Origin of the sequence: Arthrobacter sp. WCS2018Hpa-7 (genome assembly GCF_031843805.1) — a bacterium.
GTDB lineage: Bacteria > Actinomycetota > Actinomycetes > Actinomycetales > Micrococcaceae > Arthrobacter.
In genome coordinates, this window is the sequence record NZ_JAVTJB010000015.1 from 1 (window position 1) to 115343 (window position 115343).

The following is a 115343-nucleotide window of genomic DNA, read 5'->3' on the forward strand; positions in this document are numbered from 1 at the left end:
CCGAGGCGAGCTTGGCGACTTCCTCGAAGGGGAGGTCGGCCCACTGGCCGGTGAAGAGGGTGTACGGGCGGGGCATGTCAGGCTCCTTCAGTAGCGGTGCTGGAAAGTTGGATCAGTGAGCTTTTGGCGGCCGCGGATTCTTCCACGGCGGCGAGGATGTGCTGGACGTTCAGGCCTTCTTCGAACGACGGCGACGGCGCCTCACCGGCCGCGATGGCGGTGAGGAAGTCGCGGATCTGGTGCGTGAAGGTGTGTTCCCACCCGATGATGTGGCCCTGCGGCCACCACGCTTCGAGGTAGGGGTGCTCGGGTTCATTGACCAGGATCCGGCGGAAACCTTGCTCACGAACGGGTGCCGTGACGTCCAGGAAGCCGAGTTCGTTGAGGGCTTCAAGGTCAAAGAGAATGGTGCCCTTATCGCCGTAGATTTCGAGCTTGAGGGAGTTCTTCTGGCCCGTCGCTACACGCGAAACCTCAACTGAGGCGATTGCTCCGGAGGCGAGGGTCAGCGTGGCCCAAGCGGCGTCGTCGACCGTGACATCCTCGGGACCATTATCGCCGGGGCGGCGGTCCACGAAGGTGTGCAGGCGGCCGGAGACCTCGGTGACGGAGTCACCCAAGAGGAAGAGGACCTGGTCGATGGCATGCGATGCGATGTCGCCCAGCGCGCCGGAACCGGCGGTTTCCTTGCGGAGGCGCCAGGTCATGGGGGACTCGGCGTCGGAGAGCCAGTCCTGAAGGTAGGCGGCTCGGACGTGCCGGATGGTGCCGAGGCGTCCTTCGGCGATGAGTTCCCGGGCCAGAGCCAGGGCAGGGACCCTGCGGTAGTTGAAGCCGATCATGGACTGGACGCCGTGGGCCCGTGCGGAGGCGGCCGCGGCCACCATCAGTTCGGCCTCGCCCAGGGTGTTGGCCAGCGGCTTTTCCACGAGCACGTGCTTACCGGCGGCCAATGCCGCGATGGCGATTTCGGCGTGCATCCAGCCGGGGGCGCAGATATCGATGATGTGGATGTCGTCCCGTTCAATCACGGAACGCCAATCCGTGGCGGACTCGGCCCAGCCATACTTGGCTGCGGCCTCCGCTACCTGGGTGGCGTCCCGGCCGACGAGCACTTTCTGCTCGAAGGCCGGGACGTCGAAGAAACTGGCCACGTTCCGCCACGCATTCGAGTGGGCCTTCCCCATGAAGGCGTAACCGATCGCGGCAACCCCCAACGGGGACTTATCCCCGCGCGAGGCCGGCGAGGATGCCGGAAGGTTGGCCGATGAAGGCGTCTGGTCAGGGTGGGCGGGGGTGGTCATGTTCTTCTTCCTCGCTGCTTCTTAGAGTGTGGCTGTTTCGGGTGCCCAGTCCTCAGGGAGGGCAGCCGAGACGGGTGCGTTGCTGGTGACGTCCACGAACGCGCCCGATTCCACGGATTCGGCGATCGAGACCATGCTGTCCAGCACGTGGTAGGCGAGATCGCCGGTGGCGCGGTGGGCGGTGCCGGCACGCAAAGCCCGGGCCATGTCCAGCACGCCCAGGCCACGGCCGTTGGCCGGCCCGGTGGCAGGGATGATCTCCGGTTCTTCCGCGCCCGGACGCCAAAGCTTCAGGTCGCCGTCGAAGTTGTTCGGGTCCGGCAAGGACAGGGTCGCTTCGGAGCCGGTGATTTCCACGAAGCCCATCCGCAGGCGAGGGGACTCGAAGGAAAACACGCTGTGGCTGGACTGGCCGCCCTCGAACTGCGCCATCGCGGAAACGTGCGTGGGTACCTCGACGGCGAATTCCTCGCCGGCCTTGGGACCGGAACCAATAATGCGGGTCGCCTTCGCCGAGGAGCCGACGGCGGCCACCTTGCGGACCGATCCGAAGGTCTGGATCAGGGCGGTCAGGTAGTAGGGGCCCATGTCGAACAGGGGACCGGCGCCGTGCTGGAACAGGAACGCCGGGTTCGGGTGCCACGACTCAGGACCCGGGGTCTGGAACGTGGTCATGCCGGTCAGCGGCGTGCCGATGTCGCCACGTTCGATGATGCGCCGCGCCGTCTGCAGGCCGGCGCCCAGGAACGTGTCCGGGGCGGTGCCGAGGCGGATGCCGGCGGCGTCAGCTGCCTTGAGCAGGCCCAGGCCGGATTCGCGGTCCAGTGAGAAGGGCTTCTCGGTCCAGACGTGCTTCCCGGCGTTGACTGCCGCCGTGGCCACCTCGACGTGCGCTGCCGGGATGGTCAGGTTAACGATGATTTCGACGTCGGGATGGTTCAGTGCCAGCTCGGGCGTACCGAACTCGGCGATTCCGTACTCCTTGGCCCGTGCTTCGGCGGCCTCGACAAAGAGGTCCGCAATGACCAGGACTTTCAGGTCGGGGAAGACCGTGAGGTTGTCCAGGTACTGCTTGCTGATGTTGCCCGCGCCGATGACGGCTACGCCGACGGGGCCTTTGCGGGTGGAGGGTGCGAAGGTCATGCCTTGGCTCCTTCTGCTGCCTCTGCGCTGGCCGCAGCGGTCAGGTAGGCCAGGCTTTCGGTGATGCCCTGGAAGATGTCGCCGGAGTAGTCGTCGAATTCCACCACGCCAACTTCCAGGGACTTGGCTGCGGCGATGACGTCCAGCACCGGGATGGTGCCCTGGCCAGCGGGCTGCTGGGCCTTGGTGTCGGTGTTGCCCGGGCCGTCCTTGATGTGGATGAGTTTCACGCGGTCGCCGAGGCGTGCCAACAGTTCCACGGGATCCTGCCCACCAACGGCAACCCAGTAGGTGTCGACTTCGAGGACGAGTTCGGGATCCAGCAGTCCTTCGAAGTACTCCAGTGCGGTCGTGCCCTCGATGGTGGACTCCAGCTCCCATGCGTGGTTGTGGTAACCCACGCGGATGCCGTACTCGGCGCCCTTCTTGGCTGCAGCGTTGAGTTTGGCGGCCGTGGCCTGGATGGTCTCGGCATCCTGCCAGTGCTCCGCGGGGAGGTAGGGATCAATGACCGTGGTGATGCCCAGTTCCTTGGCGGCGGCAAAGATCTCGTCCTGGTCCTGGCTCAACAGCGGGGCGTGACCAGAGGCAGCAGTGAGGCCGTTTTCCTTCAACGCCGCGCCGAGTTCCTTGGCCGTGGCCACGAAGTTGTATGGCTCAACCTGCGTGAAACCGATCTCGGCAACCTTCTTGATGGTTCCAGGCAGGTCCTCCTGGATGGCGTTGCGGAGGGTATACAGCTGGAGTGAGTAAGACATTGGGTTCCTTTTCGGGAGTTGGATTTTCCGTGAATTCAGGGACGTGCGGCCAGTCTAGCTAGCGGCCTGCGAGGGATCCGCCGATTCCGCCGACACTGAAGTATTTGTTCAGGGCTGCGAAGACGATGATGGGCGGGAGCATCATGATCACGGCCAGGGCCATGACTCCGGACCAGTCGGTGTTGTTCTGCTGGAAGAAGGACTGGACGCCCATGGGGAGGGTGAAGATCTCGTTGGAGCGCAGGAACACGATCGCTACCAGGTAGTCGTTCCAGGCCAGGAGGAAAGCGAAGATCGCGGTGGAGAGGACGCCGGGCAGCGAGTTGCGGAGGACAACTTTGGTGAAGGAGCCGAACACTGAACATCCATCAATCCAGGACGCTTCTTCGAGGCTGATGGGGATGGAGTCGAAGTACGCGGCCATCATCCAGGTAGCCACGGTCATGGTGGAGCCGACGTAGATGATGGTCAGGCCCATGAGGTTGTCCACCAGTCCCATGGCGGCGAAGAGGATGAACAGCGGGACCACCGAGGTGATGATCGGCAGGGACTGCATGACGAAGAGCAGCAGGGAATAGCCGGAGACAGCTTTGGAGCGGCCGCGGGAGAGCACGTAGCCGGCAGGCGCGGCGACGGCGACGGAGACCAGGACGGTGGACAGGGTGGTGACGAGGCTGTTCTGCAGCCAAACGCCGGCGAGGGTCTTGGAGAAGACGCCGGTGATGTTCTCGAAGGTCAGGCCTGTGGCAGTGCTGTTCGGTGCTGGAGTCAGGGCCAGGATGACGGTGACCATGATGGGGACCAGGACGATCGCGGTGATGACCAGGATCAGGACGAACCGCCACCAGCGTCCGCGCATGCCGGCTTCAGACAGTGTGCGGCGGGCTTTGCCGGTGGAGGCGACGCCGAGTGCGGGCCCGGATTCGGGGTGGGCGTGAAGTACTGCGCTCATTATTCGACGCTCGACTTTCGGATCTGGCGGTACAGGATGACCGAGACGACTACCAGGGTGATGGTCATGAGGAAGGCGATGGCGACGCCGGGACCGGTGGCGAAGTCCTGGAAGACCGTGCGGTAGGCCAGGACAACCAAGGAGGTGGTGGCGTCAACGGGTCCGCCGCCGGTGAGCAGGTAGATGGTGGGGAAGTCGTTGACGCAGAAGATCGTCATGAGGATCCACGAGATGTACGTGGAGCGGGCGATCAGCGGCAGGGTGATTTGGGTGAATTGCTGGTATCGGCTGGCGCCGTCCATGTTGGCAGCTTCGTAAACGGTGTTGTCCACGGAGGCCAGTGCTGCGGAGGTCATCATCATCATGAAGGGGAAGGAGACCCAGACTTTGAAGATCATGACGGTCACGGCTGCCAGGGTGGGGTCTGCCAGGAACAGTGGTGTGCCGAGTCCGAGGTTGCTGAAGATCGACGGGATGAGGCTGTCCGGGGTTGCTACCAGCCAGTTCCATGCCGTGGAAGAGACCACGATGGGGACCACCCAGGGCAGGAGCAGCAGGACCTTGAAGGTTCCCCCTGCCGGGATTTTGGTGCGGAGGAGCAGGGCCAGTCCGAGGCCGACCGCCCAGGAGCCAAACACGCCGACGATGGTGAACAGCAAGGTGAACTGGGCGGCCTTCCAGAAGGCGGGTGAGGCCAGGACCTGCTGGAAGTTCTCGATTCCGACGAAGTCACCGGTTTGGATCAGGTTCCCGTCGTGGGTGGCTTGGATTCCGGCTTGGAAGAGCGGGTAGCCGTGGATCAGGACCAGCAGGATGACCGAAGGGAGCAGAAGCCAGAAGAACGTCCTGGATGTTTGCGCCGACAGTTTGCTTTTGCGGTTGCCCGACCCGCCCCCGGGCCCACCGGGGGCCAACCCCTTGCGGGCCCGGGCCAGGCCGGACGGTGCTGTAGTGGAGGACATGGTGCGGGCCGCCTACTTCTTCAGGACTGACTTGAGGCCGGATTCGAAGGCCTGCAGTGCGGACTTGGCATCGGTCTTGCCTGTCAGCACGGTCTGCGTGAACTGGTTCAAGGCCTGGCCGCCGTCGAGGGCAGCGAGATCGGCGCTGAGAGCTGTTCCCTGGGCCGCGAAGGTTTTAGCGATCGGCACGTATTCCTTGACGATTTTGACGTTGTTCGGATCAGCCGTGAATTCGGGCATTTCAGTGATGGACTTGAACACCGGCAGGGCATTCATGAGCTTCTGCTGCCACAGTTCCTTGAGCTTGCCCAGGTAGTAGACCACGAACTCTTCGGACGCTTCCTGCGACGGGGTGTTGGAGTACATCATGATGTTGTTCGGGAAGATCAGTGATGCCTTGTCGCCGTGTGGACCGGCGATGGGGCTGGCCACCACGATGTCGCCGGAGGTGTCACCTACACGCTCGGGAACACCCAGGGTCAACATGCCGTACGCGGCCTTGCCGTCTTTCCACTGGGCGTTCAGGTTGTCCGTGGTGTAGCTGACAGCTGCGGGATCAACCACGCCGTTGGAGACCAGCTCCAGCATGAACTCGATAGCCTCCACGTTGCGGTCGTTCATGACATCCAGCTGGCCGCCGTCCTTGCTGAAGACGCCGCCACCGTTGTTCAACATCATCATGATCATCAGGTGGTTTCCGATGTTGTTGCCGGCACCGGAGCCCGTAGCGAAGCCGACAGCGCCGATACCCTTCATCTTCTTGCCGGCCTCAAGCAGCGAAGCCCAGTCCGTGGGGACATCCACTCCGGCCTTCTCGAACAGGGACTTGCGGTACCAGAGGGGCCGGATATCCAGCTGCCACGGAACCGCGACGTAGCCCTTGTCGGTCTTGAACGGTTCAACCACGCCGGGCAGGAAGTCATCGAACTGTCCGTTGGACTTCAGCTTCTCAATAACCTTGTCCGCGTAGGCGATCTGGCCCTGCTGCTCGAACTGGAAGGCCTGGAAACCACCACCGGTGGATACTGCCGGACCGGTCTTGGACGCGATGGCCGAAGAGAAGGTCTGGTAGAAGTTGTTCCACTGGATGATCTGGTAGCTGGCCTTGCTGTTGGTTCCGGAGAAGCCTTCAGCGATCTTCTTGGCGGCGTCGTTGTAAGCCGGTGTTGCCCACGGCATGTCCCAGAACTTGATGGTCCCGCCGGCGCCGCCGCCACCGCCCTGGGTTGCGGAGCCGCCGCCACAAGCGGCCAGCAGCGGTACTGAAGCAGCTGCTGCCGTCAGCCCGAGGAAACCTCGGCGGGAGAAGGAACGGGACGTTGCGGACTGAACATTCATGATGATTCCTTTCGGGACCGGTAACGCTGAGAAGCGTTTTTCTGGGCCGGTCCAGCTCAACTTTGAGTAGGGCAACTTACTGAATGGCTGGTGGTGCGTTTTCTAGCGGTGGGTCTGGGTGAGGGCTGTGATGGAGTCCGACAACACCGCGAAGCTGTGCAGGTCGGAGGGGATGGTGCCGGCGTCGAGGTGTTCCTTGAGCCGGCGCCACGTGGCGCGGTGGGCAGATTCGTAGATGGTGGGGAGGAGCAGCTCGCCTTGCGGGCCCGTGACCCTGACGGTCGCCGGCCAGGCAGCAAGGGGTTCCGGCAGCGTGACGCTGACGCCGCCGTCGTCGGTCAATACAGCGACGTGCACGCCGGCCGGACGGGCGCTGGTCACGATGCCTTGAAGGGCAACCGGCGCGCCGTTGGCGAGGACCGCCGTCGCCGTGTACCCACGCGGTCCGCGGGCCAGGACCCGGAGGTTCCCCAGCGGTCCAGCGACGCGTACGACGACGGCAAGATGGTCCGCGAGCAGCTCGCCGGAGTCGGCTCCCACCGGAGCGGTGGCGACGGTGTCGAGCAGAGCGGACCGGCCGGCCATGGATCGGACTGCGTCCTCGGCGCCCTCAATGGCGGGGTTTGACGCCCAGCGCTGGTCGAGGACTACTGCAGTGCCGCTTTGCTGGGCGGCTGCTTGAAGTGAGTCGGTGTTTTCTGCGGCGGGGTTGACCACCACGATGCCACGGGCTCCGGCGGTGACGGCCTTCGCCGCTTCCACGGTCCAGCCGGGCTGTCCGGCGATGACCTGGACGTGTGGCGGGTTTTCGCCAGTGGCCGGACCGAAGGATTCGGGCAGGGAAGCGACGGCCAATGCGACGGCGCCGGCTTCCTGCGCCGCCGGGGTGGCCTGGACGGTGTAGTGCTGGGCTTCCACGGGGACGCTCATGCGTGGGCTCCTTCGGCAACTGCCTGCTGTGCTGCGTGCTGGCTCTCGACGTTGGCCACCGTGGCGTCGGCGATGTCCAGGGCGAAGGTGAGATCGTCAATCAGGGTTTGCGCCGCAGGCGGCTGCTTGGTGCCAGTGGCGAGGGCCGCGAGTTCACGCCACTCGCCTTCATAGCCGTTGTGCTCGAAGGGGCCGTGGACTGTTGAACGGCTACCGCGGGTGAAAGTTGCCACGGCGGAGCCGGCCTGGACATATGACGGGGTGAAATCGATGCGGAGGGCGGCGTCATCGGAAAACGCCTCGAAGCTCCACTCCGGCTTCCACGTGTTGTTCATGGCAGCGCGGAGCTCGATGGTCCGGGTGGGGGTGCGGAGTGAGATGACATAGCCGAACGGGCGCACGTGGCGTGCCTCGAGCACCTCCACGTCCTTGAAGTCCGGAGTGAACCTGCGGATCAAAGGGAGGTCGTGGATGGCCAAGCCCATGACGCCGCCGCGAAGTGCGCCCTTGATGACCTCGAGGTCCGTGTAGTCCGGAGCGCCGCCGGCCGGACGGGTGATGATTTCCGTGGCGAAGTCTTCAAAACGTGCGTTGGGTGGAAGGACGATCGAGGAGCGGATGGTGTGGGCCGTCTCCGGAAGGTCATCCCAGTTCTCCTGGGCGGCAAGCCAGCCCGGATCAAAGGTGTGCATGGCGCCCACGATGATGGGCACCCCGGTTTCCGCGCTGACCGCCGAGATCTGCGCTGCTTCTTCGGCGTTCATGGCGAATGGCTTTTCGCAGAGGACGGCCTTCTTTCCGGCGCGGCAGGCGGCGATGACCTGCGCTGCGTGGAATTGGTGCGGGCTGCAGATGGCAACAATGTCAACGGCCGGATCGCCCAGGAGGGCATCGATGCTGGTGCTGTGCGCAGCGCCAACCCGTTTGGCAACGGACTCGGCCACGCTGGGGTCGACGTCCATGATGTGACGGACGGTGAGGATGTCGCCCAGACGGGCGAGGGACGGCAAATGGATGGCCTGGGTCACCGGGCCGGCGCCGAGGATGCCGACTCCCAAGGCAGGTGCGGCGTCTATGTGGCTGGACAAGTTCAGTTACCTCTTCGTAAGCGGACTGGTGTGCTACTCATCACAACCTAGGGGGACTTTTGCCGAGCGTCAAGCAAAAGTTGAAATATTGCCGACAAACTTCTGTTGCATGACACGCATAAGCAATCGTGCTTCACTAAAGGCATGACAACCGCCACCGGAAACGACGCCGGAAATACCTCCGTCCTGGAGGCTGGCAACCTTTCGCGAGCCGGCGACCTCTTCCAACTCCTCCGCGACGGCCAAGCCCGCACCCGCGCCGAGCTTGCCCTGACCACGGGGCTTGCCCGTTCCACCGTCGCTTCCCGCATCGACGCACTCATCAGTTCAGGACTGGTGGGCCCCGCCGGTGAGGCTTCCTCCAGTGGCGGCAGGCCGCCGTCGCGCTTTGCTTTCAACCCCGCCGCGAGGGTGGTCCTGGCAGTCGACGTCGGAGCTACCCACGTGATTGTTGCCGTCACCGACCTCGGCGGCACCATCCTGTCGGAGCGACGTTTAGGGCAAGAGGTTGCCGACGGGCCGGAAGTTGTCCTGGGCCGCGTGGTAGCTGCGGGCCGTGAACTCCTGGCTGAAGCCGGACGGAAACCCGGCGACCTCGCCGGCATAGGAATCGGGTTGCCCGGGCCCGTGGAGCACGACACCGGGCGGCCGGTGAAACCGCCCATCATGCCGGGTTGGGACGGATTCGACGTCGTCGCGTACGTGCAGCGCTCGCTGCCCGTTCCCGTCCTGGTGGACAACGACGTCAACATCATGGCCTTGGGCGAACGAACCGCGTACTGGCCGGACCACCACAACTTCCTGTTCATCAAAGTTGCCACTGGCATCGGCGCGGGCATTATCAGCAGCGGTGAGTTGCAGCGGGGCGCCAACGGCACCGCCGGCGACCTCGGCCACGTCCGTGTACCGCGCGGCGACGACGTCCTCTGCCGTTGTGGCAACCACGGGTGCCTTGAAGCGCTCGCCTCGGGCCCCGCCGTCGCGCGTCAACTGCAAACGCAGGGGCTGGACGCGTCCACCGGCGGTGATGTCCTCCGGCTCGTTGCTGAAGGAAACCTGCAAGCGATCCAGGCGCTGCGGCAGGCGGGCCGCGACGTCGGCGACGTGTTGGCCACCGTGGTCAACCTGCTCAATCCGTCCATGATCGTCATCGGCGGCAGCGTGGGGGAGGCCGGCGAACACCTCGTGGCCGGCATCCGGGAAGTGGTCTACCGTCGGTCCTTGCCGCTGGCCACCACCCACTTGCGCATCGGCATCGCCATGGCCGGTGACCGCGCAGCCATCCTGGGCGCCAGCCAGATGGTCACCCAGCACGTCCTGTCGCCGGCAGTGATTGAGGCCACGCTCCAAGCGACGGGCTAGGCCTTGTTCGGTGCCGGTTGCCGGGTTGCGGCGTGATAGCAATGAAAGTGATGAGTACTTTCTTCGCTTCCCCGTGCGTCCGATGAACCGAATCCTCGCCAGAGTTCCCCGCGGCTGGCTGATCCTGGCGTGCATCGGCCTCATTGCCCTGAACATGCGCGGCCCGTTTGTGGCTGTGGCTCCTGTGGTGGACTCGCTGCAGCAGGACCTCGGATTCTCGCCTGTTGAGCTAGGACTGCTGACTGGCATTCCGGTGCTCTGCTTCTCCCTGGCTTCACCCTTGGCTTCGCTGGCGGGACGTCGGCTCGGGGCCGAGTTCGCCGTGATGCTGACTTTGCTCGGTGTCCTGGCAGGGGTGATCATCCGCTCCAGCGGTGGCGGTGCCTCGGTGATGGTGGGCACTGTGGTCATTGGTGTGGCCATCACTATCGGCAACATCGCAGTGCCGCTCATTATCCGGCGTGACTTCGCACCCAGACGCCAGGCAACCGCGATGGGTGTTTACACCGCCGCGCTCAACGTTGGCTCGTTCCTTACCTCCGTGGCGACTGCGCCCCTCGCTGAGCTGGTGGGGTGGCGGCTTTCCCTCGCGGCGAGCGCTTTGCTGGCGTTGGTCGCGATCCTGTTCTGGGTTCCTACTGTTGGTCCTCGGCGGGCGTTTGTTCCCCTTGCGGTTCCTGCCCCGCCTGCTTCCTCGGCGGGTCGCGTTGCGGGTGTGCGCTGGCTGACTGTGGGCCTCACACTTGGCTTCGCCGGCCAGGCGTTCTCCTACTACGGGGTTACCGCCTGGCTTCCGAGCTTCCTCTCCGACGAACTGGCCATGGGCACCGCCGAAGCCGGGGCAGGATCATCCCTGTTCCAGATCTTCGCGATTGTGGGCGGCCTGGGCGTGCCGCTCCTGGCCCGCTTCGCCAGTACGACGACGGTTGCGGTCACCTTGAGCGCGCTGTGGCTGACCGTACCAGTGGGCTTGTTGCTGGCGCCGTCCTGGTGGTGGATGTGGTCTTCGCTGGGCGGTGTGGCCCAGGGCGGCGGCATCACGGTGATCTTCATAGCCATCATCAAGTTCGCCCAGTCGCAGGCCGCCGCCGGCAGGATGTCCGCCGTGGTGCAGGGGGTGGGCTACTGCTTCGCTGCATTGGCACCCACTGCCATCGGGTTCGTGCACAGTATTACCGACGGCTGGACGGTGCCCCTGTTCGTGATCCTCGGCTCGGTGCTGACGTTCTGTGTGTGCACCACGTTGTCGGTGCGCTGGGTGGCCCGGCAACGGTAAGTTTGCCCGCGGGCGTGGTGAGCTGGGCCCCGCAGGGTGAGCGCCGCCGTCGTGCGCTGCCCGATTCGATGGGTAGCTGCGGATTAGACGGTAGGAGTCATCTAACGTGCAGTAAGCCATCGAAATGGGGTGGAGTGGGCATGGGTAAGCCCCGCTGCTGGGCTGCCTCCCCGACGGTCGGGGTCACTTGTTGCGAAGAGTGCAGGCAGCCCAGCGTCGGGGCTTGGTGTGTCGCTGGCCAGCAAAAGCTAGGCGGCGACGAGTTCCTCCTCCGTGGCCTCTTCACGGGCCTCGGTGAGGAAACGGGCGTACGCGGGGATGGTCAGGAAGGTGGGGAATTCTTCGGCCAGGGTGACTTCTTCGAAGATGGCGCGGGCGTCAGCGAAGCGGTCTCCGTCGAAGCGTTCCAAGCGGGCGAACTCCTCGTCCAGCATGTCCTCCACCCATTCACGGGTGATGATGTCGCCGTTCTCGATGATGGCGTGGGCGTGGATCCACTGCCAGAGCTGGGACCGGGAGATCTCGGCGGTGGCGGCGTCTTCCATGAGGTTGTGGATGGCCACGGCCCCGTTGCCGCGCAGCCAGGACTCGATGTAGCGGATCCCCACCTCGATGTTCAGGCGGACCCCGCCCTCGGTGATGGTTCCCTCGGTGCTGGCGATATCGATCAGCGCCCGGTCATCGGGGGTGACATCCTCGCGGGAGCGGTCCAACTGGTTGGGGCGGTTTCCGAGAACTGAGTCGAACACTTCCCGGCATACCGGCACCAGATCCGGGTGGGCCACCCACGAACCATCGAAACCGTCATTGGCTTCGCGGGTCTTGTCGGCACGGACCTTCTCGAACGAGGCGGTGTTGGCAGCCTCATCCTTGCGGTTGGGAACAGCGGCGGCCATCCCACCGATCGCCATGGCCCCGCGACGGTGGCAGGCCCGGACCAGTTGCTCGGTGTAGGCGCGCATGAACGGCTGGGTCATGGTCACCTGGCCGCGGTCCGGGAGCACAAAACGCGGTCCGCGGGTACGGAAGTTCTTGATCAGCGAGAAGATGTAGTCCCACCGGCCGGCGTTCAAACCGCTCGCATGGTCGCGGAGTTCGTACAGGATCTCTTCCATCTCGAAGGCGGCGGTGATGGTCTCGATCAGTACCGTGGCGCGGATAGTGCCCTGCGGGATGCCGAGCAGATCCTGGGCCAGGACGAAGATGTCGTTCCACAACCGGGCTTCGAGGTGGTTTTCGATCTTGGGAAGATAGAAGTACGGGCCCTTGCCCTGAGCCAGCAGGCGGCGGGCGTTGTGGAAGAAGAACAGGCCGAAGTCCACAATGCCACCGGCGATCGGCTTGCCGTCGATCAGCAGGTGTTTCTCCGGCAGGTGCCAGCCACGGGGGCGAACCACAATGGTGGGCAGGTCCTCGGCAGCCTTGAGCTTGTACTCCTTGCCCTCAGGGGACGTGAAGTCGATGCGCCGCTCCAAAGCGTCGGTCAGGTTCAGCTGCCCCTGGATCACGTTGCGCCACGTCGGCGTGGACGAGTCCTCCATGTCAGCGAGCCACACCTTGGCACCCGAGTTCATGGCGTTGATGGTCATCTTCTTATCCACCGGACCCGTGATCTCCACGCGGCGGTCCTCCAAACCCGGAGCCGGGGGAGCCACACGCCAGGTCGGATCATTCCGGATGCCCTCCGTTTGCGGCAGGAACCGCGGATCCTGGCCACCTGAAATCTGGTTGCGGCGGGCGTGCCGTGCCTGCATCAGCTCCTGACGGCGATCCGCCGTCGCCCTGTGCAACTTGCCAATGAACTCAAGGGCGTCCGGCGTCAAAACCTCGTTCTGCCGGCACATGGGCTGCGCGGTGATGGTGATGCCATTGATAGTGAAGTTGTCAGTGAAGCTGTTCATTTCAATCTCTCCTATGAGAAGCAAATGTTCGACGGCGGTGCTTACGTGAGGTGCCCACGAGGCCGGAGGTGCGGTGATGCGGCAGCCTGCGTAAAAGGGGCCCTGCGTCCCGGTCCGTCCTCGCTCAGCGAGGTCGAAACCGGGACGTGGGGAATAGCAGGCAGAGCATTACCGCTCCGCAGGGCGGAGGCGACAATCGCCGTCGTGCCTTCCGGTGAGCGAAGCGAACAGCTCACCTTTGGGCGTTTGATTAGTGGAACTGGCCTTCTTCGGTGGATCCCACCAGGGCCAAAGTGGATGCGTTCGGGTTGAGCGCGGTGGCGATGTCGTCGAAGTAGCCGGTGCCGACTTCGCGCTGGTGCTTGGTGGCGGTGTAGCCGCGGGACTCGGAGGCGAATTCCTTTTCCTGGAGCTCGACGTAGGCGCTCATGCCTTCACGGGCGTAACCGTGGGCGAGATCGAACATCGAGTAGTTCAGTGCGTGGAAGCCGGCCAGGGTGATGAACTGGAACGTGAAGCCCATAGCGCCGAGTTCGCGCTGGAACTTCGCGATGGTGGTGTCGTCCAGGTGCTTGCGCCAGTTGAAGGACGGGGAGCAGTTGTAGGAGAGCATCTGGTCCGGGAAATCGGCCTTGACCGATTCGGCGAACTTGCGGGCCAGTTCCAAGTCCGGGGTGCCGGTCTCCATCCAGATGAGGTCGGAGTACGGTGCGTAGGCCTTGGCGCGGGCGATGCAGGGTTCGATGCCGTTGCGGACCTTGTAGAAGCCCTCGGCAGTGCGCTCGCCGGTGGTGAATTCCTGGTCGCGCTCGTCAACGTCGGAGGTGATCAGGGTTGCTGCTTCGGCGTCGGTGCGGGCGATGACCACTGTCGGGGTGTCGGCGACGTCGGCTGCCAAGCGGGCTGCGTTCAGGGTCCGGATGTGCTGCTGGGTGGGGATCAGGACCTTGCCGCCCAAGTGTCCGCACTTCTTTTCGGAAGCGAGCTGGTCTTCCCAGTGAACGCCCGAGGCGCCTGCGGTGATCATGGATTTCATGAGTTCGTAGGCGTTCAGCGGGCCACCGAAGCCGGCTTCGGCGTCGGCCACGATCGGGACCAGCCAGTCCTCGACGGTCTTGACGCCCTCGGCATATTCGATCTGGTCTGCGCGGAGCAGGGCGTTGTTGATGCGGCGGACAACCTGGGGGACCGAGTTGGCAGGGTACAGGGACTGGTCCGGGTAGGTCTGGCCCGAGAGGTTGGCGTCTGCGGCCACCTGCCAGCCGGAAAGGTAGATGGCGCGGAGGCCGGCCTTGACCTGCTGCACTGCCTGGTTGCCGGTCAGAGCGCCCAAAGCGTTGGTGTAGCCGCCGGTGGGAGCTTCCTCAGTGAGTTGCTTCCAAAGTTTCTCCGAACCGCGGCGGGCCAGGGTGTGCTCTTCGGAGACGCGACCACGGAGGCGGACGACGTCGGTGGCCGAGTAATCACGGGTGACGCCTTCCCACCGCGGGTTGGCGGACCATTCAAGTTCCAGCGCTGCGGCCTGCTGCTCTGCGGACGGCTCTGCGGGTTCAAATGAAGCGGTCATCTTGATCTCCTATGTGGTGCCCGGGCCGGCCTCCGCTGCGCCTTTGCTGCATCGGCCGGCTTGTCCGGGGTCTGTATTTCTTTTTCGTAAGTCCTACTTTTCTGCACTTCCAAGAGGGTTACTAGAGGAAAACTATGGAAAGAAACGCACTTCTTCGCGTATTCTCAAGAAATGTCGCCTGTGAGCTGGAATCGTGAAGTCGCATCGCCGTCGTTGTCGCCCGCGTCCCCTGAACTGGACGTCATCAGCCTTGGCCGCCGCGTGCGCCACCTGCGCAAGCAGGCCGGACTGACGCTGGACGACTTGAGTGCCGCCGTCGGGACCGCGCCAAGCCAGCTGAGCCTGATTGAAAACGGCAAGCGGGAGCCCAAACTGGGGTTGCTGCAGCAGCTGGCCGCCTCGCTGAATGTGAGCATCGACCAACTGTTGGGGGCCGAGCCGCCGAGCCGCAGGGCGGCGCTGGAAATCGAGTTGGAACGGTACCAGCGCGGGCCGCTCTACGAGTCCCTGAGCCTGCCGAAAATCCGCATCAGTTCGCGGCTTCCGCTGGATGTGCTGGAGTCGCAGGTGGGGCTGCTTCAGGAGCTTGAACGCAAACTTAATGAGCAGGTCGCGACGCCGGAAGAAGCCCGCCGCGCGAACGGTGAGTTGCGTGCCATGATGCGCGAGCGAGGTAACTATTTCCCCGAGTATGAGGCCGAGGCGCAGAAGGTCCTCAAAGGGGTTGGCTACACCGCCGGGCCGCTGAGCCAGCACGTCATTGCGGACATCGCCGAGAACCTCGGTTTCTCCTTGCATCACGTGGGCGATTTGCCGCACTCCACACGGTCCGTGACGGACCTGAAGAACCGCAGAATTTATCTCACACAGAACCAACGCCAGGATCACGATCCCCGGTCGGTCCTCCTCCAAGCGCTGGGCCACTACGTCCTGGGACACGAAACTCCGCGCAACTACGGGGATTTTCTGGCGCAGAGGGTGGCCACCAACTACTTTGCGGCCGCTTTATTGCTTCCGGAGCAGGCAACGGTGGAGTTCCTGCAAAAGGCCAAGGCCGCCAAGGAAATCGCAGTGGAGGACATTCGGGATGCTTTCGCCGTGTCCTACGAAACCGCGGCGCATCGGTTCACCAACCTGGCCACCAAGCACCTGGGCATCACCACGCATTTCCAGAAGACCCACCAGTCCGGCATCATCTACAAGGCGTACGAGAACGACGGCGTCACTTTCCCGCAGGACCACACGGGGGCCATTGAAGGGCAGCCGTCGTGCAAGGCGTGGACCTCGCGCGCGGTCTTCGACGTACCGGACAAGTTCAGCGCGTACAGCCAGTACACGGACACGCCGTCCGGCACGTACTGGTGCACCGCGCGTACTGAGCGCTCCGCTGCCGGGGAATTCTCGTTGAGCATTGGAGTGCCGTACCAGCATGTGAAGTGGTTCCGCGGCCGCGAGACCACGGCCCGGGCAACCTCCAACTGCCCGGATCCCAACTGCTGCAAGCGTCCGCCGGCCTCGCTGGCGAACGAGTGGGCCGGAAACGCCTGGCCCTCTGCCCGGGCACACTCGCACCTGCTGGCCGCCATGCCTCCCGGCGCGTTCCCCGGCGTGGACGAGACCGAGGTCTACAGCTTCCTGGCGGCTCACTCCGACCGCTGACCCCACGCTCTCTCACGTCCCTCGTGCTTGAGCCCTGCGCTCTCTCACATTCCGGCAACAATAGGCGTTCCCTCTCTCACTTCACGTGAGTTCCCAGGTCAAAAGGGGCACCATGTGAGGACAACACCAAGCAGGGGGATGCGCCATGAATTCAGTCCGGAAGGTGGCCGCGGCCATCGCGGCAGCCGCCATGGTGAGCGGTTCCGCGACTCTCAGCGCCTGCGCGCCCCAACCGGCCGACGTCGGGCTCTTAACCGCCGACGGCGTGACCCGGGCTTCGGTCCAAACGGGGGACTACCCGGCGCAGCTCGAAGCCTTCAACGCGTCCGCGCGCAAGCTCGGTGCCACCTTGCTGGCGGATGGCGGCGACTCCTCCAACGGAAACGTCGTGTCGTCACCGGCAAGCCTGTTGATCGCGTTGAGCATGCTCCGCGCAGGCGCCTCGGGTGCTACGGCCGCGGAGATGGACTCAGCTCTGGGGTTGCCCGCCGAGGGGCGCGACGAAGCGATGAACGCGCTGCTCGCCTCCCTGGAAAAGTTCGACGGCGACCCCGGCTCAGTCGACGAAGAGAACCCGCCGCGCAAACCGGTGATGCATGCTGCCAACGGGCTGTTCCTTGATAAAGGCGTCCCCACCGGCGATGGCTATCTCGCCACGCTCGCCGAACACTTCGGCACGGGGGTGTACCCGGTGTCGTTCCGGGACGAGGCCGTCACCAAACCGGCCATCGATCGCTGGGTCAGCAGGAACACCGGGGCCCGGATTAAGGAAGCACCAGCACAATACGATCCAGAGAACACCTTCAGCCTGCTGAACACGCTCTATTTCGCAGCGGCCTGGCAAGAACCCTTCGATGCGAGCGACACCTGGGATGCGCCGTTCACCAAGGCTGGCGGGGAGGTCATCGAGGTGCCGGCCATGAGCGCCCTACTGGGGATGGCCTATGCAGAGGGCCCCGGGTGGAAGGCCGTGGACCTGCCGTACGCCGAGGGCTTCATGATGCGGCTCATACTGCCCGACGGCGGTGCGCAGGGTTCGTCTGGTTCGGCTGCGGTTTCTGCGGAGGTGCTTGGTGAGGTGGCGGCCAGGTTGAGCAGCGCCCCTGTGGATATGGTCTTCCTTCAGCTACCCAAGTGGGACCACAAGACAACGTTCGACCTGCGGAAGGTCTTTGAAACACTCGGACTCAACCAGATGCTGGCCACGGACAAGGACTTCAACGCCATCCAGCCGGACATGAAACTGACTCAGGCTGCGCAGGCCGCCAACATTACGGTGGCAGAGAAGGGCACCATCGCGTCGGCCGTCACCCAACTTAACGCCGTGGGTTCAGCCGCAGCGCCTGAACCCCAACGCGAGCTGATCCTCGACCGCCCGTTCCACTACGAGATCGTGCACGTGGAGACCGGCATGCCGCTGTTCACTGGCTGGGTGGCTGACCCGCGTTAGCGGACCAACCTCTGCACGAGCACCGCCGCGGCTTCCACAACCTCGTCGGCCTCGCGCTTGGTGGCGCTGAGGGCTACTTCCTGCCCGGACACGGTGACGATGTCCGTGATGACAGCAACCGTGAGGCGGCCCAAGGTGTCGTCGCTGGCGCCGAGGAGCACTGAGTTCTGGCGCACCCACTCGCGTCCGCGCTCGCGTCGCAGGACCTCGAAGCCCGGGGGAGTGTCGCCTTCAATGAACACCCGCTCAAGGTCGCGGTGTTTCCAGGTGTAGTCGAAGTAGCTGCGGCTGCCTACGTTGAACAGGGCCAGGGGATCGTTCTCGCCGCCTCTGCGGGCTTTGGCCACGGCCGCGGCCACCAAGCGCTCGTGTTCGTTTTGATAGTCGTCCCATAGTGCAAGGAAGAGCTCGGTCTTGCCCCCGAAGTGGTGATAGAGGCTGCCGACGCTGGATCCCGCGCGGGCCACGATGTCCGAGATGCTCGCATCGGTGAAGCCATGTTCCACGAATACATCGCCGGCTGCGTCCAGAAGATTGCGCTGGGTGGCTGCTGTGCGAGTCCATTGCCAGGAGCCGGCATTGCTTGAAACTTCGGAGGTCTTGCGGACCATGCTTGGGCTCCTCTCGCAGGCAGGACGTAGATCGGAGTGTCGGAACGCCTATTTTTGGAATCCTACCCTTGAAAGAATCCACATAGCCAGGAACAAGCCTTGACTGGCCATGGAAACACAGGAAATAATTCTGGAAGTCTGTTCTAGAAATATGTATTGCGGCATGTATCCGAATGCTGCGATTTTTGACGTCGGACGCCTCGAAACCCGGGTGCCGTTTTCACCGTCGGGCTGCAACTGGTTGAATCGCTATATAGCGCCAACTGGTCGCAGCCAAACAAGCCAGAGAGGAACGCGGCCTGATGTCCGTTTCAAGCAAGTCGTCCGGGATCACGTCGAACAGGTGGTTCAAACCCGTCGCCGTCACCGCAGGAGCTTTGGTGGTGGCACTGATCCTGGTGCTCGTTGCGCAATGGCTCCGGACTCTCCAGCCCGTGCAGCAGTTCCTCACTGACTACCCCGGACACTCGGCCGTTCCAGAAGGTACGCCCACCGGATTCCCGGCATGGCTTGGCTGGCAGCACTTCCTGAACATGTTCTTCATCGTCCTGATCATCCGGTCCGGCTGGCAGGTGCGGACCACCACCCGCCCGGCGGCCAACTGGACGCGGAACAACAAGGGCTTCATCAAGACCAAGAACCCGCCTACCAAGATCAGCCTGGACCTCTGGTTCCACCTGACGCTGGACGCGCTGTGGGTCCTGAACGGCATCATCTTCATCGTGTTGCTCTTCGCAACCGGGCAGTGGCTGAGGATCGTGCCGACCAGTTGGGACGTCTTCCCGAACGCTGTTTCCGCCGGCCTGCAGTATGCGTCACTGAACTGGCCCGTTGAGAACGGTTGGAACAACTACAACAGCCTGCAGCTCCTGACCTACTTCATCACGGTCTTCATCGCCGCCCCGCTGGCCATCATCACCGGCCTTCGCATGTCCGGGGCATGGCCAAAGAAGGCCGCGATCAACAAGTTCTACCCCATTGAACTCGCCCGCAAGATCCACTTCCCTGTGATGATCTACTTCGTCGCGTTCGTGATCGTCCACGTGACCCTGGTGCTGGCCACTGGTGCGCTGAGGAACCTCAACCACATGTACGCCTCAAACGACGACAACAACAGCTGGTGGGGCTTTGGGATCTTCGCAGCTTCCATTGTCTTCACAGCGGCCGCCTGGTTCCTCGCCCGGCCCCTGTTCCTGCGCCCGATCGCCTCACTCATGGGCAAGGTCTCGCGCTAAACCGCAGGCACGCTAAAACAGCCGCCACGGAACACTCCGGGGCGGCTGTTTTGTCTGTATCGAGAGAGCTAGGACAGAGCCCCACCCTGCCACAGGGCATCAAACGGGGCGCCTGAGGACATCCGGTTCTTGATGCCGGCCGTGACGAAAGCCTTCGCCGTCCGGGCAGCTTCCAGCGGTGTGGCACCTTTGGCGAGCTCGGCAGTCACGGCAGCGGCCAACGAGCAACCGGCGCCGGACACCGCTACTTCGCCAACCTTCGGTGCGCGCAGGACTTCCAGCGTCTCGCCGTCATAGTAAACGTCGACGGCGTCAGGGCCTTCCAGCCGCACCCCGCCCTTGGCGAGGACTGCTGCGCCGCTGATCTCGTGGATGCGGATGGCGGCAGCTTGGAGCGACTCTTCGTCGGTAATGGTGAGCCCGGACAACGACTCGGCCTCGAAGTGGTTTGGAGTGACGAATGTAGCCAGAGGAAGGATCTGAGCCTTCAGGGCTTGGTCGGTGTCCAGGGCGTGGCCGGGCTCCTGGCCCTTGCAGATCAGGACAGGGTCCAGCACCACGTGCTTGAAGGATCCGTCGGCCAGTGCCTTCTCCACGGTGCTGATGGTTGCCGGGCTTCCGAGCATGCCGATCTTTACGGTGTCCAACACCGACGGTGCGCCGGAAGCGGCACCATAGGCCGCCGTCGTGGCTTCCAGTTGGTCTGCAATGACTTGCTGGTCCACCGGTACAAAGCGGTGGTTCCAGTTGTCCTTCGGATTGAAGGAGACGATGCAGGTGAGGTTCGCGATGCCGAACACTCCGAGTTCCTGGAAGGTCTTGAGATCGGCCTGCGCGCCGGCGCCACCGGTCGCTTCGGAGCCGGCAATGGTCAGGGCAATGGCAGGGGCAACGGCTGAAGTCATGGTTTCCATTTTGCCAGTTGCGCGCCCACACAACGATTTCGGCCTCTGCCAGCTACCCGTGCAGCGCCCGGTAAGCGGCCTGTGCCGCCGGATGCAACGGCACACCGGCGGTGTTAATCAGTGTTTCGGGGCTGAGGAACTGCACGCCCGTGCTGGACTTCGGCACCAGATCCTGAGCTTGTTCCACCAAGATTTCCACAGTCCGGCGGACAACATGATCGGCCAGATCCCGGCGGCACAGGAGCAGGTTGGCCACCCCCACGGTCCACACGGCGGATGCGTTTCCGTAACTGTTGGCGGGGATGAGGACGCGGTCGTAGAAGAACTCCGAGTCAGCCCGGGTCGCCGGAATGAGCTCAGAGAGGTCCAGGAGCCGCATGCCAAGGTCGCGCGCCGCAGCAGCGATGGGCGCGGTGGGAACACCGCCGGACTGGATCATGACGTCAATGGATCCGTCTCCCAGCGACGCCATCGCGTGATTCAACCCGAGGTTGACCTGTTTCAGCGCCCGCTCCGGTCCAACCGTTTCCGGCGACAGGCCCGCGGCAGCAATGATGCGCCCGGCAGTGAGGGTGGTTCCCGAGCCCACCTCACCCACGCCCGCAGTCTTTCCGGCGAGGTCCGCAAACGTCCGGATGCTGCTGTCCTCCCGCACGATGCAGTGGACGTAGTTTTTGGTACACCTTTCCGAGCGCCACCAACTGACCGCCGTCTTTGACCGTTGCTGAGGCTTGAGCGGGGGCTGCAGCCTGCGCAGCAGCGTCGGCCAGCGCGACGGCGAACGTCGCCTCCCCGGATAGGACCTGCTGGATGTTCTCCAAACTTCCGCCGGTGGTCACGGCGACGGCCCGTTCGGCGACCCCTTCCCGCTGCAACAAATCCGCCAGCAGTGTGGCGAACTCCAGGTAGAAGCCGCCCGATTCGCCGCCGGCAACGGTCAGTTCCTGAGGCTGATCACCTGGGGTGCAGCCTGCTGTCGATGTCATCAGGGCACCGCCCAGGCTGAGCGTGAGAACTGTTTTGATGGCATTCCGCCGGGACATCTTCGGAGAGTCAGGCATGCGAACCGTCCCGCGGCCGTGCGAACTCGAGACGGGCCGTCAACCCGTGTGGCTGGCGGGTCTCCAGGACCAGCCGGGCCCCGTTCGCCTCCGCCAGCCGTTCCACGATTGTCATACCCAGGCCATTGCCGGGGATCTTGCTATGCTGCGGCGCCCGCCAGAATCTGGTGGTTGACGCGGCGAGCTGATCGGGCGGGAGGCCGGGGCCGTCGTCGGAAATCTCGACGGCGGTGCCTCCTGGCGTCTGCCGGGTCGCCACGGTGATGCGGGCGCCCGGCGCGTACTTGATGGCGTTGGCGAGGAGTTCGCCCACCATGTGCGCGAGTTCGTCGGGGTCGCAGACGATCTGGCTTTCTGACGCAGGGCTCTCCAAGGTGAGCTCTGATCCGGCGCGGTGAGCGGCCGGCGTCGCCCGTTCAACCTCGCCTTGCAGAATTGGGTAGGGGTCGATGACGGCCAACCGTTGGTGTTCCGGAGCTCGTTCAGCCCGGGCAGACCCCTCAAAGGCGCGGTGTTCCGCCGTCGCGAGCTTCAGCACGCCGTCGAGCATTTCCTCCACCCGCTCAAGTTCCGCCACCACGCCGGCCGCCGCTTCCTTCTCCGGCTCGGAGCGCAAGGCGAGCTGCAGCAAGTCGATCCTCAGCCGCAGCGCCCCCACGGGGTTGCGCAGCTGGTGCGACGTGTCGGCGATGAGCCGGCGTTGCGACTCCATGCTCTCGGTCACCGTATCCGCCATGGCCGTGAAGGATCGGCTCAGTTCGCGGAGTTCAGGCGGGCCAGCTTCGGGCAGCTGGCTGGTTTTGCCCGTGGCTTCGAGCTCGTGGACTGCCTTGCTGAGCCGCTGGACCGGGCGCAAAACCCACCCCGTGATGCGCGATGCCCCCACGAGCAGCAGCACGCCCAGCGCCACCGCGGCAAGTACGACGACGAGCCATCGCTCCCGGAGCTTCTGCCGGGCAGCGTCGAGGTCCACTTCAAGGACTACCTCGCCGAGGACCTGGCTTGCTGTGCCGAAGGACCGGGAAATGAAGTCGTTGCCGGTCCCGAAGGCGCGGATGGGGTTCAGCGTGGTGTCGCTGAGGTTGAGGCTTGCCCGGTTGAGGGCGTCGCTGACTTCGGGCTGGTCCTCGCTGAGGCCGCCGGCTTGGAGGGTTCTCTGTTGCAGCCGGATCAGGATCCCTTCACCATAAAGCTCGGAATAGCGGTCCATCTCCCGCTGGAGTTGGGTTGTGTTGTTGTCCTCCGCGGCGTCGCTGGCCAGTTGTGCGAAGCGGTTGAGGGCTGCCACGCGATTGATCTGCAGTTCCTGCGTGAGCTCCCTGCCGGCCGAGGTCAGGATCACGCTGGACACCGTCACCACAATGATCACCACCAGCAGGCTCAGGATGCCGAGGACACGGACTTTCACGGTTGCTCTACCCGGTATCCGACGCCCCGGACGTTGATGATGAACCCGGGAAGCTGGAGCTTGGACCTGAGTCCTGTTAGGTGCACGTCCAAGGATCTGGAATGCGCCACGAACGCATCGCCCCAGAGAGCGTCCAGGATCTGCTCCCTGGTCACCACAGAGCCCGCGTTCCTGACCAGGAGGCTTAGAAGATCGAACTCCGTTGCTGTCAGGGCCAGTGGCCGTTCGCCGATGGCGGCCACCCGGCGGTCGAGGTCTACCTCGAGTTCACCAAGGACAATGTTGTGTGGAACTTCCTGGCCCGAGCGGTTGGTTCTCCGAGTGACAGCTTCGATTCTGGCGAGCAATTCCACGAGCTTCACGGGCTTGACCAGATAGTCGTCAGCTCCGGACCGGAGGCCCAGCACCACGCTGCGTTCGTCGTCGCGTGCCGTGAGGATAAGGATGGGAATCTGGGTGACCTGGCGGAGTTTCCGCAGGACGTCCAAGCCATCCATGTCAGGGAGCCCAAGATCCAGCAGGATTACCTCGTGCTGCCTGTGCGCCAGCAACGCATCCTCGCCGCGGGATACCCGGGTGTGTTTGTGCCCGGCCGAAGCGACGGCAGCGCTCAAGGCCGACGCCATGGCGTCGTCATCCTCGACGATGAGCACGTGCACTGTCCGGATCCTTTGGCTTGCTGGGCTGATTCGCTACTAGAGCTTAACGTTGTGGGGCCCGTTCTGCGCCCTTCGGAGTAGCCAAAGTGCGCAGAACGGGCCCAACAAGGCAGCCAGGTTAGGCGTTGACGCGATCCTTCGTGCCGTCGTCGTCCTTCACAGCGCCCTTGGCCAAGAAGGCGTTGCCCTGTTCCGCGTCCAAGTGCGTGGGCTTCTTGTTCTTCAGCGCGAAGATGTACACCAGCAGCGAGATGAAGATCGCCGCTGTGACGTAGGTGAAGAACATATCCACCTGGCCCGACTTCTGCAGCGCCGCACCGATCAGCGGAACCGTGCCGCCGAACAGCGAGTTGGCAATCGCGTAACCGAGTCCCACACCGAGCGCACGGATCGATGCCGGGAACAGTTCAGCCTTCACCAGCGCGTTGATGGAGGTGTAGCCGCCAACCATGAGCAAGCCGCCCAGCATCAGCAGGAACGCCATGAACGGATCCTTGGTACCAGCCAGTGTGGACAGCAGCGGCCAAGTGAATAGGACACCGGTGACGCCGAACCAGATCAGCAACGGCTTGCGGCCGATCTTGTCGGAAATCAGACCGTACACGGGCTGCAAGAGCATGAAGATGAACAGTGCCCAGAAGTTGATGACCGAGGTATCGGTTTTGGCGATGCCCGACGTATCGTTCATGAACTTCAGGATGAAGTTTGTGTAGGTGTAGAACGCAACAGTGCCGCCGAGGGTGATGCCGATGCAGATCAGCAGCGGCTTCCAGTGCTTGGTCAGCAGCAGCTTCATGGTTCCGGGCTGTGCCTCGCCCTCAACCTTGACGTGGGCTGCGCGGAGCTGATCGGACGACAGGGTCTCTTCCATGGAGCGGCGAAGCCAGAGAACAACCAGCGCAGCCACGCCACCAATAGCGAACGGAATGCGCCAGCCCCAAGCCGTCAGGTCTTCCTTGCTCATGGTGTTCTGCAGGATCACCAGCACCAGGAGTGCAAGCATCTGGCCGCCCACCAGCGTCACGTACTGGAAGCTGGAGAAGAAGCCGCGGCGCTTGGCGGTCGCTGCCTCGGACATGTAAGTGGCGCTCGTGCCGTATTCACCGCCGACCGAGAAGCCCTGCACGACGCGGATGAACACCAGCAGGATCAGGGCCCAGAGCCCGATCACGTCCTGCGTCGGCAGGATCGCAATGGCAAACGAACCGGCCGACATCAGCGTCACACTCAGTGTCAACGCAGCCTTGCGGCCCTTGCGGTCGGCATAGCGGCCGAAGAACCAGCTGCCGATGGGACGCATGAGGAACGACGTCGAGAAGACCGCCATCGCCTCGAGGCCGGCCTGAAGATCGTCCGAAGAGTTGAAGAAGTGCGACTGAAAATAGGCAGCGAAAACCGTATAAACGTAGAGGTCGAACCACTCCACGAGGTTTCCTGCGGAGCCTTTGAGGATGTTGCTCACGGCTTTGCGTGTCTGGGCGGCTTCGCTCAGGGGCGCAGCTTGTTGGGTGCTCATCAATGAACCTTCCTGGACGGCAGCGTTTTGCCGCGGCCGTGTCTTGCATGAGTTCGTTCTGTCCATGAAGCGGGTGCTCATGGCGTCCTTGCGCATGGCTCTTCGTCGACTAAGAAAGGTCCTCCAAGGTGAAGAGGACATGTTCCAAACTATGGGTGATGCACGGCACAGCCCTAGCTCGCGGGGGATTTCCTAACACTTCCTTAGGTTTCGGCGTGCGTCAGGCGCGGCCCAGGATTCTTGAACGGCAAGGCTCGACGGCGGCGGCTCACTTCAGACGTTCTCTCACCTCCCGTTGTGTTTTGGCGGACCCTCTCTCACGTCCCTCGGGGTTGGGCGCGTTGCTCTCTCAGGTCCCTCGGGTTTGGGCGGACCCTCTCTCACGTCCCTCGGGATTGGGTGCGTTGCTCGCTCAGGTCCCTCGGGTTTGGGTGCGTTGGGCCGGGCCTTGACCCCAGTTTTCGATGAGTCGTAGGCGAATTACGTGGTGAGCGGGCCTGCATCGTTGAGACGCGCGAGCTTCCACGCGGCGAGTCGGCCAATACCGACGGCCAAGGCAATCGTCGACGAGAAAAGTAGCGGACCCGTCGCCGAAAGTCCGTCAAATGGCGCACACAGGAGCAAACCGCCGGCGAAAAACGCGGCAACGTGAAGCCACTGATTCCGGACTCGACGCAAGGCCAACCCGAGAAGTGACCCCACTGCGGCACCAATGGCCCAGACCGGGAGCAGGCTGTAACCGAAGAAGATGATGGCCCATCCTGGTGCTTGAATACCCCAGGAGGCGCAGAACGTCAGGTGGGCTACGGCGATCCCCATAGCCAGTCCCTTGCCGCCAAGCACCACCCGGTCCTTGGACCCGTATGGCCATTCTCCGGACGGGCTCCGCGTCGCCAAAGAGTACTCATCCTCGTCAGTCCACGGGTCCTGGCTCATGGTTATCCTCCTGGACAGTGAGCGAGCGTCCGGCCTAAGGGTCCATTATGTGCGAGAGGGATTGTCGTTGATTCGTACCAGTTTCCAGATGGCCAAGCGACCAACGCCGGCTGCGACGGCTATGGACAACGAGAACATCAGTGGACCCGTCGAGGAGAGTCCCCCAAACGGTGCGCACATGAGCAAACCGGTGGCAAAAAATGCGGCCACGTGAACCCATTGCTGCCTCATGCGACGCAGGGCCAAGCCGAGAAGTGATCCCACACCGGCACCGATTGCCCATGTCGGGAGCAGGCTGTACATGAAGAAGATCACGGCCCATTCCGGACCCTGGATGGACAGCAAAATACTGAACGTCAGGTGCGAAACGGCGATTCCAACTGCGAGTCCTTTGCCGCCCAGCACCACTCTGTCCTTCGGCCCGTAAAGCCAACCGGTGGACGGGCTCCTAGCGGCCAACGCGTAGTCCTCATTGGTTGACCAGGGTTCCTGACTCAAGAATACCTCCGGGGATGTGAGAGAAGGTTCGCTTGAAGGGGCTTTTATGTGAGAGAGGGTTCGGTTGAAAGGGCGGTTATGTGAGAGACGGTTTGGGGTGCGTCCCCGCGATCTGGTTGAGCGCGACGGCCAGCGTTGGGTACTCAAAGGCGAACCCTGCGTCGAGCAACTTCCGGGGCTCCACCCATCTGCTCTTCAGCACCAGCTCCGTCTGTGTCCGGATCAGGACTGCGCCGGCCTCCAGCAGCCATGCTGGCGTCGGGATGCCAAAAGGGACACCCAGGCTCTGCCGAACCAGCGACATCAGTTCGCGGTTGTCCACGGGGTAGGGCGACGCTGCGTTCACGGGACCCGTCACTCCGGCATCCGCGTGGATAAACACCACCGCACGGAACAAGTCCTCGACATGGATCCAGCTGAACTTCTGGGTGCCCGGGCCCATGTGACCACCTAAGCCAAGCCTGGCCAGGTTCCGGAGGGGGCTCATGACGCCACCGGCCCCCAACACGATCGCAATGCGCAGCGGCACCTTCCGCGTAACCGGAACAGCAGCCGCCGTTAACTCGTCCTCCCAAGCGCGGGCCACATCCACGGAGAACCCGCTGCCAAGTTCGCCCGAAACCTCTGATTGTGGGTGATCTTCCGCGTGCCTGTAGATGGTTCCAGTACTCGAGTTGATCCACGTCCGGGGCGGTTCGGCGCACGCAGCAACAGCTTGAGCCAGCGTCCGCGTGGTCAAGACCCGGGAGTCCATGATCTCGCGCCGGTGCTTCTCGTCGTAGCGGCAATTCACAGACCGTCCGGCGAGGTTTATCAGCAGTTCGGCGCCGTCCAGCACTTTGGCGACGGCGCCGTCGTCGTCCCAACGCGCGTCAGCCGAAGCGTCCCGCCCAACCGTCTTGACCTGCCAACCTTCTTCAAGAAACCGACGCCGGAAGTAACTGCCAATGAAGCCGGTAGCGCCGGCGATCACCATTGTCCGCCGCATCACGAATCTTCCTTGACGGTGCGCACGAGTCCCAGGACGTCGTCGAACACCTTGCTGACACCCGGAATCTTCGCCAGTGACAGGCCGCGCGCCACCAGCGGGGCCGCGCCGTTGATCAGTTTCCGCGTACGCCGTTGTCCCTCGGACCGGTCGTAAACCCAGAACAGCGCGACGCCCATGTACGCCAGCCACAGCAGCTCTGGCAGATCCCCGCGCAGCTTCTTCGCGACGGCGGGGGAGGAACCTTCGACGGCGGACCGGAAGATCGCGAGCGACGCCTCGCGGGCGGCGGTGGACGCTTCGCCGAACGGGTTGACGGGCGACGACGGCCGGATCGCCGTGGCAATGAAATCGGAACCGAACTGGTGGTACGGCGCCATGACGTCGATTCCGGTGTGCAGCACTGCTTTCAGGCGCCCTGCGAGATCCTGGACGTTTTCGAGCGCCTGCGCCGCCACCACGGCGTGTTCGTCCTGCACCTGGATGTACAGCTCCTGGACCAGCTCGTCCTTGGATGCGAAGTAGTAGTAGGCGTTCCCGACGGAGACCCCCGCTTCCTGGGCAATGGCTCGCATGGTGGTCTTCTCGAAGCCGATTTCGCGGAACATCTTCAGCGCCACATCGGCCACCAATTGGCGGGTCTGCTCACTCTTTTGTGCCATGGTGCCGCTCCTCAAGCGAAGTTTTGAACGTGTTCAAGAACGAGTATGGCACATTTCTGAACGTGTTCAAAAGTGGCAGTTAGTGAGCGTTGGGTTCAAGCGCTGGGGATGTGATCGAGCGTTTGGTTCAAGCACGTGGGAGGTGAGAGAGGGCTGCTCGGAAGGGCGTGGGATGTGAGTGAGCGTTGGGGTGAAGGGGTGGGAGAATGGAATCGGTGCCGGGCCGGATGCCCCACCAACCACAGTGCTAATACAGCGGGGCACCACAACAAAGGAGCCTGCGCGAACCACTACGAAATGGATGACCCATGCCCTCGCCCTCAGGCTCCAGTACTTTGAGCAAGCCCGCGCCGCGCTTCGCGTCGATCGGCTCCCCGTATTTCGGCATCATGCTGGCCATCATGGCCGTGGTGCTGATCCTGTCCAACATCGGCGCGTCCAAGGGCGTAGTGTTCGGACCGATCATCACTGACGGCGGGTTCTTCCTGTTCCCGATCGCCTACATCCTGGGCGACGTGATGAGCGAGGTCTACGGCTTCAAAGTTGCACGCAAAGCGATCATTACCTCGTTCGCGCTCTCGGTGTTTGCATCCCTCTGCTACTGGATCATCATTGTGCTTCCCGGCTTCAGCGACGAGTACGGCACAAGCAAGCAGGCCGCCATCGAAGGCGCGCTTGGACCAGTGCCGCAGATCGTTCTCGCCTCGCTGCTTGCGTTCCTTGCCGGACAGACCATCAACTCCTGGATCCTCGTGAGGATGAAGGCCCTCACCGGCGAAAAAAGCCTGTGGGCACGACTGATGGGCTCCTCCGTGGTGGGCGAACTGGTGGACACCCTGATCTTCTGCAGCATCGCGGCGTCGGTCATCGGCATCACGGACTTCGGCTCATTCCTGAACTACGCCCTGGCCGGCTTCGTCTACAAGACGGCCGTGGAGTTCCTTTTCGTACCCGTCACCGTACTGGTGGTCGGCTGGATCAAGAAGCGCGAGCCGAGCTACGGGGTAGCGGCAGCCTAGTCTGCAACGGGAGCCCATCTCGATGGCTCGCTGCGCATTAGACGGTTCCTACCATCGAATGCGCAGCGAACCATCGAAACGGCCGAGCCGTCAGGAGTAGTACCGGCCCAACGTCTCCGCCTTGAACTCGAAGAAGTCCCCGGATTCGATGGCCAACCGGGCATCGTCCACCATCTTCACCACGAAGCGCTCGTTGTGGATGGAAATCAGCGTCGCCGAGAGCATTTCCTTGGCCTTGAACAGGTGGTGGATGTAGGCCCGTGAGTAGTTCACGCACGTGTAGCAGTCGCAGCCATCCTGCAACGGCCCGAAGTCCGTCTTGTAGCGAGCCCCGGACAGGTTGAACCGGCCAAACGGTGTGTAGAACGCCGAGTTTCGGGCAACCCGGGTGGGCGAGACACAGTCAAAGGTGTCGGCGCCGTTCTCGATGGCCGTGAAGATGTCGTCCGGCTCTGAGATCCCCAGGAGGTGCCGCGGCTTGTTTTCGGGCAGCTCTTCATTGCACCAGCGCACGATGGTGCCCAGGTTTTCCTTCTCCAACGCACCGCCGATCCCGTACCCGTCAAACGGCATGGCGCCCAGGTCCTGGCAGGCCTTCCGGCGCAGGTCCTCATATTGCGCACCCTGGATCACGCCGAACAATGCCTGGTACGGCTTGCCCTCGCGCGAAGAAGTCAACGACGCGTGTTCCTCCAGGCAACGCAGCGCCCACAGCCGCGTCCGTTCCAGCGACTCCTCCTGGTAGGCCCGGGAGTTCTGCAGCGTGGTGAGCTCATCGAAGGCGAACATGATGTCCGCACCGATCTGGTGCTGGACCTGCATGGAGATCTCGGGGGAGAAACGGTGCCGGTCCCCGTTCAGGTGCGATTTGAACCAAACTCCGTCGTCATCAATGTGCGCCAGCCGTTCCTTGCCCGGGGCCACGGCGTCATCCGGGCCGGAGCTGTCCACGTTCTTCATGTCGATGACCTTCTTGAACCCCGAGCCCAGGCTCATCACCTGGAATCCCCCGGAGTCAGTAAAAGTAGGCCCGGACCAATTCATGAACGCGCCCAGCCCACCGGCAGCGTCCAGAATTTCGGGCCCCGGCTGCAGATACAGGTGGTATGCGTTGGCCAGCACAGCCTGCGCGCCGAGTTCGGAGATGGACTCCGGCAGGACTGCCTTTACCGTTGCTTTGGTCCCGACGGCGATGAACGCGGGCGTCTGGATGGTCCCATGCGGCGTGGTGATGGTTCCGGTCCGGCCCAGGAAAGCGCCGCCGTTGGCCTCTACTTGAGCGTCCGACGGCGGGCACGTTTCAGTCAGGCGCTTGCCCACCGAAAAGGAGAACTCGGATTGCCGCGAGGACAATCCTGGCACGTCAGGCAGGGCGGGAGCAGGGGAAGATACAGGGGCTGATGAGGAAGCTGGCACGCTACCAAGTGTGCCAGCTTTACGGTGAGTAACCCGCCGAAAAACCCCTACGACCCGTAGCTCTCAGCCTTCCAGTTGTCCCACGATGACCGGATGTCTGCCAAGGTGTGGGCCCCCAGATCGTAGGTGGAGGCAATCACCATAGAGCCGCCGTCGGGCCTTTTTTCGGGAATCGGCAGCTGCTCAGCCACAATCAGCAGCCCGTCCCCATGCTCGGCGTAGCTGTGCACGGTGAGTCCTACCTGGTGCCGGCTCTTGAACCAGACCTTTCCGGAGATCTTCTCGCCTGTGGAAAGCGTGAGCGAGTACTCCTCCCCAACGGGCGGCAAATCCCCGAGCCCCAGCTTTTCAATCGCCGGTCCGCCCTTGCCCGGAAGCGAAATGAAGTGCGTCCGCCGGTGCCCATGCGGGTGCCGTTCCAAGGCGAAGCGCAGTTGATGCAGGAAGGTGAGCCAGCCCTGGGTGATGTCCTCGTCCCATTCAGCCCACTCGGAGTCGTGGTCGAGGGCCGCCCTGGTGACCCGCACTTCCGTTCCGCCAGAAACGGGGTGGAGCTCAAAGACATCGCCGCCGTTGACGGTCAGGCTCGTGTGATCGGGCCCCTCAATAACGTCGGTGTTAAAATAGATCTGTTTGATTTCGTCGGTGAGATCATCGGCCTCCCAGCCGTGCCATTGAGCCACCAGCGACGGTTCACGCAGCATCGTCCAAACCTGCTGCGCGTCGGCATTAACCACAACGCTCAGATTGTTCGTCATGGCCCCGAATCTACCGCCGTTCGCGCCCACATAACAGGGCTTGAAATACCCCGAATCGGCAGGTCCCGAAAACTAGGCCCGCACAGATTCCAGTTCGTTGCTGATCCGCCGGGCCAACTCGTCCTCGCCGATGGTCTTGGAACCGCCGTGGGCGCGCAGGAACATCAGCGCTTCAAGCCGGAGGAACCGCCAATCGCGTTCGGCTTCGTGATTGCCGTTGTCAATGGCGCGGAAGATTTCCTTGTCGTACAGGTTGGGTTCGTTGAGCGAGCGCTGGCGGACGCGGGCATTGATCCTGGCCTTGAACGGGTCTTCTTCCTGGGACTCGGGCGCACGCAGCAATTTCTCGTAAACCGCAGCACGTTCACTTTGTCCGGCTTCGCGGCAGATGAAACTGGACAGTGCCAGCGCCCGCTCAATGGACGCCCAGCGGTCCAGGTTGCCGTCAAATGGCAGCACGTTCAGCAGGTCCGCAACGGCCAGAGCATGGTCCGGATCCCGCAGCACAATGCAGAGGTCGAACGCCAGGTTGCTGAGATCCCGGAGGCAGCTGCCCGACTTGGTGTTGATGCCCTTGGCCAGACGATCCGCGAGGACCTGGACGCCGTTCTTGCCCTTATGGTTGGCAGCGGCGGCGCTCACCACGGCCTCCGGGGTGCCATCCGGCTCAGGAATCAGGGCCAACTCTTCGGCGCTGGGGCCGGTGTATGTGGGCGGCGTTTCCGGGCGGGGAGGCACGACGACGGCGGGTCCAGTGGAGGCGTCGGGGCCTCCTTCTGCGGAGGTGCTCGCGTCGGGCGTACTGGAGTCGGAGGTGCTGGAGTCGGGCGTGCCCGGGTCCGCTGGGTCGGTGGGGCCGTCAGCGCTGTCCGCTCCCACGCCGGCACCAGCCGCGTCACCCACAGGGACACTGGACCCGACAGCGATCCGTACCGAGCCGCCGTCGACCATTGTCACCAGCAGCAACGCGGCAACGCCGTAATCGTCGTTCTGCACCTCGATGCCGGCAATTTCGGCGGCAGGCCCGTCGCCGGGTGGATAGACAAAATCTCCGGGCCGCAGGTCCCCAGCCTGCTTCTCTCTGTACTGCTGTGTGGCTGGGCTGTGAGTCATCGGAAGTCCTTTGGTTCTCTTGGGGTCCGCCGTCCAGTCTACAAAGGGCGGCTGGTGCAGGTGCGGGGACCCGCTAGAGAACGATGCCCGAAAAAGCCAGCGCCTGGCGCACGAGGTTCCCGCGTCCGCCGTCGAATTCCTGCTGGACGTTCTCGCCCAGCACCTCCTGCGGCGTCATCCACGTCAGTTCCAGTGCGTCCTGCCGGGGTTCGCATTCGCCGGTCACGGGGATGATGTAGGCCAGGGAAACGGCGTGCTGGCGGTCATCCGTAAAGCCGGTCTGGGAGGGTGCCGGGAAATATTCGGCCACGGTGAAGGGGACAGGGCTGATGGGGAGCTGCGGAAAGGCCAAGGGACCGAGGTCCTTCTCCATGTGACGCAGGAGTGCTGCGCGGATGGTCTCTCGGTAGAGGACGCGGCCGGAGACGAGGTAGCGGACCATGTTGCCGTCGGCGTCGCCCTGCAGAAGCGTGCCAACTTCGTTCACGTACCCGAGCGGATCCAGCCTGACCGGAACGGCCTCCACGTAGACCATGGGGAGTCGGCCGCGGGCTTCGAAGAGGTCTTCATCTGAAAGCCAGCCTGGATACGGGTCGGGTGTACGTACGCTCATGGTTAAGTTCTACCCCATCCCCAGCCGAACTTCCTTGGTGGCGTTCCGGTGGCTGCGAGGTTACGCTCTCGGCGGTATTAGAGGGCCAGAATCGTCTCGAGCGGCTCCCTGGATGTTATGCGGGCGAGGATGGCTGGCTCGGCCGCGTCCGATGCGAGCGCCTTCCCCAGCACGTCGCGCGCGGCTTCGGGGGACAGGATGATCAGTCCGTTGTCGTCGCCCAGGACCAAGTCGCCCGGGTTGACTTCGACGCCTCCGCAGTGCACCGGGACATTGACGGCGGAACCCGTCCCGTACAGGCGCTTGGTGGTCAGGCATGACGTCCCACGGGCGAACACGGGGAGGCCGGTTTGGCGCAGTTCCAACACGTCGGTCGCTACGCCATCAACTACGACGCCGGCCGCACCTTGCGCGAGTGCTGCGGCTGCCGTGACGGCCCCTACCGGCGCGTGCTGGTGGTCGCCGCCCATGTCCACCACCAGCACATCCCCGCGCCGGAGCGCGAGGAGGGCGTGGTTCATGGCGATGGCGTCGTGGTCATCGATCCGGACGGTGACGGCGGGGCCGGCGATCTTCACGTTTGCCAGCAAGGACTGGATGGCGGGGGAGACGAAGCCGTCGTCGAGGAAGTGGCCGATGGTCGGGTAGCTGACATCGCTCAGGTCCTGCAGGAGTGTTGGGGTCACGGGGTCACCTCCGGTTTACGGGCAGCGACCTGACGGGCAAGGACGGCCACGCATTCGATTTCCAAGGACACACCCCACAGGCTCACGCATACGGTGGTCCGGGCCGGTTTGGCGGTGCCGAAGTATTCCACGTACACGCGGTTGTACTCCTCCAGCTGGTCCTGGCTGGTCAGGTAGGTGTTGACCTTGACCACGTGGTAAAGGCTGGACCCGGCGGCTTCCAAAACCCCCGCGAGGTTCTGGATGGTTTGCCGGACCTGCCCTTCAAAGGTGTCCGGCTGGTCATCCAGGCCGGTGATCGCGGGGATCTGGCCGGAGGTGAAGACGAAACCGTTGGCAATGACCGCCGGGGAAAAAGGCCCGACGGCGGGCGCCTGGCCGGGGATGCCGGCCAGGCGCTCGATGGTGCTTGGGTTCACTTGGCTGCCGCGGCTTCCGTCGACGAACCGGCGGAGGAGGAGCCGGCAGCAGCCGGGGCTTCGTCGACGGCATCGATGTTGCCGTACCGGGTTTCGGTCAGCAGGAAGAGGGCCACCAAGGACAGCCCGGCTGCGGCCATGATGTACCAGGCGATCGAGGAGCTCTGTCCTGTCATGCCCAGCAGCCAGGTGGTGACGAACGGGGTGGCGGCGCTGCCCAGGAGGCCGGACAGCATGTACGCCACGGACAGGCCGGAGTAGCGGACCTTGGATCCGAAGAGCTCGGCAAGGAAGGTGGCGATGGGGCCGTAGTTGGCGCAGAACGCGGTCATCATGGCCAGGTAGGCGACGAAGAGCAGTGCCACGGACTTGGTGTCCATGAGCCAGAACATGGGGAACGCGAGGGCGGCCTCGGCGGCAACACCGGCGAAGATGATCGGTTTGCGGCCGAACTTATCGGAGAGCTTTCCGAAGAACGGGATGAGGAACAGTCCCAGGATGCAGGAGGCCAGGACCACCCAGAGCATCAGGCTCTCGGAGTGGCCGAGTTCCTTCTTGCCGTAGGAGACGCCGGAGGCCACCAGCAGGGTGAAGGTGCTGCCCGTGGACAGGGTGGCGACGCCGCCCAGGACAACCTGCTTCCAGTACTTGGCCATCAGCGCGGCGAAAGGCATCTTGGCTTTGGCGCCGGCGGTCTTGACTGCCTGGAAGGACGGGGTTTCCTCGATGTGCAGCCGGATGTAGATACCAACAGAAACCAGCAGGACCGAGGCCAGGAACGGAATGCGCCAGCCCCACGAGTACAGGGCCTCGGTGCTGACCGTGGAGGCCACAATCAGGAAGGCCACGTTAGCGATCAGGGTGCCTGCGGGAACGCCAACCTGTACCAGTGAACCGTAGAAACCGCGACGGGCGGGAGGAGCGTGTTCAACCGTCATCAGGACGGCGCCGCCCCACTCGCCGCCCAGGGCCAGGCCCTGGATGACGCGGAGGAACAGCAACAGCAGTGGCGCCATGATGCCGATGCTGTTGTAGTCGGGCAGCAGGCCGATGGCGAAGGTGGCCGCTCCCATGGTCAGGAGGGAGACCAGCAGCATGGACTTGCGGCCCAGACGGTCACCGAAGTGGCCGAAGATGATAGCGCCCACCATGCGGGCAATGTAGGCGGAAGCGAACGTGCCAAACGCCAGCATGGTGCCGACGATTGGATCGAAGCTGGGGAAGAAGATCTTGTTGAAGACGAGGGCCGACGCTGTTCCGAAGACGAAAAGGTCGTACCACTCGACGGTGGTGCCAATAACGCTGGCAAGGGCAATCTTGCGCATCTTGGCCAGGTCCAGCCTGGATGTGGATGCGGAGGAAGTATCTACCGTGTGGGCCATCTGATTCTCCGGATGGGGTGCGGGGACGAATGTCCGGTGCAAGGTAGCTCCAACTATGGTGTGTGCCCGATCACACCATCAATGGCATAAACTCCAGCAAAATGCGGCCAGGAATGTGGAAACACACACCGAAGCGCGGGCGCCGTCACAAGAGCCCTACGCCCACGCCACCACCAGCCTTGCCGTCTTCGCTGGAACTGCGAGGTCGATTCCCGTCAGCTCCTGGAAACGGTTGAGCCGGTTGAGGATGGTGTTCCGGTGGCAGAACAGTTGCTCGGAGGTAACGGTGACATTGCCGGTGGCCAGGTAGTTCCGGACGGTTTCCAGCAGCCGCTCGCGCTCGCCGCCCCGGCACTCGGCCAAGGCTTCTTCAAGTTCCGCTGCGAGGTCCAAGCCGGCGTCCTGCAGGTTTTGCTGCGCCAACCTGGCCCAAGCGGAATCGGCTGACAGCGGACCGGAATCGCGGGGCCGCAGTAAAGCGGCGAGGCTCTCGGCGGTACGGGCGGCCCCTGGGAAGGCGCGCAGTCCAAGGACTTCGGGCACGTAGCCGCAAGGGACATCGACGACGCCGGGTGGCAGCTGCTGGCCTTCGGCTTCAGGGCTGTGCGTCTCGCCTCGGGGTTCAGGACCCCGCGTCCGAACGGCCGGAAGAGCCCAGAAAACATAGGTGTTGCCGCCGGATTCGTGCAGGAACAAGCGCTGCCGGGTGTGCTGCCCCGATCCGAACTGGGATGTTGCGGCGCGAAGTCGGGCTCCGGGTTCACCGCTTGCTGCCACCAAGGCGAAACGCTGCTCAGGGTTGATACCCAGTGCCGAAGCTACTTGGGAGGACGTTTCCAGGGACGGGCTGCTCTGGTTGAACAGCCGGGCAATGAACTCCCGTTGGATGCTGGACTCTTCCTGTGCCATGCTGACGCGCTCGGTCAGGTAGCTGGTGTGCGTCCGGGTGGCGAATTCGTCCACCACGCTCCACACCTGGTCCACTCGGGTGGCCAGCAAGGCGGCGTCCTCGGTGTGGGCGATTTCCAACAGTTCGGCCCAGAGGATGCTGAAGTCCAGCCGCACGGCAGAGGTGAGGGATTCCGGTGGAATGCCGGCTCTGGCGCGTTTGGAGCCGAGGTCGGAAGCGAAATCGAGCAGGCCATCGCGGCTGTCCGTCCTGCCATTCCTCAAGCCGTTGATGAGCCGCCGGAATGTTTCCCGCGCAGTCTCCTGGATTTCCAGGACCGTCACTTGGCTTTCGCCGTACTCGGGGATCTCCCGCACCCTTGTGGTGAAGGCCTGCGCCAGCGTGTCCAGCCTGCCTTCAAGCTGATCCACCAGCTCGGTCCAACGAGCGGCATGCCCGGATGTATCAGAATTGTGCATTCACACATTCTAGCGCCCTGATTCCGTGATGTATTGCTAGTTATTTTGGGAAAAACTACTGGCACTATGGATTGAGTCACACAAATATGTCCGGGCACCCCCAACGCCCGGTCCCATTCGCACTCATGGAGCAACTATGGCAAGCACGGTCAGCGGAGCCACGGACGCCAGTCCCGCGGCAGTACGCGTCGTCGATGAAAGCGTTACCAAGAAGGTGGCCCTGGCCGCCCTCGTGGGCACTGCGCTGGAATGGTACGACTTCTTCCTTTTCACCACAGCCGCTGCGCTGGTGTTCAACGCACAGTTCTTCGTTTCCCAAGACCCCTTCGTGGCGGCCATGGGATCCTTTGCCACTCTTGCGGTCGGCTTCGTAGCCCGCCCGATCGGTGGCTTCATCTTCGGTGCCCTCGGAGACAAGGTTGGCCGCAAGAAGATCCTCATGGTCACCATCGTGGGCATCGGAATTGTCACCGGCCTCATCGGTCTCCTGCCGAACTACATGACCATCGGCTTGGCAGCCCCCATCCTGCTGGTAGCCCTGCGCATCGTTCAGGGCCTCGCGGTAGGTGGCGAGTGGAGCGGCGCGGTGATTATCGCCGTCGAGAATGCGCCCGTGGAAAAGCGTGCACGTTACGCCGCCCTGCCGCAGATCGGTTCCCCGATCGGCACCATCCTGTCCTCCGGCGGCTTCTTCGGCATGCTGTTTCTGGTGGGACAAACCAACTTTGACGCGTGGGGCTGGCGCATCCCCTTCATCGCCGCCATCCCGCTGCTTGCCATCTCCCTGTGGATCCGCAGCCGCCTCAGCGAATCACCCGAATTTGAAGCCCTCATGGAGTCCGGCGAGACCGAACACGCCCCCATCCGCGGCGTCCTGAAGAACAGCTGGCGCCAGATCCTGGTGGGCATGTGCTCGGCTTTACTGGGCATCGGCGGTTTCTACCTCATCACCAGCTTCGTGGTCTTCTACGGCACCAAAGTCCTCAAGCTGCCCTCTGAACTCCTGCTCATGGGCACCCTGCTCGCTGCAGCCCTGGAGATCGGCGCCCTCATCTGGGCCGGCCGCCTGGGTGAAAAGTTCGGCGCCAGCAAGGTCATCCTGTGGGGCGGCGTGGCCTCGGCCATCATCGCAATCCCCGTCTTCCTCGCCATCGACAGCCGCGACCCCATCCTTGTTGTCCTGGGCATGATGATCGGCGTCGCCGTCCTCTCTATCCCATACGCCGTCTCCGGCACCGCACTGACTGCCCTGTTCGCCACGAAGGTCCGCTACACCGGCGTCGCCATCACCTCCAACACTGCCGGCGTCATCTCCGGCTTCGTGCCGCTGATCGCCACCGCATTGGTAGCAGCCAACAACTCCTTCTGGCCCGGCGCCATCATCCTGCTGGTGGTTTCCGTACTGACGGCACTCTCCGGGTTGTTCCTCCCCGCGCTTTCCATCGAAGAAGAAGGAATGAAGCATTGAGCACAACGACCGCCGGCCACTTGATCGTCGCCCAACTGGAAAAGGCAGGCGTCAAGCGTGTCTACACCGTTCCCGGCGAGAGCTTCCTGGATGTCCTTGACGGCCTGCACGGCTCGCCCATCCAGAACGTGGTGGCCCGCCAGGAAGGCGGTGCCGGGTTCATGGCACTCGCCGAAGGCCGTCTGACTGAACTCCCGGGCGTTGCCATGGTGACCCGCGGTCCGGGTGCGGCCAACGCCTTCATCGCCATCCACACCGCCTACCAGGACGCCACTCCACTCATCCTGTTCGTGGGCCTGATCCCCGTAGCGGACCGGGGTCGCGAGTCCTTCCAGGAATTCGATATCAACGCCTGGTTCGGCAGCACCGCCAAGAAGGTAGTGACCCTCGATGACGCAGCGTCCGCCGCCCGCGTGGTGGACGACGCCATCTTCACCGCCCTCAGCGGACGCCCCGGCCCAGTGGTCATCGGCCTCCCGGAAGACGTGTTGGTGCACGTCGTGGAGAACGCCACCGTGGAACCCCGCAGGATTGCCCGTCCCCAGCCGGCCTCCGCTGATCTGTCCGGCCTCACGCGAATGCTGGCGGCGGCACGCAAGCCGCTGGTCGTCGTCGGCGGTGAAGGGTGGACGCAAGAGTCCGGCGAGCAGTTGGCCGCGTGGGCGAGCCAGCACCGGATCCCGGTGGTTGCCGACTTCCGCGCCTACGATGCCGTTCCGCACCGCAGCGACGCCTACGCCGGCTTCCTGGGTTACGGCCGCAGCGACGCCAACGCCCAGCGCCTGGACGACGCCGATCTGATCATCTTTGTTGGCTGCGTCCGCGGCGATGTCCTGTCCGATGGCTACAAGCGCGGACTCAATGCCGAAACCGTCGTGGTCAACGCCGACGCCAACCTCTTGGGCCACTTCGGCCGCGTGGACCAGCACATCATCGCGGATGTCACGGCGTTCGCTGCGGCACTGGCTTCCACCCACGCGACCACCCACGCGACCGGCAACCGCGAGGAGGGCTGGTTCGCCAGCGCCCGCGCCGATCAGCTCAGCTTCTCTACGCCAGCGCCCGACGGCGGCATCGGCGTAGACCTGGGTGTCGCCATGGAGGTCCTCAAAAAGGAAATGGCCGACGACGCCGTCCTCACCTTCGGCGCCGGAAACCACGCCCTGTGGCCCGCCCGGTACCTGGACCACAACTCGGCCAATTCCCTGGCCGCTCCGCGCAATGGCGCCATGGGCATGGGCATCCCTGCAGCCGTGGCAGCCTCGCTCGCTTACCCGGGCCGTCAGGTCATCTCCGTGGCAGGCGACGGTTGTTTCATGATGAACGGCCAGGAGATCGCCACGGCCATGGGCTACGGCGCAAAATTTATCGTCCTGGTGGTGGACAACGGCATCTTCGCCACTATCCGCGAACACCAGGAAGCGCACTATCCTGACCGGCCCTCCGGCACGCACATGACCAACCCGGACTTCGCCGCCCTCGCCCGTTCCTACGGCGGTTACGGCGAGCGTGTTGAACGCACGGAAGACTTCACCGCCGCGTTCCGCCGCGCCGTCGACTCCGGCCTCCCGGCCTTGCTGCACCTGCCGCAGGACCCCACCACGCGTTCTCCCAAGACTTCAACGAACTGACCGGAGCCTCCTGTGATTCAGCTTCAGAACATCATCAACGGCGAGTCCGTGGACGCCGCGGCCAGCCTGCCGTTCTTCGACCCCGCCACGGGCCAGCAGATCGGCACCGCCCCGGACAGTGACGCCGCCGCTGTCGACTCCGCCTTCCAAGCCGCTGCCGCAGCTTTCAAGAGTTACAAGCGCACGACGCCGGGAACGCGCCAGTCGCTGCTGTTGCAGCTGGCCGACCTCATTGAGGCGAATGTTGACCGTCTGCTCGAGGCCGAGGTGGCCTGCACCGGCAAGCCTTCCGCCCTCACCAAAGAGCTCGAGATCCTGCGCGGCGCGGACCAACTGCGCTTCTTCGCCGGGGCATGCCGGGTGGTTTCCGGCACGGCGCAGACCGAGTACGTGGAGGGTTTCTCCTCCACCATCCGGCGCGAACCCATCGGCGTGGTCGCCCAGATTACGCCGTGGAACTACCCGTTCATGATGGCCATCTGGAAGATCGGTCCGGCCCTCGCCGCGGGCAATACCCTGGTCCTCAAGCCTGCCGACACCACCCCATGGTCCACGCTGGTCCTGGGTGAACTGGCACAGCAGGTCTACCCGGCCGGTGTGGTGAACATTGTTTGCGGCGGCCGCGACGCCGGGGCTGCGATGGTGGAGCACGACATCCCCGAAATGGTGTCCATTACCGGCTCCACCCGGGCCGGCGCGCAGGTCATGTCTGCAGCTTCCAAGACCCTCAAGGACGTTCACCTTGAGCTTGGCGGCAAGGCGCCCGCTGTGGTGTTTGCCGACGTCGATATCCAACGGACGGCCAGCGAAATCGCGTTGGCTGCCTTCTTCAACGCCGGGCAGGACTGCACGGCAGTGACCCGCGTCCTGGTGCACCAGGACATTCATGCGGAGTTCGCAGCAGCCCTGGCTGACGCCGCGTCCGCCCTGAAGGTAGGCGGCGGGGAAGCCGATCTTGGCCCGCTCAACAGCGCCGCGCAGTTGGAGCGCGTGGAGGGCTTCATGTCCCGCCTGCCAGCCAACGCCCGCGTCCTGTCCGGCGGCAAGCGCACCGGAACCGGCTTCCACTTTGAGCCAACGGTGATCGACGGCGTCTTCCAGACAGACGAGGTGGTGTGCGACGAAATCTTCGGCCCGGTGCTGACGGTCCAGCCGTTCGCCACCGAGGAAGAAGCCATCGAACTCGCCAACGGCACCAAGTACGCGCTGGCATCCAGCGTGTGGTCCGAGAACCACGGCGTAGTCACCCGCGTATCCAACGAGCTCGACTTCGGGGCCGTCTGGATCAACTGCCACCAGGTAATTCCGGCCGAAGCACCACACGGTGGCTTCAAGCACTCTGGCACGGGCAAGGACCTCTCCGTCTACGGCCTTGAGGACTATACCCGCATCAAATCCGTCACCACCTCCCACCGCTAGAACCTGACATGAAACTCGACCTCCTCCTGCGGAATGCAGAGATCATCACCATGGATCCGGACCGCCCGGTGGCCGGTTCGCTGGGCATCTGGCAGGGCCGCATCGTGGGCCTCGACGAAGACCTCGATGGCTTGGACGCCGTTGAAGTTCTAGACCTTGGCGGTGCCACCGTCACTCCAGGCTTCATCGATGCCCACTGCCACACCACCTGGTTCGGGCTGGGCCTGGCGGAGCTGGACGTGTCCGGTGCCCGCGGCCTGGAAGAGCTCTATGGGCTGCTGACAGCTGCTGTTGCCAATACCAATACCAATACCAATTCCAATGTCAATGCCGGGACCGACGGCGAGGGCTGGCTCTTCGCTACCGGGTTCAGCCAGACACAGCACGGCGGGTCCTTCCCGGACATTGCCGAGCTGGACCGCATCACGGGGGAGCGGCCGCTGTTCATGCGCCACAACTCCGGGCACATGGCAGTGGTCAACACCGCCGCGCTGCGGCTGGCAGGTGCCGAGTCGCCGTCGTTTCCGGATCCCGACGGCGGAGCGATCATCCGCGACGCAGCGGGACATCCCACCGGACTCGTCCAGGAGACGGCCCAGGAACTGATCCAGCAGCTGATCCTGCCGTATTCGTTGGAGGACATCGAAGCCGCCCTCGAGAGGGCCACGTTGTACTACGCCTCCGAGGGCATCACGAGTTTCACCGAGGCCGGGGTGGGCGGCGGATGGATCGGGCACAGCCCGGCCGAGCTCGCCGCCTACCAGAGCGCTGCCGCCAACGGCCGGTTGCATGCCCGTGCCCAGGTGATGCCGGTGCTCGATGTGCTGCACGGCCTCAACGGGCATGCTTCTGACAGTGTTGGTGCCGCCCCGGCCGGGCTGGATCTTGGCATCACCAGCGGCTTTGGGAATGACTACCTGTCCCTGGGACCGGCAAAGGTGTTCCTGGACGGCTCGCTTCTGGGCGAAACCGCCGCCGTCAGCCACGAGTTCTGCAGCCACGGCCACAAAGACAACCGCGGCAATACGGGCTACTTCCAAGCGGACCCCGCCCAGCTGCGGGAACGCATCGAGGCCGCCTACGCCGCCGGGTGGTCCATAGCGGCCCACGCCATCGGGGACAGGGCCGTTGACCTCGCGGTGGATATCATCAGCGACTGCCAGGCCATGTACGGGCAGCGCCGCTTGCCCAACAGGATTGAGCACGCGTCCATGACGCGGCCCGAGCAGCTGACAAGGCTCGCGGAGGCAGGAATCGCCGTGACACCCCAGGCAAGTTTCTTCTGCGACGGCGGGGACGGCATGACCGCGTCCCTCGGGCCGGACCGTTTGCCGTGGGCCTACCGGGCAGCCAGTTTCCTGGAAGCAGGAGTTGTCTTGGCCGGTAGCTCGGACCGGCCCGTCGCTGACGGAAACGTGCTCCGCGGCATGCAGGCGTTCGTGGACCGCCGGACCGGGTCCGGGGCCGTCTTCGGGAACCCGGCCGAACGCCTCACCCCACACCAGGCACTCGCCGCCTACACGTCCGGAGCCGCCGCAGCAACAGGTTCCCTTGCGGACAAGGGCACGCTGTCGCCGGGCAAACTCGCCGACTTTACCGTCCTTTCCGCCTCACCGTTGACGGCACCCAGCATCAGCGAACTTCAGGTCCTGGCCACCGCCGTCGGAGGCCGCTTTACGTATCAATCAACCGACTTCCACGCGGAACCTTCCTCGGAAAGTCCGTTCAAGGCCCCTGTTTCAGCGGGCCGTGTTTCAGCGACACAGAGCTCATAGGGGAGACCATGACAACTACCACACGTTTCACCGCCCAGGACACCGCCTTCGTGCAGGACTTCCGGACCATGAGCGCCTTCGGTGCCACGGCGAACGGCGGCGTTGACCGCCAAGCCGCAACCATTCCCGACGGCGAACAGCGACGCTGGCTCACCGGCCTCCTGGAGGAGCACGGCTTCACGGTGAAGTTCGATCACGCCGGCAACCAGTGGGGCCTCTACGAAGCCGTGCCCGGTGCGCCCTTCGTGGTGGTGGGCTCGCACATGGACTCACAGCCGACGGCGGGACGTTATGACGGCGCATACGGCGTCCTCGCGGCTGCCCACGCCGCGTTCCGGTTGGCTGCCCGTTGGGAAGCCGGCGCCACGGCACCCAAATTCAACCTCGCCGTCGTCAACTGGTTCAACGAGGAAGGCAGCCGCTTCAAGCCCTCCATGATGGGCTCGTCCGTGTACACCGGCAAGCTGGAGTTGGAGGACGCCCTCAACACCCAGGACGCCGCCGGGATTGCGGTGCGCGACGCACTGGACGCGATTGGTTGCCGCGGCACCTTTGAAGGACCGGAAGCCGCGTACTGCGCCGAGATCCACATCGAGCAGGGGCGCAGCATGGAGCGCGAAGGCGTCACCATCGGGCTTGTCAGCTCCAACTGGGCCGCGAACAAGTATGAGTTCGTGGTCCACGGCGAGCAGGCACATACCGGTTCCACCGTCATCGCGGACCGCAAGGATGCCCTGCTCGGTGCCTCGATGCTGGTAGTTGCGGCACGCGAACTCGCCGACCGCTTCCCCGGGGTGCTCCACACCTCGGTGGGCCAGCTCAACGTGTACCCGAACTCGCCCGTGGTGGTGCCATCCAGGGTGAACCTGCTGCTGGACCTGCGCAGCGCCGACGAAGCCGTCTTGGCCGAGGCCGACGCACTGCTGCACGCCCGCATCACGGAGATCGAACGGCTGGCCAACGTCTCTGTGGAAAAGAACCACTCACACTCCTGGGCGGTCACCCCATACCAGCCGGAGGGTGTGGAACTCGCGGCCAAGGTGGCCGCCGACCTGGGGCTGGCCAACAAGGAAGTCATGACCTTGGCCGGGCACGACTCCACCAACATGAAGGACCTCGTCCCCACCGTGATGCTCTTCGTGCCCAGCGTGGACGGCATCTCCCACAACGAGCACGAATACACCACGGACGAAGACATCGTGGCTGGCCTGACCATGCTCACCGAGGTGGTTGCCCGCCTGTGTGACGGGGCGCTGGAGGATTAGCGGGTTTCCGGCGTCGGCGGTGTTGGTGCTCTCTCCACCACGATCGACGCCGGTGCCGAGCCGCCCGCAGCATCCGGATTGGCCACGTACAGCACGTCCTCGCTGATTCTGGCCTCGATTTTTGCTTCGGTGAGCCGGTGCAACAACGGTTCCAACCCGCCGTCGTACTCGAAGGAGAGGTCCCCGTTAACGCTGTCCGCGCCGTGGATCGCCCGCAGGATGCCGCCGTTCTTGGTAGTGAACGTGGCTGATTCGTCATCCTCCGTGCGCGGCCGGGCGCCGATGTTGCGGAGATCGTTGGCCGCAAGGCCCCCAAAGGGACTGATCCAGCTGGCTACTACGGCCAGCGCCGGGTCGGCCTCCGTGGACGTGGTCCACGTGTCATCGGCTGCCCTCGTGGCAGGGAACGCAAAGAACTCGAAACCGTCCTCGGCAGCGATCCGCACAGTGGGTCCGTCCTGGGTTTCAGTCCAGTCTGCCTGGGTGCCGTCTTCCTCGGTGCGGCGCGCAAATTCCGCCAGGTTGCCCACCTCCACACCGAAGATCGTGGAGCCATCCAACGGGTGGCCGTGCTCCACGAAGCCCACCGCGAGGCGACCCGAGCCGGCGTCGAACTCCCACCAGCCGTCCTCGTCCAGGGTCTTCACCAGCCCCAGCGCTTGGAGGAGCGTGGACCACTGCGCTGGGCGGGACGTGTAGTGGGTGGGACGGGATCGCAGCATGGGTCCTCCTAGGCTGGGTGGTCACTTCCCAGCCTATGCCGCGTGGCCTTGCCTGGGGTCGCCCGTTTCACAGCAGAATGGACCCATGCCCCTTGAGCTCCAGGAACTCCTTATCAAAGACGGCGCCGCGTGGCGTGACTGGCTTTCGGCGCACGCTGCCGAGAGTCCGGGAGTGTGGCTGATCCTGCACAAGAAAGGCGGCACTGTCACGGAGTTGGACTATGACGCGGCCCTGGATGAGGCACTGTGTTTCGGCTGGATCGACGGTCAAGCGAAGAGCCGCGACGACCAAAGCTACATGCAGCGCATGACGCCGCGCGGCCGCAAAAGCATCTGGTCAGCCCGGAACGTGGGGCATATTGCCCGCCTGGAATCCGAGGGCAAAATGACCGACGCCGGACGTGCCGCCGTCGAAGCCGCCAAAGCCGATGGCCGCTGGGAAGCTGCCTATGCCGGTCCCGCGGACTCCGTGGTCCCGGACGATCTCGCCGCCGCCATCGCCGCTGTGCCGGAAGCGCAGGCGATGTTCGATGTCCTGACCTCCCAGAACCGCTTCGCCCTGATCCACCGCACCAACGGGGTGAAACGCGCAGAGACCCGGGCCCGCAAGATTGCCGGGTTTGTGGAGATGCTGGCCCGGCACGAAACGCCGTACCCGCAGAGGAAGCGCCCCGCCTAGCTTGGCGCCAGGGCAGCGGCTGCTTCGAACGTCATCCAGGCTTGAAGCTGCGTGGAAAGTTCGACGGCGGCACCCACCGGATACGTCTCGGCCGCCGGCCGCAGGGGATCAGGAGAAAAAATAAGCGCCGGAGTTCCGGTGGGGGCGTTGGAGCGCCGCAGTTCCGGCGCTTCACGGCGCGTCAGCCAGAACGCTTCGGCCGTAGCGTGCACCAAGGCCCGGGCAGTTTCCCGAGCCGCGGCGGGCAACCGTTGATCCCGCGCGGCGAGTGCGAGGTAGCGGACCAGGATGCCGGTGAAAAGTCCGCCGTCGCCCGTACCGTCGCCTTGGATGACACGTGTTCCGGGCAGGGTCAGTTCGCGGGACACCGACTCAACCAGCCCCGCAGCACGATCCAGGTTTTCCTGGCCACCAAGTTCCAGGAAGGCGCCAAGGACCGGGCCTTGGTTGTAGGTGTAGACGGCATCCTCCAGGACGGTGTCACCATGGCGGATGCGAAGTCCATCCATGTAGACGCCCCGTTGCGGGTGGAAAAGCCGGCTGTTGAGCCACGTCACCAGCGACTGTGCCCGTTCACTGTGCCCAGTTCGGGCGAAGTAAAGCGCCACAGGAGCTGTGGCAGGGGTGTTCTTGAAGTCCCGTTGCGTGCTCCAAAACGTTCCGCCGCCCAGATCGTCTGTGGAGGCCGAGTCGAACTGCAGGGTCAGCTTCTTGCGGACGTACGCGTTGCGCCGTCGACCCGGGTTTTTGGTTTCCTCCGCCAGCTTCTCCAGCCGGAGCGTGGAGAGGGCGAGCCAGGCCATGTCGTCGTAGAAGTGGTTCTCGAACCTCAACAGGTTCCGCAGCCGGATGGTGGTGACCAGCCGCGAAGCGAGCCTGCCCGCACTGGGGCGGGAGGCGCCGTCGAACTTTGTTGTGGTGGCCAGCTCACGGCGGCCGGCGTCCACCAGGCAATCGACATAATGCGCCTGCCACCAGTAATGCCAGGGACCAAAGACGCTGCGAAGGGTGTTGGCGGGAAGGCTGACCGCCCCGATGTGCGTGCCGGGAAGGAAAAGCAGGCGCCGGCCGAAGGTCCGCGTTACTGATCGGGCGGCCTGGTTGGCGCGCGTTGCCCACTCATCCGGGCCTGTGAGGGGGAGCGGCTGGTCGGCAGCGAAAGCGTCGGCGGGCATGGCCCCAGCCTACCGAGGGTGCGCCGGCTCACAATTCCAGTTAACATGCATTAACGGATTTTGGGTCTGCATCAAGGAGGATGAATGGACATCAAGGGCACGGTCGCGCTGATTACCGGTGGGGCATCAGGGCTGGGGGCCGCCACCGCGAAGCGGTTGTTCGATGCCGGAGCGTCGGTGGTCCTGGTGGACCTGCCGCAGTCGGCGGGAGACACCTACGCCGCAGAACTGAACGCCGGGGGTGCAGGTTCTGGTCCGAGGGCTGTCTTCGTCCCCGCCGACGTCACCAATGAAGCGCAGGTTCAGGCCGCCGTCGATGCTGCAACCGCTCTTGGCCCGCTGCGGATCGTCGTTAACTGCGCGGGCATCGCCACACCCGGCAAGGTGCTGGGACGCGACGGCGTGCTGCCCCTCGAAACGTTCAACAGAGTCATCCAGATCAACCTCGTGGGAACCTTCAACGTGATCCGGCTCGCCGCCGCAGCCATGGTGGAAACCGACCCGGTTTCCACCGAACTGGGCGGACCCGAGCGCGGCGTCATCATCAACACAGCATCCGTGGCAGCGTTCGAAGGCCAGATCGGACAGCCTGCCTACGCTGCTTCGAAAGGTGCCGTGGCGGCCATGACCCTGCCCCTGGCACGCGAACTCGCACGTTCGCTGATCAGGGTGGCCACCATAGCCCCCGGCATCTTTGAAACACCCATGATGGCAGGTCTCCCACAAGCGGCCCAGGATTCCCTGGGTCAGCAGGTCCCGCATCCCGCGCGGCTGGGCCGTGCGGCCGAATACGCACAATTGGCCGCGCATATAGTGGAGAACGCCATGCTGAACGGTGAAACAATCCGGTTGGACGGCGCCATCCGAATGGGAATCAAATGATGGGCGACTACAGCGGTGGTGCGGATTCCCCAACTCCCGGGGCGGTGGCGGCGGGCTCCGCGGATGCGAGACCTTCCTCCGGTGCGATACCGTCCTCGGTGGCGGGGCTGCCCACCGCCGACTTCTTCGACTTCGAGTCGCTGCTCAGCGTCCAGGAACAGCGGAAACTCAACGAACTCCGGACCTTCCTTGCCTCGGAAATCGCGCCGTACGCCGGACAATGGTGGGAAAAGGCCGAGTTCCCCGAACATATACTGCCCAAACTCGCGGCGCTGCGGCTCAGCGCGCCTGCCCAGCGGGGGTACACGCACCTGTTCGCCGGCCTGGTGATCGCCGAGATGACCCGGGTGGACACGTCGATTGCCACGTTCTTCATGGTCCATCACGACCTCTTCGTTGAATCGCTGTACGACTTCGGGAGCGACTCCCAACAGGACCGCTACCTCGACGACGCCTCGAACCTGCGCACCACCGGCGCCTTCGCGCTCACCGAACCGAACCATGGCTCAGATGTGGCAGGTGGCATGGAGACTACGGCGCGGAAGGTCCAGAGGGCAGCCTCCGACGGCGGTGACTACTGGGTGGTCAACGGCGCCAAGCGCTGGATCGGCAACGGGACGTTCTGCGACTACATGCTGGTGTGGGCCAAAGACGAAGCCGACGGAGCAATTCGCGCGTTCATCGTTGACGCTTCACTTCCCGGCATCACCCGCAGCCGCATAGAGAACAAGATCGCGCTGCGGACAGTGCAGAACGCCGATATCCGTTTCGTTGACGTTGAAGTCGCCGAAGCGGATCGCTTCGCCGGGATCAGCAGCTTCGTCGATACCAACCATCTGTTGCGAGGCTCCCGGATCATGGTTGCCTGGCAAGCCGTAGGCCAGCAACTGGCGGCGTTCGACGTTGCCCGGCAGTACGCCGTTGAGCGCATGCAATTCGGGAAGCCGCTCGCCAAGTTCCAACTCATCCAGCAACACCTGGTGGACATGCTGGGAAATGCGGTGGCCAGCATGGGGATGATGGTGAGGATCGCCCAACTGCAGGAAGACATTTCCACGGATGCCCAAGGCGTTCGCCACGGTGGCGCCGACATGGCCCAGGTGGCCCTCGCCAAGGCCTACTGCAGCGCCCGTATGCGGGAGACAGTGGCTTTGGGCCGGTCCATTCTGGGCGGCAACGGAATTGTCACGGACTACCGGATCGCCAAAATCTTCGCAGACGCTGAAGCCATCTACACCTACGAGGGTTCCTACGAGATCAATTCGTTGATAGTCGGCCGCGCAGTGACGGGGGTTTCAGCAATCACCTAGCCCCGGCGGGCTTTGCGGTCCGCACTTCAATCCTGGGGGAGTTTCTCGCCGGCCTCCACCCGTACATCGATCGAATTGCCCCGCACCGGCATGGGGCATGTGCCGTAGGGGGTGAAAGCGCTGGGGTAGTTGATGCTGCGGTTGAAGTCGATCACAACGGACCCGTCCGGGCGGGGGCGAGGGATGAAGACCTTTCGCCACTCGTCTGTGGTGGCGCCGTTGGTCTCATCGTGGAAGGTCACGTTGAGGGCGCCCAGCTTCTCTTCCTCCGCGTGGAGCCGGATTTCATGGGGGACACCCGGTACGTGGAAAACGATCTCACCCACTGAGCGATGGACCCCGTCCACCAGAGGATTGGCCGTACCGATAGGAACGTCCTGAGGCTCGTCATACGCTTCGAAACGTCCCTGAATGACCCACCCGGCGTTGTAGTCGTAGCTGGGAACGCCTTGGAACTCCGTCAGAACGGGAGAGCCGTTGTCCCGGGTACGGATGGCGTACTTATCAGCGCGCATGGCAAGCTCCACCACCACTTGTTGACCGTCGGCGCCGCCGTACTGAACCCACATCAGTGACTCTTCATCCTGCAGGGCCGCGCTGACTGTCCCGTCCACAGGCTCGCCGGTCTCGACGAACGTGAGGCCGTCCGCTGCGCTCGCCGAAAGAAAAGCTGTTGAGCCGTCAGTAGACCAGCGGCCGGGGGCCAGCTCGACCTCGCTCGGGTCCGACTCCAACCACTGGAAGGAGGTCAGGGTCAGCCAGCCGTGCTCGGTGGCCAGGGCCGTGTGCCGACCCGCACGGAACCTCTCCCAACGGGCCAGCTGGGCATCGGTTGCTGTGGTGGGCGAGCTCATGGGTCTCCTCGGCTTGTCTTCGCGTCACTCGGCGTGACTGCACTTTCCTCAACTATGCGCCGGGCGTGGGCATTCCCTGAAGTCGACCCGACGCCGGGGGCGCCGTTGCATTGGAACGGCTCGCGCTGGCCCCCAACCCATGCCAGCGCGAGCCGAGATTGGAGAACCGACTGATGGGCTGGACATCGTGTGCCCCGCCCATCAGTCGATCCAGCCCTCAGCGGGCCTTGCTAGTGCGACCTGCGGCTGGACCAGCGTGATCCCGCGAAGGCGAGCAACGATCCTACGGCCAGGAGGGCGGCCGCAATAAAGACGAATGCCGCTCCCTGTGAACCCGTGTTGGCCAGCGGTTCCTCGGGCGCCTCTGCAGCAGGTTCCGACGGGTTCTCCGTGGGCCCTGCAACGAGGGGTTCGGTAGTCACGACAATGGGCTCGTCTGTTGCAGTGGGGGTGGCCGTGGGCATGGGCGTGGCGGTGCTCGGGCTTGGTGCGGGTGTTGCACTTGCCGTCGCCGTTGGCGTGGTGGTGCTGGCGCTCGGGCTTGGTGTGGAGGTTGCCGTGGGCGTGGTGGGGCTTGGGCTGGGTGTGGCGGTGCTCGGGGTTGGTGTTGGTGTAGCCGTTGCTGTGGGCGTGGGCGTGGGCGTGCCGTTGCCTGTTCCACTTCCGCTGCTCCGGCGGGTCTGGGCCGACACGGGTGTTTCCTCCCCCGAGATTGTGACAGTTCCGCTGTTCTCGTAGACGTCCAATGCCGGATCGGTCACCTGGGTCACGACGTAGAGCTCTACGTGAAGGCCTTCGGGAAGGCCAGTCCAGCTCGCCGTGAGTTTCTGCGGAGTGCAGTCGAGGCTTGCAGGGTACTGCTCGTTGGCATAAGGCTCTGTGATGTTTCCGTCGTCGTTCAACACGCGGCCAACGCGGGGCGTCACCCGGCTGCAGTCGATCTCCATGCCTGCGGCCGGGGTATCGGTAATCACCACGTCGTTGGTCCTCGCAGGCATCGGCGGCATGTAGAAGATCGACTCAAGGACCGTCTGGGCGGGGTCAACCCACCACATGGCTTTGCCTGCTTCTGTCGGGAGGGACGGCCCGCACTCCGACGTGCAAGGCTGAACATCTACTGGGACGCGCAGGACTGTGGAGCCGACAGTAAAGCTCAGTTCCTCAATTTCGCTGTCACCGGGATCAACCGAGTATTGGGTGCTGAAGGAACACGTTCCGCCGACATTGAGGGGCTGTTCCGCCACAAAGTCTGTCAGCGTGAATACCACCAAGCCGGAGTCGTTTGCCATGGCAGTGGCCACTGCTTCGCCGTCAGGATTCTGCAAATCAAATGATGTGACTCCAAACCAGCGCAGTTGCGGCGGCAGTTGGATGCTGAAAGTGTCACCTGGACGGGAGTTGTCCGGCACGGACCATTCACACGTCAGATCCACTTGGTCCCACTGACTGGAAACCACTGATTCCGTCCTCAGGGTGATTTCCGCGTCCGTCAGCTCTGCAGCGCTGGCGGGCAAGGCAGTCATGCCCAGTCCCAGGACGGCCATGACAACCGCCAGAAGGGCGGCCACCAATGACGCGGTTTTTAGATGGATCTTATTTTTCATGTGTTGGATGGTCCTTAGAATCCGTGGTGAGGTGCTCCGTCAATAGATGAGTGGTGGGCCACGCTGGTTCGTGACGGCGTCACACGGGAGCCGGCCTATTTTGTTTCGCAGGATGAGTCCTGAGCCGCTGGTGCCGTGGCGGCGGCCGCCGCTGCAGCAGCGGATGACAACGGGTAGAACCGCAGCTTCGCAGGGCCCAGATCGCCATCACCCAAAGCTTCCAGCGCTGCCTTGCACTCCACCAGCCTGCACAGGTTGCTTTCACTGAACGGGAACAGCACGTGCACGGCGGAGTTTTGGTACATGGCCATCGCGCCGGTGCCGGTAAGTTGCCCTTTGACGGCTTCTCCAAGCCGGGCCAACAGTGTCCAGCAATGGCTCCGGCTGTCTCGTGGTCCGGCCACGGAGATGATGGCCATGGCATGTGCGCCCGGGCAATCGGGCCCGGCCCCCATGGATGAGATTTCATGGATCCGCCGCTGGAAGTGTGCTTGCGTAGCCAGTCCTGTGTAGACATCCGTGCACGAGATCGGCGGTGCGGTTTCTGCAACCTCGGCCCAGCCTTCCGCCACTGACTGCAGGGCATCGACGTCCAGGGACCGTTCGGCCGCAGAGAAGAGCGCCCGGAAATCAGTCATGGTCTCACTGATGCTTACTCCATTCCTGGCCCGCGCCGCGCCCAGGGATTTGGCTGCAGGTGCCGGAACGGTCGCGCTGGCTGCCAATGAGGTGACGACAGTCCGGACTTCGGGCAAGAACCAGTCAGCATGGAAGCGCCAGCCCGTTTGGTAACTGGTGGTCTGCCATCTACGCAGCAAAAGGTGCCGGGAGAACGTGCACTCTGCGAATGATTTTGTCCGGAACGATGTCATATCCGAAGAGTGTGCGGAAATGCCGTTTCGTGACGAGGCGGACCGCAAATCGTTGCTAAAGACAGTGTACAAACAGCGTCACGTCTTGCCGCCTACCCCCACTCAATAGATATGGGCAGGATTATTTACGGTTTGGGGGTGCCTTAGATGGCACGAAGGTCACAAGCGGGCAGCCAAGTGGACGTCGACGTTGATAGCGACGGACACCTCATTGGCATGGTTCGTGCCGGCGAGATGTCCGCATTCGACGGGTTGTACGAGCGCCACATTTCCATCGCATCCACCGTAGCCAAGCGCAACGTGGACAATCTGAGCGATGCCGAGGACGTTGTTGCTGAGGCGTTCCAGTCCGTGCTGCAGAGCCTGGTGGCGGGCAAAGGGCCGGATACTTTCTTCCGGGCATACTTACTATCCACGGTGACCCGGCTGTCCCACCAGCGAAACCGAAAAGCCGGCAAGGTCCTGCCAAGCAGTGACGAATCTGTCCTGGACCAAACACTGGCAGATTCAGATTCAGCAGTGAGCGCTTTTGAATCACAAACGGTGACCAAGGCGTTCCATGCCTTGCCGGAACGCTGGCAGGCTGTGCTGTGGTACTTGGATGTTGAACGCATGAAGCCGGCGGCAGTCGCTCCCATTCTTGGGCTGTCTGCCAACGCGGTTTCTGCACTGGCACTACGCGCACGTGAGGGGCTGAGGCGACACTATCTTCAGCTCCACATCGCGGATCAGCCTGATGACGCCTGTGCAGCATTCGTCACGAAATTGGGCAACTACCTCCGGGGCGGACTCTCCAGCGCAGCGGAGCGCAAAGTTCGCGAGCATTTGAATGGCTGCTCCAAATGCACGGCAGCACTTGCGGAACTGAAGGACGTCGAGAACAGCATGCGGGTGGTGCTTCTTCCGCTGGTGACTGGTATCCCTGTGGCTGCGTGGGCCGTAAAGGGGGGTGGACTGGGCGTCCTCGGCGGGATGGCGCCCGCAAAGGCGGTGCTTGTCGCTCCCGCCCTCGCGAAACCCGCCGTGATGGCCGTCATTGCAGCGGCAGGCGTGGGGCTGGTGTTAGGGGCCGTGGGAATAGTGGACCAGCTAACCCCTGACGCATATATGGAAGAGCGTGCCGTCGAAACGGGCGCCCCGCCATTGGAAAAGGACCCAGTGCTGGTTACACCTTCAGCCTCCCCAACCAGCACGCCGGTTCCTGCGCCATCGGTCTTGGTTCAGCCGGTGCCGGTGGAAATCGTGCCCGCGGAGCCACTGCCGGAGCCATCAACGGAGCCAGAGGCGCCACCGGTTCAGGAGCCGGATCCCGTTCCGGTTACCACGTCCACTCCGACCGCGACTGCAACCGTTCCTTCTGTGGCGCCATCGAACCCGCCATCGGGGCGGGCACAGGTCTCCGGTACGGCCAGACGCACCTCTGAGGGATACTTCCGCGGCACGGCCATGGAAGTCGACTTTAACGCCTCAGGCACCCGGCCCCTGGGGGCAGGTACGGCGGTGTTTGCCGTGGGCCGGGATTCACGGATCGTGGAGAGCTCCATCGAGGCACCAGAAGGATGGTCGTGTTCCATGGCGGGTAGCACGGAAGTTACATGCAGCACGGATTCACTCCAGCGCAGCGATCTGCACTTCCATGTGACTGTGCAATCCAAGCGCCAGAAGTCCGACGGCGTACTGAGGTATTCCCTCAGCGGGAGCGGCCTGGCCACCGGGGAGTTTGAGTACCGCTACTAATTCGGATGACTGGGCAGCGTCACGAACCTCCTTCCCCGCTCACTACTTCAATGGCGGTCTCCGGAGATGAGAACCGAGCTAATTCGCTACGCATTATGGGGGCATTATGGAAGCAACGCTTTCTGCCGTTGCTGGTTTGTTGGGGATTCTGGTGGCTGTTTGGACTTTGGTTCCGACAGGCCGGAGTTGGTTTGCGCGAAAGTTCAGTTCACCGAACAAGCTTCGTTGGACGTTGGCGGGCTTGGGAAGCTTGCTGCTGGTAGCCCTCCTGGGGTGTGCCGTCGGACGGACACATCCTTCCTGGATGAATTCTGTGGTAGGGCTTGCTGCCGCGGGGCTGATCGTTGCGTGCCTTGTTGCGCCGGTGTTCCGGATCCGCCACAGGGTGGCTTCCCAGCCTCGAAGGGTGCTCGCCATCGGTGCGCACCCTGATGATCTCGAATTGGCCTGTGGTGCCACTCTCGCCAAGTTGTCCGATGCCGGCCATGACGTCAGGACCATGGTGATGAGTGGCGGGGGCAAGGGCGGAGACAGCAGTGTCCGGGCAACGGAGGCTGCTGCAGGCTCGGACTTCATGGGCGCCACCGCAGTTAGGGTCCACCATTTCCAGGACACCAACCTGTCCGAGCATGGGCAGGAGATGGTGAAAGCGATCGAGGAAGCCATTGAGGACTTCCGTCCGGACGTCGTCATCACGCATTCCCGCAATGACTATCACCAGGACCACCAAGCAGTTCACAGTGCCACCATGCGGGCGGCGCGGCGGCATTCCTCCATCTTGTGCTTTGAGAGTCCATCATCCACCCGACAGTTTGATCCCAGCGTTTTCGTCGACATCGCCGGGTATGTGGACGTAAAAATCCATGCCGTGGGCATGCACCGAAATCAAAAGGGCAAGCCGTACATGAGCGCTGAAAGGGTCCGCAGTCTCGCGGCCTTCCGGGGCTCACAAGTCAAGACCACTTATGCAGAAGGTTTTGAACCTGTTCGATTGCTCGGCTCTGCCGTAGGAGAGTTCTGATGGTACGCGTGCTGGTGACAGGTGTTGGCGGGCCGGCAGGGTCTTCCTTGGCACGTCAATTGGTGGGCCAAGGACATTGGGTTCTGGGCGTCGATATGAACCAGGTGCACGCTTCGGCGGCAGACGCTGTGTCTGTGGTGTCTCCCTCCAGCGCACCGGGCTACTTATGGGAACTTCGCGGACTCGTAGCCGCCCATGAGATAGAACTGGTGGTGCCAACCGTCAGCGACGAGCTGGTTTTGATGGCCGAGGCCAGCACCGATTTTGCTCGGGGAGTCGAGATCCTGATCGCGGACCCGGCACCCGTTCGGATTGCGAATGACAAATACCTCACCATGAAGTGCCTTGCCAACGCCAACGTGGATGTTCCGGATTTCGCGTTGCCGGGGGATTTCAGCTCAATCAATGAGGCAATGGCCAGGCTTGGCGGATCTTTGGTAGTCAAACCCCGGGTATCGAGGGGTGGACGTGGAGTCCAGATCCTGGAAAGGGCCGCCGACGGCGGAAGAAGGGCCGCGCGCATATGGTCCTCATTGGATGATTCCTGGATCGTGCAGCGGTTTGCGCCGGGCACAGAGTATGCGCCTGTGGTTTTCCGGTCCTGGCATGAGTCGGAGCAGGACGATCTTGTGGTGGTTCTGGAGAAGACAGCGCTCAAACACGGTCGCGTCGGCAACGCGCTCTCGGTCAGGAGAGTGGATACGCAGGAGGCTCCCGACGTCGCCCGGATGGCGGAAGCAGCCTCCGCCGCACTGGGACTGGCCGGTCCCGTCGACGTTGACGTCCGCCGAATGTTGGACGGAAGGCCGGTAGTTCTGGAGGTCAACGCCAGGTTCGGTGCCAACAGCGCCTACGCCCCCGAACTCCTGGAGCGGGTCCTGCAGAGTCATGTCCGCGGGATGATCCTGGGACGGGCTGTGTGAGTTTGCTTGACGCAGCCATAGTGTTCGTCCAGGTCGGAGGCTTGGTGATCCTGAGCTTCGGCATGGTCAAGGTCGCCTACGTTCCACTGGCCTTGTATTTCAACTGGTTCCACCGCTCCAAACCTCCAAAGCATCGCTACTCGGTTATCAGCCAGCGGCCCTTGGTATCTGTGATCGTCCCCGGCTACAACGAAGCCGTGGTCATCACCAAATGCGTCGAGTCGATCCTTGCGAGCAGGTATCTCCGGCTCGAGGTCATTCTGGTGGACGACGGCTCCACCGATTCCACCGCACGCATTATGGGGGGACTGGCGGACCAGTATGACAGGGTGCGCTTCCTGTCGCAGACGAACGCCGGGAAAGGTGCCGCCCTGAACTGTGGGATCACCGCAGCCCACGGTGACATCCTGATGTTCGTTGACGCTGACGGAATCTTTGCTCCGGACACGCTCATGAACATGCTCGAAGGTTTCGACCATCCAAAAGTGGGAGCGGTGTGCGGTGATGACCGGCCCGTGAACCTGAACCGCGTCCAAACCATGATGCTCGCAGTCCTGAGCCACGTAGGCACGGGCCTTGTCCGCAGGGCCCTTTCTTTGTTGCACTGCTTGCCCATTGTTTCCGGGAACATCGGTGCCTTTCGTAGCGACCTTGTGGGGCAACTGGGCGGATTCCACGAGGACACCCTTGGTGAAGACCTCGAACTGACGTGGAGGGTCTACAAGGCCGGCTACCGGGTTCGATTCCAGCCCAGCGCCTTGGTCTACGCTGAGTCGCCCTCCACCATGGGCGGACTATGGCGCCAGCGCGTGCGGTGGTCGCGCGGGTTGCTGCAAACACTCCGGATGCACACCGGGATGCTCGGGCGGCGTCGTTACGGGCTGTTTGGCATGTTCCTGGTGTTCAACGCCATCACCATGGTGGTGATCCCCGTGCTGCAACTGGCCATCTTGGCGGTCCTGCCCTTCCTCTATTTAGCAGGTGCAGGTCCGGTGCCGGGCCAGGTCTTCGCGATTCTTGGCTGGTTGGGCCTTTTCGTGTCTCTGGCCTTGGTGTGTTTTTCCATTGGTCTTAACCGTTCATGGCAGGATCTGCGATTCCTGTGGACTCTGCCGTTATGGCCCTTCTATTCAGTGTTCGTTGGACTGGCTTTGACCAGCGCAATCGTCAAGGAGATCCGTGGCACCCCGGCCAAATGGAACAAGTTGCAACGGACCGGTGTCATCAGCGTGATTGCTGCCGAGGGGAAACTCCGGAAAGAGGTGAGCGCTTGAACCGCGTAACCTCAGCCATTGCAGGCGCCGTCCTGGCCTCGACCCTGACCATGGTCTCCTGCGCCGGAGAACCACTTCGGAAGCCTGCGGACCGGATGGTCAACCTGGGCTTTGAGGACGTGGTGAACAGTGAGCCCGGCTACCTTGCGAAACTCTCAGAACGGTTGAATTCAGTGAATGCAACGGCGGTGTCCATTTCCGTTGGACGCACCGATTGGACAGCTTTCCCGTGGCCGGACCAAGCCGGGGCGGAAGCCAGCGAGGTTGCCCGGTCAGGACGGGACTTCGTGGCAGAGTCCATCGCAGCGCTGGAGACCGCGGATGACGGGAGCAAGCGCGCTGTCATCCTGACCATCGACGTCTTGTTGGACCGCGCGCTGAAGGAAGAACCTGCCCTTGCCGGGCGGAGCATCGACGGGGTGGCATCCGATTCCTTTGCGGGTGTGTGGTCATTGAGGCACGGCAAGGCCGGTACCCGGCTGGCTTCACTCGCCGCTGCTGTCGCCAAAAAGTACAAGCCCTCGGCCGTGAACCTCACAGAGCTCATGTTCGACGACTTCACTTTCGGCGGCAACGATCTTCAGGACTTCAAAGTCACCACCGGCTCGACGGACTGGCCCCGAAACGGCGACGGATCCATCGATGCTTCAGACCCACGTATCAATACCTGGCGCAGCGAAGCCATGGCGGACATCGTCCGCAAGGTGGGTGCCGCCGTCGAACCCTATGGTGTCAATCTGGACATGGACGTGCGCTCGCCGCGCGATTCACCGTCCGGGAACCGGGCGGACAGCGGACATGACTACGATCTCCTGCTCAAGCAGGTGGACCGGCTTCACGTGTGGGAGTATGTGGGGCTCAACAGCGAACGGTCACCGAAGACCAGGGAACTGGCTGAATCCATGAACCGTCGCGGGGGCTCCCGCATGTCCTTGTCGGTGGGACTTTGGTCCAATGAGGGCCGGATATCGGCTGGAGAATTCGGTACAGCATTGCGGGAGGCTGCGCTCGGCGGTGCGTCGTCAGTATCCGTGACGCCTGCCAGCCTCATGGAGGACCAGCACTGGGAGGAACTGAGGAAGGCCTGGGCCGGGGAGGTGCGGACTGTTGAGCCGATTCCCCGAGGAGTACGCTGACCGCATGGGGATGGAAACAGTGGTTGCAATCGTCATCAGTGGTGCCCTGATACTCGGCTCCATTTGGGCAGGCACGCGGCTTGTTCAACGGGGTGTTCGAGCGAAGGGGGCAACAGGGACCCTGGGGAGTGTCCTGTCCATGATTGAACCCGCGACCGGTGCGCCTACCAGGGTTGAGGCGGCTGCGGCGATTGAAGAGATGCGCCAGCGCCGGCACGAAAAACTCTCCGCTGGGCCCGGCCTGCCGCACGACGAGCTCATGAGCGGCAAGGTGGTCCTGCCCGGGAGGGGCGACCCCACCGCGTGATGCCAGAATCTGAGACGCATTCCATGGGTCGAGTTCGGGGCGGGTAAGATCCCGTAGGAAACCCTAGTAATCCGGCTCACAGTATCCAGCGCAGTGTACGGGCCAAAACCAGATCCCGAAGGTATGCATCCATGGTTCACACTGCCCCTCAAGACACCGATCTCGCTGCCGAATTGCGCGCCGACGTGCGCCGCGTTTCCACCCTTCTGGGTGAATCATTGGTTCGCCAACACGGTCCGGAACTGCTTGACCTCGTGGAGCAGGTTCGCCTGCTGACCAAGGAGTCAAAGGAAGCCGCGCGCGGCGGTGCTGATGCCACCGGCCCTTGGAGCGCGCACGACGTCGTAGCCCAGGTCCGCGAGTTACTCGCCTCCCTGCCACTGGACCAGGCGACGGACCTGGTGCGGGCCTTTGCGTTCTACTTCCACCTCACCAATGCGGCGGAACAGGTCCACCGTGTCCGTGGCCTTCGCACCCGGCAGGAAAAAGACGGCTGGTTGGCCAAAGCCGTTTCCGAGATCGCGGGCCAAGCGGGTCCCCAGGTCCTGCAGGACGTGATCAACGAACTCGATGTCCGCCCCATTTTCACGGCACACCCCACGGAAGCTTCACGCCGTTCCGTGCTGGACAAAGTCCGCAAACTCTCCGATGTCCTTGCCGAGCCCACGGCGGAAGGAACGTCCACGCGTCGTCGACAGGACCGGCAGCTTGCCGAAATCATCGACCAGATGTGGCAGACCGATGAGTTGCGCCAAGTCCGCCCCACGCCCGTGGACGAGGCAAGAAATGCCATCTACTACTTGAACAGCATCCTGACCGACGCCATGCCGGAAATGCTGACGGACCTCTCGGAGCTGCTGGCCGAGCACGGTGTCACTCTTCCTGCCGCCGCCGCGCCGCTGCGGTTCGGTTCGTGGATCGGTGGTGACCGTGACGGCAACCCCAACGTCACGGCTGCTGTTACCCGGGAGATCCTGCAGCTGCAGAACCAGAACGCCGTGCGCATCAGCATCGCCCTAATCGACGAACTCATATCGGTGCTCTCCAACTCCACGGCACTTTTTGGGGCCGATCAGGTGCTGCTGGACTCCATCGCAAAGGACCTCAAGAACCTCCCGGGGCTGGACAAGCGCATCCTTGAACTGAACGCTCAGGAGCCGTACAGACTCAAGCTGACGTGCATCAAGGCCAAGCTCATCAACACCGGTCGCCGCGTTTCGGCCTCGACGTATCACGAACCCGGCCGCGACTACGCCACCACGTCCGAGTTACTGGCCGAGTTCGGTCTGCTCGAGGATTCGCTGCGCAACCATTCGGCCGCGCTGGTGGCAGACGGCGCGCTGGCCCGTGTTCGCCGGGCAATAGCTGCCTTCGGCCTGCATCTGGCAACACTGGACATCCGCGAGCACGCCGATTACCACCACGATGCTGTTGGACAGCTTGTGGACCGGCTCGGCACGGAGAAGCCCTACAGCGGCCTGAGCCGTGAGGAGCGCTTCACGTTCCTCGGAGCTGAACTGGCGTCGCACCGCCCCCTTTCAGGGCATCCCATCAAGCTCGAGGGCACTGCCGACGGTACGTACGACGTCTTCCGCAGCATCAGGCAGGCACTGCACACTTATGGGCCGGACGTCGTGGAGACCTACATCATCTCCATGACCCGTGGTGCCGATGATGTCTTGGCCGCTGCGGTCCTGGCCCGCGAGGCAGGCTTGATTGACCTCTTCGGCGCCAAGCCGCACGCCAAGATTGGCTTTGCCCCGCTGCTGGAAACCGTGGAAGAGCTGCGCGCTTCCGCTGAGATCGTGGACCAGTTGTTGTCCGATCCGTCATACCGGGAACTTGTCCGTCTCCGCGGCGACGTCCAGGAGGTCATGCTGGGTTACTCCGATTCCAACAAGGAATCCGGTGTGATGACCAGCCAATGGGAGATCCACAAAACCCAGCGCAAACTGCGCGATGTTGCGGCCAAACACGGCGTCCGCGTCCGCTTGTTCCATGGCCGCGGTGGTTCCGTGGGCCGCGGCGGCGGACCGACATACGACGCCATCATGGCGCAGCCGAATGGTGTCCTTGAAGGTGAGATCAAGTTCACCGAGCAAGGTGAGGTCATTTCGGACAAGTACTCCCTGCCCGAACTGGCGCGCGAAAATCTTGAGCTCTCCCTCGCCGCCGTCATGCAAGGCTCGGCCCTGCACCGTACCCCACGTACGTCCGAGGACGAGCGCGAACGCTACGCGAACGTCATGGAAACCATCTCCGACGCAGCCTTCGACCGCTACCGCACACTGATCGATGATCCTGAGTTGCCGGCCTACTTCCTCGCCTCCACCCCGGTGGAGCAGCTGGGTTCGTTGAACATTGGATCGCGCCCGTCCAAACGCCCGGACTCCGGTGCAGGCCTCGGCGGTCTTCGTGCCATTCCGTGGGTCTTTGGCTGGACCCAGTCCCGGCAAATCGTTCCGGGGTGGTTCGGCGTGGGCTCGGGCCTGAAGGCTGCCCGCGAGGCAGGCAACACGGACCAGCTCGTCGAAATGATGGACCGCTGGCACTTCTTCCGCTCGGTGATCTCCAACGTGGAAATGACGTTGGCAAAGACTGACATGGAAATTGCCGGGCACTACGTTTCCTCGCTGGTCCCGGAGGGACTGCACCGCCTGTTCCACATGATCCGTGACGAGTATGAGCTCACCGTGGCCGAAATCGAGCGTCTGACCGGCGAGATCGAACTCCTCGATGCCCAGCCGACCCTCAAGCGGTCGCTGGAGATCCGCGACCAGTACTTGGATCCGATCAGCTACCTTCAGGTGGAGCTGCTCCGCCGCGTGCGCGAAGAGTCCGTGTCCGGAGCCGAGATCGACGAGCGGCTGCAGCGGGCCATGCTCATCACGGTCAACGGCGTGGCCGCGGGCCTGCGCAACACCGGCTAGCAAACGCCCACTCACATCCCTCGGGGTTTCAAGGATCCCTCTCTCACTTGGTGAGAGAGGGATCCGCCCGAGGGCGCGGGACGTGAGAGACGGTTAGGGTGGTGGGATGCCGTCGTTCCAAACCAAGTTGAAGATCACTGGCCTCAAACCGGGAAATGCGCCTGAGTCAGTGATGGCCGCAGCGGTGGAAGCCTTGGAAACCCGCCACCACGTGGAATCGAACCAGCTGGATATCGTGGGCGGCGTCCCCCAAATCAGCCTGCGCTTCACAGTGGGTGACCGCGATTATTCCGGTGAGAACGACGAAGCCCGGACGTCGGCAGCCATGATGCGCGACGCCGTCGAACGCGTGGCCATCACGGGCAGCCTGTACGTACTGCGCCGCAGCCGCGGACGCTGGTCCCCGGTCTGACGACGCTGGTCGCCGACCTGCGTCAAGGAAGTTACTCTGGCTGGGGTACGTCGCCGGGCTTATCGGCGTCGTAGGGCTCGTCAACGGGTGAGCGGCTGCCACGGCGCCGCGTGACGATCAGCCCGACCACCACGCCGATCACCAGGCCGACGCCCACGCCGATGAGGGAACTGGCCCAAAACGGCAGCTTGGTGGTGGAGCCAGTGAAGTAGCCAAGGCCCACTTGCCAGACCGCCCAGAGGACCGCGCCCAAGCCGGCGCAGAGGCTGAAACCGCGGACGGACACGTTGGCGATGCCCGCTGCCGAGGACGTTGCGAGCCTGCCTCCGGGGATGAATCGTGCGCCGATAATGGCGCCGTAAGTGGAGGAACGTCCGGCTTTGGCGATGGCTTCGTGTATGCCGCGATGGACCCGGCGGCCCCACGACCACCGGTCCAGGACATGGCTGATGCGCCGTTTGAACAGGACAAAAACCGCCATGTCGCCGAGCCAGGATGCGAAAGCGGCGAGGAAGAGAATCAGCCAGAAGTTGGCGTGGCCGTCGGCAGCGAGGGCGCCGCCGGTGATCACCACCATTTCCGAGGGGATGGGCGGGAAGATGGCGTCGCCCAGCACAATGGGGACGATCCACAGATAAATCGCGGATCCCCACGTCTCCGGGGCGGTGATGTCCATGGGCACAAGGTACCGCACTTGCCGCATCCGCCGCTCCGGCGCGAGACTGGCGCCATGAGAATCGACATTTTGAAGGGGGACATCACCACCCGCCCGGTGGACGCGATCGTCAACGCCGCCAACTCGTCTCTGCTCGGTGGAGGGGGAGTGGACGGGGCCATCCACAGGGCAGCTGGCCCGGAACTCCTCAAGGCATGTCGCGAGGTGAGGCGGACGGCCTTGCCGGACGGGCTGCCGGTGGGCGCTGCCGTCGCGACCCCCGGGTTCGGGCTTCCCGCCCAGTGGGTGGTGCATACGGTGGGGCCCAACAGGCATGCCGGGCAGACGGATCCGGCGCTGCTCGCCTCGTGTTTCCACGAAAGCCTGAGGGTGGCGGCCGGGCTTGGTGCCAGGACGGTCGCCTTCCCTGCGATCAGCGCGGGAATTTACGGATGGGACGCCCGTCAGGTTGCCGAGGTAGCGTTCGACGCCGTGAGGTCGTTTTCGTCGTCGGCTTCAGCAGGTGCGGCTGCGGACAGCCCGCTTGAGGTAGTGGAGTTCGTGGTACTCGGAGGATACGACGGCGGTCTTCCGGACGGTGTTCGGTTCCTCGCCGGGGTTTGATTCCTGACCAGGGTCCGACGACTGAACCGGCGAACGGCAGACCCTGCCTTTACGCTGCTGCAGGCGCGCTCCCGGGGACTTCTGCAGCACGCTTGTGGCCCAGGAACTTGCCCGCTTTGAAGTACCAATACGGCCAGGCGATCCACGCGGATGCCCCTGCCAGGACGCCAGCGCCCATGATCGCGAACCTCAGCCATTCCGGACCGGGAATCAGGAAGCCCAGACCTGCCACCGGAAGTCCGATGACCAGTGCCCCTCCAATGAACCGGCCAAGCCTGGCCAGTCCGAGCGGGTAACCTTCCACGGTACGCAGCTTGTTATTCGCTGTGAGGAACCAAGCAGCCTGGGTGGTGATCGCAGCGACGGACACTGCGGTGGATGGCTCGAACGCCAGGACCTTGAGCACCAAGAGGGCGGAACTGGCGGCACCGGCTGCGCAGGCTGCCACAGTGATCCATTTCAACGGTTCGGTCCACGGTGCTTTCGGAAGGCGCTTGTGGACCTGGAGGATCACAGGAATGACAAGGATGTTGAAGACTGCGCCCGTAGCGTCGTTGATGGTTCCGAAAACGAAAGGTCCACCCCTGGGCACTTCCACGGCGTACATGGCTGCGAGGGTCACGACGCCGGTCACTCCCACTGCGGCAGCGGAGTACGCAAAGACCGCAGCAGTCCTGTCGCCTGGTATTTCCACCAAATTGTCCATCACAGCTCCCGGAGAAGACCCAGAATCCTCATGGTAGTCCTGCGCTGAGCCGTGCGAAACAGGTGCCGTGAAAGGCTCCCGCCGGGTACTCAGGCGTGGGCTAGGCTGAGCTCCAACTGGCTGCGGTACTCCACGGGTTGTTTGGTGATGGGGTCAACAAACCGGATGCCGCGGGCAAGGAGTTGGAGCGGCTTGCTGTAGTCATCCGGGGCCTTGTCCAGCAGGTCCGGGTAGAAGGCATCATTGATGATTCCCAGCCCCAACGATGCCATGTGGACGCGAAGTTGATGGGTTTTTCCGGTGTGGGGTTCCAGCCGGTACAGCGCGCGCTGGTGGGTGCCGGCGTCGAACGTTGTTGTTTGTTCGATCCGCGTTTCGGCGTTCGGTTCACCGTCGATCACTTCGGCGAGCAGGTAGCTTCGGGACTTGGTCATGCGGTTGCGGACCACGGCGGGGAACTCGACGGCGGGAAAGCCTGCGGCGGGCGTCGCGGCGGACACGCACTCGTATTCCTTCTGGACCTGGCGCTTCTCGAAAAGCACCTGGTAGTTGCCGCGCGTTTCCGGGTTGGTGGAGAGCAGCAGCAGGCCGGCTGTCATGCGGTCCAGGCGGTGCATGGGGATGAGGTCCGGGAGGTTCAGGAGGTTCCGGAGCCGGACCAGCGCGGATTCCTGGATGTAGGTGCCGCCGGGAGTGGTGGGGAGGAAGTGCGGCTTATCCACCACCAGGATGTGCTCGTCTTGGTGAAGGATAGTGATTTCCACGGGCAGCCGCGTCTCGGGCGGGAGAGTGCGGTAGTACCAAATGAAGGTGTGGTCCTTCAGTTTGGTGCTGCGATCGAGGGGAACACCGCCTTCACCCACGATCTCGCCGGCGTCGAACCGGTCCTCAATACCCTGAGGATCGATGTGTCCCCAGCGGTGCATCATGTAGTCCATGGCGGTGGTCCACGGGCCCTCGTCCGGGAGGCGCAGACGGGTCGCGTTCACGCCGTCGCGCACGGGGAGGGGGGATTGCATCACCGGACAATTCTACTGGCGTTGAGTTGTGGGGCCCGCTGTGCGCCCTGATTCGCGCGCGAGGCACGCAGAGCGGGCCTCACAACGGAACCAACCGACGATAAAAAAGTTCTTGACAAGAAAAGTTGTCGGTGACCATGCTTGAAGCATGTTGGACATCGAAGTGATCGAGGACCCGGCCGCGGCGGAAGCGTCGCTGGACCCGATCCGCACCCGCATCCTCCACGAGCTCGCCGAGCCCGCGTCCGCCACACAGTTGGCCCTCAGGGTCGGTTTGCCGCGGCAAAAAGTGAATTATCACCTCAAAGCCCTCGAACGGCACGGGCTGGTTGAGCTGGTGGAAGAGCGGCGAAAAGGCAACGTCACCGAGCGCGTGGTGCGTGCGACGGCGGCCTCCTACCTGATCTCGCCCGTCGCCTTGGCATCGGTGGCCCCGGACCCACGACGCTTCGCAGACCGCTTCTCCGCGTTTTGGCTTCTCTCCCTTGCCTCGCGCACCGTGCAGGAAATGGGCAAGCTCATCTCCGGCGCCGCTGCAGCGAAGAAGAAGTTGGCCAGCTTCGCGATCGACGGCGAGATCACGTTCCGCTCCGCGGCGGAACGCGCAGCGTTCGCCGAAGAGCTGGGCGTGGCGGTGACCCAACTGGTGGATAAGTACCACGACGGCGGTGCTGCCGCGGAGGCGGGCGGGGCGCGCAAGCACCGGCTCGTCGTCGTGCTTCACCCCGCACTCAAGACGCCCCCGCAACAAGAGCACTCAACAGATCAAACAGCAGAAAAGGACCAAAGCAATGACTGACAACCGGAAATTCGAAATTGTGGCGGACGCCGAACTGCCCGGAACCCCGGAGCGCGTGTGGGAGGCTGTTACCAAGGACACTCCCGCGTGGATGTTCCCCACGGATCAGTGGCCGGACGTAAAAACCGTCCAGGAATATCCCGCGCACTTGGTGTCACGGATGGATGGCCCGGACGGCTGGTTCAACCAGTTGGAGCACGTCCTGGAGCCTCTCGAAGGTGGCCGTGCCAAGCTGCACTATGTCCACAGCGGCATTTTCGCCGATAACTGGGACGAGCAGTACGACGGTGCCAGCAAGCATACGGAGTTCTACCTGCACACGCTGGGTCAGTACCTGCAGTACTTCGACGGCAAGCCCGTAGTGTTCACCGACATCCAGGCGCCGGCCTCTTCACAGACCCCTGGCGGTTTCCTGCAGCTGAAGAAGGCACTGGGCGTGGAGGATGTTGCTGCCGGTTCGCGATTCGACCTGGACGCCGACGGCGTGGGGCGGCTCAGTGGCGAAGTGGACTTCTCCAACGAGAACTTCCTGGGACTGCGGACCGGCGACACCCTTTACCGCTTCTTCGGTCGGAATGCTTTCGGCGCTCCGGTGGGCATGACCGTGCACGATTTCAGCGGCTCCGGCGACTCGGAGCTCACGACCAAGACCTGGGGCGCATTCCTGGAGAAGGTCTACGCGTAAGCGAAACCGGCTAGGCGGCCCAGGCCCGGGCTACGGAGTCCAGGGCCGCCTCGTAGAATCGTGCCCAGTCCGTGGCGGGGTCATTCATTTGCGCCAACTCTAGGCTGACCAGTCCGTGGACCTGGCCCCAAATCGCCATCGCCACCATGGTGGGATCGTCGTTGCGGAGCACGCCGGTTGACTGGGCAGCCACCACCGCCTCCACCAAGGGGAGCATGGAATCCGAGGCGACGTCCGGCGTCGGGCTGCAGTCAACGTAGGCAGCCAGCGCGCCGCCGAACATGAGCCGGTACAACGCTGGATGCTCCAAGGCCCACACCCGGTAGGCGCGCCCAAGCTCCAGCAGTCCGCCCTTGGCGGCTTCCTTTTGGGACTCGCCGAAGGAGCGAAAGCCGTCGTCGACGGCGGCCGTCAGCAGTTGCGCTTTGCCGCCGAACAGGGAGTAAATGGCCGTGGTGGAGGTCTCTGCCGCGGCGGCGACGTCCCGAAGGGTGACGCGGGCAGGTCCTTCGCGGTCCACGAGGTCTGCGGTGACGGCCAAGAGGCGTTGCTGAACATGTTGATCATGAACGATGGGTCTTGCCATGCCTTCAAGTGTTTCATAACATTGTTTCATAACAACGTTACGAAACTCGAAGTCGAGACCGCAGTCAGGAAGGATTCACATGGCACAGGAGATTTTCCCCGGTCGCTTCACGGCGGACATCGGGCGCGACACCGTGACCGTTTTCCTCATCGGGATGCGCGCCAACCGGTGGTGGAAGATGGGCCGAGTGGCGAAGGTTGCCTCGGCCATGCCCACCATGATGCGGCACCTCGCTGCGAACCCCGAAGCTGGACTACTCGGCAGTGAGCAGTGGTTCGGGCGGACCACCGTGCTGCTCAGTTACTGGGAAAGCCCAGAGCATCTTCGCAAATTTGCTGCTGACAAGAATTCGCCGCATCTGGGGCCGTGGCGGAAATTCATGAAGGAGATTGCGGGCAGCGGGGACGTTGGCGTGTGGCACGAAACGTACCAGGTTCCGGCGTCGGGCATTGAAGTGGTTTACAACGGAATGACGCTGTTCGGACTGGCCAAGGCAACCTCGCATGTCCCAGTGGGCCCCGGCAGCAACACGGCGAAGCAGCGCATGGGCGGGACGCGGAGTGCGGCGGCTTAGGCAACCGCGACGACGGCGGGCCGCTCGGCCTTGAGGGTGCGGCGCAGGTGGGGTGCGGCGTCGAGCGTGTCCTGGGCGGCGCGGAGCGCTCCGACGGCGAACTCCAACTGCGCGGGCGGCAACGTGTAGGGCACACGCAGGTAGTGCTCGAACGCTCCGCCCACACCAAAGCGGGGACCGGCGGCCAAGCGGAGCCCGAAGTCCGGTGCGAGCACTGTCAGCGCTGTGCTGCACGGTGAGGGGAGCCGGCACCAAACGGTGAGTCCACCCTGTGGTCGCTCCACCTCCCAGTCCGGCAGGTGCTGCGCAAGCAGTCCCAACAGCGCTTCCCGGTTGTGCCTCAGCTCCTCCAATCGGGCGGCCAATGGCTCTGAGAATGACCTGATCAGGCGCGCGGCCGCCAGCTGCTCCACCACGGGGCCGCCCAAATCCATGACGGTCCTCGTAGCAACAAAACGGGCAATCAGGGCTTCGTCTGCCCGGATCCACCCGGTCCTGAGGCCTGCCCAATGGGATTTGCTCAGCGACCCAATGGACACCACCGAAGGACTGAAGGACGACATCGGAGCCGTGCGGACGCCGTCGAGATTCAACCCGCGCAGCGTCTCATCCACTACCAGTACGGTCCCGGACGCAGTTGCCGCGCGCACCAAACGCCGCCGCTGCAGATCCGACATGATGCGCCCTGTTGGATTGTGGAAGTCCGGCACGAGATAGGCCATGGCGGGTCGCTGGTGGTTCATGGTGGCGACCATCGCGTCGATGTCCCAGGCCGGAGAGGTACTCGACTGTATTACGGGCAGCGCAACTGGCAGCGGTTTGCAGCCGGCGGAGCGGATGGCGTCCAGCGCGTTGGGATAAGTGGGGTGTTCCACCATGACCCGGTCCTGCTTTCCGGCGAGCGTCCGCAACACGATATTGAGGGCATGCTGGGCGCCGGAGGTGATCAGGATCTGGCCGGCTGTGGTGGGCGCGCCCTCGGCGGTGTATTTTTCCGCGATGGCTTCACGCAGGGCGGGTACGCCCACAGCGTCGTACCCGAAGCCCGGCAAGAGTGCAGGCAGTTCGGTCAGTGCCTCCGCGAATGCCCTGTGCACCACTTCTCCGGCGGCGGGAAGCGACGCATAGGCCAGGTCCAGCAGCCCGTCCGGAACAGCAAGGCCCGGTGCACTGACTGGCGCCGTGCGGTGCGGGATGCAGGTCCTGCCGCGGCTGCCCTGCCCGGCAGTGAGGAAACCCTGCTCGCGCAGGCTCGCGTACGCGGCGGTGACGGTAGTGCGGCTGAGGCCGAGTGTTTGGGCCAGCGCGCGTTCGCTCGGCAGCGCGACGTCCAGTGGGATGCGCCCATCCATCACCAGCAATCGCACGACGTCGGCCAACTCCCGGTAGGCGGGCAGGGCGCCGGAGTTCCAGGAGCCCAGGAGGCGGACGAGTGCAGTGGGATTCAATGAGCCGGACATAAGACCAGTATTCCAAACTGGCTATGGAATACAAGGCCAGTTCTCTTGGATGATGGACATCATGATGACCCGAAGAATCACACAACTCCTGATTGGCCTCGCGATGTATGGCATCTCCCTGGCCATGTTCATCCGGGCCGGCCTTGGCTTGGACCCCTGGGACGTGTTCCACCAAGGCGTGTCCCAGAAGACTGGCCTCAGCATTGGCGTTGTGGTCATCGCGGTCAGCTTCCTTGTCCTGCTCCTCTGGATTCCGTTGCGGCAAATGCCGGGGATCGGAACCATCGCCAACGCGGTGCTCGTGGGACTCTTTGCCGACCTCGGTCTGTGGCTCATTCCGGAGTTCTCCCACCTTGGAGGCCAGATCGCCATGCTTGCCGGAGCCGTGATCCTCAATGGCATCGCTTCTGCCTGCTACATCGGAGCACGGCTCGGCCCCGGCGCCCGCGATGGCCTCATGACAGGCCTGGTCCGCCGTACCGGATGGTCGGTTCGACTGGTGCGCACCGGCATCGAAGTGGTGGTCCTTGCCGTAGGTTTCCTGCTGGGAGGCTCGGTAGGCGTGGGAACCGTGGTCTACGCCTTGGCCATTGGCCCGATCGTGCAAGTGCTGCTGCCGAAATTCATGGTCCCGGAAGTGTCCAAGGCAAAGGACGGCACGGCTTCCGGTCCGGCAACGGAACCCGTGGAAGCCGTACCGACAGCGCCAGCTGCCTCGTGAATCCGGGGCGCACAGCCGGGCGGCCGGTTGTGCGCACCCGTGTGCTGTGCGCACCCGTGTGCTGAGCGTCGCTGGCGCTTTCCCACTGCTTGTGACGGGCTATGGGGCCGGCTGGCAGCGGGGGCAGAAGTAGATGTCCCGTTCCTCAGTCCCATCCGGGGCCGCCAGGAGCGCGCGGCGGACAGTGGTCCCGCACCGACGGCACGGTTGGCGTTCCCTGCCGTAAACCCAATACCCGGGCCTCATGGCGCGGGGACCAAGAGTACTGCGCCGCCCCGGACCGAGGTTTTCACCGAGGAGGCGCTTGGCATCGTTGATGGTCTTGGCCAGATCCGGCACTTCGCCCACCGGGAGCGTTGGGTGGATGCCGGAGAGGAAGCACGCCTCGCACCGGTAGATATTGCCGATGCCTGCGAGCTTACGCTGGTCCAACAAGGCGAAACCCACGGTGATGTCCGGCTCAGCCCGTAGCCTCCGCAGAGCTTCTTCCTCGTCCCAATCAGGGCCGAGGAGGTCCGGTCCCAAGTGTCCAACAATCTTGTCTTCCTCGGCGGTGGGCACCACTTCCAGGATGCCCAGCGAGAACCCCACCGCGTCGGCCGAGGCTGTGCGGAGCACGCACCGTGCCGTGTGGCCGGGTTTGGTCCATCGACCACCCGGCGGATAGATCATCCAGTTCCCCTCCATCTTCAGGTGGGAATGGATGGTCAGGGCACGCGGCCTTTTGCTGGCACCGGGTTCCTCGTCCACTGGGCCCGTGAGGCGCATCAGGAGGTGTTTGCCCCGTGGGACCACCTCGGTCATGGACCACCCTGCGAGGTTCAGCGTGGCGAAGCGGGGCACACGGAAGTCTGAGGCCGTGATGGTTTGCCCGGCCAAGGCCTCGTTCAGCCGCGACGCAGCGCGCCAAATGGAATCACCCTCAGGCACGGATCCGCAGTCCCTTCGGAGTGGAGTAGGCGCCGGCTGCTGCCAGGGCAACGGCAATGGGGGTTTCGAGGAGGTCGTGCCCGTTGACCTTCTCCATGAAGAGCTTGTCCACGGCGCCGCGGCGCACTACATCCACCAACGCCTGGGCTGCCAGTGTCAGCACGGCCTCGTCTTGGTTGAAGGTGAGCAGCGTCTTGCCGCCGCGTTCCACGTAAAGGACCAACGCGCCGTCGACCATCACCACCAGCGCTCCGGCTTTCCGTCCGGGACGGTGCCCGGACCCGGCGTCGACTGACAACGCGGGCCACGGAAGGGCGGCCCCATACGGGTTGGCTGGATCCGTTGCGGCCAATGCCAACGCCGACGGTTCTGCTTTGGAAATACGGGCATCCTCGGTGAATGATCTCAGTCGGTCCACTGTTGCGGGGACCGCGAACTGGGCAGCTCCCAAATGCTCGATGAAGTAGCCGCGGCGGCACCGGCCTGCCTCCTCCAACCGGGCAAGCACTTTGTACATGAGCCCGAAGCCGCCAATGATGTTCTCCGCCATGACCGAACCGCGGGTCACCACGCCATACCTGTCCAGCAGCAATTCGGCGGTGCCGCGGGCATGGATGGTGGGATCCAATTCCGGGGCGGGCAGGGCCGACCAACGGCCCACAGCAGACGGTGGTGCAGCTGCAATCCCGCCTGGAACCGAACCGTAGCGGCCACCGGTAAGCCCAGGCGAGCCCAGCAGACCTGACCCATGGGAACGGCCCAGCCTGCTGAGGCGCGGAGCCCGTGCCCTGGGGGCCTTAGCCACCTGCCGGTGGGCGGTTTTGCCACCGGCGATCATGGCGCGCACCGGGGCGAACGTATCTCCTGTCACCCGGCCGGCCCAGACCAGGTCCCACAGAGCGGAGACCACGGCGTCGTCACTTAACACTGCGTCCATGCCGCCGGCCACGTCCGTGAGTTGCCGGAAGAAGTAGCCACCGCCTGCGCTGAAGTGCTCCAAAAGCCGCTGCTGTGCGTCGCCGGGTTCGAACTCGGGGGACGGGCTGAGGGTCAGCTCAGCGGAATCGGCCACGTGGAGGCTGATCCAGCCGTCGTTTCCGGGCAGGGACCCTGCCCCGGACCAGAGGAGTTCGCCGGCGGCCATCAGTTCGTCCAGCATGGCGGGTTTGTAGTCCGCCACCCGGCTTGCCAGTACCAAAGGCTCCCAAGCTGAGGCGGGGATCGGAACCCCGGACAGCTGGTCCACGGCCGTGATGATGCCGTCCAGTCCGCGCAACGCCTGGCTCCGCGACTTCCCCGGTGCGGTGACATTTTGCCAGGCCGGCAGGAACCGCCCATAAGCGGCAGTGTCCACGGGCTCCACTTCGGCGCGGAGGGCAGCCAGGGAACGACGACGCAGCTTGCGCAGAACTTCGGCATCGCACCACTCGCTGGACGGCGGGGCGTCCAGGGTCATGAGCTCGCGATCTGCGCCTTCCGCTGTGGGTTGGGGTTCGGCCACAGCGTGTGGACGGAACTCTCCCTCCACCACCCGGCCGTCCCCGGCCAGGCGTTTCAGGGCCGTGTTGACCACCGCGACACCGAGTCCCAACCTCGAGGCCGCTTCCGACGCCGTGAAGGGCCCGTGGGTGCGGGCATACCGGGAGACGAGGTCACCCAAAGGATCATGGACCGGTTCAATGAACGCCAACGGAACACCCATAGGCAAGGGAACGCCGATTGCGTCGCGAAGTCTCGCGGCATCCTCCACTGCAGAGAAGCGTTCGACGCCGCCAATGGTCACCTTGAGTGCACGGTTGGCTTTCTGCAGGGCAGCCAAGTGGGATCCGGCGTCGGTGACCGTGCCTGATGGCGCGGCCGGCGGAGCTTCGTCCAGGTGTTCGGCGCCGTCCGGATGATCTGCGCTGACATGCTCCTCCAGCGTGTGCTGCGCTGTTTCAGCTGTCTCCACTCCTTGAAGCCGTTCCGCCACTTCTTCAACGCTGAGCGGACCCAACAACCGGAGCAGGTCAGCGACGCCCTCCATCCCGCGCACTCGGCGGTCCGGGGCCAGCCGCTGTAGTTCCCTTTCCGTGGAATCGATGACTGCGGCGTCGAGGAGCTCGCGCAGTTCCACACGCCCAAGGAGTTCGTTGAGGAGAGTGGAGTCCAACGCCAGGGCAGCAGCCCTGCGTTCTGCCAAGGGGGAGTCGCCCTCGTACAGGAATTGGGCCACATAGCCGAATAAAAGCGACTTCGCGAAGGGGGAGGGCTGCTGCGTTGTGGTCTCCACGATCCTGAGCTCACGGCGCTCCACGGATGCCGCAATGTCTTTCAACGCGGGCAGATCGTAAACATCCTGCAAACATTCGCGCACTGTTTCGAGCACGATGGGAAAGGACGGGTACTTCCGGGCGACGTCCAGCAATTGGGCCGAGCGTTGCCTCTGCTGCCACAGCGGCTGCCGTTTGGCCGGGTTTTGGCGTGGCAAGAGGAGCGCCCGCGCCGCACACTCGCGGAACCGGGAGGCGAACAGGGCGCTGCCACCTACTTCAGTAGTGACGATCTGCTCCAGTTCCTCCGGATCGAAGAGGAACAATTCAGCACCGGGTGGCTCATCCTCCATCATGGGCACGCGCAGGACGATGCCATCATCGGCCGCCATCGCGGACCCATCCAGGCCGTAGCGCTGTTGGAGTCGTTGGCCCACGGCCAGCGCCCACGGAGCGTGGACGGGCATGCCGAAGGGGCTGTGGAGCACCACCCGCCAATCGCCCAGCTCGTCATGGAAACGCTCCACCACCAGCGTTCTGTCGCTGGGAACAATCTCCGTGGCTTCCTTCTGTTCCCTGAGGTACTGGAGCAGGTTGCTTGCCGCGAAGGCATCCAGACCACTGGCTTGGCAGCGTTCCATGGCGGGAGCCTCGTCCGCTGCGGAGAGTTCCCGGATAAACGCGCCCAAGGCCCGGCCCAGGTCAACGGGCCTGCCGAGCGAATCACCCTTCCAGAAGGGAAGCTTCCCCGGCTGGCCGAAGGCAGGGGAGACCAGCACGCGGTCGTGCGTGATGTCCTCGATCTTCCAACTGGTGGCGCCCAGCGCAAAGACATCGCCGACCCTGGATTCGTACACCATTTCCTCGTCGAGTTCACCCACACGGCGGCCGCCCTTGGCCGCGCGGGCCGAGGCAGTGGGTTCACTCCCGTTACCGCTGCCGGGGGAAGCTGATCCCTCGACTTCCGTGCCGATGATGTACACGCCGAACAATCCCCGGTCCGGGATGGTGCCACCGGAGGTCACTGCCAAGCGTTGGGCTCCGGGCCTGCCCTCAATGGTTCCTGCATGCCGGTCCCAGATGATGCGTGGCCGGAGCTCGGCGAACTCGTCCGAGGGGTACCGGCCGGCCAAGAGGTCCAAGGTGGCTTCAAACGCTGATCGCGGCAGGCTGGCGAACGGTGCAGAACGCCGGACGGTGCTGAACCAGTCTTCGACGTCGATGCTCCCCAAGGCAGTTGCCGCGACCGTCTGTTGGGCCAGGATGTCCAAGGGATTCGTGGGGATGCTCAACCGCTCAATCTGCCCACTGAGCATGCGTTCCACCGTGACGCTCGTGTGCAGGAGATCCGCCCTGTGCTTGGGGAACAGCACACCTTCGGAAATCTCGCCCACTTGGTGTCCGGCGCGGCCTACCCGCTGGAGGCCACTGGCCACCGACGGTGGAGACTCCACCTGGATGACCAAGTCCACAGCACCCATATCGATGCCAAGTTCCAGTGAGGAGGTTGCCACCACGCACCGGAGCCTGCCGGACTTGAGGTCGTCCTCGATCATGGCTCGCTGGTCTTTGGACACCGAGCCGTGGTGGGCGCGGGCTAATACGGGATCGGCGCCGGTGGTACTGCCGGCCTGCGCCATCATGTGAGCCGGCGTGGCGGTGGACGCCGGCACTGAGGATGCCGGAGCTGTGGACACAGGAGCTATGGACCCCGAAACGCCGGAGCTTGCCTCCGGTGCTGCCCACTCTCCGCCGCCCACTGCCATCAATTGTCGTTCGGCGTAGATTTCATTGAGCCGTGCCGTCAGGCGCTCTGAAAGGCGGCGGGAATTGGCAAACACAATGGTGGATTGTTTGGAGAGGACCAGATCCACAATCTGTTCCTCCACATGCGGCCAGATGGAGGCCTGGGGCTGCAGTCCCGACGCCGGGCCCGAATCGAATGCCCCCGCGGCACCCTGGAGGTCTGACATGTCCTCCACAGGCACGGTGACGGTAAGGTTCCAGTTTTTCTTGGACGGCGGAGCCACGATTTCCACCGGTGCCTGACCTGCCAGGAACTGCGCCACCAACTCACGCGGTTGGACGGTAGCCGAGAGCCCGATGCGCTGCGCTGGCTTGGGAAGCAATGCATCCAGGCGCTCCAGCGAGACGGCAAGGTGTGCCCCGCGCTTGGTGCCCGCAACGGCATGCACTTCGTCGATGATGATGGTGTCCACTTCGCTGAGCGTCTCCCTGGCACGGGAGGTCAGCATAAGGAACAGGGACTCCGGAGTGGTGATCAGGATGTCCGGTGGGTTGGTCAACAGCGTACGGCGATCTGCCGCCGTCGTATCTCCTGAACGGACACCGACCGTGACGAGAGGTGCAGGCAGCCCTAAACGCTTGGCGGTCTGGGTGATGCCAATCAGTGGTGCCCGGAGGTTCCGCTCAACGTCCACGCCGAGGGCTTTCAGCGGTGAGATATAGAGGACACGTGTTTTGGTCTTGGGGCGTTTGGCCCGGCCTTTGCCGTTGGCAGGGACAGTCTCCAACCCCGGAAGGGTGTCCGACGGGGTGGAATGCAGCCGGTCCAACGCCCACAGAAAAGCTGCGAGGGTCTTACCGGAACCGGTGGGAGCCACGACCAAGGCATGCGAACCTGACGAGATCGCGTTCCACGCCCCGTCCTGCGCGGGGGTGGGCTCGGAAAAAGCGCCGAGGAACCATTCCCTGGTTGCCTGGCTGAAACGGCTGATGGCGCCATCCGACGCCTGCGGCTCCTGCATTCCTCCATCATGCCCCACGGCCCCGACAGAATAAGACGGAGCCGTGGAGACAGTGTCAGACTGCCTGGAATGCTGTGATGGTCAGGAGCTTGATACCGGCGTTGCTGCACGCATCATGCGCCTCGGCGACGAACAGCGACGCGGTGTCGTTCGGCGGGTAGATACGGAAACCGGCAGCGGGGACCTTGGTGCAATCGCCGTAGTTTCCGGCCTGCGTGTAGCGGATTTCGGCCCACGCCGACTTACCTGGGGCCAGTTCGATCTTGGTGACCGGGGTGGTCGTTTCGCGGGTTGCCGGTTCGCCGATCGGTTCACCACTGGCCTCGGCGGTCAGTGAGACGCCGGCGAAGCCTTCCAGTGTGCACGGCGTGGTGCCGGAGTTCGTCAGGATCAGCTTCTCGTAAATGCTGCCTGCCGCTCCGCCGCCGGTTGAATCGGTAGCCGCAGTCAGGGACGCTGCCTTGCACTGGGTGGCGCCTGCTGGCGCAGCCGACGTGGTGGGCGCCGATGGCGTCATTGTGGCCGTTGCCGAAGGTGAGCTGGGAGTCGACGAAGCCGACGGGGTTGAAGAAGTGGGCGGGGCACTGCTGGTTCCCGCCGGGCTGGGGCTTGGCCCGCAGGCTGCCAGGAGCAGCAGTGAAGCGGCTGCCGTCGTCGTCACAAGTCCGGTTTTAATGCGCTGAGTCCACATGGGCACCAGCCTTGTCCCGGCCGTGACGTGAGTCAATTCAGCCACGGCGAAGGACCTGGATTGGCGCCCGGATCGTAATCTTCCGGGCGCCAATCCAGAGGTCAACTACTTGGAGGAATCAGCCTTGACCACCGCGGGCTTGGCAGCGCGGCTGCGGAAGAACGCCGCACCGCCCAGGCCCAAACCAGCGATGCCGGCGATGAGGCCCGCCCAGCTGCGTGCCTGCGAACCGTCGTCGGAGGTCACTGCGGAAGCCTGCTCTGTGGAGACGGCGGTTGCAGCGTGGTGGTCACCTTCTGCAGCAGCAGGGGTGATGGTGACCGACGGCGCCGGAGCCTTGAGATCGTGGGGGTCCTGGCCCTCCTTGGCGATCTCGGACCAATCGGTCTGGCCTTGTTCGCAGGTCTGCAGCGTGGGGAAGTAGAGGGTCTTGCCGACGGCGTCCGGCAGCTTGACGGACAGGACCAATGCGTCACGCAGGTGAGGGTCAAGCGGAGCCTTGGCCGTGTACACAATCTGGCTTGTGCGCTTGGTGATGGTGGTTCCGTCATCCAGCTTCTTGGGCTCGGCGAGGGTCTCCGTGACCTTCTCCACGGTCCAGTTCGGGTTGACGGTCGGCTGTGCGTCATTCAGCTCTTCGGGGAGTGAAATGGCAACCTTTGTGGTGCCGAACGTGTCGCAACCGTGGGGGATGCCGAAAGTGACCAAAGCGTACGAGTTGGCAGCGGTCTTGTTCGGGTCGGCGGAAACGTGGGCGGAGGCTCCGGCCAGGCCTGCCATCATCAGGGCGGCGGTTCCACCGGCGACGGCGGTAGCGGAAAGGGTGCGACGGAGGGCGGACTTGTTCATGGGATTGCCTTTCGGGGGCGCCGGCTGAGGCGGCGCGGGGGTACGGGTTGAGAGCCCGTCACCATGCAAAGGCTTTGCTTTTGCGGCGCGCTGTTGCGTCGCCTTGGTGCCGGGCGGAACTAGGGAAGTACGACGACGGCGGGCGGGCCGCGTCGGCTGTCTTGCCTGAGGTTCCGCCAGGGGCGGGGGATGAAGACATCGGGTGCGCCAACCGCGGCAGGCGAGGCACCGGCGTCGGGCCTGAACACCAAGGTGGGCAGGGCGAGCAGCGGACGTAGCCAGGCCGCCAACTGCCAGAGCGCATCTTCACCCTTGGTGAGGACGATCGCAGAAGCAAAGGTAGCGATGACGTGGCCCACAAGCATCAGGGTGCCGAAAGCCGTCCCGAGCTCATGGGTGTGCGCTGCTGCAAGGTCCATGCCGGGGCTTAAGGAATCGCCGCCGAGGTGGTGGTTTGCTGCCGGACCCGTGGCCGTGATGGGTCCCAGCGCGGTGAAGGCCTCGTGAAGCACCAATTGTCCCGCGCCTAAGAGGCCCGCCATGGAGACGAGGTTCAGCTTGAAACGGGTAGCCAGCGTAGCCACCAGAGCTGTCAGCACCACGAGCGCCAAAAGGACCGGGGCCGTGGGAAGCGTCCCGCCACCCACAATGTGGGCACCTGCTGCGAGGAGAACCACCACAAGAGAGACCGTGCCCGACCGCAGGGCGTGGAAGGGAACCCGGGTCCGCGATGTGCGCACGTGGTCCTCCCTGATCTCAGTTGGTGTTTGGTTGTCGGCGTCTTGATTCTATCGGGAGTTCGGCGCCGGTCTGGCCCCGGATGGGTGGCTATGTGGATATGTGCGCCGAGGGGCGGGATCCCGGCTCTTTGGCAGCAGCGAAAGAGGTGAGAGCTAACCCCTCGCCCGCCGGACGAAGGTTGCTTCTGGGGGCTGAGGCACTTTCGCTGCGGAAGTGGAACGACGACGGCGGAGCTCCAGTTTGAGGCTCTCCTCGCCGCGCGCCATGGCCCAGTGATGGTTGGCCGAGAATGCGGGTTTCAGGAGCCAGCTCAGCCTGCGCAGGAGGGGCTTGGCAGCGCTGACCCGCCAATCGTAGGTGATGACCACTTCCGGGCCGTCGGTTTCGAATGTCCAGCGACCTGTTCCATTGAGGTCGCCAGCGGCGGTGAGGGCGAAGCCGTCGAGGCTCACGGGTTCGGTAATGGTGAGTCGCCAGCGCAGGGTGTACGGAAGCCAGCCCTTGGTGTGGAGGTCGAAGGTTGCGCCAACGCCGCCGGGTCCGCCGTCGGCCACGGGAGTAACCGTGAGGTAGACGGAGGGCCACCATTGCTTGAGCGTGGCGGCGTCACCAAGGATGTCCACCACTTCCTGGCGGGTGCCCGCTACTCGCCACACGGTGACGAACTCGTAGTCGGTGCTTTTGGTTGTTTTCTTGGTGTGCCCGGCCATTGTTGCCTCCGAGGACCGTCCTGGTTCCGAGGGTGTCTTGTGGCATCCGTGGGCTAATCTACTCCTGGCTTCGCCGAGGGGTTAGCTCTCGCCTCTTTGAGCGGGTGAAAGGGTTGAGATCCAGCCCCTCGCCGGGCGTGAAAGGGTTGAGATCCCGCCCCTCGGCGGTGGCGCAGGGGGAGCTACTCGCCCGAGTTCTCCCGGGAGGTGATGCCGAACGGGGCTGACTTGAGCTCGGTGAAATTTCCCACGCTGGCCCGGACCGTGCACTGTGGCGTGATTTGCAGGGCTGTTACGGTGAGCCCGGAGCTGTCCACTGCCAGCGCCCCGCCGCAGCCATCGGCGAACCGCACCCCCTGCTCACCGCCGGTGACGGCAGCGAGCATCTGGGATGCCTTACCTGAGGCTGGGCTGATGTAGAGGGGATTGAGTTCATCGGCACCGCCGGCCCACACGGGGACGAGCGTGATTTTCAGGGGGCTGGGCGTTACAACGCGTGCAGGGGTGCGGACCTCTACACCCTTAAGGCGTTGCACCGGGTACGCGGTGCCTTTGACCGCAGGGTTCTGCGTGGCAGCCGTGGTTGCCGTCGATCCGCTGCGGAGCCAGGCATCCATTGCCTTCTGGTCCGCGGGCTGCACAGGTACCTTGGCGGTCAACTGCACTGATCCTCCGGCAGGAATCTCCACCCCGGAGAGCTTCCAGCCGCACTCAACGTCCAGTCCGGAGATGGAAGCCTGGTTGCGGCTCACAGTGCCACCGTCCCACGTCACAGCCGGGCAGGTTTCGCCATCGGCAAGACCGGGAATGACCTCCAGGAACTCACCGGACAACGGCGCTTTCTGCGCTGAGTAGGACACCGTCAAACGGACCTGACCGGAAGAAGGCTCGTACGTGGCGCTTCGTGAAATGGTCAGGCCGGTCGGCAGGGCAGGGTCCTGCAACTGGGCCGACAATTGTTGTCCAGGCGGCGTGGGAGCTACCTGCGTGCTGGTGGGGGATAGAAGGATGAAACCCACCACCATCGCCACGATCAGGAAGACCGCGCCAGCGCCCAGAAGCAACGCTTTGCGTGTCCGCCAGAACGGGGTCGCGTCTTTTTCCTCTGAACGTTCCTCCGCCTGTGGGCGGACTTCGCGGCGCGGCATGGGACGGGCGATGGTAGCGCTGCCTGCCTGGCCCAGATCCGGGGCAACCATATCGACGCCGGCAGATGGCGCCGCTGCAAAGGCGGTAAGTTCGTCATCGGTAAAGGCGCCGCGAACAACGGTGGCCGGGCGTTCGACGTCGTCGAACTCCTCAGGCGCTGTCCCCCGGGAGAGAGCAGGCTTGCCGGCAAGTCCAGGCGCCAAGCGCCGGAGGTTCGAAGCCGCCTCACCGGCTGTTGGGCGTTGGTTGGGGTCCTTGGACAGCATCCGATCCAGGACGCTCCACAGGGCATCGTCGACGGGAATACGGGGCGGGCGCGATGAGACATGGCGGTAAGCCACGCTGAAGTCCGTGCCCGGACCTGCGAAGGGAGTACGCCCGGCAAGGAGTTCGTACAGCAGGACGCCCGTGGAATAGACATCTCCGGCGGGGCCTGACCGCCCTTGGCTGATGAGTTCGGGCGGCATGTACTGCGGAGTGCCGATCAGGCCGGTCGTTTGGCGGATTTTCTCGCCCACGACGTCGGAAATGCCGAAGTCGGAGACCCGCACGTCGCCGCTTTCAGACTCGGCCCACGGGCGGGCCAGGAGCACATTGTCCGGCTTGATGTCCCGGTGCGTCACTCCCCGCGAGTGGGCAAAGGCGAGGGCATCGAAAATCTCGGCGGCCACTTTTACAGCCTCTCCGGAAGGCAAAGGGCCACTGTCTTTGACGACGTCGCGCAGCGAGCCACCCGCGATGTAGTCCATGACGATGGCCAGCCGTTCACCCTCCACCACCATGTCCCGTACCGTGACGATGCTTGAATCCTGCAGACCAAGCAGCACGGATCGCTCTCGGACGAACCGCTCTACCAGGGAAGGGTCATCGGCATGCTCCGGGCGCAGGACTTTGGCCGCCAGGGTGCGGCCGTCGGTGGACGTGACGGTCCAGACTTCGCCCACAGCCCCAGAGCCCACGCGCTCCCCAAAGCGGTAGGACGCGCCCAACGCCTGACCCGTTTGTGCCAATTGCATGTCCGTACTCTCCAAAGCTGTCGATCTGATTCCCGAGGCTATCCCGCGGTCCCCTGCGAAGTGTCTGCTGCTGGGTTAGCTCCCGGGGCTCAGTGACTGGATCAGCGACATCTGCCCGCCCACACCGAGGTATCCGCGTCCGGCGGTGAGCGCCACGGGTGCCTTCCGTGGAAGGGTGGCACCCAGCAGTTCGCCGTCATAATTGACGTCGGGCTGGAGCACCACGCCGAGGCGCGATTTGCGGATGGACTTGGTCCAGTGGCTGTACAGCCCACGCAGGTCAGCGGCCCGTCCCGAGGCGACGATGCAGAGCCCCGGAGGCCCTGAAGCGATCATCCCCGCAATGGACTGATCGGTATCCTCGAAGCGTTCGGAGTCGTCGATCAGCAGGAACACCGTGCCGCGCTCGATCCGCAGGGAGGCCAGCAACGCAGGCACTTCGTCCGTGCCTACGGCTACGCGGTCCAGAGCAGCGGTGGCCAACGGGGAGCGGCGGTCGCAAATGCCCCAGACCTGGGCCGGTCCCCGGGAAGTGGCTACGCCACGGACAGCCTCGGCCAAGGCCAACAGCACGGTGGATTTACCGGAACGGGCCGGGCCGGCAATGAGGGCGTGCTCGCCTTCGTAAATTTCCAGGAAGGCCGGTGAGAGGTCCGTTTCGCGGATTCCCACGGGGATGTGCCACGGTTCGGTCTCCAGTTGTGGCTTCACACCCAGATCCGCCATGGTGACGTCGGTGGGCAGGCTCTTGATTGCCGTGGTCTTGGCAGGCGCGTCTCCCCAGCGTTGGCGGACACGGTCCACAGCGGCTTCCAACCCGATGCCGGGAGTCGCAACGTGCATCTGCAGGGAGGTCCGCGGATCCACGCAGCGTCCTGGGAGGGCAGCCGGGACGTGTTTCGCCCGCACCCCGAGCGACGAGTAGTCATACGTGTCGGCAAGCCGGAAGAGCCATTTCTGCAGCGTTACTTCATTCATCACAGAAGGAACTGCTTTGGCGCGGGTAGTGGTCACAGCGAAGGAGAGCCCCAGCGCCGGTCCGTCGGCATAGGCCCGGTACAACAGGCCCAGGAGTTGCTGTGCTTCGAAGTCCTGGAATTCATCGCGCAGGGAGGCCAGGCCGTCAAGCAGGACCACAGTGCGCCGATGCGTACCCGGTGCTGCCCTGCGACTTTCCAGTTCGGTATTCAGGTGCCGTAGGAAACGGGCTTGTTGCTCCTTCGCGCCGGCGCCGGTTCCCACATAGGCCACGGTGTGCGGCAGGCGTTTAAGCATCTCAAGATCACCGGAACCCATGTCCAGAATCATGAGGTCCAAATCGGCCGGATCGGCGTCCTTCGCAAGGGTCATCGCGATGGTCGCCAAGGTGGTGCTCGTACCTGAGCCCGCCACGCCCATGAGCATCAGGTTGCCCACGGACAGGTCCCAGCCGGCGGGCGACTGGCGCTGCAGCTCAGGTTCGTCCAGCAAGGTCACCAGAACGGTAGACCCCTGCACGCTGCCGACAGTTGGATGGCTGGCTGCAGCGGCGCCCTCCGGAGACTCCTCCGTCAGGAATCCCTCCAGTTCCACCCGCTCGCCCAGCGCCTCCGGCCAAACCTGCCTCGGAGGGGCGTATCCCGCCTCGGCATTGGCCTGCACTACGGCGTCGATGAGGAGATCCAGATCGTTCTCGTCCATCGCAGCGGACCGCGGAAGTACAGGAGCGGGGGCCGGGACACCGAACTGCCGGATGTCGCGGACATCGACGGCGGGACCGCCGTCGAGCTGTGCCTGTCCGGTGACCAGCGCGGTCTGGACGGGCGTGATGTCGTCCTGGCCGAGCTTCACAAAGGCGCGGCCCATCTGGGCCCTGCCGATGGCCGAGGCGGCGGGCACGCCAATAACGTTGTTGGAGTCGTCGCGGCTCTGGACGCGCAACGCCACCCGAAGGTTGGTATTGGCGAGAATGTCATCGCTCACCACACCGGCCGGGCGCTGCGTCGCCAGGATCATGTGCACCCCCAAGGTGCGTCCCACAGCGCCAATGCTGACCAAAGCGGTCAGGACGTCCGGGAAATCCTTGGCCAGCATGGCGAACTCATCCACCACCAGCAACAGGCGTGGCATCGGTTCGGCCGGGTTGGTGGCCAAATAGGCATTGAGGTTATCGATGCCCTCGCCTGCCTCCGCGAAAACCCGCTGGCGGCGCTCCATCTCTGCTTCCAAGGCGATCAGGGCCCGGTCTGCCAGCTGTTCGTCCAGGTTGGAGATGGTTCCAATAGTGTGGGGTAGACGCTCGCAGGCCTTGAAAGCGGCCCCACCCTTGAAGTCCACCAGAATGAAGTTCAACAGGGTGGGATCGTTGCGGGCCGCGAGTCCGGCCACCAGGGAACGCAGGAACTCGGACTTTCCGGATCCGGTGGTACCGCCTACCAAGCCGTGTGGGCCGTCTTTGACCAGGTCCAGGGTGAGTGGCCCGTTTTCGCCGGTGCCAATGGGGGTGGAAACTCCGGTGGGGGCCTGCCACAGTCTGCGAATGGTCGCTGCGTCGGGGCGCTCATAGCCAAGAAGGCCCGGCATCCGCACCAAGGCGGGCAGGGATGCCCCTGGAACGCTGAGTTCAGGATCATCGAAGTGTGCCAGTCGCGTGGCGCAGCGCAGGGCTTCTTCCTGGTCGAGGCCTGCCAAGATGACGTCCTCCACACGAGTGAGGTCCTCGGGCTGGTCAACGGCCGCGGCAGCATCCGTGCCAACTCTGATGATGGTGGTGCAGGAGGCCGGCAGTTGCTCCTCGGACGTCGCTATGACGATGCCCGCCACGCGGGGTGGCCGCTGCTGCGGGTTGATATGGCCCCCGGGAACGGAACGCCCCATGCCGAGCAAGGCCCGTGCCGGGGCATCCCTGCCCTCTGTCAGTACGTCGGAATCGAGGACCACCATGAGCGCTGGGGTGGGCAATTCTTCCACTGAGTCCTTCAGCATGCGCAGCATGGCCAGGCTGGTCTCACGGTGCGCGGACATCCAGCGATCGCCCGTGCTGCTGCCGGTTTGGCGCGTGTGGGGGAGCCACGAGGCCCATTCCCATTCGTCGGCCCGGCCGGCGTCGCAGAAGACACCAATCGTCAGATCTGCCGGACCAACGTGCACCGCAGCCTGGGCCACCAGGGAGCGGGCCAATGCCAAGGCGCCTTCCCGCGAGCCAACAATGCCCACTACGCCGGCGTCGGTCAGGTCCACCAGCACAGGGGCTGCCAGGAGACGGGCTGCCGTGAGGGTTTCCTTAACCTTTTCGTCAGGGCGCGAGCCCGCAGCACGGTCCACCTCAGGCTTCCACGGCACATCACCCGTGCCCGCATGCAGGGCCAGGAAGTCGTCCGAGTCTGCACGCCGCTGCCACAGTGACGTTGCCGGAAGCGCAGGTCGGCGGACCACTGTGGCGGGATCGGGGACCATCCTGTGCCGCCGGGCGGTTTCCACCTCGGCGGCAGTGCGGATCTGCTTCCCAAACTCCTTGAGCGCTCCGTCGAAGCGCTCGGCCTCTTCCTTCAGGCCACGGGCATGGCGGCGCTTTTGCTCGAACCACATGCCCACAGCCATCACCGGACTGAGCATGGCGAACATGGCGAACCGCATGTCACGGAGGATCATCACCATCGCAACCGCCATGACCAGCGGAGCCAGCACCGTGATGTAGCTGAACTTGTTGGCCGGGGGAACATCCTTGCGGCTCGGCGGGACCAAAGGATCCCCGGCCGGTGCACGGCCGGGTCGCGGTGGCCTGTTAAAGGGAGCAGTGGCTGCTGGCGTCAGGTTGTGCAGGCTGCCTGGCGCGGGGGCCGGGGTCTCGTCCAATGCAGGGCGGAGGAGAAGGACCGTGCCGCCTGCCGTGATGGTGGCCGTTTGAGTGACCAGAACCCCGTCCTTGCCCACAGGTTCCCCGTTGACCAAAGTGCCGTTGGTGGAACCGCCATCCACCACACGGAGCCCCTCCTCTTCACGGTGAAGACGGAAGTGGTCCCATGAGGCACTTTCAGTAGGAAGGCTGAGATCGGCGTGGGGTGATCTGCCGATGAGCATGTCGCGTCCTTGCGGAACGTCCACCACGCCTCCAGTACGCTGACCGCCGGCCAGTGTGAGGCTCCAATCACGCACGCGGTGAGGCATTGGCCACGGTGCACGTGAGATGCGGCTGCCTTCCAGCAGAATCAGCTCGGACAGCGGTGTGGCCCCACGAACCTCTGTTTCATTGACGAACACAGGTTCCTCAGGGCCAACACGGGGTCCCCCGGCGGCTTCCACTAAGTCGGACAACGTGATGGCGGGCGCAGCGTGGGCAACCTCGCACTCGAAACGACGATCGTCCAGGTCGATCAGCACACGCACCGGGCGCTCCTCCTATAGTGGAACTGTTCCCCACAGGCGTGGGGACAGAACGGGTTGTTAAGGGCTGGCTGGTGCCGGTACCCAGACGAGCCGCGGCGCGTTCTCGTCTGCAGGACGAAGACCGAGGTCCTGAGGGGACGCAAAGACGGGTATCGCATCAGCGGTCAGTGCCTGGGCTTGCGTGAAGTCGAGCGGGGGACCGGCGAGGCCTTCCCCGGGGCCGAAGGACAGGGTGTTCAGCGACGCTGCGACCTTCGACGGGTCCTTGCTCCCAGCCAGTGCAGCCGCGCGGACCAGGGCCACCACGGCGTCATGGCTGCGGGCGTCCGCGGCCCACGCATCGGCGGAGAAGGGGGTATCGTCCGTCAGGTTCTTGACCTCCGGATTCCCTCCAGCCAATCTGATGCCGGAGAGGAACGCGGACATTCCCCGCCCTTGGGCATCCTGCTGAAGTGCGATTGCATCTCCGGTGGCCGGGGCAACGCTGACCAGTTGTCCTGAAGCGGTGCCGTCCAGCTCCGCGAGCGAGGATGCGAACGCGGGGGTGATGGCGCCGTCGGGAAGTACCAGCGGAACTGACACGTCGCGTGACTGGAGGGCTTGGACCAGGCGGGCGAGGCGCTGCGGCGTTGCCGCCGACACAACAACAGCATCTGCGGGGTTGGCAATACGGGTGCCCTCAGCATCAGCCGGCGCATCCTTGGACGGCGGCCGAAGCTGGTCGCCTGTGCGGATGGCGGCTTCCTGGGCCAAGCCGGAGACATCGGAGAAGCCATCCAGCGTCAGTGTGTCAGCGGGAGTGACGGATGCCGGGACCTGGCCGCCGTCGTTGACCAGCAGCACCCGGCTCTTGCCAGCAAGAACGGTACCCAGAGCGGCCTGGACAGAGGCTGCCGTTGGGCCCGTCGTCCACGTGGTCTGAGTGGGTTCGGAGGCTTCGGCGTAGGGCAGGATGACCGGGAGGTTGCGCTCCTCGGCCGCCTTCGCGGCGGCAAGGGCCTGAGGCCCGGTGCTTGCCACAACGACGCCGGACACACCCTGTTCGGCAAGGGCGCCGACTGCGGCACGGGCGCCGTCTTCGGTGCCTTGGTCGTTCTGGGTGGGGAGAGCGACTTTGGCCCCGCTTTGGGCGAAACGCTGCGCCGCCACCACAGCACCCTGTGCTGCGCGGTTGTATTCGGTACCGGGCTCCCCGGACTGGCCGAACGTCATGACGACGCCGATCGAAAAGTCCGCCGGCAGGCCATCAGCCTTCAGGGCAACAGGAACTGTTGCCGCCACAGGATCGGGCCGGGGAGCTTCCGTAGGACGGTTCAGCGTCATCACCAGGACTGCCGCTGCAGCAATGACGACGGCGGCTCCCGCAGCAATCAGGGCGATCAGACGTGCGCGGGGGCTCATGCTGCGCCGATCTTCAGTGTGTAAAGCGTTTGAGACGTAGCGCCGGCCGGCACTTCGAGTTGGAACGGCGGCAATTCATCCACTGCGGTGAGCGAGGCCTTGAACTGGGCCTGGCGCAACAGGAGTCCTGCCACGTCCCGGGAGCGGATGTTTGCGTAGCCTTCGGCGTTCTGCGAGGCAAGGGCCAACTGGAAGTCCGCCGTGTCCGCTTTTGCCGCGCTGGTGGCCATCGAGCCGAGCAGGCCTGAACCGTTCACCGCCCTGTCCCCGAGGTCCAGCATCACCTTGTTGAGGCTGGACGCGAGAAGCGCGCTGGCACCTTCGACGTCGCGGGTGGAGCCCGACGTGCTGGCTGCGATGTTGTCCAAGGAGGCCTGGGTGCTCTTGGACAGGGCGGCGGTCAGGTCACCACTCTGCCCCAGGAGCTCGTCACGCTGCTTGTTGACCGTTCCCTCGGCGTCTTTCACAACGTCGTCCGAGGTGGCCTTCAGCCCGGAAATGGACCGGTTGAACGCTGAAGTCACGGCTTCGGAACTGGCATCGCCGATATCGGCAACCTGCCGCACTTGTTCGTCCACGGTTTTGTAGACCTCTGCAGCAGTTTCGGCCGAAACGTCGCGGAGTGATTCCTTGATCTTGTCGCCTAGCATGTCCTGCTGCTCTTTCAATTTCGCAAGTGCAGTGGTCACTGTGCCGGAAGATTCAATCGCGTCAGCGAGGGCAGCGTCGAGCGCCTCGAGTCCCTTTTTGGTTCCGTTCACGTTTCCTGTTGCGGCGCCGTCGAGCGTCTTGACGGCGGTCCTGATCGCTTCCAGTTTGGTGTCGGCGGCGTCGAACGTCGTCTCCAAGGCCGTGAAGGCCTGGCCAATTACCTGGTCGGCGGCAGTGGTGTCAGTCGCTGCGAGCACTTCATCCCAGGCAGCCGACTGAGCTTCGAGCCGAACGTCCAAGGGCTCCTTAAAGCCCGGCGGCGGATTCAGTGCGGGTGAGGGGTTGCCGTCTTCATCAGTCGGTTCGCACGGCACTGACGTCAGGTAGGAACGCAGCCTGTCAACGTCCTTGGCGGACAGCTTGCCCTTGCCAGGGATGAGGCCGTCGTCGGACAGCTTGCAGAGTTCGTCGGCCAGTTTCTGGTTTTGCTGCAGCATGGAGCCGTTCAGCCAGGTTCCCTGACCGAGTTCGCCCTTTGCTGCCTTGGCATTGGCCGCGATGGCGAGGAGTTTCTCACGGAGGGTGTCAATACTGTCCTGCGCCGCGGTGGCTGCTTTTCGGGTTGCAGCTGCAGAGTCCGCGGCTGACTTGATGGCTGCATCCAGTGCCGCGAGTGCCTTGCTGTAATCCTCCGAAGTTCCGGAGCCGTCAAGCATCGAACCGAGGTCCGTGCGCACCTTTTCAAGTGCGACGGCGGACGTCGCCTGGTCTTTGATGGCACCTTCCACCACCTGCGGCTGAAGGCCGGAGACGAGTTTGTCGCCTTCTTGGACCAGGCCCAGAAGCGCTCCGGTGACAGTGACGGCGGAACCGTAGAGGGAGCAGGTCATTGAACCCTGCTCAGCACACTCTGCAGGGGTAGGGTTCTCGGGTCCCATGGTTGCTTTGAGAGCACCGGCGACGGTGTCACGGCAACCAGCGCTGACCTTTGCATAGGCATCCAGCTGTGAGGACATGGTGAGAACGCTGGAATACACGGTGGCTGAGGGCGCGGCCTTGGCCACCTCAGCGGTGCAGCCGTCGCCTGTGATGGGGGTGACCGGCGGTGTGGCGGAAGTGTCGCCCAGCATCGCGTCCACGGCGGAGACCGTCAGTTTCAACTGCGACATGGTGGTGGACTGGGTGGCCGTAGTTGAAGACTCCAGGTCAGAGCCGAGAACCTGCAGCTGCTGCTTCAGGTCCGACATCGTCGCGGCAAGGGCCTGGGAGTTGTCCCGCAGTTCACCGGCTGTCTTCGCGCCGAGAGTCTGCGACGTTGCCTGCAGGTTCCGGCGGACATCGGTGATGGTGGATCCGGCTTTCGCCAGGACGGTGTTGACATCAGATACCAGCGAAATGGTGCGCCGCTGTAACTCCATCTCCGAGCCTGTTCCGGACGAGAAGGCGCTGGCAAGCACACCGTTGGCACTGAGGTCTGTATTGAGGCCCGGCTGGACGGCGACGTCGAACTCGGGAACCTGGAAGTCCTTCACGTCGGCGGCGAGACGCAGCGTGGTGCTGGCGCCGGAACGCGGGGGAGCCAGGACGGTGGCCCACTGGACTACGGTGGCACCGTCTTCAGTACTGCTCAGGACTCCGTTGGTACCCGTGGTGCCGTCGGCCGAGCCGGGTGTTACGTCGTCCGCCCGGATGCCGGGGAGCTTGGTGGACGCGGCGATTGTCAGCGGGGCACCGACCAAAGCAGTGTCAGAACGGGCCTGGCCGGCGGCATCGTACTGGATGGTCTGTGGTTTGACGGTGAGGTTCTCCAGCGTCAGGTTGATCTCCACCGGGCCGGTGTGGCCTTTCAACTCGGCGAGGTCGGATCCCGATTTCTCGCCGGCGCGGTACTGCAGGCTCACGCGCACCGGGAGTTCGCCCACAACCTGGGCGGTGTCATAGGTGGTGTTTTCCGCCGAGGAGTCACCCGCAGCGGACACGGAGATGGTAGTGCCCTCGATCTTCTGCACTCCGGCGGCCGGGGACAAGCCCACGCGGACGCTCTGCAGGAGTTTGACAGGGTCGGACACCGGCTTCGGCTCTGGAGTCTGCGTGCACGACGTGGTCGCGATCAGTCCCAGTGCTATCAGGGCGATGCCCAGTACACGGCCCGGGGGAATACGACGCCCCGGGTTGTACTGGTTAAAACTAGCCTGCCTGGGCATGGATCGTCCCCCTCTTTCCGTTCACGGTGCCTTGAGTATCATAAGGGGTTGCGCTCCCGAATGGAGTAATCCTGCTGCACGGGTATCACTGCAGCTCACAGTCATGTCATGTCCATTGAGATTTGTTTGTCTGTTTGTTGGATTTATTGTTTGGTGTTGGTAGTTTGGGGGTGTTTGGTTGCCTGGGCTGGTTTGGCTTGGGTGTTGCGATTGTTCTTATTGGGAGGAAAGTTCTATGTCGCGTGTGTTGTCTACTGAGCAGGCCAAGGCTGCTATTGGTCAGGTGCAGTCGATTATTACTGGTGGGTTTACGGATCAGATTTCGGCGTTGGATGCGCAGGGTCGTGTGTTGTCGGATCCGAATGTGTGGGATGGTCCGTTGGCTGCTGAGTTCCGTGGTTCGACGTGGCCGGAGACGAAGGCTGCGTTGGATAAGGCGCGGGAAGAGCTGGAGCAGTTGCGGGGTCAGTTGCAGAAGATTTCGCAGGACATTTTCTCTGCTGGTGGCGGGGCCTGATTCTTTTTTTGGTGTGAGTGTGGGGGCCGGGTGATCGTGCTGCGTTGATGCGTGGTGTGGTTGCCCGGCCGTTGCGCTGTGTTCTTGCACCGGCTCTTGTGGTTGTGGTGCCGGGTTTGTTGGTTTTGTTCGCGTTCTTGTTCTGTGGGGGGCTGTGGTTGTGACCGAGTTCGTTGAGATGCCGTTGTTGCCGGATTCCGATGGTGCCCATGGTGGCCGGTTTGTGTATGGGGTTGCTGAGTCGGTGAAGGGTGCTTTTGAGTCCGCAGCGTCGCGGGTGGAGGAGCATTCGGGCTCGCGGACGCCGTTGGTGTCCTCGGCTGGGGAGGATTTCCGGGGGCATTTCTCGGAGGTGTTCGCGGCGAACGCGGCCACGGCGGCACGGGATGCGGAGTCCCTGGCCTCGGCGTTACGCATGGTGGCCGGGTATGTGGGCACCATGATTTCCGAGGCGCGGGACGAGGATGACCGGCGGCGGGAGAACAACGAGTGGGTGCGGCGGCATAACAACCGCAACTGGCTTGAGGAGTTTGGTGACGGCCTTTGGGGTGAGGAGGCTCGTCCGAATATGGAGCCCGGGAGTGCGCCGTCGTTCCCTTCGGAGTCTCCGGTGCCGGGGTCGCGGGAGACTCCTGGCCCGGGTGGTGGGTTTGGGGGCGGGGTGTCCTCGGCGCGTCCGGAGTCGTTGCGTTCTTTCGCTGCGGGTTCGCGTGGGCTGGATGAGGGTGTTGCGTCGGTGCCGGGGTCTTTGGAGTCGGAGTTGTCTTCGTTCGCGGACCGGTGCGGGTGGGGCCGGATTGACGCTGCGGGTGTGGTGACGGCGTTCCGGCAGTATTTGGCGGCGAATGAGGCGGACGCGGGGTGGGCGTTGGTGGTCGCGGACGCGTTTGCTGCTGCCGGGGGTGAGGGCGCGGTTTCGACCCTGTCGGATGCTGCGGTGAACGAGGCGTTGGCCGCGGCGGGTGTTTCGGGGACCCGGACGGGGTTGGTCATTGATCCGCCGACGGCGGCCGGGGCGGTGCCCTCGTCCGGGTATGCCAATGATCCGGTGAACACGGCCACAGGGAACTTCATCGAACCCGAAACCGATCTCGGGTTCGCCGGGGCGGCCGCGGACCTGGCGGTCACAAGGATGTATAACTCCCTCGGCTCTGGCCTGGACACTGTTGGGGTGTTTGGTCCGGGGTGGGCCTCGGTGCTGGACCAGCACCTGGTCCTGACCGATGAGGGGTGCCGGTGGGTGATGGCTGACGGCCGGGCGGTGGACTTCCCGCGTGAGGGTGCGGGCTGGGCCCGCGCCGTTGGGGAGAACTTCTGGCTCACCCGCCACCCGGTCGCGGAACCGTGGTTGGCGGAGCTGACCTCGGTCCCCGCCGGTGTTACCGAGGTGTTGGTCGTGACCGATAACCAGGGTGCCTGGTGGGCTTACACCACTGCCGGGGTGTGGCTCGGGACCGGGGCCGGCCCCGGCCGGACCATCTCCGCCCACCGTGGTGCTCCCTCAGGGACCGTATCCGATGCTGTGGCGTCCGATGTTATGGATCCCGCCGGCGTGGATGCCAGCGCAGACGCCGCCGCTGAACCGGTCGATGGTGGGTTGGGTGTGGTTGACCGGTTGGTGCATGTGCGGGGCCGGTTTGTGGAGATCGATCACGTTGATGGTGTAGTCGGGGTGGTGCGGGGTTCGGATGGGCGCCGGGTTGAGTACGGTTACGACGCCGAGGGCCGTTTGGTCACGGTCGGCACGGAGACCGGGACCCGGGTGTATGGGTGGAACGAGGCCGGCTTGATCGGGTCGGTCGTTTCTGCTGCGGGTGTGGTGGAGGCCGCGAACATGTATGACGAGGCCGGCCGGGTCATCATGCAGGTCACGCAGCATGGGCGGCGGACGCGGTTCGCTTATTTGCCGGGCCGGGTCACGGTGGTCTCTGATGAGGACGGGTCCCGGTCGAATTCCTGGGTCGCTGATTCGAAGGGCCGACTGGTGGGGGTGCTGGACGCCGAGGACCGGCGCCAGTCCATGTCTTATGACGGGCACGGAAACCTGGTGTCTTTGACCGAGCGTGACGGCGCGGTCACGGTCCATGGTTACGACACCCGGGGCCGGAAGATCCGGACCGTGACCCCGGAGGGCGCGGACCTGACATATGGGTGGGACGGGCAGGACCGTATCACCACGCTGGTGACCGCTTCCGGTGCCACCGTGACCTATGAGTACGCCGATGAGCTGTCCCGGGACCCGTCCGTGGTGGTTGACCCGTTGGGTGGCCGGACCGAGCTTCAGTGGCGGGACGGGCTCCTGGAACGGGTTACTGACCCGGTCGGGGTCACTATCGGTTTTGAGTACGACGAGTTCGGGGACCTGACCGGAACGTCCAACGCCGCAGGTGACACCGCGAGGATTGTGCGGGACCGGGCGGGCCGTCCGGTGACGGCGGTGAGCCCCTCGAGGGCCGAGACCCGGTTCAGTTATGACGGGGCGGGGGTGTTGGTGCGTCGGGTGGATCCGGATGGGGCGGTGTGGGCGTTCGAGCACGACACCGCGGGCCGGACCACCGCGGTGGTTGCCCCTGATGGGGGGCGGACGGTGTTCGAGTACGCCCCCAACGGTGAACTGTCCCGCACCACCGACCCGCTCGGCCGCAGTATCGAGCGGGTTGTTGATGCGCTCGGGAACCTCACCGGCGCGGTGTTGCCGGACGGGGCGTCGTGGGGGTTCACCCATGACAACCTCTCCCGGCTCATCGGTATCACGGATCCTGCCGGGCATGATTGGGTGCGGGAGTACGACACGGTCGGCGCCCTGACCGCCGTCGTGGATCCGACAGGGGTCCGCACCGGAGCCGTCACGGACCGGTCCAACGGGACGGCGTCCCTGACCGACGCCTTCGCGTCGTCGACGTTGAGTTTTGATGAGTACGGCCGGCCCACGAAAATCGAATCTGTCGACGGGTCCGCGGAACTCATCACCTATGACGGTGCGGGCAACCCTGTCGAGTTGGTCGATGGTGAGGGCGGGTTGACGGTCCTGGGCCGTGACGCTGCGGGGAAGATCACCTCGATCACCTCCCCGACGGGGGCGGTGACCCGGTTCGAGTACGACCACTGCGGCCGCCCGTGGAAGAGCATTGACCCGGTCGGGGCGGTCACGGAACTGTCCTACGACGTCGACCAGCGCCTCACCGCGAGGAGACTGCCGACCGGTGAGGTCCAAACGTTCGCCTACGACGCGTGTGGCAGGTTGACCGCGAAGCATACTCCGGGGGAGGGGACGGCCCGGTACGGGTATGACCGGTGCGGGCGGCTGAGTTTCGCCCAGGATTCCTGGTACGGGACCCGCCGCTTCGAATACAACCTCGCCGGGGAGTTAGTGTCCACCATCAACGGGGTGGGTGGCAGGACCGGGTTTGAGTACGACATCCGCGGCCGGCTCACCCGCATCACCGACCCCAATGGTGGGGTCACCACCCGCACGTATACGGCCACGGACCAAGTCGCTAGTGTCACGGACCCGCTCGGGAGGGTCACCACGGCGACCTACGACCCGGCCGGGCGGCAACTCTCGCAGACGGACCCGGACGGGCGCACCACCACCTGGGCCTACGACGCCGCGGGCCGGGAAGCGTCCACGTCGGTGGACGGTGCACTGATCGCCGCCATTGAACGTGACGTGGCCGGCCGCAGGGTGGTCATCACCGACCATACGGGTGGGGCGGGGTATGCGGTGGAGCACGAACTGTGCTTTGACCGCCGCGGCCTCCTCACCCGAAAGTCCAACGGCAACGGCAACGGGAACGGGACCGGTGCGTTGGGGTGGGAGTATGACGGTGACGGGAACCGCACCGCGTTCACCGACCCCACCGGCACCACCACCCGCTATACCCGCGACGCCGCGGGCCGGGTCGTGAAGGTCTCAAACCCGTTGCTGGGGGATGCGGCCTTCACCCACGACCCCTCCGGGCGGATCACCACCGCGAGGGCCGGGAACTACGCCCAGGAGTGGGTGTATCGGGGCGGGAGCCTGGTCGAGCACGCCCGCACCCACACCACCGATGGCCCGGGTGCTGCTGATGTGACCCTGATCGGCCGTGAGGACGGCGGGCGGATTACCGGTCTGTCCCGGAACGGGGCCGTGACCCGGTACGGGTACGACACCGCCGGGCAACTGATCTCCGCCACCACCACCGACAGCCACAACGCGTCGGCGTCGGCTTCGGTGGTGGGGTGGGAGTACGACGCCGGTGGGCGGCTGCTCCGCGAAACCACCCCCACCGGGGCCCGCACCTTTGAGTACGACGCCGCAGGGCAGCTCCTTACTGTCACGGACCCTGACGGGTCCCGGACTGAGTACGTGTATGACGGGTTGGGTCGGCGGGTGCGGGTGATCGACCCGGGCGGGTCCTGGACCGAATACGCCTGGGGCCCTACCGGCTACCTCACCGGCACCATCGAAAAAGACCCGGACGGGGGAGAGGTGTCCAGGCACCGGCTCCACGTCGACGCGCTCGGTGAACTCGCCACCGTGGACGGGACACCGTTGTGGTGGGACACCGCCGCGCCCGTGCCGACCCTCGCCGGTGCCAACACAACCCAGGTGTTGTCCCTGCCCGGCGGGGTCACCGGCATCGGGGAGGCGTGGACCGCGCCCGGGTGGCGTGCCGCCCGACCCACCGATCAGCACGATCCCTGGGCCGTCCTCGGCACCCCCACCACCCCCAACCCGGGCAGCCCTGGAGTTGCTAATGCTGGTGGTCTGGGTGGTGTGTTACCCGCCGGGATAGGCCTGACCGCTGGTGGCGGGATCGACATCGCCGGGCTCGAATGGCTCGGCAAACGCGCTTACGACCCGGCCACCCGGGGATTCCTCTCCACCGATCCTCTCGCCCCGGTCCTGGGCGCGGGCTGGGATGGCAACCCCTACTCCTACGCCGGGAACAACCCCCTCAACACTTCTGACCCCACCGGCCTGAAACCCCTGACCGACGAGGACCTGAAAGCCTACGACGGCTCCTCCCGCGGCGCCCTCGCCGCAGCAGGAGACTGGTGGAACGACAACTGGGAATACGTCGCTGCCGGGGCCGCAATCGCCGTTGGTGTGGGCCTGATGTTCACCGGAGTTGGGGGACCCGTTGGTGTTGCTTTGATCGGCGCGGCTTCCGGTGCCTTTATAGGCGGTGGGGTATCAATCGCGTCGCAGAAGAAAATTACGGGCCAGGTGAATTGGGGACAGGTGGGGGTCGATGCGCTTGTCGGGGGTGCAGCAGGCCTTGTCGGTGGGGGAACCGCCAGCCTCATGGCCAAGTCCGCCCCGTCCGTAGCTCGATGGGGAACAACCACAGCGCAGTCCGCTCTTCGATTTACTTTTAGCAGCACGGGACGAGCTGCTACGGCGGCCGGGACCTCCGGGTCCACATCGAATGTCCTGAACTACCAGTTCAACAACACTGGAGTCAAAGACTTCGCCGGTTATGCTGGGGCTGTTGTGACAGGGTTTGGGACCGGCTCAGTCTTTGGCGTTGCTGGAAGTAAACTCACAACGTTTGTGACTTCGCGCATAAATGTCGCTCCGGTATACCCTACCGGTTGGAATCCTCGTCTGATCGCACCCAATGTCCAACGTTGGACGTTGGGGTGGAGCGAGGCAACGAACCACATCATTGGAGGTGCCCAGGGTGCAGTAAACCAATGGGTCCGCCCCGGTGCGGACACTTCTCGTGCCGGGATACTCTCGGCTGCAGCACAGGGGTTCTTTCTGGGTGCAAAGGGACCTGTGGCCGGTGTTCACCGCGCACCTTGACATCAATCCAATGGAGCCTAAAGAGAGAAACATGAATACATCACCTAGGCGGGACATCTCAAGACATCCGTCTGGAAAGTCGGCGAAGCAATTGCGGAAGGACCGGTGGGTTCTGTTTGTCCTTGGATGTGCACTCCTGCTAATCCCCATAGCCATATTTGTTGTGCCGCCGGTTTCGGATGCGTATGACGAGACTCATAGGGTTGCGATCGAGTGCACGGTTACGGGTGCTGAAGGCGGGGTAGCGTCAGGGGGGAACCGTGGTGGTGCTTCCTGGTCTCGGGTTCAAATCAGTACCTCGGATTGCGGGACCCTGACTCTGACTAGGGATATCACCGAGTCGAACCGGGATGCTGTGGCGGCGGATTTGTCGGGTGGTGGACGATATTCTTTCCAGATCGGGGCGACAACGCAAGCAACGTGGAAGCTATATGAGGTCCTCGGCGTAACTCCTATGGTCTATTCATTTCAAAAAGTCGACTGAACTGATCGATTTCCTTCCGCCGAGTACCGGTTGGAGTGGTGAGCTGACTGCCCCAGTCCCTGGAGGGGACTCCTATTGGCTTCAACGCCACTAAGGATGTGGAATGCGTCGGGAACTCTGACCGACCCGGCTGGTGGGGTGACCACCCGGACGTATACGGCCACGGACCAGGTTGATTCGGTGACGGACCCGCTCGGCCGTGTCACCACGGCCACGTATGACCCGGCCGGGCGGCAGCTCTCGCAGACGGACCCGGACGGGCACACCACCACCTGGGCCTACGACGCCGCGGGCCGGGAAGCGTCCACCTCGGTGGACGGTGCCCTGATCGCCGCCATCACCCGTGACCTTGCCGGCCGGCGGGCGGTCATCACCGACCATACCGGCGGGGCGGGGTATGCGGTGGAGCACGAGTTGTGCTTTGACCGGCGCGGACTCCTCACCCGAAGGTCCAACGGCAACGGGACCGGGACCGGGAGGCAGGCGTTGGGGTGGGAGTATGACGGTGACGGGAACCGGACCGCGTTCACTGACCCCACCGGCACCACCACCCGCTATACCCGCGACGCCGCGGGCCGGGTCGTGAAGGTCTCCAACCCGTTGCTCGGGGACGCGGCCTTCACCCACGACCCCTCCGGGCGGATCACCACCGCCACCGCGGGGGACCTGGTGCAGGAATGGGTGTACCGGGGAGGGAACCTCAGCGAGCACACCCGCACCACCACCGCCGACAACGGCACCAACCCTCCGGGCACTGCTGATGTGACGTTGATCGGTCGTGAGGACGGCGGCCGGATTACCGGCCTGTCCCGGAACGGGGCAGTGACCCGGTACGGGTACGACACTGCCGGGCAAATGGTTTCGGCCACCACCACCGACAGCCACAACGCGTCGGCTGCGGCTTCGGTGATGGGGTGGGAGTACGACGCCGGCGGGCGGCTGCTCCGCGAAACCACCCCCACCGGGACGCGAACCTACAGCTACGACGCCGCGGGCCAGCTCCTCGCGCTCACGGACCCTGACGGTGCCCGGACTGAGTACGTGTATGACGGGTTGGGTCGGCGGGTGCGGGTGATCGGGGCGGACGGGTCCTGGACCGAATACGCCTGGGGCCCTACCGGCTACCTCACCGGCACCATCGAAAAGGACCCGGACGGGGCCGAACGAAACCGGCACCGGCTCCACGTCGACGCGCTCGGTGAACTCGCCACCGTGGACGGGACACGGTTGTGGTGGGACACCGCAGCACCCGTGCCGACCCTCGCCGGTGTCAACACCACCCAGGTGGTGTCCTTGCCCGGCGGGGTCACCGGCATCGGCGAGGCGTGGACCGCGCCGGGGTGGCGTGCCGCCCGACCGACTGACCAGCACGATCCCTGGGCCGTCCTCGGCACCCCCACCACCCCCAACCCGGGCAGCCCCACACCAACCAGTACAGGAGTTGGTTCCGCTGCTGGGTTCGGTGGTGTGTTGCCTGCCGGTATCGGCCTGACCGCTGGTGGCGGGATCGACATCGCCGGGCTCGAATGGCTCGGCAAACGCGCTTACGACCCGGCTACCCGGGGATTCCTCTCTACCGATCCTCTCGCCCCGGTCCTGGGAGCGGGCTGGGACGGGAACCCCTACTCCTACGCCGGGAACAACCCACTCAACACCACCGACCCCACTGGCCTGCGACCCCTCACCGACGACGACCTGAAAGCCTACGACGGCTCCTCCCGCGGCGCCCTCGCCGCCACCGGAGACTGGCTCGGAGACAACTGGGAGTATTTGGCTGGTGGTGCGATGGTGATCGCTGGTGGTGTGTTGATGGCTACCGGTGTTGGTGGGCCGGTTGGTTTGGCCTTGATCGGTGCGGGTGCTGACACGATCATCCAGAAAGCAACCACCGGTTCGGTCAATTGGGGGCAGGTGGCTTTGACGGGTGCCGTTGGCGTGGTTGCAGGGCCGTTGGCTGGGAAGGTCAGCAGCGTTGTGACGGCAGGGCTCGGTCGGGCTGGTACGGCGGTGAGTACGCAGTTGCTTCCTGCGATGGGCCGTGCGGGCTCCGTGGTTGCGTCGGGTGCGGCCAGGGCAGGATCTGCTGTGTCGGCTGTGGGTTCGCGTGTTGGGACTGCGGTCACTGCGGGAGTGTCCCGTGTCAGTGCCGGTGCGGGGAGTTACTTGTCGCAGTTGTCGGCCCAGCAGATGGGCCGGGCGGCACTGACGAATGGGATATCGGGGGGACTAGGCAACACAGGCATGTACCTTGTACAGCGATCACCGAACGAGTGGAAACCCGAGGGCGTCCTTGGAGCTGCAGGTGGCGGTATCGTCAGTGGAGCCATTGGCTCCCAAGCGGGCTATTTAGCCCAACCGCTGACAGGTCGGTTCTCGTCATTCGTTCAATACGGTGTCGGCGCGGGAGGATCACTCGCTGGCGGCTCCGTTGATCATGCGATTCGTGGTGAGGGCTACGGAGCCGCGGAGATGGTCTATGACGGACTGGGAGGGGGGGTGCTTACACGCTTCCCAGGGGCCGCGGAACTGAGTCCCAATCCAGGCTGGATGACTCACAGCATGGCAGCCTACGGCGGAGCGCATGCCGGGGCTATCGTTGAAAGCGTGAAATTTGTGGGCAATGAAGTTGTAAAGCAAGGAACAGGGGCGCCACTGTGGTAGATGATGAGAATGGTGCAAAGGGGAATTCGGGGGCAAAGGATGATTTCACGGATGAAGATCTGCGATTGGGAAGGAAAGCCTGTAGATATATAGACATACTTTGCGTGATTGTCGCATTGCTTTGTGTAGGTATTGCAGTGTTTGTTTTCACTCACGTCCCTTGGGATACGCGAATGCCCTACGACGGAAGGTTTGATCGCTCTGGCAATGGGATTCCAATGCAGATGGCCATGCTCATTGTGTTTCTTGTGCTCTTCCTCTTTTGGCGGTCCGGTAGAAAGCCTGATGCGCACCGGATGCGAAAGGGATCTCGCGTCGGGACCTACATTCTAGGAACAGCCATGATCATGGCATGTCTTGCTGGCCAGTGGGTTATGGGTCAGTCCATCCTTACTGCAGGCGGTTACTTCGGAACTTAGAATTTCTTTCCGTTCTGTGGTGGCGTGAATTTTCCGGTCTTGGGTGGAGGCGACATCTCGTTGAGGTCGCTTTCCGGGTTTGGCATGGGGCGCGCTGCTGAGTCTGCCTCTATTGCTACGCCGGGAACAATCCCCTCAGCACTCCTGACCCGACCGGGTTGCGGGCCCCTGAACGACGCGGACCTGAAAGCAACGACGGCTCATCCCGCGGCGGCCTCGCCGCAGCAGGATGAGTGCTGAAGTATTGAAGGAGCGAGGGGTTTGAGCACAAATGCCGTTGTTGACGAGTCGTGGAAGTGAACTAAATTAGTGTCGAAGAAAAAGGCGTATGTGCCAACGAAACGGGTAGCCCCCGAATGGTACTACTGGTTGGGGGTTCTATTTCCAGGTGTTCTGGTTCTAATTACATGTATTAGAAGAGCGCCGGAGTTTGGGCTTTCCGTCTGGGTGGCAAACATTGTGGTTTCTGCGGTCGCCGTATTATGTGTGGGCGGGTTGACTTACTTGAAATCAAATTTTGTTTCCGCGGTTGCTTTTGGGGTTGTAATCATAGGAGGAAGCTTGGCTGTCGCCGGACTCTCCCATGTTGTGCCGGTCATCGTAGTCGCTTACGGTTCGTTATGGGCGGGTGCAGCAGCCGGTCTATTGATTGGCCTGACACTGACTGCCGGCGAACGTCGTTAGCATTGAGTTGGTGACTGTGATTTGTGTTGAATGCCCCAAGTTGCTTGAGCTGCCGTAAAGTGCAGCGTTCGCGGGGAGGTCTAATGGAAGAAAGTATTCGATTCTGGGTGCGTGAGGTTTCGACTTCTGATCAGTGCTTTTTTAGTTTTGCTCATGCATATTATCTTCTACGGATGAGATTATTGCGGCGCAGAACGATTGCGTTTGGAAGATAGTTGTTTGTTGGTTTCTATAGATGGTTTCTGGGAAGGACATGAAGACAGATGGATATGAAGACTGTTGAACCTGCAGGCGGAGGCGTTGCGGAGGTTACGGGTTCGGACGAGCTGGCTGGTCCTCTATATGGAGCATCGTTTGGTAAGTCGGTGAAGCGGTTCTTTGCCAAGTATGCGAAGTTCGCTGGTCGCGCCTCGCGGAGTGAGTTCTGGTGGAGTCAGCTTTTCGTTTTCCTGGTCATGGTGGTCCCATACCTCGTGATGACGATCGGGTTCGTGGCCAGTACTGCCTGGGCTCAGCAGAACCCTAATGTGCAGTCCATGGGTTTCGATCCGGCCACCGGGAAAGAAGTGTTCTATGAGGCCGCTCCTGGTATTGTGAACGCCCCGACTGGAAGTCTCATGGTGGTAGGTTTCATTCTCGTCGTTGTTCTGGGGCTGGCCATTGTGGTGCCGCAGCTGTCGTTGCTTTGGCGGCGTTTGCATGATGCAAATCTTGCGGGTCCGCTTGCGTTCGTTGGGCTTGTTCCGATGGTCGGTGGACTGGCTGTTTTGATTTTGGCGCTTATGCCGTCCAAGACGGAAGGTCGGCGCTTCGACCCCCGGTGACGGGCGGGGCATCAGAGGGGGGCTGGTGGAAGTCGGGGCGCTCCTTGCGGGCCTGGTGGCGGATGCCCAGCGGGCGGCTAAAGAGGGTCTGCACGCGCTGGATGGGACTGAGCGTGTGCGGGGCCATGTACTGGGCTGCGGGAAGTCGACTTTGGAGGGCAGCTAGTGGACAACCATCGTCAACGGCGACCGAATAGTGCTAGCGCGCTTCGTGAGTTTTGGCTGAGGATGCTAATCCCAGCGGTCCTGCTAACGGTTTTGGTTGCGGTGTTAATCGGATACCGGCCCCACCAAGAGATGGCATCGTCCTTTCTGGTTGTGGGGCTGGGCTTGCTGGCGAGTGCCGCTGTGGGCGTCCTGAGCGGCGTCAAAGGTCCATCGTGGGCCATATATGTACTGATTGTGCTGGAAGTGGGGCTACTCCTCTTGTTGCCCGCCCCGTGGCAGGGCCTCGCTCTGGTAAGCGTCCCTGTGTCGGCCATCGGATTCATGATGGGTAGGGAGATCGCTTTCCTCCGCATCAACAGGACGCAAGGGGTTCCGCCGACCACCTGAGATGTGGCGCGTGAGCTGATCGCTGACTATCGGGACGTCTCCACCGTGCAGGTCGTCACTCGGGTACCGCATGAGGACCTGGAAGTCTCGGTGCTTCGATACAGACATAAGAAAAGGCCCCGTCTCCCTCATAAACAAAGGGAAGCAGGGCCTTTCTCATTGGCGGTGACGGTGGGATTTGAACCCACGTTGGCTTTTACACCAAACAACATTTCGAGTGTTGCACCTTCGGCCGCTCGGACACGTCACCAACTGAAATAGGCTACCCGAGATTGGCCCCGTTCCCCAAAACGAGCCCCTCTGGTCCCTCCCCAAAAAGCAGGTGGCGCACCCTTCAACCCACGCCAACTTCCGTCCGCAGCCCCGCACCGATAGATTCGTAAGCATCATGACGATTTCGCAGGAACACGAACGGAAACAAGGGCACGAAGCCCACGCCTATTGGGTCACTGAGACGGGCGATGGTGAGCTGCGCCAGGAAGCCCTGCCGGCAAGGCAGGAAGGCGAAGCCCTCGTCAGGACCCTGTACTCAGGCGTCAGCCGGGGCACTGAGCGCGTGGTCCACGAAGGCCGCGTACCGGAGCGGGTGGCTGACCTGATGCAGGCCCCGCACCAGGAGGGCGACTTCCCGGGCCCGGTGAAGTACGGCTACCTGAACGTCGGCATTGTGGAACAAGGACCGGAGGAATGGGTAGGAAAAACTGTCTTCAGCCTGCACCCCCATCAGGACTTTTACGTGATCCCCACCAGCCAGCTCACCGCAATCCCCGAGGACGTCCCTGCCCGCCGCGCGGTGCTCACTGGAATCGTTGAGGTCGCCATCAATGCCCTCTGGGAAGCCGGACCGAGGCTGGGTGACCGTGTCGCCGTCGTCGGGGGTGGTTTGGTGGGTGGCGTCCTGGCGACGCTCCTGCGGAAGTATCCGCTGGGTCGCCTGCAGTTGGTTGACGCGGATCCGGAGAAGCGAAAGCTGGCGGACACCATCAACATCGAATTCGCCGAACCAGAGGAAGCCAAGGATGACAACGACATCGTCTTCCACTGCTCCGCCTCCAACGACGGCCTCAAGTTGAGTCTGCAACTGGCCGGCGATGACTCCGACGTCATCGAGCTTTCCTGGTTCGCCGATAAGGAAGTTACCCTGCCGCTCGGCGAGGATTTCCATGCCCGCCGCCTGAACATCCGTTCCAGCCAAGTGGGCGCAGTGGCCCTCCCGCGACGGCACCGACGCACCAACGCCCAACGACTCGAGCAAGCGGCAAGAGAACTGAAAGACCCGCTGTTCGACGCGTTCCTGACCAGCGAATGCCAGTTCCGGAACCTGCCCACCACACTCGTTAAATTGTTCGAACGGCCCGGCGGTTTCTGCCACGTGGTCGCCTATCCCACCCCGGAGGATTAGTACATGTTCAGCCTGACCGTCCGACGCCACTTCATGATCGCCCACAGCCTTCCCCGCGAAGCGTTCGGCCCGGCCCAGGGCCTTCATGGTGCAACGTTTGTGGCCGAAGTCAGTTTCCGCCGCCCGGATCTCAATGACGACGCAATCGTTCTGGACATTGGCGCAGCGGGCGGCATCCTTGAGGAAATCCTGAAGGACCTGAACTACAAGAACCTCGATGAGCACCCGGCGTTCAAGGGCAAGCTCTCCACCACGGAGGCCCTGGCCAAGCACATCGCCGACGCCATGGCCACCCGGATCCGGGACACCACCGACGGACCGGCCCTCAGCGGCATCGACGTCGTCCTCCGCGAAAACCCTGACGCCTGGGCCGGCTATTCGCTGGAGCTCCCGGTCAAGTAGGTGCGCATCCGCTTCCTTGTCCCGGGGAACGTCAGGCACGGCTCCGGCGGCAACAAGTACAACGCCAAGCTCGCCGAGCATCTGACCGTTCTGGGCGCGGAAATCGAGACTGTAAGGGTCGACGGCGACTGGCCGGTTGGGGGCCCGGCGGACAGGCAGCGGTTGGCTGGCATGCTCGACGGCGGCACAACGGTGATTGCCGACGGCTTGGTGGCGAGCGGGGCGCCGGAAATGATCGCCGGCGCTGTGGGTAAAGGAACCAGGGTGTGGATCCTGTCCCACATGGCGTTGGCGGACCACCCTGAGATTGAAGCCAAATCGCTGGCCGCCGCAACCGGAATCATCTGCCCCAGTTCGCACTCCGCGGCTGAGCTCGAGACGAGGCACGGCCCGCAGAACATTATCATCGCCTTGCCGGGGGCCGACAAAGCAAACCCCGCGCAAGGATCGCAGCCACCGCGCATCGTAGCCGTGGCCGCACTGCTGCCGAACAAGAGTCAGACACTCCTGGTCGAAGCCCTCGCCAACCTGCAAGACCTCGAGTGGGAGGCCGCCCTCATCGGCTCGGAGCACGCTGACCCGGCGTACGCCGCAGAGGTGCGGGCCGCCGTCGAGCATTACAGGCTTGAGGACCGCATCAGCATTACGGGCGAGTTGAGCGGCAACGCCCTCGAAGACCAGTGGCACCAAGCTGACCTCAGCGTCCTTCTTTCCCGATCAGAGTCCTTTGGCATGGTGGTCACGGAATCGCTGGCCCATGGCGTTCCTGTGATTGTGCGGCAGGGGACCGGCGCTGTCGAAGCGATGGGTGACACAGGAGCAGGTGCTGCGCTGGACGTTGCCACCGGAGACGAACCAGCCAAAACTCTCCGTCATTGGCTTACCGATCCCGGCCTGCAAGAGGGCTGGCGCAGCAATGCACTCCACACCCGCGAGCACCTCCCCGGCTGGGACACCACGGCCGTTACGGTACTGAGGGCCCTCCAAAGTCCGCCGAACTAGGGCATCCGATGCGAGGCGAAGAACTCCCTGAGAAGCGCCGCGCATTCCTCTTCACGGACGCCCGCGTAGACCTCCACCCAGTGGTTGAGCCTGCGTTCGCGGAGGATATCGAACACAGATCCCGCGGCTCCCGCCTTCTCGTCCCACGCGCCAAAAACCACACGGGGCATACGCGCCAGGACAATGGCACCGGCACACATGGGGCACGGCTCAAGGGTCACCACCAGGGTGCAGTCCTCAAGCCGCCAACCGTCACCCGAGCCACCCGCAGCCTGAGCGCGCTCCCGCAGAGAAGCAGCCGCCTGCCGGATGGCCACCACCTCCGCATGGGCGGTCGGGTCCCCCTGCGCCTCACGTTCGTTGCGTCCGGAACCCAGCACACCGCCGTCGGGCCCCAAGACGACAGCGCCAATAGGTACGTCGTCCGTTTTCAGCGCCAACCGGGCCTCGTCCAGGGCAAGGCCCATCCAGGCCAGGTGGTCTGCGTGATACGGCTCGGTGGCGCTCATGTCTCAATGATAGTTTTGGGGGATGCGCACACTCGTCGTGGACCACCCGCTGGTCGCTCACAAGCTCACCGTTCTGCGGGATAAGAACACCCCTTCACCGGTCTTCCGGCAACTCACTGAAGAACTCGTCACCCTCCTGGCTTATGAAGCCACCCGTGAGGTCAAGACGCAGCCAGTGGAGATCGCGACCCCTGTCACCAAGACCATCGGCACGGCTTTCACCAAACCCACGCCGCTGGTGGTCCCCATCCTGCGTGCAGGCCTCGGCATGCTCGAGGGCATGACCAAGCTGGTCCCCACCGCTGAGGTTGGCTTCCTGGGCATGGCCCGCGACGAAGAAACCCTGGACATCATCACGTACGCCGAGCGCCTCCCCGAGGACCTCACCGGCCGTCAGATCTTTGTCCTGGATCCCATGCTTGCTACCGGCGGCACCCTGCGCGAGGCCATCAAGTTCCTCTTCAAGCGCGGCGCCTCTGACGTCACGTGCATCTGCCTGTTGGCTGCCCCTGAGGGCTTGGCGAAGCTGGAAGAGGAACTCGCGGACGCCAATGTGAAGATCGTCCTCGCATCGATTGACGAGAAGCTCAACGAGAAGTCGTACATTGTGCCAGGCTTGGGTGACGCTGGCGACCGCCTCTACGGCGTGGCCGGCTAATCTTCACACGGAACGATTGACCCCTACCGGTTTCCAAACCAGACCGTTAGCCTGTGGCGCATGGACTGGAAACTTGAACTGGTATTTGTCCCTGTCTCCGACGTCGATCGTGCGAAGGACTTCTACGTCAACAAGGTTGGTTTCAACGCCGATTTCGATGAGCGTCCCATGGACGGCATACGCTTCGTGCAACTGACTCCTCCGGGTTCGGCGTGTTCCATCGCCATCGGGGAGGGGCTCAGCGATGCCCCTCCCGGTACAGCTCCCAGCCTCCAAGTGGTGGTGGCGGACATCAACAAAGCGCACGAGCAACTCAAGGCCAATGGTGTGGACGTGAGCGACATCGACATCCAGGACTGGGGCCACTTCGTCTACTTCGCTGACCCTGACGGCAACAAATGGGCGGTGCAGTACCTCCCGCAGCGGCCCAACGGCTAAGTCACACTTCAGCACCACCCCATGAGCGTGCGGCAGGATGGAACCATGAGCCATCCTGCCGCACCCGTGCTGACTGTCCGCGCCGTCCTCTTCGACATGGACGGAACACTGGTGGACTCGACGGCGGTGGTCGAGCAGGTGTGGCTTGAGTTCGCCGAGCGTTACGGACTGGATTTCAACGAAATCCTGCGCACGTCCCACGGCGTCCAAGCCGGCGACACCGTGCGCCGCTACGCTCCCGCGGGAGCCGACTTCGCAGCCTTGACGGCCGAACTTGGCGAGATGGAGCGTGCCCGGACAGAAGGTGTGATCGCGCTCCCCGGTGCCGAAGCATTGCTGGCAGGCCTTCCTGATGATGCCATCGCCTTGGTCACCTCAGCAGACCGCATCCTTGCCGATATCCGCATGCAGGCGGCCGGGCTCACCATGCCGTCCACCGCTGTCACCGCGGAGTCCGTCACCCGCGGCAAGCCGCATCCGGAGGGCTATCTCAAGGCGGCGGCGCTCCTGGGAGCCGACCCGGCCGACGTCGTGGTTTTCGAAGATGCGCCTGCCGGGATCGCTGCTGCGCGCGCCGCGGGGATGCGGACTGTTGTGGTGGGCAAGGCCGCTGCCAGGCACAATGCGGAGCTGGAGCCGGGCATGTGGCGGATTCCGGACTACTCGGCCGTGACGGTCACCGCTGTGAAGGACGACGACGGCGGGCACCTCCTCACGCTGACCCTCTAGTGCCGCCGGGTTAAAGACTGTTCCACGCGATAAACCGGGCGTAGGCTGTGCCCATGTCTGCGATGCCGGAGGCGTACGGTGCTGCACTGGAGCGGGCCATGGCCCACGCCGGTGACTGGCTTGCGTCGGTCCCAACACGTTCAGTCCGTCCGTCCTCCGATGCCGATCAGGTAGCCAAGAGCATCCTGCCGCGCCTGCCTGACGGGGCCACCGATTCAGCCGAGGTAGTTGATGAGTTGGCAGCGCTGGCTGAGCCGGGCTTGATGGCAATCCAGTCCGGACGGTTCTTTGGGTGGGTCATGGGCGGAACCCTGCCCGCAGCCATGGCCGCAGATTGGCTTGTTTCGGCGTGGGACCAAAACGCGGGGCTTCGATTCGCCACACCGGCGGCGGCCGCCATCGAGGAGTCTGCCGCCGCGTGGCTGCTGGACCTTCTCCACCTTCCGGCAAGTGCCGACGTCGGATTCACCACAGGCGCCACCACCGCTAATTTCGTGGGGCTGGCGGCAGGGCGGCAGTATCTGATGGACGAGGCGGGCTGGGACTTGGAGGCCCTGGGGCTGACCGGCGCCCCTCGCATCACTACCTTTGCAGGCAGGGAGCGCCACGCTGCAGTGGATCTGGCGTTGCGGTATCTCGGCTTGGGGGCGTGCGTCCCCGTAGACGCCGACGAGGAAGGACGCATTCTCCCCGACGCGCTTGCCGAGGCCATGGACCAGCAACCCGGACCGTCGCTGGTCTGCCTGCAGGCGGGTAATCTGCATTCCGGCGCCTTTGATCCCATGGAGGAAGCCATTGCGGTGGCCCATGATCGTGAAGCCTGGGTGCACGTGGATGGTGCCTTCGGTTTGTGGGCGGCCGTCAGCCCGACGCTGCGGGCCCGCCTGGCCGGAGTGGAAGAAGCAGATTCCTGGGCCACGGACGCCCATAAGACCTTGAACGTCCCCTATGACTGTGGTTTGGCAATCGTCGCCCGCCCGGAAGCTTTGAGGCGTGCTTTCAGTGTCCACACGAGTTACCTCATTGCCACGGATGCCGGACCGGGGGATCCTTTCGAAAAGGTCCCGGAAATGTCCCGCCGTGCCCGGGGCATCCCTGTGTGGGCAGCCCTGAGGCAACTGGGCCGCAACGGGGTGATCTCCATGGTGGAGCGGCTCGCTGCAAATGCCCGTGCCTTGGCCGAAGGACTCGCCGCGATCCCGGGAGTCGAGGTGCTCAACGACGTCGTGTTCACGCAGGTCTCGGTGAGCTTTGGCAGTGATGACCGGACGCACAGGGTGACGCAACGGTTGATGGCCGAGGGCGCGGTGTGGATGTCCGGGTCCTCGTGGCGTGGCCGCGAAATCCTCAGGATTTCGGTGAGTAACTGGACCACGGACGCAGGGGATGTTGCTGCGTCCATCGCCGCGGTTCGCGGCGCGGTGCAGGCTGAACCGGAGTCCTAGCCCACCACGTGGGCCGCGTGGAGGACGACGAACACCACGGCAGCGGATGCCGCGGCCCAGCCAACTAAACGTCCCACCAGCCCTGTCACCGCGGACGCCGCCGTGGGTGGAGGCATGCGGCCGATGTCCCGGCGGAGCTCCGTGAAAGGAACCCGCCCCCTGCCCAGTTCGCGTCCCAGGCGCGCTACGCCGCGCAGGTCGGCAAGCGCGGTGCGTACGACGTCGACACTTGAGGTGGGATCGTCGGTCCAGTCAACGGGGACTTCGTGAACGCGCAAACCACAGCGTTCGGCGATCACCAGGAGTTCGGTGTCGAAGAACCAGCCGTCGTCCGTCGTGTGTGGAAGGATGCGGTGCGCGACGTCGGCGCGGACGGCCTTGAACCCGCACTGGGCGTCGGAAAAGCGTGCCCCAAGAACCACGTGCAGCAGGAAGTTGTAGCTGCGGGAGATGAATCCGCGCTGGGGACTGCGGGTCGCCTGCGAACTCCGTGCCAGCCGCGTGCCGACGGCGAGATCCGAATGGCCCGAGAGCAACGGTGCCAGAAGGGGAGCAAGGGCCGACAAGTCCGTGGAAAGGTCTGCTTCCATATAGGCGAGCACAGGTGATGGCGAGAACTGCCAGACATGGCGGAGTGCGTTCCCGCGACCCCTTTGCTGGAATCGAACCACTGTCAGTTCAGGCAGTTCGCGGGCCAAGCGCTCGGCGATCCTCAGGGTTTTGTCTGTGCTGCAGTTGTCCGCCACCGTGATCCGGAAGGAATGCGGAAATGAGTCTGTAAGGTGTCCGTGCAGCCTGCGCAGGTTCTGTTCCAGGCGGTCTTCCTCATTGAACACGGGAAGGGTGACGTCCAGGACCGGGACGGCAGCGCGGGTGTCAATGGGGGAGCATCGGGTTTGTGGCCCAGCTTGGGCAAGGCCCTGCTGTGTGGTGCTTAACGCCGCGCCACCGAAGCGCGCCGAGGGGAACCGTCGTGGTGGAGCGCTGGTAGATGGGTCTGTGAGCGTCATGTTTCCAGAATGGGCCCGCCGATTAAGAGGGCTTTAGGTGGAAGCTGTGACCCCACTGTGAACCATGGACGGCACCTGTGAAACGCGAAAACCGCGCCGTTTCCCGCCATCCGCTCCAGTGGGTACTGGTGCGAACGGCGGGAACCGGCGCGGTGATCAAGCAGTCTGGCTTAGTACCAGTTGTTTGCCAGGTGGAAGCCCAGGGCGGCCGACGGGGATCCGTAGCGTTCCTTGATGTAGTTCAGGCCCCACTTGATCTGGGTCTGGTAGTTGGTCTGCCAGTCAGCACCCGCGGTTGCCATTTTGGTAGCCGGCAGCGACTGGACAATGCCGTAAGCACCGCTGGAAGCGTTGGTGGCGGTGGTCTTCCAGTTGGATTCCTTCTCCCACAGGGTGTTCAGCGCAGTCATTTCGCTGGCGCTCCAGCCGTAGTTGCCAAGGATGCTGGCAGCGTAGGCCTTGGCGGCGGCGGGGTCGTCCACGGCCTTCGGGGCGGCGGCCGCAGCTGCGGCCTCGGCAGCGGCGGCGGCAGCAGCGGCGTCGGCGGCTTGCTTGGCTGCAGCGTCAGCGGCGGCCTTCTCAGCAGCGGCTTGGTCGGCTGCGGCCTTCTCGGCGGCTGCTTTTTCAGCAGCGGCTTGGTCCGCTGCGGCCTTCTCGGCTGCAGCCTTTTCGGCAGCGGCCTTGTCCACGGCAGCCCTGTCAGCGGCGCCCTTTGCGGCGGCTGCATCCAAGGAAGCGGAGATTTCAGCTGTCTTGTTGTTGCTGACCTGGGCATTCGCCTGGGTCTCTGCAACGCGGCTTACCTCGGGGAGGGTCAGGGCGGCGTTGGCAGCAGTACCGAGCGATGCAACGCCCAGCGCAGCGGCTACAACACCGGCAACAACCGACATGCGGTGGCCGGACTTACCCTGGCGGGCAGCGTTCTTGAGGACAGCCTGCGACTTGGTCAACGGTGCGTTGTGCTCATCGCGGTGACGCGCGGAAGGGCGCGTCTGATCATTGAATTCAGACATGTGTGATTACCTCTCAGCGCCTGCGGAGTTAGCTGTCGGGTTCGGATGAGGTCATCCGGCCGCGCATCACGCTGCGGCTTCACCCCAAGGGTCCGGCATAAATGCCTGGGCCCGGAGACTCTGGGTCCCCCGTCTCTGCCTCGGAGTAAGAACGGACTCCGGGAAGTGGCAGAGCTCGGCGCATCCCGGATGCGGGTCAGTTGGGGCGACCCACCCTTTCGACGGTACAGGAGGAATTCGCAGAAGTCACATTTAGGTAACAGAGATCACGACGCCGGTGAGTCGCCTTGCTGACTTCGTTACATCTGTTCGTTGGCGACAGCGGGGAGTCGAAGGGCGAATTCCGTGCGCCCCGGCCGTGAGGTCACTTCCACGGTGCCGCCGTGCGCTTCCACGATGGATTCAACGATCGACAGGCCCAGTCCGGAGGTGCCCTCAGACCCCGATCGCGCGGCATCGGCGCGGGCAAAGCGGGAGAAGATCCGGCCCTGGAAATCCTCTGGAATGCCGGGCCCGTTGTCCGTCACGGTCACCACAGCGCTGCCATCGGCAGAGAGCATGACGCCGGTGACCACCGTGGTGCCGGAGTCGGTATGTTTACGGGCATTGGAGAGAAGATTGGCAAGGACCTGGTGCAGCTGCGTAGCGTCACCCCGGACCGTGACGGGCTCATCAGGCAGTTGAAGTTGCCAGATGTGGTCCGGTGCCATGACTTTCTCATCGCTGACAGTTTCGATCACCAACTGGGTGAGGTCCACGTCCGTGACCTTGACCGGCTGGCCTTCATCCAGCCTGGCAAGGAGCAGCAGATCCTCCACCAGGGTGGTCATCCGTTCGGACTGGCTCTGGACGCGTGACAGCGACTTTCGGCCGTCATCGGTGAAGTTCTCGGTCATCCTCAGCAGCTCGGTGTAACCGCGGATGGCCGTCAGCGGCGTTCGGAGTTCGTGCGACGCGTCCGCGACGAACTGGCGCACTTTGGTCTCGCTTTCCTGGCGCGCTTCCAGGGCATTGGAGACGTTGTTCAGCATCTGGTTGAGGGCATGGCCAACGCTGCCGACTTCCGTTCCGGGATGGGCGGCCGACGGCGGTACGCGCACAGCAAGTGCCACCTCACCGGCGTCGAGGGGAAGGCGCGAAACTTTGGTGGCTACCTCGGAGAGCTGCTCCAACGGCCGCATGGTCCGCCGGATGATCACTGTTCCCGCGAGGCCGATGATGACCAGACCGCCCAGGGAAACCAGCACCATGGTCCACACCAGTGAGGCCTCGGCGCTTTGCTTGTCCGCGAGCGGCAGGCCCGTGACGATCACATCGCCATAGGCGGTCTCGACAGCCACCAGCCGGTAGTCCCCGTTGGAGAGGGATCGGTCCGCCGGATCACTGTTCTTGGGGAGGGCCAACAGCACTTGCTCGTCGTCCGTAGAGAGCGACACACGATTGCCCCTGGCATCGATCAGGCCCGAGCTGCTCACAGTTGAGCCGTCGATCCGGGCGTTCAGTGTCCCAGCGGCCTGCCCGCGAGCCTCCAGCGGGTCAGGCCTTCCGGATCCAGGAAAGTTCGACGGCGGCCTGCCGAAGTCATTCGCGCGGCTGGACGCCTGCTCCAGCTGCCTGTCGAGCTGCCTGTTGAACACCATGTCCATGGAGGCGTAGCTCACCACGCCCACTGCCCCGCAGATGGCGACCAGCAGGGCCATGGCCACCAGGACCAGCCGCGTGCGCAAGTGCCAGGTGGAGGGGTTGAGCCAGCTGCGACCGGACGTCCTGGCCACTCCTGAAAGTGTGCTCAACGCCTAGTCCGCGGGTTTGATGACGTAGCCGGCGCCACGGATGGTGTGGATCATCGGCGGATGGTTGGCCTCGATCTTCTTGCGCAGGTATGAGATGTAGAGCTCTACGATGTTGGCCTGTCCGCCGAAGTCGTAGTCCCACACCCGGTCCAGGATCTGGGCTTTGCTGACCACGCGTTTGGGGTTTTCCATGAGGTACCGCAGAAGTTCGAACTGGGTGGCGGTGAGGGGAATGTCCTCCCCGGCACGGGTGACTTCGCGGGTGTCAACATTCAGGGTGAGGTCGCCCACCACCAGCTCGGCAGTGTCCATGGCGGCCACGCCGGAACGCTGGACCAGGCGGTGGAGGCGCAGGAGGACTTCCTCCATGCTGAAGGGTTTGGTGACGTAGTCGTCGCCGCCGGCGGCCAGGCCAACGATGCGGTCCTGCACAGCGTCCTTGGCGGTGAGGAAAAGCGCGGGAACTTCGGGGGCGAACGCTCGGATGCGGTTGAGGACCTCCACGCCGTCGAATCCGGGCAGCATGACATCCAGAACAAGGACGTCGGGCCGGAAATCCTTGGCGAGCTTCACGGCCTCGGGGCCGTCGCCGGCAACTGCTACCGACCAGCCGGCCATTCGCAGGCCCATGCTCATGAGTTCGGCCAGGCTGGGTTCGTCATCCACCACCAAGGCGCGGATAGGTGAGCCGTCCGGGTGGGACAGTTGGGGGAGATTGTTGGTCATGGAATGCGAGGAGGCCATGGGACAACTCTCTGTTCTGCGGGTTAGCGACCGCTTTGCCTGTCCTGTGAGGATGCTGTGAAGTCAACACTAGCGAGGTGGGAGTCCGGAAGCCGTGAGCCTCGAGGAATCCCGTTTCTACGGCTTGTAGCAGAATTTCGGCGGAAAATTCCCGAACGGGCCCCCGGCGATTGGACAACAAGTGTTTCAGATCGTGAGATTCCGCAGCTGGGTACTTCCCGGGAATGCCGATGCACATCATGCCCGATTGGCCGAAGAAAATTCAGTGGATGGCGAATATTTCTTGTCTCAGTCGAATGAAATGGCGTTCATTTATCACCACGGCTGAATTGTGATTTACGGCACAATAGACCTCTCCGTCTCAAAATGTGGACGGTTCGGCGCTTTGTTACTTGCGTGTTGCCATTGTTACGTTGCACACTTCCAATGTGAACAAGAACTCAACAGCACCTGCAGCCGCAGCAACCTGGTCCAGCACACCCGCTGGCCATGATGACCGCTGTTGTCGAATGCAAGCCTAACTTTCCACCCCAAGAAGTTTCAGGCATTCGCCCCCTAGCCCAGCGTTGGGCGCCCATCCCCAAACTCATTGCGGGGACAACCAGCATTCGAAGCCGCGATGACGGCTATTCACTTTTGAGGTAAGCACTCCATGTCAGTTGCATCTGGATACGTCCACATCTCCGTCCGTAACGCCAACAAGGCCGCGTCGAACGCAGGGCTCCGGCCCGGCTTCGGCAACCGCCCCGGCTACGCCCCCGCCCAGCAAGGCACGGGCCAGCAGGCTCCCGGTTATGTTCCACAGGGTTACAACCCCAACTCCTATGGCCAGTTGCGCGCTGTACCTACCGCCGAGCCGGCACCCATGACTGCGCCCACTCCGGTGATTGCCCAGTCCGACAGGCTCCGCCCCGTTGCCAACGACAACGTGGCCCGTGGCTTTGTGCTCTACATGGGCATTGACGAAGAAACCGCAGCGGCAGCCGGCACCTCCATTGCCAAACTTGCCCAGGAAATCCGCGCCTATGCGCAGTCCCTCGTGACCGGCGCTGAGAGCTATGCTGCCGTGGCAGTCGCCCCAGCCGGCGCGCCCGGGTCCGCACTCGACGTCGTGCGTTCTACCTTCGGTGACCCCACCGTCGCCGCACGCCAGCGCACCGAAGCTGCCCGTCCGACGCCCCAGCAGGAATCCCGCCCCTCCGGCGTGCTGATCGATCTCGCCCGCCGCGAAGTGCACCTCGATGGCGAATCCCTGAACCTGACGTTCAAGGAATTCGAGCTCCTCAACTACCTCGTCGAGAACGGTACCCGCACCGTGGGTCGCGACGAACTCCTTGAGGGTCTGTGGCGCAACGCCGAAGAGGTGCCCAACGAGCGCACCATCGACGTCCACATCCGCCGCCTCCGCTCCAAGCTCGGCCGCCTCGCCAACACCGTCCGCACGGTCCGCGGCCAGGGCTACCGCTTCTACGAGCACCCCGAAGTTATTGTGTGGGCCGCTCCGGAATACTCGATCTAAGCAGTACTGCAGCCGAAAGGCGGCATCATCCCTCTGCGCCTGCGCTCGTTCCTCACGCAACAACGGCGCTGTCGGGATATGCCGTCTTTCGGCTTTTGCTTGCCCTGAAGAGGATTGGCCTCCGCGGCTGAAGGGTCCGTGCGCGAGGGGTGTGTGCGGGCTACCACCTGCATTGGCTGGTGAAGCCCCTTGGCACGCCCGCTGCCGCCGCGTGTCCGGGGCGGATAGGGTTGGTTCATGAGCGACCACCACATCAAGCGCCTCGTGATCATGCGGCATGCCAAGGCTGATTGGCCCATGGGTGTGCCTGATCACGAGCGTCCCCTCGAAGAGCGTGGGCACCGTGAGGCTCCGCTCGCGGGCAAGTGGTTGCTCAAGCAGGGCGTGGTGCCGGACTTCATCCTGTGTTCGTCCGCACTGAGGACCCGCCAGACGTGCACCTGGGTGTGCGATGAGCTGGGTGACAAAGCGCCGACGCCGAAGCTTGAAGAGGGCCTGTACGCCGCCTCCGCGAACCGCATGCTAACGGTCATCAATCATGTCCCCGACACCGTGACCACCCTGATGGTCATCTCGCACATGCCCGGGGTCCAGGACCTCGCCATGCACTTGGCTTCGCGCGATTCGGACCACGACGCCTACATGGATGCCGCCACCCGATACCCAACGAGTGCGTTGACGGTATTGGAGACGGAGAAAACCTGGGCTGAGCTGGATGGGCAGGATGCGCGGCTGACGCACTTCACGGTGCCCCGCACATAACCTGCTACTGCGAGTTGCTGGAATCTCCGTGGGCCAACTGCGGCATGCACATGCAACGAATCTCGAAAACGGGCAGGCCCG

The 115343-nt window shown here is 63.9% G+C and carries 98 protein-coding genes, 1 tRNA gene and 1 riboswitch (1 of these 100 running past the window's edge); of the genes, 43 read left to right on the forward strand and 56 right to left on the reverse strand.

Annotated features, from left to right (window positions below):
* Positions 1 to 77 precede the first annotated feature (77 nt).
* The 8 genes from RQH14_RS15635 to RQH14_RS15670 form a co-directional block, all read right to left on the reverse strand.
* The gene (locus RQH14_RS15635; protein WP_311214091.1) at positions 78 to 1304 is read right to left on the reverse strand and encodes a Gfo/Idh/MocA family oxidoreductase; all 1227 of its coding nucleotides are present in this window, start codon (positions 1302 to 1304) and stop codon (positions 78 to 80) included.
* A gap of 21 nt (positions 1305 to 1325) precedes the next feature.
* Positions 1326 to 2447, reverse strand: coding sequence for a Gfo/Idh/MocA family oxidoreductase (locus RQH14_RS15640; RefSeq protein ID WP_311214092.1), 1122 nt, complete (start codon positions 2445 to 2447; stop codon positions 1326 to 1328).
* Positions 2444 to 3205, reverse strand: a complete 762-nt coding sequence (locus tag RQH14_RS15645; RefSeq protein ID WP_311214093.1) for a sugar phosphate isomerase/epimerase — start codon at positions 3203 to 3205, stop codon at positions 2444 to 2446. Before RQH14_RS15645 ends, RQH14_RS15640 begins: the two co-directional genes overlap by 4 nt.
* 58 nt (positions 3206 to 3263) lie before the next feature.
* Positions 3264 to 4157, reverse strand: a complete 894-nt coding sequence (locus tag RQH14_RS15650; protein WP_311214094.1) for a carbohydrate ABC transporter permease — start codon at positions 4155 to 4157, stop codon at positions 3264 to 3266.
* Complete coding sequence (locus RQH14_RS15655; RefSeq protein WP_311214095.1) at positions 4157 to 5119, reverse strand: sugar ABC transporter permease; 963 nt, start codon at positions 5117 to 5119, stop codon at positions 4157 to 4159. Before RQH14_RS15655 ends, RQH14_RS15650 begins: the two co-directional genes overlap by 1 nt.
* Before the next feature lie 12 nt (positions 5120 to 5131).
* Positions 5132 to 6457, reverse strand: coding sequence for an extracellular solute-binding protein (locus RQH14_RS15660; protein ID WP_311214096.1), 1326 nt, complete (start codon positions 6455 to 6457; stop codon positions 5132 to 5134).
* A 102-nt stretch (positions 6458 to 6559) separates the two neighbouring features.
* Positions 6560 to 7387, reverse strand: coding sequence for a hypothetical protein (locus tag RQH14_RS15665; protein WP_311214097.1), 828 nt, complete (start codon positions 7385 to 7387; stop codon positions 6560 to 6562).
* The gene (locus tag RQH14_RS15670; protein WP_311214098.1) at positions 7384 to 8475 is read right to left on the reverse strand and encodes a Gfo/Idh/MocA family oxidoreductase; all 1092 of its coding nucleotides are present in this window, start codon (positions 8473 to 8475) and stop codon (positions 7384 to 7386) included. Before RQH14_RS15670 ends, RQH14_RS15665 begins: the two co-directional genes overlap by 4 nt.
* Before the next feature lie 144 nt (positions 8476 to 8619).
* Between RQH14_RS15670 and RQH14_RS15675 the strand changes: the two genes are divergently transcribed.
* Both RQH14_RS15675 and RQH14_RS15680 read left to right on the forward strand, forming a co-directional pair.
* Positions 8620 to 9837: an ROK family transcriptional regulator gene (locus RQH14_RS15675; protein WP_311214099.1), complete on the forward strand. Its 1218-nt coding sequence runs from the start codon at positions 8620 to 8622 to the stop codon at positions 9835 to 9837.
* 82 nt (positions 9838 to 9919) lie between these two features.
* Positions 9920 to 11113: an MFS transporter gene (locus RQH14_RS15680; RefSeq protein WP_311214100.1), complete on the forward strand. Its 1194-nt coding sequence runs from the start codon at positions 9920 to 9922 to the stop codon at positions 11111 to 11113.
* A gap of 248 nt (positions 11114 to 11361) precedes the next feature.
* On the opposite strand, the gene aceB is transcribed toward RQH14_RS15680, so the two are convergent.
* Both aceB and aceA read right to left on the reverse strand, forming a co-directional pair.
* On the reverse strand, positions 11362 to 13014 hold the full coding sequence (gene aceB, locus RQH14_RS15685) for a malate synthase A (protein WP_311214101.1): 1653 nt from the start codon (positions 13012 to 13014) through the stop codon (positions 11362 to 11364).
* A gap of 250 nt (positions 13015 to 13264) precedes the next feature.
* Positions 13265 to 14581 carry an isocitrate lyase gene (gene aceA, locus RQH14_RS15690; protein WP_105692772.1) on the reverse strand — a complete coding sequence of 439 codons (1317 nt, stop codon included), beginning with the start codon at positions 14579 to 14581 and terminating at the stop codon, positions 13265 to 13267.
* A gap of 171 nt (positions 14582 to 14752) precedes the next feature.
* On the opposite strand from aceA, the gene RQH14_RS15695 reads away from it, so the two are divergent.
* Both RQH14_RS15695 and RQH14_RS15700 read left to right on the forward strand, forming a co-directional pair.
* Positions 14753 to 16240: a helix-turn-helix domain-containing protein gene (locus tag RQH14_RS15695; protein ID WP_311214102.1), complete on the forward strand. Its 1488-nt coding sequence runs from the start codon at positions 14753 to 14755 to the stop codon at positions 16238 to 16240.
* A 145-nt stretch (positions 16241 to 16385) separates the two neighbouring features.
* The gene (locus RQH14_RS15700; protein WP_311214103.1) at positions 16386 to 17690 is read left to right on the forward strand and encodes a serpin family protein; all 1305 of its coding nucleotides are present in this window, start codon (positions 16386 to 16388) and stop codon (positions 17688 to 17690) included.
* Here the strand turns inward: RQH14_RS15700 and RQH14_RS15705 are convergent.
* Positions 17687 to 18301, reverse strand: a complete 615-nt coding sequence (locus tag RQH14_RS15705; protein ID WP_311214104.1) for a TetR/AcrR family transcriptional regulator — start codon at positions 18299 to 18301, stop codon at positions 17687 to 17689. The genes RQH14_RS15700 and RQH14_RS15705 overlap by 4 nt on opposite strands.
* A 302-nt stretch (positions 18302 to 18603) precedes the next feature.
* Between RQH14_RS15705 and RQH14_RS15710 the strand changes: the two genes are divergently transcribed.
* Positions 18604 to 19536, forward strand: coding sequence for a cytochrome b/b6 domain-containing protein (locus tag RQH14_RS15710; protein ID WP_311214105.1), 933 nt, complete (start codon positions 18604 to 18606; stop codon positions 19534 to 19536).
* A 68-nt stretch (positions 19537 to 19604) separates the two neighbouring features.
* Here the strand turns inward: RQH14_RS15710 and RQH14_RS15715 are convergent, their stop codons facing one another.
* The 10 genes from RQH14_RS15715 to RQH14_RS15760 all read right to left on the reverse strand — a co-directional run bounded on the left by RQH14_RS15715 (position 19605) and on the right by RQH14_RS15760 (position 28169).
* Positions 19605 to 20441, reverse strand: coding sequence for a hydroxymethylpyrimidine/phosphomethylpyrimidine kinase (locus RQH14_RS15715; RefSeq protein WP_396136314.1), 837 nt, complete (start codon positions 20439 to 20441; stop codon positions 19605 to 19607).
* Positions 20442 to 20493: 52 nt separating this feature from the next.
* Positions 20494 to 21096 carry a TAXI family TRAP transporter solute-binding subunit gene (locus tag RQH14_RS15720; RefSeq protein WP_311214107.1) on the reverse strand — a complete coding sequence of 201 codons (603 nt, stop codon included), beginning with the start codon at positions 21094 to 21096 and terminating at the stop codon, positions 20494 to 20496.
* Entirely contained in the window at positions 21032 to 21502 is a 471-nt protein-coding gene (locus RQH14_RS15725) for a TAXI family TRAP transporter solute-binding subunit (RefSeq protein ID WP_311214108.1), read from the reverse strand. Before RQH14_RS15725 ends, RQH14_RS15720 begins: the two co-directional genes overlap by 65 nt.
* On the reverse strand, positions 21495 to 22910 hold the full coding sequence (locus tag RQH14_RS15730; RefSeq protein ID WP_311214109.1) for a HAMP domain-containing sensor histidine kinase: 1416 nt from the start codon (positions 22908 to 22910) through the stop codon (positions 21495 to 21497). The genes RQH14_RS15725 and RQH14_RS15730 overlap by 8 nt, the downstream gene beginning before the upstream one ends.
* On the reverse strand, positions 22907 to 23569 hold the full coding sequence (locus tag RQH14_RS15735) for a response regulator transcription factor (RefSeq protein ID WP_311214110.1): 663 nt from the start codon (positions 23567 to 23569) through the stop codon (positions 22907 to 22909). The genes RQH14_RS15730 and RQH14_RS15735 overlap by 4 nt, the downstream gene beginning before the upstream one ends.
* A 118-nt stretch (positions 23570 to 23687) precedes the next feature.
* Entirely contained in the window at positions 23688 to 25085 is a 1398-nt protein-coding gene (locus tag RQH14_RS15740; RefSeq protein ID WP_311214111.1) for an MFS transporter, read from the reverse strand.
* 480 nt (positions 25086 to 25565) lie between these two features.
* A complete protein-coding gene (locus RQH14_RS15745; protein ID WP_311214112.1) occupies positions 25566 to 26021 on the reverse strand; it encodes a hypothetical protein in 456 nt (151 codons plus the stop codon).
* 45 nt (positions 26022 to 26066) lie between these two features.
* Entirely contained in the window at positions 26067 to 26519 is a 453-nt protein-coding gene (locus RQH14_RS15750) for a hypothetical protein (protein ID WP_311214113.1), read from the reverse strand.
* Positions 26520 to 26595: 76 nt separating this feature from the next.
* Positions 26596 to 27510 (reverse strand): TIGR01777 family oxidoreductase, encoded by a 915-nt coding sequence (locus RQH14_RS15755; RefSeq protein WP_311214114.1) that lies wholly within the window; start codon positions 27508 to 27510, stop codon positions 26596 to 26598.
* Positions 27507 to 28169: a TetR family transcriptional regulator gene (locus tag RQH14_RS15760; RefSeq protein ID WP_311214115.1), complete on the reverse strand. Its 663-nt coding sequence runs from the start codon at positions 28167 to 28169 to the stop codon at positions 27507 to 27509. Before RQH14_RS15760 ends, RQH14_RS15755 begins: the two co-directional genes overlap by 4 nt.
* A gap of 308 nt (positions 28170 to 28477) precedes the next feature.
* Between RQH14_RS15760 and RQH14_RS15765 the strand changes: the two genes are divergently transcribed.
* A complete protein-coding gene (locus RQH14_RS15765; RefSeq protein ID WP_311214116.1) occupies positions 28478 to 29188 on the forward strand; it encodes a queuosine precursor transporter in 711 nt (236 codons plus the stop codon).
* A gap of 90 nt (positions 29189 to 29278) precedes the next feature.
* Here the strand turns inward: RQH14_RS15765 and tgt are convergent, their stop codons facing one another.
* The 8 genes from tgt to RQH14_RS15805 all read right to left on the reverse strand — a co-directional run bounded on the left by tgt (position 29279) and on the right by RQH14_RS15805 (position 36943).
* A complete protein-coding gene (gene tgt / locus RQH14_RS15770) occupies positions 29279 to 30604 on the reverse strand; it encodes a tRNA guanosine(34) transglycosylase Tgt (RefSeq protein WP_311214117.1) in 1326 nt (441 codons plus the stop codon).
* 47 nt (positions 30605 to 30651) lie between these two features.
* The gene (locus RQH14_RS15775; RefSeq protein ID WP_311214118.1) at positions 30652 to 31362 is read right to left on the reverse strand and encodes an SRPBCC domain-containing protein; all 711 of its coding nucleotides are present in this window, start codon (positions 31360 to 31362) and stop codon (positions 30652 to 30654) included.
* Between the two features lie 72 nt (positions 31363 to 31434).
* Positions 31435 to 32475 carry a DUF6707 family protein gene (locus tag RQH14_RS15780; protein ID WP_311214119.1) on the reverse strand — a complete coding sequence of 347 codons (1041 nt, stop codon included), beginning with the start codon at positions 32473 to 32475 and terminating at the stop codon, positions 31435 to 31437.
* A 73-nt stretch (positions 32476 to 32548) separates the two neighbouring features.
* Entirely contained in the window at positions 32549 to 33088 is a 540-nt protein-coding gene (locus tag RQH14_RS15785; RefSeq protein ID WP_026541888.1) for an NUDIX hydrolase family protein, read from the reverse strand.
* Positions 33089 to 33165: 77 nt separating this feature from the next.
* The gene (locus tag RQH14_RS15790; RefSeq protein WP_311214120.1) at positions 33166 to 33774 is read right to left on the reverse strand and encodes an RraA family protein; all 609 of its coding nucleotides are present in this window, start codon (positions 33772 to 33774) and stop codon (positions 33166 to 33168) included.
* Positions 33771 to 34193: a RidA family protein gene (locus tag RQH14_RS15795; protein ID WP_311214121.1), complete on the reverse strand. Its 423-nt coding sequence runs from the start codon at positions 34191 to 34193 to the stop codon at positions 33771 to 33773. The genes RQH14_RS15790 and RQH14_RS15795 overlap by 4 nt, the downstream gene beginning before the upstream one ends.
* Positions 34190 to 35575 carry an MFS transporter gene (locus tag RQH14_RS15800; protein WP_311214122.1) on the reverse strand — a complete coding sequence of 462 codons (1386 nt, stop codon included), beginning with the start codon at positions 35573 to 35575 and terminating at the stop codon, positions 34190 to 34192. The genes RQH14_RS15795 and RQH14_RS15800 overlap by 4 nt, the downstream gene beginning before the upstream one ends.
* A 156-nt stretch (positions 35576 to 35731) precedes the next feature.
* Entirely contained in the window at positions 35732 to 36943 is a 1212-nt protein-coding gene (locus RQH14_RS15805; RefSeq protein ID WP_311214123.1) for a helix-turn-helix domain-containing protein, read from the reverse strand.
* Between the two features lie 136 nt (positions 36944 to 37079).
* Here RQH14_RS15805 and RQH14_RS15810 point away from each other — a divergent pair, with 136 nt between their 5' ends.
* The 5 genes from RQH14_RS15810 to RQH14_RS15830 are packed head-to-tail and all read left to right on the forward strand — an operon-like array spanning position 37080 to position 44501.
* On the forward strand, positions 37080 to 38411 hold the full coding sequence (locus RQH14_RS15810) for an MFS transporter (RefSeq protein ID WP_311214124.1): 1332 nt from the start codon (positions 37080 to 37082) through the stop codon (positions 38409 to 38411).
* On the forward strand, positions 38408 to 40042 hold the full coding sequence (locus RQH14_RS15815) for a thiamine pyrophosphate-dependent enzyme (RefSeq protein WP_311214125.1): 1635 nt from the start codon (positions 38408 to 38410) through the stop codon (positions 40040 to 40042). The genes RQH14_RS15810 and RQH14_RS15815 overlap by 4 nt, the downstream gene beginning before the upstream one ends.
* Positions 40043 to 40054: 12 nt before the next feature.
* The gene (locus RQH14_RS15820; protein WP_311214126.1) at positions 40055 to 41461 is read left to right on the forward strand and encodes a gamma-aminobutyraldehyde dehydrogenase; all 1407 of its coding nucleotides are present in this window, start codon (positions 40055 to 40057) and stop codon (positions 41459 to 41461) included.
* Between the two features lie 8 nt (positions 41462 to 41469).
* Positions 41470 to 43236, forward strand: a complete 1767-nt coding sequence (locus RQH14_RS15825; protein ID WP_311214127.1) for an amidohydrolase — start codon at positions 41470 to 41472, stop codon at positions 43234 to 43236.
* Between the two features lie 8 nt (positions 43237 to 43244).
* On the forward strand, positions 43245 to 44501 hold the full coding sequence (locus RQH14_RS15830) for a M20 family metallo-hydrolase (protein ID WP_311214128.1): 1257 nt from the start codon (positions 43245 to 43247) through the stop codon (positions 44499 to 44501).
* Here RQH14_RS15830 and RQH14_RS15835 read toward each other — a convergent pair.
* Entirely contained in the window at positions 44498 to 45223 is a 726-nt protein-coding gene (locus tag RQH14_RS15835) for a hypothetical protein (RefSeq protein WP_311214129.1), read from the reverse strand. The genes RQH14_RS15830 and RQH14_RS15835 overlap by 4 nt on opposite strands.
* An 85-nt stretch (positions 45224 to 45308) precedes the next feature.
* Here RQH14_RS15835 and RQH14_RS15840 point away from each other — a divergent pair, with 85 nt between their 5' ends.
* The gene (locus RQH14_RS15840; protein ID WP_311214130.1) at positions 45309 to 45902 is read left to right on the forward strand and encodes a YdeI/OmpD-associated family protein; all 594 of its coding nucleotides are present in this window, start codon (positions 45309 to 45311) and stop codon (positions 45900 to 45902) included.
* Here RQH14_RS15840 and RQH14_RS15845 read toward each other — a convergent pair.
* Positions 45899 to 47077, reverse strand: a complete 1179-nt coding sequence (locus tag RQH14_RS15845; protein WP_311214131.1) for a glycoside hydrolase family 76 protein — start codon at positions 47075 to 47077, stop codon at positions 45899 to 45901. The two genes, RQH14_RS15840 and RQH14_RS15845, sit on opposite strands and share 4 nt — an antisense overlap.
* 84 nt (positions 47078 to 47161) lie before the next feature.
* On the opposite strand from RQH14_RS15845, the gene RQH14_RS15850 reads away from it, so the two are divergent.
* Together RQH14_RS15850 and RQH14_RS15855 are read left to right on the forward strand one after the other, a co-directional pair.
* On the forward strand, positions 47162 to 47959 hold the full coding sequence (locus tag RQH14_RS15850; RefSeq protein ID WP_311214132.1) for an SDR family NAD(P)-dependent oxidoreductase: 798 nt from the start codon (positions 47162 to 47164) through the stop codon (positions 47957 to 47959).
* Positions 47956 to 49269 carry an acyl-CoA dehydrogenase family protein gene (locus RQH14_RS15855; protein WP_311214133.1) on the forward strand — a complete coding sequence of 438 codons (1314 nt, stop codon included), beginning with the start codon at positions 47956 to 47958 and terminating at the stop codon, positions 49267 to 49269. The genes RQH14_RS15850 and RQH14_RS15855 overlap by 4 nt, the downstream gene beginning before the upstream one ends.
* A gap of 26 nt (positions 49270 to 49295) precedes the next feature.
* Here the strand turns inward: RQH14_RS15855 and RQH14_RS15860 are convergent, their stop codons facing one another.
* The 3 genes from RQH14_RS15860 to RQH14_RS15870 form a co-directional block, all read right to left on the reverse strand.
* On the reverse strand, positions 49296 to 50123 hold the full coding sequence (locus tag RQH14_RS15860) for a DUF1684 domain-containing protein (RefSeq protein WP_311214134.1): 828 nt from the start codon (positions 50121 to 50123) through the stop codon (positions 49296 to 49298).
* Between the two features lie 230 nt (positions 50124 to 50353).
* A complete protein-coding gene (locus tag RQH14_RS15865) occupies positions 50354 to 51727 on the reverse strand; it encodes an Ig-like domain-containing protein (protein ID WP_311214135.1) in 1374 nt (457 codons plus the stop codon).
* Between the two features lie 95 nt (positions 51728 to 51822).
* Positions 51823 to 52365 (reverse strand): hypothetical protein, encoded by a 543-nt coding sequence (locus tag RQH14_RS15870; RefSeq protein ID WP_311214136.1) that lies wholly within the window; start codon positions 52363 to 52365, stop codon positions 51823 to 51825.
* Between the two features lie 10 nt (positions 52366 to 52375).
* Between RQH14_RS15870 and RQH14_RS15875 the strand changes: the two genes are divergently transcribed.
* The 9 genes from RQH14_RS15875 (at position 52376) to RQH14_RS15915 (ending at position 62339) form a co-directional block, all read left to right on the forward strand.
* Positions 52376 to 52519, forward strand: coding sequence for a hypothetical protein (locus RQH14_RS15875; protein WP_311214137.1), 144 nt, complete (start codon positions 52376 to 52378; stop codon positions 52517 to 52519).
* A gap of 227 nt (positions 52520 to 52746) precedes the next feature.
* Positions 52747 to 54336 carry a sigma-70 family RNA polymerase sigma factor gene (locus tag RQH14_RS15880; RefSeq protein WP_311214138.1) on the forward strand — a complete coding sequence of 530 codons (1590 nt, stop codon included), beginning with the start codon at positions 52747 to 52749 and terminating at the stop codon, positions 54334 to 54336.
* A 304-nt stretch (positions 54337 to 54640) separates the two neighbouring features.
* Entirely contained in the window at positions 54641 to 55357 is a 717-nt protein-coding gene (locus RQH14_RS15885) for a PIG-L deacetylase family protein (RefSeq protein WP_311214139.1), read from the forward strand.
* Positions 55357 to 56280, forward strand: coding sequence for an ATP-grasp domain-containing protein (locus RQH14_RS15890; protein ID WP_311214140.1), 924 nt, complete (start codon positions 55357 to 55359; stop codon positions 56278 to 56280). The genes RQH14_RS15885 and RQH14_RS15890 overlap by 1 nt, the downstream gene beginning before the upstream one ends.
* Positions 56277 to 57554, forward strand: a complete 1278-nt coding sequence (locus RQH14_RS15895; protein WP_311214141.1) for a glycosyltransferase family 2 protein — start codon at positions 56277 to 56279, stop codon at positions 57552 to 57554. The genes RQH14_RS15890 and RQH14_RS15895 overlap by 4 nt, the downstream gene beginning before the upstream one ends.
* On the forward strand, positions 57551 to 58690 hold the full coding sequence (locus RQH14_RS15900; protein ID WP_311214142.1) for a hypothetical protein: 1140 nt from the start codon (positions 57551 to 57553) through the stop codon (positions 58688 to 58690). The genes RQH14_RS15895 and RQH14_RS15900 overlap by 4 nt, the downstream gene beginning before the upstream one ends.
* 4 nt (positions 58691 to 58694) lie before the next feature.
* Positions 58695 to 58997: a hypothetical protein gene (locus RQH14_RS15905; RefSeq protein ID WP_311214143.1), complete on the forward strand. Its 303-nt coding sequence runs from the start codon at positions 58695 to 58697 to the stop codon at positions 58995 to 58997.
* A 131-nt stretch (positions 58998 to 59128) separates the two neighbouring features.
* A complete protein-coding gene (gene ppc / locus RQH14_RS15910) occupies positions 59129 to 61927 on the forward strand; it encodes a phosphoenolpyruvate carboxylase (protein WP_311214144.1) in 2799 nt (932 codons plus the stop codon).
* A gap of 106 nt (positions 61928 to 62033) precedes the next feature.
* On the forward strand, positions 62034 to 62339 hold the full coding sequence (locus RQH14_RS15915) for a hypothetical protein (RefSeq protein WP_089593699.1): 306 nt from the start codon (positions 62034 to 62036) through the stop codon (positions 62337 to 62339).
* Between the two features lie 31 nt (positions 62340 to 62370).
* On the opposite strand, the gene RQH14_RS15920 is transcribed toward RQH14_RS15915, so the two are convergent.
* On the reverse strand, positions 62371 to 63015 hold the full coding sequence (locus tag RQH14_RS15920; RefSeq protein WP_311214145.1) for a VTT domain-containing protein: 645 nt from the start codon (positions 63013 to 63015) through the stop codon (positions 62371 to 62373).
* Between the two features lie 54 nt (positions 63016 to 63069).
* On the opposite strand from RQH14_RS15920, the gene RQH14_RS15925 reads away from it, so the two are divergent.
* Entirely contained in the window at positions 63070 to 63618 is a 549-nt protein-coding gene (locus RQH14_RS15925; protein WP_396136315.1) for an O-acetyl-ADP-ribose deacetylase, read from the forward strand.
* A 49-nt stretch (positions 63619 to 63667) separates the two neighbouring features.
* Here RQH14_RS15925 and RQH14_RS15930 read toward each other — a convergent pair whose 3' ends face one another.
* Both RQH14_RS15930 and RQH14_RS15935 read right to left on the reverse strand, forming a co-directional pair.
* A complete protein-coding gene (locus tag RQH14_RS15930) occupies positions 63668 to 64324 on the reverse strand; it encodes a hypothetical protein (protein WP_311214146.1) in 657 nt (218 codons plus the stop codon).
* Positions 64325 to 64413: 89 nt separating this feature from the next.
* A complete protein-coding gene (locus tag RQH14_RS15935; protein ID WP_311214183.1) occupies positions 64414 to 65343 on the reverse strand; it encodes a pseudouridine synthase in 930 nt (309 codons plus the stop codon).
* Between the two features lie 148 nt (positions 65344 to 65491).
* Here RQH14_RS15935 and RQH14_RS15940 point away from each other — a divergent pair, with 148 nt between their 5' ends.
* Together RQH14_RS15940 and RQH14_RS15945 are read left to right on the forward strand one after the other, a co-directional pair.
* A complete protein-coding gene (locus RQH14_RS15940) occupies positions 65492 to 66142 on the forward strand; it encodes a helix-turn-helix domain-containing protein (protein ID WP_311214147.1) in 651 nt (216 codons plus the stop codon).
* The gene (locus RQH14_RS15945) at positions 66135 to 66827 is read left to right on the forward strand and encodes an SRPBCC domain-containing protein (protein WP_311214148.1); all 693 of its coding nucleotides are present in this window, start codon (positions 66135 to 66137) and stop codon (positions 66825 to 66827) included. The genes RQH14_RS15940 and RQH14_RS15945 overlap by 8 nt, the downstream gene beginning before the upstream one ends.
* Before the next feature lie 10 nt (positions 66828 to 66837).
* Here the strand turns inward: RQH14_RS15945 and RQH14_RS15950 are convergent, their stop codons facing one another.
* On the reverse strand, positions 66838 to 67413 hold the full coding sequence (locus RQH14_RS15950; protein ID WP_311214149.1) for a TetR-like C-terminal domain-containing protein: 576 nt from the start codon (positions 67411 to 67413) through the stop codon (positions 66838 to 66840).
* A 79-nt stretch (positions 67414 to 67492) separates the two neighbouring features.
* Here RQH14_RS15950 and RQH14_RS15955 point away from each other — a divergent pair, with 79 nt between their 5' ends.
* Positions 67493 to 67987, forward strand: coding sequence for a DUF4188 domain-containing protein (locus tag RQH14_RS15955; protein ID WP_311214150.1), 495 nt, complete (start codon positions 67493 to 67495; stop codon positions 67985 to 67987).
* Here the strand turns inward: RQH14_RS15955 and RQH14_RS15960 are convergent.
* On the reverse strand, positions 67984 to 69447 hold the full coding sequence (locus RQH14_RS15960) for a PLP-dependent aminotransferase family protein (RefSeq protein WP_311214151.1): 1464 nt from the start codon (positions 69445 to 69447) through the stop codon (positions 67984 to 67986). The two genes, RQH14_RS15955 and RQH14_RS15960, sit on opposite strands and share 4 nt — an antisense overlap.
* Positions 69448 to 69508: 61 nt before the next feature.
* On the opposite strand from RQH14_RS15960, the gene RQH14_RS15965 reads away from it, so the two are divergent.
* Entirely contained in the window at positions 69509 to 70168 is a 660-nt protein-coding gene (locus RQH14_RS15965) for a hypothetical protein (protein WP_311214152.1), read from the forward strand.
* A gap of 99 nt (positions 70169 to 70267) precedes the next feature.
* On the opposite strand, the gene RQH14_RS15970 is transcribed toward RQH14_RS15965, so the two are convergent.
* From RQH14_RS15970 to RQH14_RS16015, 10 genes are all read right to left on the reverse strand, one after another.
* Positions 70268 to 71098 (reverse strand): DNA-formamidopyrimidine glycosylase family protein, encoded by an 831-nt coding sequence (locus RQH14_RS15970; protein WP_311214153.1) that lies wholly within the window; start codon positions 71096 to 71098, stop codon positions 70268 to 70270.
* Positions 71091 to 76118, reverse strand: a complete 5028-nt coding sequence (locus RQH14_RS15975) for a DEAD/DEAH box helicase (RefSeq protein ID WP_311214154.1) — start codon at positions 76116 to 76118, stop codon at positions 71091 to 71093. Before RQH14_RS15975 ends, RQH14_RS15970 begins: the two co-directional genes overlap by 8 nt.
* Before the next feature lie 55 nt (positions 76119 to 76173).
* Positions 76174 to 76809 carry a DUF4232 domain-containing protein gene (locus tag RQH14_RS15980; RefSeq protein WP_311214184.1) on the reverse strand — a complete coding sequence of 212 codons (636 nt, stop codon included), beginning with the start codon at positions 76807 to 76809 and terminating at the stop codon, positions 76174 to 76176.
* 105 nt (positions 76810 to 76914) lie between these two features.
* A complete protein-coding gene (locus tag RQH14_RS15985; RefSeq protein ID WP_311214155.1) occupies positions 76915 to 77658 on the reverse strand; it encodes a YcnI family protein in 744 nt (247 codons plus the stop codon).
* Between the two features lie 119 nt (positions 77659 to 77777).
* On the reverse strand, positions 77778 to 78398 hold the full coding sequence (locus tag RQH14_RS15990) for a hypothetical protein (RefSeq protein ID WP_311214156.1): 621 nt from the start codon (positions 78396 to 78398) through the stop codon (positions 77778 to 77780).
* A 153-nt stretch (positions 78399 to 78551) separates the two neighbouring features.
* A complete protein-coding gene (locus RQH14_RS15995) occupies positions 78552 to 79109 on the reverse strand; it encodes an SRPBCC family protein (RefSeq protein WP_311214157.1) in 558 nt (185 codons plus the stop codon).
* A 182-nt stretch (positions 79110 to 79291) separates the two neighbouring features.
* Entirely contained in the window at positions 79292 to 81274 is a 1983-nt protein-coding gene (locus RQH14_RS16000; protein ID WP_311214158.1) for a serine/threonine-protein kinase, read from the reverse strand.
* A 75-nt stretch (positions 81275 to 81349) separates the two neighbouring features.
* Positions 81350 to 85639: an FtsK/SpoIIIE domain-containing protein gene (locus tag RQH14_RS16005; protein ID WP_311214159.1), complete on the reverse strand. Its 4290-nt coding sequence runs from the start codon at positions 85637 to 85639 to the stop codon at positions 81350 to 81352.
* A 57-nt stretch (positions 85640 to 85696) separates the two neighbouring features.
* Positions 85697 to 87040, reverse strand: a complete 1344-nt coding sequence (locus tag RQH14_RS16010; RefSeq protein ID WP_311214160.1) for a hypothetical protein — start codon at positions 87038 to 87040, stop codon at positions 85697 to 85699.
* Complete coding sequence (locus RQH14_RS16015) at positions 87037 to 89895, reverse strand: hypothetical protein (RefSeq protein WP_311214161.1); 2859 nt, start codon at positions 89893 to 89895, stop codon at positions 87037 to 87039. Before RQH14_RS16015 ends, RQH14_RS16010 begins: the two co-directional genes overlap by 4 nt.
* Before the next feature lie 235 nt (positions 89896 to 90130).
* Here RQH14_RS16015 and RQH14_RS16020 point away from each other — a divergent pair, with 235 nt between their 5' ends.
* From RQH14_RS16020 to RQH14_RS16045, 6 genes are all read left to right on the forward strand, one after another.
* Positions 90131 to 90412 (forward strand): pyrophosphorylase, encoded by a 282-nt coding sequence (locus RQH14_RS16020; RefSeq protein ID WP_144653423.1) that lies wholly within the window; start codon positions 90131 to 90133, stop codon positions 90410 to 90412.
* A 160-nt stretch (positions 90413 to 90572) separates the two neighbouring features.
* On the forward strand, positions 90573 to 96209 hold the full coding sequence (locus RQH14_RS16025; RefSeq protein ID WP_311214162.1) for a DUF6531 domain-containing protein: 5637 nt from the start codon (positions 90573 to 90575) through the stop codon (positions 96207 to 96209).
* Between the two features lie 622 nt (positions 96210 to 96831).
* Positions 96832 to 99354, forward strand: coding sequence for an RHS repeat-associated core domain-containing protein (locus tag RQH14_RS16030; RefSeq protein WP_311214163.1), 2523 nt, complete (start codon positions 96832 to 96834; stop codon positions 99352 to 99354).
* Positions 99355 to 100082: 728 nt separating this feature from the next.
* Positions 100083 to 100457 carry a hypothetical protein gene (locus tag RQH14_RS16035; RefSeq protein ID WP_311214164.1) on the forward strand — a complete coding sequence of 125 codons (375 nt, stop codon included), beginning with the start codon at positions 100083 to 100085 and terminating at the stop codon, positions 100455 to 100457.
* A 263-nt stretch (positions 100458 to 100720) separates the two neighbouring features.
* Positions 100721 to 101281: a DUF805 domain-containing protein gene (locus RQH14_RS16040; RefSeq protein WP_311214165.1), complete on the forward strand. Its 561-nt coding sequence runs from the start codon at positions 100721 to 100723 to the stop codon at positions 101279 to 101281.
* Between the two features lie 297 nt (positions 101282 to 101578).
* On the forward strand, positions 101579 to 101836 hold the full coding sequence (locus RQH14_RS16045; protein WP_231343308.1) for a hypothetical protein: 258 nt from the start codon (positions 101579 to 101581) through the stop codon (positions 101834 to 101836).
* Between the two features lie 160 nt (positions 101837 to 101996).
* Here RQH14_RS16045 and RQH14_RS16050 read toward each other — a convergent pair.
* Positions 101997 to 102086 (reverse strand) — tRNA-Ser (locus RQH14_RS16050).
* Between the two features lie 138 nt (positions 102087 to 102224).
* Here RQH14_RS16050 and RQH14_RS16055 point away from each other — a divergent pair.
* Genes RQH14_RS16055 through RQH14_RS16065 form a run of 3 tightly spaced genes read left to right on the forward strand, consistent with a single transcriptional unit; the run spans position 102225 to position 104642 of the window.
* Positions 102225 to 103238, forward strand: coding sequence for a zinc-binding alcohol dehydrogenase (locus RQH14_RS16055; protein WP_311214166.1), 1014 nt, complete (start codon positions 102225 to 102227; stop codon positions 103236 to 103238).
* 3 nt (positions 103239 to 103241) lie between these two features.
* On the forward strand, positions 103242 to 103640 hold the full coding sequence (locus tag RQH14_RS16060; RefSeq protein WP_311214167.1) for a 6-carboxytetrahydropterin synthase: 399 nt from the start codon (positions 103242 to 103244) through the stop codon (positions 103638 to 103640).
* The gene (locus RQH14_RS16065) at positions 103641 to 104642 is read left to right on the forward strand and encodes a glycosyltransferase family 4 protein (RefSeq protein WP_311214168.1); all 1002 of its coding nucleotides are present in this window, start codon (positions 103641 to 103643) and stop codon (positions 104640 to 104642) included.
* On the opposite strand, the gene RQH14_RS16070 is transcribed toward RQH14_RS16065, so the two are convergent.
* Positions 104639 to 105151: a nucleoside deaminase gene (locus RQH14_RS16070; RefSeq protein WP_311214169.1), complete on the reverse strand. Its 513-nt coding sequence runs from the start codon at positions 105149 to 105151 to the stop codon at positions 104639 to 104641. The two genes, RQH14_RS16065 and RQH14_RS16070, sit on opposite strands and share 4 nt — an antisense overlap.
* Before the next feature lie 22 nt (positions 105152 to 105173).
* Here RQH14_RS16070 and upp point away from each other — a divergent pair, with 22 nt between their 5' ends.
* From upp to RQH14_RS16090, 4 genes are read left to right on the forward strand one after another with little or no spacing between them, the layout of a single operon-like run.
* Positions 105174 to 105809, forward strand: a complete 636-nt coding sequence (upp, locus tag RQH14_RS16075) for a uracil phosphoribosyltransferase (RefSeq protein ID WP_311214170.1) — start codon at positions 105174 to 105176, stop codon at positions 105807 to 105809.
* 60 nt (positions 105810 to 105869) lie between these two features.
* Positions 105870 to 106247 (forward strand): VOC family protein, encoded by a 378-nt coding sequence (locus RQH14_RS16080; protein WP_253466454.1) that lies wholly within the window; start codon positions 105870 to 105872, stop codon positions 106245 to 106247.
* Positions 106248 to 106292: 45 nt separating this feature from the next.
* Positions 106293 to 106976 (forward strand): HAD-IA family hydrolase, encoded by a 684-nt coding sequence (locus RQH14_RS16085; RefSeq protein ID WP_311214171.1) that lies wholly within the window; start codon positions 106293 to 106295, stop codon positions 106974 to 106976.
* A 53-nt stretch (positions 106977 to 107029) separates the two neighbouring features.
* Positions 107030 to 108421 (forward strand): aminotransferase class V-fold PLP-dependent enzyme, encoded by a 1392-nt coding sequence (locus RQH14_RS16090; RefSeq protein WP_311214172.1) that lies wholly within the window; start codon positions 107030 to 107032, stop codon positions 108419 to 108421.
* Here RQH14_RS16090 and RQH14_RS16095 read toward each other — a convergent pair.
* From RQH14_RS16095 to RQH14_RS16110, 4 genes are all read right to left on the reverse strand, one after another.
* Complete coding sequence (locus tag RQH14_RS16095) at positions 108418 to 109431, reverse strand: glycosyltransferase family 2 protein (protein WP_311214173.1); 1014 nt, start codon at positions 109429 to 109431, stop codon at positions 108418 to 108420. The two genes, RQH14_RS16090 and RQH14_RS16095, sit on opposite strands and share 4 nt — an antisense overlap.
* A gap of 170 nt (positions 109432 to 109601) precedes the next feature.
* Positions 109602 to 110444 carry a hypothetical protein gene (locus RQH14_RS16100; protein ID WP_253466462.1) on the reverse strand — a complete coding sequence of 281 codons (843 nt, stop codon included), beginning with the start codon at positions 110442 to 110444 and terminating at the stop codon, positions 109602 to 109604.
* A 3-nt stretch (positions 110445 to 110447) separates the two neighbouring features.
* Positions 110448 to 110635, reverse strand: a riboswitch (cyclic di-AMP (ydaO/yuaA leader).
* Between the two features lie 108 nt (positions 110636 to 110743).
* Positions 110744 to 112237: a HAMP domain-containing sensor histidine kinase gene (locus RQH14_RS16105; protein ID WP_311214174.1), complete on the reverse strand. Its 1494-nt coding sequence runs from the start codon at positions 112235 to 112237 to the stop codon at positions 110744 to 110746.
* 3 nt (positions 112238 to 112240) lie between these two features.
* On the reverse strand, positions 112241 to 112981 hold the full coding sequence (locus tag RQH14_RS16110; RefSeq protein WP_090825045.1) for a response regulator transcription factor: 741 nt from the start codon (positions 112979 to 112981) through the stop codon (positions 112241 to 112243).
* 652 nt (positions 112982 to 113633) lie between these two features.
* Here RQH14_RS16110 and RQH14_RS16115 point away from each other — a divergent pair.
* Both RQH14_RS16115 and RQH14_RS16120 read left to right on the forward strand, forming a co-directional pair.
* Positions 113634 to 114500, forward strand: coding sequence for a winged helix-turn-helix domain-containing protein (locus RQH14_RS16115; protein ID WP_253466465.1), 867 nt, complete (start codon positions 113634 to 113636; stop codon positions 114498 to 114500).
* Between the two features lie 237 nt (positions 114501 to 114737).
* A complete protein-coding gene (locus RQH14_RS16120) occupies positions 114738 to 115262 on the forward strand; it encodes a histidine phosphatase family protein (protein WP_253466467.1) in 525 nt (174 codons plus the stop codon).
* A gap of 4 nt (positions 115263 to 115266) precedes the next feature.
* Here RQH14_RS16120 and RQH14_RS16125 read toward each other — a convergent pair whose 3' ends face one another.
* Positions 115267 to 115343, reverse strand: partial view of a hypothetical protein gene (locus tag RQH14_RS16125; RefSeq protein ID WP_253466469.1) — the final stretch only. It continues 250 nt past the right edge of the window; 77 of the gene's 327 nt are visible here — the last part of the coding sequence; its start codon lies beyond the right edge, outside the window; its stop codon occupies positions 115267 to 115269.

Coding starts and splice junctions, on each gene's coding strand:
- RQH14_RS15635 (WP_311214091.1), bottom strand. CDS start 1,304: ATGACCACCCCCGCCCACCCTGACCAGACGCCTTCATCGGCCAACCTT.
- RQH14_RS15640 (WP_311214092.1), bottom strand. CDS start 2,447: ATGACCTTCGCACCCTCCACCCGCAAAGGCCCCGTCGGCGTAGCCGTC.
- RQH14_RS15645 (WP_311214093.1), bottom strand. CDS start 3,205: ATGTCTTACTCACTCCAGCTGTATACCCTCCGCAACGCCATCCAGGAG.
- RQH14_RS15650 (WP_311214094.1), bottom strand. CDS start 4,157: ATGAGCGCAGTACTTCACGCCCACCCCGAATCCGGGCCCGCACTCGGC.
- RQH14_RS15655 (WP_311214095.1), bottom strand. CDS start 5,119: ATGTCCTCCACTACAGCACCGTCCGGCCTGGCCCGGGCCCGCAAGGGG.
- RQH14_RS15660 (WP_311214096.1), bottom strand. CDS start 6,457: ATGAATGTTCAGTCCGCAACGTCCCGTTCCTTCTCCCGCCGAGGTTTC.
- RQH14_RS15665 (WP_311214097.1), bottom strand. CDS start 7,387: ATGAGCGTCCCCGTGGAAGCCCAGCACTACACCGTCCAGGCCACCCCG.
- RQH14_RS15675 (WP_311214099.1), top strand. CDS start 8,620: ATGACAACCGCCACCGGAAACGACGCCGGAAATACCTCCGTCCTGGAG.
- RQH14_RS15680 (WP_311214100.1), top strand. CDS start 9,920: ATGAACCGAATCCTCGCCAGAGTTCCCCGCGGCTGGCTGATCCTGGCG.
- aceB (WP_311214101.1), bottom strand. CDS start 13,014: ATGAACAGCTTCACTGACAACTTCACTATCAATGGCATCACCATCACC.
- aceA (WP_105692772.1), bottom strand. CDS start 14,581: ATGACCGCTTCATTTGAACCCGCAGAGCCGTCCGCAGAGCAGCAGGCC.
- RQH14_RS15695 (WP_311214102.1), top strand. CDS start 14,753: ATGTCGCCTGTGAGCTGGAATCGTGAAGTCGCATCGCCGTCGTTGTCG.
- RQH14_RS15700 (WP_311214103.1), top strand. CDS start 16,386: ATGAATTCAGTCCGGAAGGTGGCCGCGGCCATCGCGGCAGCCGCCATG.
- RQH14_RS15705 (WP_311214104.1), bottom strand. CDS start 18,301: ATGGTCCGCAAGACCTCCGAAGTTTCAAGCAATGCCGGCTCCTGGCAA.
- RQH14_RS15710 (WP_311214105.1), top strand. CDS start 18,604: ATGTCCGTTTCAAGCAAGTCGTCCGGGATCACGTCGAACAGGTGGTTC.
- RQH14_RS15715 (WP_396136314.1), bottom strand. CDS start 20,441: ATGACTTCAGCCGTTGCCCCTGCCATTGCCCTGACCATTGCCGGCTCC.
- RQH14_RS15725 (WP_311214108.1), bottom strand. CDS start 21,502: ATGCCTGACTCTCCGAAGATGTCCCGGCGGAATGCCATCAAAACAGTT.
- RQH14_RS15740 (WP_311214111.1), bottom strand. CDS start 25,085: ATGAGCACCCAACAAGCTGCGCCCCTGAGCGAAGCCGCCCAGACACGC.
- RQH14_RS15745 (WP_311214112.1), bottom strand. CDS start 26,021: ATGAGCCAGGACCCGTGGACTGACGAGGATGAGTACTCTTTGGCGACG.
- RQH14_RS15760 (WP_311214115.1), bottom strand. CDS start 28,169: ATGGCACAAAAGAGTGAGCAGACCCGCCAATTGGTGGCCGATGTGGCG.
- RQH14_RS15765 (WP_311214116.1), top strand. CDS start 28,478: ATGCCCTCGCCCTCAGGCTCCAGTACTTTGAGCAAGCCCGCGCCGCGC.
- RQH14_RS15775 (WP_311214118.1), bottom strand. CDS start 31,362: ATGACGAACAATCTGAGCGTTGTGGTTAATGCCGACGCGCAGCAGGTT.
- RQH14_RS15780 (WP_311214119.1), bottom strand. CDS start 32,475: ATGACTCACAGCCCAGCCACACAGCAGTACAGAGAGAAGCAGGCTGGG.
- RQH14_RS15785 (WP_026541888.1), bottom strand. CDS start 33,088: ATGAGCGTACGTACACCCGACCCGTATCCAGGCTGGCTTTCAGATGAA.
- RQH14_RS15800 (WP_311214122.1), bottom strand. CDS start 35,575: ATGGCCCACACGGTAGATACTTCCTCCGCATCCACATCCAGGCTGGAC.
- RQH14_RS15805 (WP_311214123.1), bottom strand. CDS start 36,943: ATGCACAATTCTGATACATCCGGGCATGCCGCTCGTTGGACCGAGCTG.
- RQH14_RS15810 (WP_311214124.1), top strand. CDS start 37,080: ATGGCAAGCACGGTCAGCGGAGCCACGGACGCCAGTCCCGCGGCAGTA.
- RQH14_RS15825 (WP_311214127.1), top strand. CDS start 41,470: ATGAAACTCGACCTCCTCCTGCGGAATGCAGAGATCATCACCATGGAT.
- RQH14_RS15830 (WP_311214128.1), top strand. CDS start 43,245: ATGACAACTACCACACGTTTCACCGCCCAGGACACCGCCTTCGTGCAG.
- RQH14_RS15835 (WP_311214129.1), bottom strand. CDS start 45,223: ATGCTGCGATCCCGTCCCACCCACTACACGTCCCGCCCAGCGCAGTGG.
- RQH14_RS15840 (WP_311214130.1), top strand. CDS start 45,309: ATGCCCCTTGAGCTCCAGGAACTCCTTATCAAAGACGGCGCCGCGTGG.
- RQH14_RS15845 (WP_311214131.1), bottom strand. CDS start 47,077: ATGCCCGCCGACGCTTTCGCTGCCGACCAGCCGCTCCCCCTCACAGGC.
- RQH14_RS15850 (WP_311214132.1), top strand. CDS start 47,162: ATGGACATCAAGGGCACGGTCGCGCTGATTACCGGTGGGGCATCAGGG.
- RQH14_RS15855 (WP_311214133.1), top strand. CDS start 47,956: ATGATGGGCGACTACAGCGGTGGTGCGGATTCCCCAACTCCCGGGGCG.
- RQH14_RS15860 (WP_311214134.1), bottom strand. CDS start 50,123: ATGAGCTCGCCCACCACAGCAACCGATGCCCAGCTGGCCCGTTGGGAG.
- RQH14_RS15865 (WP_311214135.1), bottom strand. CDS start 51,727: ATGAAAAATAAGATCCATCTAAAAACCGCGTCATTGGTGGCCGCCCTT.
- RQH14_RS15870 (WP_311214136.1), bottom strand. CDS start 52,365: ATGACTGATTTCCGGGCGCTCTTCTCTGCGGCCGAACGGTCCCTGGAC.
- RQH14_RS15875 (WP_311214137.1), top strand. CDS start 52,376: ATGCTTACTCCATTCCTGGCCCGCGCCGCGCCCAGGGATTTGGCTGCA.
- RQH14_RS15880 (WP_311214138.1), top strand. CDS start 52,747: ATGGCACGAAGGTCACAAGCGGGCAGCCAAGTGGACGTCGACGTTGAT.
- RQH14_RS15885 (WP_311214139.1), top strand. CDS start 54,641: ATGAATTCTGTGGTAGGGCTTGCTGCCGCGGGGCTGATCGTTGCGTGC.
- RQH14_RS15890 (WP_311214140.1), top strand. CDS start 55,357: ATGGTACGCGTGCTGGTGACAGGTGTTGGCGGGCCGGCAGGGTCTTCC.
- RQH14_RS15905 (WP_311214143.1), top strand. CDS start 58,695: ATGGGGATGGAAACAGTGGTTGCAATCGTCATCAGTGGTGCCCTGATA.
- ppc (WP_311214144.1), top strand. CDS start 59,129: ATGGTTCACACTGCCCCTCAAGACACCGATCTCGCTGCCGAATTGCGC.
- RQH14_RS15915 (WP_089593699.1), top strand. CDS start 62,034: ATGCCGTCGTTCCAAACCAAGTTGAAGATCACTGGCCTCAAACCGGGA.
- RQH14_RS15920 (WP_311214145.1), bottom strand. CDS start 63,015: ATGGACATCACCGCCCCGGAGACGTGGGGATCCGCGATTTATCTGTGG.
- RQH14_RS15925 (WP_396136315.1), top strand. CDS start 63,070: ATGAGAATCGACATTTTGAAGGGGGACATCACCACCCGCCCGGTGGAC.
- RQH14_RS15930 (WP_311214146.1), bottom strand. CDS start 64,324: ATGGACAATTTGGTGGAAATACCAGGCGACAGGACTGCTGCGGTCTTT.
- RQH14_RS15935 (WP_311214183.1), bottom strand. CDS start 65,343: ATGCAATCCCCCCTCCCCGTGCGCGACGGCGTGAACGCGACCCGTCTG.
- RQH14_RS15940 (WP_311214147.1), top strand. CDS start 65,492: ATGTTGGACATCGAAGTGATCGAGGACCCGGCCGCGGCGGAAGCGTCG.
- RQH14_RS15945 (WP_311214148.1), top strand. CDS start 66,135: ATGACTGACAACCGGAAATTCGAAATTGTGGCGGACGCCGAACTGCCC.
- RQH14_RS15950 (WP_311214149.1), bottom strand. CDS start 67,413: ATGGCAAGACCCATCGTTCATGATCAACATGTTCAGCAACGCCTCTTG.
- RQH14_RS15955 (WP_311214150.1), top strand. CDS start 67,493: ATGGCACAGGAGATTTTCCCCGGTCGCTTCACGGCGGACATCGGGCGC.
- RQH14_RS15960 (WP_311214151.1), bottom strand. CDS start 69,447: ATGTCCGGCTCATTGAATCCCACTGCACTCGTCCGCCTCCTGGGCTCC.
- RQH14_RS15965 (WP_311214152.1), top strand. CDS start 69,509: ATGATGACCCGAAGAATCACACAACTCCTGATTGGCCTCGCGATGTAT.
- RQH14_RS15975 (WP_311214154.1), bottom strand. CDS start 76,118: ATGCAGGAGCCGCAGGCGTCGGATGGCGCCATCAGCCGTTTCAGCCAG.
- RQH14_RS15980 (WP_311214184.1), bottom strand. CDS start 76,809: ATGTGGACTCAGCGCATTAAAACCGGACTTGTGACGACGACGGCAGCC.
- RQH14_RS15985 (WP_311214155.1), bottom strand. CDS start 77,658: ATGAACAAGTCCGCCCTCCGTCGCACCCTTTCCGCTACCGCCGTCGCC.
- RQH14_RS15995 (WP_311214157.1), bottom strand. CDS start 79,109: ATGGCCGGGCACACCAAGAAAACAACCAAAAGCACCGACTACGAGTTC.
- RQH14_RS16000 (WP_311214158.1), bottom strand. CDS start 81,274: ATGCAATTGGCACAAACGGGTCAGGCGTTGGGCGCGTCCTACCGCTTT.
- RQH14_RS16010 (WP_311214160.1), bottom strand. CDS start 87,040: ATGAGCCCCCGCGCACGTCTGATCGCCCTGATTGCTGCGGGAGCCGCC.
- RQH14_RS16015 (WP_311214161.1), bottom strand. CDS start 89,895: ATGCCCAGGCAGGCTAGTTTTAACCAGTACAACCCGGGGCGTCGTATT.
- RQH14_RS16020 (WP_144653423.1), top strand. CDS start 90,131: ATGTCGCGTGTGTTGTCTACTGAGCAGGCCAAGGCTGCTATTGGTCAG.
- RQH14_RS16040 (WP_311214165.1), top strand. CDS start 100,721: ATGGATATGAAGACTGTTGAACCTGCAGGCGGAGGCGTTGCGGAGGTT.
- RQH14_RS16045 (WP_231343308.1), top strand. CDS start 101,579: ATGGCATCGTCCTTTCTGGTTGTGGGGCTGGGCTTGCTGGCGAGTGCC.
- RQH14_RS16055 (WP_311214166.1), top strand. CDS start 102,225: ATGACGATTTCGCAGGAACACGAACGGAAACAAGGGCACGAAGCCCAC.
- RQH14_RS16060 (WP_311214167.1), top strand. CDS start 103,242: ATGTTCAGCCTGACCGTCCGACGCCACTTCATGATCGCCCACAGCCTT.
- RQH14_RS16070 (WP_311214169.1), bottom strand. CDS start 105,151: ATGAGCGCCACCGAGCCGTATCACGCAGACCACCTGGCCTGGATGGGC.
- upp (WP_311214170.1), top strand. CDS start 105,174: ATGCGCACACTCGTCGTGGACCACCCGCTGGTCGCTCACAAGCTCACC.
- RQH14_RS16080 (WP_253466454.1), top strand. CDS start 105,870: ATGGACTGGAAACTTGAACTGGTATTTGTCCCTGTCTCCGACGTCGAT.
- RQH14_RS16085 (WP_311214171.1), top strand. CDS start 106,293: ATGAGCCATCCTGCCGCACCCGTGCTGACTGTCCGCGCCGTCCTCTTC.
- RQH14_RS16090 (WP_311214172.1), top strand. CDS start 107,030: ATGTCTGCGATGCCGGAGGCGTACGGTGCTGCACTGGAGCGGGCCATG.
- RQH14_RS16095 (WP_311214173.1), bottom strand. CDS start 109,431: ATGACGCTCACAGACCCATCTACCAGCGCTCCACCACGACGGTTCCCC.
- RQH14_RS16100 (WP_253466462.1), bottom strand. CDS start 110,444: ATGTCTGAATTCAATGATCAGACGCGCCCTTCCGCGCGTCACCGCGAT.
- RQH14_RS16110 (WP_090825045.1), bottom strand. CDS start 112,981: ATGGCCTCCTCGCATTCCATGACCAACAATCTCCCCCAACTGTCCCAC.
- RQH14_RS16115 (WP_253466465.1), top strand. CDS start 113,634: ATGTCAGTTGCATCTGGATACGTCCACATCTCCGTCCGTAACGCCAAC.
- RQH14_RS16120 (WP_253466467.1), top strand. CDS start 114,738: ATGAGCGACCACCACATCAAGCGCCTCGTGATCATGCGGCATGCCAAG.